This is a genomic window from Pedobacter heparinus (genome assembly GCF_032678725.1).
In the GTDB taxonomy this organism is placed as follows: Bacteria; Bacteroidota; Bacteroidia; order Sphingobacteriales; family Sphingobacteriaceae; genus Pedobacter; species Pedobacter heparinus_A.
This window is the reverse complement of sequence record NZ_JAVTSC010000016.1, coordinates 1-115,343: the sequence shown is the minus strand read 5'-3', so window position 1 is coordinate 115,343 and position 115,343 is coordinate 1. Positions and strand designations below refer to the sequence as shown.

General features: G+C 42.8%; 107 protein-coding genes, 1 tRNA gene and 1 pseudogene (1 of these 109 running past the window's edge). 70 read left to right on the top strand and 39 right to left on the bottom strand.

The features are described 5' to 3' along the window. Together R2Q85_RS21180 and R2Q85_RS21175 are read left to right on the top strand one after the other, a co-directional pair. Positions 1–6,673, top strand: the 3' portion of a protein-coding gene (locus tag R2Q85_RS21180; protein WP_316813794.1) for a putative Ig domain-containing protein. Its footprint begins 14 nt before the window's first position; only the last 6,673 of its 6,687 coding nucleotides appear in the window; its start codon lies beyond the left edge, outside the window; its stop codon occupies positions 6,671–6,673. Positions 6,674–6,701: 28 nt separating this feature from the next. Further along, positions 6,702–7,589: a type IX secretion system membrane protein PorP/SprF gene (locus R2Q85_RS21175; RefSeq protein ID WP_316813793.1), complete on the top strand. Its 888-nt coding sequence runs from the start codon at positions 6,702–6,704 to the stop codon at positions 7,587–7,589. Between the two features lie 176 nt (positions 7,590–7,765). Here R2Q85_RS21175 and R2Q85_RS21170 read toward each other — a convergent pair whose 3' ends face one another. Continuing rightward, entirely contained in the window at positions 7,766–8,725 is a 960-nt protein-coding gene (locus R2Q85_RS21170) for a D-2-hydroxyacid dehydrogenase (protein ID WP_316813792.1), read from the bottom strand. A 109-nt stretch (positions 8,726–8,834) separates the two neighbouring features. Between R2Q85_RS21170 and R2Q85_RS21165 the strand changes: the two genes are divergently transcribed. Beyond that, on the top strand, positions 8,835–8,957 hold the full coding sequence (locus R2Q85_RS21165) for a hypothetical protein (RefSeq protein WP_410478904.1): 123 nt from the start codon (positions 8,835–8,837) through the stop codon (positions 8,955–8,957). A 14-nt stretch (positions 8,958–8,971) separates the two neighbouring features. On the opposite strand, the gene R2Q85_RS21160 is transcribed toward R2Q85_RS21165, so the two are convergent. Both R2Q85_RS21160 and R2Q85_RS21155 read right to left on the bottom strand, forming a co-directional pair. Next, positions 8,972–9,787, bottom strand: coding sequence for a hypothetical protein (locus R2Q85_RS21160; protein ID WP_316813791.1), 816 nt, complete (start codon positions 9,785–9,787; stop codon positions 8,972–8,974). 121 nt (positions 9,788–9,908) lie between these two features. Beyond that, positions 9,909–10,961: a sensor histidine kinase gene (locus R2Q85_RS21155; RefSeq protein ID WP_316813790.1), complete on the bottom strand. Its 1,053-nt coding sequence runs from the start codon at positions 10,959–10,961 to the stop codon at positions 9,909–9,911. Between the two features lie 127 nt (positions 10,962–11,088). Here R2Q85_RS21155 and R2Q85_RS21150 point away from each other — a divergent pair, with 127 nt between their 5' ends. Next, positions 11,089–11,817, top strand: a complete 729-nt coding sequence (locus R2Q85_RS21150) for a LytTR family DNA-binding domain-containing protein (RefSeq protein WP_316813789.1) — start codon at positions 11,089–11,091, stop codon at positions 11,815–11,817. On the opposite strand, the gene R2Q85_RS21145 is transcribed toward R2Q85_RS21150, so the two are convergent. Further along, positions 11,814–12,296 carry a lipocalin family protein gene (locus R2Q85_RS21145; protein ID WP_316813788.1) on the bottom strand — a complete coding sequence of 161 codons (483 nt, stop codon included), beginning with the start codon at positions 12,294–12,296 and terminating at the stop codon, positions 11,814–11,816. The genes R2Q85_RS21150 and R2Q85_RS21145 overlap by 4 nt on opposite strands. A 494-nt stretch (positions 12,297–12,790) precedes the next feature. Between R2Q85_RS21145 and R2Q85_RS21140 the strand changes: the two genes are divergently transcribed. Beyond that, entirely contained in the window at positions 12,791–13,645 is an 855-nt protein-coding gene (locus R2Q85_RS21140; protein ID WP_316813787.1) for a sensor histidine kinase, read from the top strand. An 85-nt stretch (positions 13,646–13,730) separates the two neighbouring features. Here the strand turns inward: R2Q85_RS21140 and R2Q85_RS21135 are convergent, their stop codons facing one another. Both R2Q85_RS21135 and R2Q85_RS21130 read right to left on the bottom strand, forming a co-directional pair. After that, entirely contained in the window at positions 13,731–14,084 is a 354-nt protein-coding gene (locus tag R2Q85_RS21135) for a hypothetical protein (protein ID WP_316813786.1), read from the bottom strand. Between the two features lie 680 nt (positions 14,085–14,764). Continuing rightward, positions 14,765–15,574 carry an SDR family oxidoreductase gene (locus R2Q85_RS21130; RefSeq protein WP_316813785.1) on the bottom strand — a complete coding sequence of 270 codons (810 nt, stop codon included), beginning with the start codon at positions 15,572–15,574 and terminating at the stop codon, positions 14,765–14,767. Between the two features lie 36 nt (positions 15,575–15,610). On the opposite strand from R2Q85_RS21130, the gene R2Q85_RS21125 reads away from it, so the two are divergent. Together R2Q85_RS21125 and R2Q85_RS21120 are read left to right on the top strand one after the other, a co-directional pair. After that, positions 15,611–15,982, top strand: a complete 372-nt coding sequence (locus R2Q85_RS21125) for a helix-turn-helix domain-containing protein (protein ID WP_316813784.1) — start codon at positions 15,611–15,613, stop codon at positions 15,980–15,982. A gap of 214 nt (positions 15,983–16,196) precedes the next feature. Continuing rightward, entirely contained in the window at positions 16,197–16,628 is a 432-nt protein-coding gene (locus R2Q85_RS21120) for a DUF1810 domain-containing protein (protein WP_316813783.1), read from the top strand. A 263-nt stretch (positions 16,629–16,891) separates the two neighbouring features. Here R2Q85_RS21120 and R2Q85_RS21115 read toward each other — a convergent pair whose 3' ends face one another. After that, positions 16,892–17,476 (bottom strand): DUF4142 domain-containing protein, encoded by a 585-nt coding sequence (locus R2Q85_RS21115; protein WP_316813782.1) that lies wholly within the window; start codon positions 17,474–17,476, stop codon positions 16,892–16,894. Between the two features lie 230 nt (positions 17,477–17,706). Here R2Q85_RS21115 and R2Q85_RS21110 point away from each other — a divergent pair, with 230 nt between their 5' ends. Continuing rightward, a complete protein-coding gene (locus tag R2Q85_RS21110) occupies positions 17,707–17,931 on the top strand; it encodes a hypothetical protein (RefSeq protein ID WP_316813781.1) in 225 nt (74 codons plus the stop codon). A 132-nt stretch (positions 17,932–18,063) separates the two neighbouring features. Here R2Q85_RS21110 and R2Q85_RS21105 read toward each other — a convergent pair whose 3' ends face one another. The 4 genes from R2Q85_RS21105 to R2Q85_RS21090 form a co-directional block, all read right to left on the bottom strand. Further along, the gene (locus R2Q85_RS21105; RefSeq protein ID WP_316813780.1) at positions 18,064–18,423 is read right to left on the bottom strand and encodes a hypothetical protein; all 360 of its coding nucleotides are present in this window, start codon (positions 18,421–18,423) and stop codon (positions 18,064–18,066) included. Beyond that, a complete protein-coding gene (locus tag R2Q85_RS21100) occupies positions 18,414–19,418 on the bottom strand; it encodes a PAS domain S-box protein (protein WP_316813779.1) in 1,005 nt (334 codons plus the stop codon). The genes R2Q85_RS21105 and R2Q85_RS21100 overlap by 10 nt, the downstream gene beginning before the upstream one ends. A gap of 139 nt (positions 19,419–19,557) precedes the next feature. Continuing rightward, positions 19,558–20,166 carry an SDR family oxidoreductase gene (locus R2Q85_RS21095; protein WP_316813778.1) on the bottom strand — a complete coding sequence of 203 codons (609 nt, stop codon included), beginning with the start codon at positions 20,164–20,166 and terminating at the stop codon, positions 19,558–19,560. A 54-nt stretch (positions 20,167–20,220) separates the two neighbouring features. Then, positions 20,221–20,664 carry an Hsp20/alpha crystallin family protein gene (locus R2Q85_RS21090; protein WP_316813777.1) on the bottom strand — a complete coding sequence of 148 codons (444 nt, stop codon included), beginning with the start codon at positions 20,662–20,664 and terminating at the stop codon, positions 20,221–20,223. A gap of 265 nt (positions 20,665–20,929) precedes the next feature. Between R2Q85_RS21090 and R2Q85_RS21085 the strand changes: the two genes are divergently transcribed. Next, entirely contained in the window at positions 20,930–21,097 is a 168-nt protein-coding gene (locus R2Q85_RS21085; protein WP_316813776.1) for a hypothetical protein, read from the top strand. Positions 21,098–21,265: 168 nt separating this feature from the next. Here R2Q85_RS21085 and R2Q85_RS21080 read toward each other — a convergent pair whose 3' ends face one another. Both R2Q85_RS21080 and R2Q85_RS21075 read right to left on the bottom strand, forming a co-directional pair. Then, entirely contained in the window at positions 21,266–23,476 is a 2,211-nt protein-coding gene (locus R2Q85_RS21080; RefSeq protein WP_316813775.1) for a hypothetical protein, read from the bottom strand. A 145-nt stretch (positions 23,477–23,621) separates the two neighbouring features. Next, complete coding sequence (locus R2Q85_RS21075) at positions 23,622–24,176, bottom strand: ferritin-like domain-containing protein (RefSeq protein ID WP_316813774.1); 555 nt, start codon at positions 24,174–24,176, stop codon at positions 23,622–23,624. Between the two features lie 557 nt (positions 24,177–24,733). Between R2Q85_RS21075 and R2Q85_RS21070 the strand changes: the two genes are divergently transcribed. From R2Q85_RS21070 to R2Q85_RS21055, 4 genes are all read left to right on the top strand, one after another. Beyond that, the gene (locus R2Q85_RS21070) at positions 24,734–25,705 is read left to right on the top strand and encodes a YihY/virulence factor BrkB family protein (RefSeq protein WP_316813773.1); all 972 of its coding nucleotides are present in this window, start codon (positions 24,734–24,736) and stop codon (positions 25,703–25,705) included. A 222-nt stretch (positions 25,706–25,927) separates the two neighbouring features. Further along, a complete protein-coding gene (locus R2Q85_RS21065; RefSeq protein ID WP_316813772.1) occupies positions 25,928–26,419 on the top strand; it encodes an RNA polymerase sigma factor in 492 nt (163 codons plus the stop codon). A gap of 24 nt (positions 26,420–26,443) precedes the next feature. Next, positions 26,444–26,812, top strand: coding sequence for a YtxH domain-containing protein (locus R2Q85_RS21060; protein WP_316813771.1), 369 nt, complete (start codon positions 26,444–26,446; stop codon positions 26,810–26,812). A gap of 27 nt (positions 26,813–26,839) precedes the next feature. After that, on the top strand, positions 26,840–28,369 hold the full coding sequence (locus tag R2Q85_RS21055; protein ID WP_316813770.1) for a PAS domain S-box protein: 1,530 nt from the start codon (positions 26,840–26,842) through the stop codon (positions 28,367–28,369). 29 nt (positions 28,370–28,398) lie between these two features. On the opposite strand, the gene R2Q85_RS21050 is transcribed toward R2Q85_RS21055, so the two are convergent. Both R2Q85_RS21050 and R2Q85_RS21045 read right to left on the bottom strand, forming a co-directional pair. Next, the gene (locus R2Q85_RS21050; RefSeq protein WP_316813769.1) at positions 28,399–29,067 is read right to left on the bottom strand and encodes a DUF6766 family protein; all 669 of its coding nucleotides are present in this window, start codon (positions 29,065–29,067) and stop codon (positions 28,399–28,401) included. A 239-nt stretch (positions 29,068–29,306) separates the two neighbouring features. Beyond that, on the bottom strand, positions 29,307–29,828 hold the full coding sequence (locus R2Q85_RS21045; RefSeq protein WP_316813768.1) for a hypothetical protein: 522 nt from the start codon (positions 29,826–29,828) through the stop codon (positions 29,307–29,309). Between the two features lie 502 nt (positions 29,829–30,330). Here R2Q85_RS21045 and R2Q85_RS21040 point away from each other — a divergent pair. After that, the gene (locus R2Q85_RS21040) at positions 30,331–30,756 is read left to right on the top strand and encodes an SRPBCC family protein (protein WP_316813767.1); all 426 of its coding nucleotides are present in this window, start codon (positions 30,331–30,333) and stop codon (positions 30,754–30,756) included. Positions 30,757–31,163: 407 nt separating this feature from the next. After that, positions 31,164–32,027: an RNA polymerase sigma factor RpoD/SigA gene (locus R2Q85_RS21035; RefSeq protein WP_316813766.1), complete on the top strand. Its 864-nt coding sequence runs from the start codon at positions 31,164–31,166 to the stop codon at positions 32,025–32,027. Positions 32,028–32,162: 135 nt separating this feature from the next. On the opposite strand, the gene R2Q85_RS21030 is transcribed toward R2Q85_RS21035, so the two are convergent. Beyond that, on the bottom strand, positions 32,163–32,345 hold the full coding sequence (locus tag R2Q85_RS21030; protein WP_316813765.1) for a hypothetical protein: 183 nt from the start codon (positions 32,343–32,345) through the stop codon (positions 32,163–32,165). Between the two features lie 99 nt (positions 32,346–32,444). Between R2Q85_RS21030 and R2Q85_RS21025 the strand changes: the two genes are divergently transcribed. From R2Q85_RS21025 to R2Q85_RS20945, 17 genes are all read left to right on the top strand, one after another. Continuing rightward, complete coding sequence (locus R2Q85_RS21025; RefSeq protein ID WP_316813764.1) at positions 32,445–32,849, top strand: carboxypeptidase-like regulatory domain-containing protein; 405 nt, start codon at positions 32,445–32,447, stop codon at positions 32,847–32,849. 114 nt (positions 32,850–32,963) lie between these two features. Further along, positions 32,964–33,179, top strand: coding sequence for a DUF6266 family protein (locus R2Q85_RS21020; protein ID WP_316813763.1), 216 nt, complete (start codon positions 32,964–32,966; stop codon positions 33,177–33,179). Between the two features lie 93 nt (positions 33,180–33,272). Next, positions 33,273–35,081, top strand: coding sequence for an alpha-L-fucosidase (locus tag R2Q85_RS21015; RefSeq protein ID WP_316813762.1), 1,809 nt, complete (start codon positions 33,273–33,275; stop codon positions 35,079–35,081). Positions 35,082–35,305: 224 nt separating this feature from the next. Then, the gene (locus tag R2Q85_RS21010) at positions 35,306–36,184 is read left to right on the top strand and encodes an AraC family transcriptional regulator (RefSeq protein WP_316813761.1); all 879 of its coding nucleotides are present in this window, start codon (positions 35,306–35,308) and stop codon (positions 36,182–36,184) included. Between the two features lie 169 nt (positions 36,185–36,353). Beyond that, positions 36,354–38,816, top strand: a complete 2,463-nt coding sequence (locus R2Q85_RS21005) for a glycoside hydrolase family 2 TIM barrel-domain containing protein (protein WP_410478903.1) — start codon at positions 36,354–36,356, stop codon at positions 38,814–38,816. Position 38,817: 1 nt separating this feature from the next. Continuing rightward, entirely contained in the window at positions 38,818–41,298 is a 2,481-nt protein-coding gene (locus R2Q85_RS21000) for a glycoside hydrolase family 95 protein (RefSeq protein WP_316813760.1), read from the top strand. A gap of 1 nt (position 41,299) precedes the next feature. Continuing rightward, positions 41,300–43,903, top strand: coding sequence for a glycoside hydrolase family 95 protein (locus R2Q85_RS20995; RefSeq protein WP_316813759.1), 2,604 nt, complete (start codon positions 41,300–41,302; stop codon positions 43,901–43,903). 13 nt (positions 43,904–43,916) lie between these two features. Then, positions 43,917–46,064: a TIM-barrel domain-containing protein gene (locus R2Q85_RS20990; protein WP_316813758.1), complete on the top strand. Its 2,148-nt coding sequence runs from the start codon at positions 43,917–43,919 to the stop codon at positions 46,062–46,064. Between the two features lie 10 nt (positions 46,065–46,074). Next, positions 46,075–47,268, top strand: a complete 1,194-nt coding sequence (locus tag R2Q85_RS20985) for an alginate lyase family protein (RefSeq protein WP_316813757.1) — start codon at positions 46,075–46,077, stop codon at positions 47,266–47,268. 18 nt (positions 47,269–47,286) lie between these two features. Next, the gene (locus R2Q85_RS20980) at positions 47,287–49,158 is read left to right on the top strand and encodes an alpha-L-fucosidase (protein WP_316813756.1); all 1,872 of its coding nucleotides are present in this window, start codon (positions 47,287–47,289) and stop codon (positions 49,156–49,158) included. A gap of 22 nt (positions 49,159–49,180) precedes the next feature. Next, positions 49,181–50,371 (top strand): glycoside hydrolase family 88 protein, encoded by a 1,191-nt coding sequence (locus tag R2Q85_RS20975; protein WP_316813755.1) that lies wholly within the window; start codon positions 49,181–49,183, stop codon positions 50,369–50,371. A 95-nt stretch (positions 50,372–50,466) separates the two neighbouring features. Continuing rightward, the gene (locus R2Q85_RS20970) at positions 50,467–51,906 is read left to right on the top strand and encodes an alpha-L-fucosidase (RefSeq protein ID WP_316813754.1); all 1,440 of its coding nucleotides are present in this window, start codon (positions 50,467–50,469) and stop codon (positions 51,904–51,906) included. A 267-nt stretch (positions 51,907–52,173) separates the two neighbouring features. Next, on the top strand, positions 52,174–53,694 hold the full coding sequence (locus R2Q85_RS20965) for a DUF4955 domain-containing protein (protein WP_316813753.1): 1,521 nt from the start codon (positions 52,174–52,176) through the stop codon (positions 53,692–53,694). A 114-nt stretch (positions 53,695–53,808) separates the two neighbouring features. After that, positions 53,809–54,366 (top strand): sigma-70 family RNA polymerase sigma factor, encoded by a 558-nt coding sequence (locus tag R2Q85_RS20960; protein ID WP_316813752.1) that lies wholly within the window; start codon positions 53,809–53,811, stop codon positions 54,364–54,366. After that, positions 54,347–54,616: a hypothetical protein gene (locus tag R2Q85_RS20955; RefSeq protein ID WP_316813751.1), complete on the top strand. Its 270-nt coding sequence runs from the start codon at positions 54,347–54,349 to the stop codon at positions 54,614–54,616. Before R2Q85_RS20960 ends, R2Q85_RS20955 begins: the two co-directional genes overlap by 20 nt. A gap of 89 nt (positions 54,617–54,705) precedes the next feature. Further along, positions 54,706–55,386 (top strand): ATP-dependent Clp protease proteolytic subunit, encoded by a 681-nt coding sequence (locus R2Q85_RS20950; protein WP_410478902.1) that lies wholly within the window; start codon positions 54,706–54,708, stop codon positions 55,384–55,386. A gap of 84 nt (positions 55,387–55,470) precedes the next feature. Continuing rightward, a complete protein-coding gene (locus tag R2Q85_RS20945; RefSeq protein WP_316813750.1) occupies positions 55,471–56,508 on the top strand; it encodes an Atu2307/SP_0267 family LLM class monooxygenase in 1,038 nt (345 codons plus the stop codon). A 61-nt stretch (positions 56,509–56,569) separates the two neighbouring features. On the opposite strand, the gene R2Q85_RS20940 is transcribed toward R2Q85_RS20945, so the two are convergent. From R2Q85_RS20940 to R2Q85_RS20915, 6 genes are all read right to left on the bottom strand, one after another. Further along, positions 56,570–58,075 carry a hypothetical protein gene (locus tag R2Q85_RS20940; RefSeq protein WP_316813749.1) on the bottom strand — a complete coding sequence of 502 codons (1,506 nt, stop codon included), beginning with the start codon at positions 58,073–58,075 and terminating at the stop codon, positions 56,570–56,572. A 114-nt stretch (positions 58,076–58,189) separates the two neighbouring features. Beyond that, on the bottom strand, positions 58,190–60,190 hold the full coding sequence (locus R2Q85_RS20935) for a heavy metal translocating P-type ATPase (RefSeq protein WP_316813748.1): 2,001 nt from the start codon (positions 60,188–60,190) through the stop codon (positions 58,190–58,192). Between the two features lie 35 nt (positions 60,191–60,225). Then, entirely contained in the window at positions 60,226–60,648 is a 423-nt protein-coding gene (locus R2Q85_RS20930) for a Fur family transcriptional regulator (protein WP_316813747.1), read from the bottom strand. A 21-nt stretch (positions 60,649–60,669) separates the two neighbouring features. Further along, positions 60,670–61,908, bottom strand: coding sequence for an efflux RND transporter periplasmic adaptor subunit (locus R2Q85_RS20925; RefSeq protein WP_316813746.1), 1,239 nt, complete (start codon positions 61,906–61,908; stop codon positions 60,670–60,672). A gap of 4 nt (positions 61,909–61,912) precedes the next feature. Further along, on the bottom strand, positions 61,913–66,286 hold the full coding sequence (locus tag R2Q85_RS20920; RefSeq protein WP_316813839.1) for a CusA/CzcA family heavy metal efflux RND transporter: 4,374 nt from the start codon (positions 66,284–66,286) through the stop codon (positions 61,913–61,915). A 95-nt stretch (positions 66,287–66,381) separates the two neighbouring features. Beyond that, positions 66,382–66,708 carry a hypothetical protein gene (locus tag R2Q85_RS20915; protein WP_316813745.1) on the bottom strand — a complete coding sequence of 109 codons (327 nt, stop codon included), beginning with the start codon at positions 66,706–66,708 and terminating at the stop codon, positions 66,382–66,384. An 87-nt stretch (positions 66,709–66,795) separates the two neighbouring features. Here R2Q85_RS20915 and R2Q85_RS20910 point away from each other — a divergent pair, with 87 nt between their 5' ends. After that, positions 66,796–67,608: a phosphatidylinositol-specific phospholipase C/glycerophosphodiester phosphodiesterase family protein gene (locus R2Q85_RS20910; protein WP_316813744.1), complete on the top strand. Its 813-nt coding sequence runs from the start codon at positions 66,796–66,798 to the stop codon at positions 67,606–67,608. Here the strand turns inward: R2Q85_RS20910 and R2Q85_RS20905 are convergent. From R2Q85_RS20905 to R2Q85_RS20885, 5 genes are all read right to left on the bottom strand, one after another. Further along, the gene (locus tag R2Q85_RS20905) at positions 67,584–69,119 is read right to left on the bottom strand and encodes a SulP family inorganic anion transporter (RefSeq protein WP_316813743.1); all 1,536 of its coding nucleotides are present in this window, start codon (positions 69,117–69,119) and stop codon (positions 67,584–67,586) included. The two genes, R2Q85_RS20910 and R2Q85_RS20905, sit on opposite strands and share 25 nt — an antisense overlap. A gap of 64 nt (positions 69,120–69,183) precedes the next feature. Beyond that, positions 69,184–69,825 carry a DUF47 domain-containing protein gene (locus tag R2Q85_RS20900; protein WP_316813742.1) on the bottom strand — a complete coding sequence of 214 codons (642 nt, stop codon included), beginning with the start codon at positions 69,823–69,825 and terminating at the stop codon, positions 69,184–69,186. A gap of 86 nt (positions 69,826–69,911) precedes the next feature. Next, positions 69,912–71,138, bottom strand: coding sequence for an RNA polymerase sigma factor (locus R2Q85_RS20895; RefSeq protein WP_316813741.1), 1,227 nt, complete (start codon positions 71,136–71,138; stop codon positions 69,912–69,914). 49 nt (positions 71,139–71,187) lie between these two features. Beyond that, positions 71,188–71,526: a YciI family protein gene (locus tag R2Q85_RS20890; RefSeq protein ID WP_316813740.1), complete on the bottom strand. Its 339-nt coding sequence runs from the start codon at positions 71,524–71,526 to the stop codon at positions 71,188–71,190. Between the two features lie 120 nt (positions 71,527–71,646). Beyond that, complete coding sequence (locus R2Q85_RS20885; protein WP_316813739.1) at positions 71,647–72,120, bottom strand: carboxymuconolactone decarboxylase family protein; 474 nt, start codon at positions 72,118–72,120, stop codon at positions 71,647–71,649. A 120-nt stretch (positions 72,121–72,240) separates the two neighbouring features. Here R2Q85_RS20885 and R2Q85_RS20880 point away from each other — a divergent pair, with 120 nt between their 5' ends. The 5 genes from R2Q85_RS20880 to R2Q85_RS20860 all read left to right on the top strand — a co-directional run bounded on the left by R2Q85_RS20880 (position 72,241) and on the right by R2Q85_RS20860 (position 74,651). Beyond that, on the top strand, positions 72,241–72,801 hold the full coding sequence (locus tag R2Q85_RS20880; protein WP_316813738.1) for an NAD(P)H-dependent oxidoreductase: 561 nt from the start codon (positions 72,241–72,243) through the stop codon (positions 72,799–72,801). Between the two features lie 88 nt (positions 72,802–72,889). Then, on the top strand, positions 72,890–73,213 hold the full coding sequence (locus tag R2Q85_RS20875; RefSeq protein WP_316813737.1) for a metalloregulator ArsR/SmtB family transcription factor: 324 nt from the start codon (positions 72,890–72,892) through the stop codon (positions 73,211–73,213). Positions 73,214–73,219: 6 nt separating this feature from the next. After that, positions 73,220–73,684: an SRPBCC domain-containing protein gene (locus R2Q85_RS20870; RefSeq protein WP_316813736.1), complete on the top strand. Its 465-nt coding sequence runs from the start codon at positions 73,220–73,222 to the stop codon at positions 73,682–73,684. A gap of 6 nt (positions 73,685–73,690) precedes the next feature. Beyond that, the gene (locus R2Q85_RS20865; RefSeq protein ID WP_316813735.1) at positions 73,691–74,074 is read left to right on the top strand and encodes a DoxX family protein; all 384 of its coding nucleotides are present in this window, start codon (positions 73,691–73,693) and stop codon (positions 74,072–74,074) included. Positions 74,075–74,084: 10 nt separating this feature from the next. Continuing rightward, positions 74,085–74,651, top strand: a complete 567-nt coding sequence (locus R2Q85_RS20860; RefSeq protein ID WP_316813734.1) for a DUF4256 domain-containing protein — start codon at positions 74,085–74,087, stop codon at positions 74,649–74,651. A 12-nt stretch (positions 74,652–74,663) separates the two neighbouring features. Here the strand turns inward: R2Q85_RS20860 and R2Q85_RS20855 are convergent, their stop codons facing one another. The 3 genes from R2Q85_RS20855 to R2Q85_RS20845 form a co-directional block, all read right to left on the bottom strand. Beyond that, the gene (locus R2Q85_RS20855; RefSeq protein WP_316813733.1) at positions 74,664–77,117 is read right to left on the bottom strand and encodes a mechanosensitive ion channel family protein; all 2,454 of its coding nucleotides are present in this window, start codon (positions 77,115–77,117) and stop codon (positions 74,664–74,666) included. A gap of 391 nt (positions 77,118–77,508) precedes the next feature. Beyond that, complete coding sequence (locus R2Q85_RS20850) at positions 77,509–77,796, bottom strand: chaperone modulator CbpM (RefSeq protein ID WP_316813732.1); 288 nt, start codon at positions 77,794–77,796, stop codon at positions 77,509–77,511. A gap of 6 nt (positions 77,797–77,802) precedes the next feature. Continuing rightward, positions 77,803–78,729: a J domain-containing protein gene (locus R2Q85_RS20845; protein WP_316813731.1), complete on the bottom strand. Its 927-nt coding sequence runs from the start codon at positions 78,727–78,729 to the stop codon at positions 77,803–77,805. 388 nt (positions 78,730–79,117) lie between these two features. Here R2Q85_RS20845 and R2Q85_RS20840 point away from each other — a divergent pair, with 388 nt between their 5' ends. The 13 genes from R2Q85_RS20840 to R2Q85_RS20780 all read left to right on the top strand — a co-directional run bounded on the left by R2Q85_RS20840 (position 79,118) and on the right by R2Q85_RS20780 (position 96,890). Beyond that, the gene (locus R2Q85_RS20840) at positions 79,118–80,389 is read left to right on the top strand and encodes a Gfo/Idh/MocA family oxidoreductase (RefSeq protein WP_316813730.1); all 1,272 of its coding nucleotides are present in this window, start codon (positions 79,118–79,120) and stop codon (positions 80,387–80,389) included. Between the two features lie 39 nt (positions 80,390–80,428). Continuing rightward, positions 80,429–83,854, top strand: a complete 3,426-nt coding sequence (locus tag R2Q85_RS20835; RefSeq protein WP_316813729.1) for a DUF1080 domain-containing protein — start codon at positions 80,429–80,431, stop codon at positions 83,852–83,854. Positions 83,855–83,881: 27 nt separating this feature from the next. Beyond that, entirely contained in the window at positions 83,882–85,336 is a 1,455-nt protein-coding gene (locus tag R2Q85_RS20830; RefSeq protein ID WP_316813728.1) for a Gfo/Idh/MocA family oxidoreductase, read from the top strand. A 16-nt stretch (positions 85,337–85,352) separates the two neighbouring features. After that, positions 85,353–86,438 carry a Gfo/Idh/MocA family oxidoreductase gene (locus tag R2Q85_RS20825; protein ID WP_316813727.1) on the top strand — a complete coding sequence of 362 codons (1,086 nt, stop codon included), beginning with the start codon at positions 85,353–85,355 and terminating at the stop codon, positions 86,436–86,438. 233 nt (positions 86,439–86,671) lie between these two features. Continuing rightward, positions 86,672–87,241 (top strand): sigma-70 family RNA polymerase sigma factor, encoded by a 570-nt coding sequence (locus R2Q85_RS20820; protein WP_316813726.1) that lies wholly within the window; start codon positions 86,672–86,674, stop codon positions 87,239–87,241. A gap of 91 nt (positions 87,242–87,332) precedes the next feature. After that, positions 87,333–88,418, top strand: a complete 1,086-nt coding sequence (locus R2Q85_RS20815; RefSeq protein ID WP_316813725.1) for a FecR family protein — start codon at positions 87,333–87,335, stop codon at positions 88,416–88,418. A gap of 152 nt (positions 88,419–88,570) precedes the next feature. Then, the gene (locus tag R2Q85_RS20810) at positions 88,571–91,780 is read left to right on the top strand and encodes a TonB-dependent receptor (RefSeq protein ID WP_316813724.1); all 3,210 of its coding nucleotides are present in this window, start codon (positions 88,571–88,573) and stop codon (positions 91,778–91,780) included. Positions 91,781–91,791: 11 nt separating this feature from the next. Beyond that, positions 91,792–93,381, top strand: coding sequence for a RagB/SusD family nutrient uptake outer membrane protein (locus R2Q85_RS20805; RefSeq protein ID WP_316813723.1), 1,590 nt, complete (start codon positions 91,792–91,794; stop codon positions 93,379–93,381). 246 nt (positions 93,382–93,627) lie between these two features. Continuing rightward, the gene (locus R2Q85_RS20800) at positions 93,628–94,497 is read left to right on the top strand and encodes an RNA polymerase sigma factor RpoD/SigA (protein ID WP_316813722.1); all 870 of its coding nucleotides are present in this window, start codon (positions 93,628–93,630) and stop codon (positions 94,495–94,497) included. 103 nt (positions 94,498–94,600) lie between these two features. Further along, positions 94,601–94,777: a histone H1 gene (locus R2Q85_RS20795; protein WP_316813721.1), complete on the top strand. Its 177-nt coding sequence runs from the start codon at positions 94,601–94,603 to the stop codon at positions 94,775–94,777. Between the two features lie 62 nt (positions 94,778–94,839). Further along, on the top strand, positions 94,840–95,916 hold the full coding sequence (dinB, locus tag R2Q85_RS20790) for a DNA polymerase IV (protein ID WP_316813720.1): 1,077 nt from the start codon (positions 94,840–94,842) through the stop codon (positions 95,914–95,916). A 59-nt stretch (positions 95,917–95,975) separates the two neighbouring features. Further along, on the top strand, positions 95,976–96,197 hold the full coding sequence (locus R2Q85_RS20785; protein ID WP_316813719.1) for a hypothetical protein: 222 nt from the start codon (positions 95,976–95,978) through the stop codon (positions 96,195–96,197). Positions 96,198–96,323: 126 nt separating this feature from the next. Continuing rightward, positions 96,324–96,890 (top strand): hypothetical protein, encoded by a 567-nt coding sequence (locus R2Q85_RS20780; protein ID WP_316813718.1) that lies wholly within the window; start codon positions 96,324–96,326, stop codon positions 96,888–96,890. A 54-nt stretch (positions 96,891–96,944) separates the two neighbouring features. Here R2Q85_RS20780 and R2Q85_RS20775 read toward each other — a convergent pair whose 3' ends face one another. The 3 genes from R2Q85_RS20775 to R2Q85_RS20765 all read right to left on the bottom strand — a co-directional run bounded on the left by R2Q85_RS20775 (position 96,945) and on the right by R2Q85_RS20765 (position 98,115). After that, positions 96,945–97,148 (bottom strand): KTSC domain-containing protein, encoded by a 204-nt coding sequence (locus tag R2Q85_RS20775; RefSeq protein WP_316813717.1) that lies wholly within the window; start codon positions 97,146–97,148, stop codon positions 96,945–96,947. 2 nt (positions 97,149–97,150) lie between these two features. Further along, positions 97,151–97,561: a hypothetical protein gene (locus R2Q85_RS20770; RefSeq protein ID WP_316813716.1), complete on the bottom strand. Its 411-nt coding sequence runs from the start codon at positions 97,559–97,561 to the stop codon at positions 97,151–97,153. Between the two features lie 98 nt (positions 97,562–97,659). Then, positions 97,660–98,115 carry a PA2169 family four-helix-bundle protein gene (locus R2Q85_RS20765; protein WP_316813715.1) on the bottom strand — a complete coding sequence of 152 codons (456 nt, stop codon included), beginning with the start codon at positions 98,113–98,115 and terminating at the stop codon, positions 97,660–97,662. 157 nt (positions 98,116–98,272) lie between these two features. Between R2Q85_RS20765 and R2Q85_RS20760 the strand changes: the two genes are divergently transcribed. After that, the gene (locus tag R2Q85_RS20760; protein WP_316813714.1) at positions 98,273–98,674 is read left to right on the top strand and encodes an OsmC family protein; all 402 of its coding nucleotides are present in this window, start codon (positions 98,273–98,275) and stop codon (positions 98,672–98,674) included. 64 nt (positions 98,675–98,738) lie between these two features. Here the strand turns inward: R2Q85_RS20760 and R2Q85_RS20755 are convergent, their stop codons facing one another. Further along, positions 98,739–99,104, bottom strand: a complete 366-nt coding sequence (locus R2Q85_RS20755) for a response regulator transcription factor (protein WP_316813713.1) — start codon at positions 99,102–99,104, stop codon at positions 98,739–98,741. Between the two features lie 150 nt (positions 99,105–99,254). On the opposite strand from R2Q85_RS20755, the gene R2Q85_RS20750 reads away from it, so the two are divergent. From R2Q85_RS20750 to R2Q85_RS20705, 10 genes are all read left to right on the top strand, one after another. Further along, a complete protein-coding gene (locus tag R2Q85_RS20750; protein ID WP_316813712.1) occupies positions 99,255–100,625 on the top strand; it encodes an exonuclease domain-containing protein in 1,371 nt (456 codons plus the stop codon). A 52-nt stretch (positions 100,626–100,677) separates the two neighbouring features. Continuing rightward, positions 100,678–100,751 (top strand) — tRNA-Arg (locus tag R2Q85_RS20745). Between the two features lie 368 nt (positions 100,752–101,119). Next, complete coding sequence (locus R2Q85_RS20740; protein ID WP_316813711.1) at positions 101,120–101,449, top strand: four-helix bundle copper-binding protein; 330 nt, start codon at positions 101,120–101,122, stop codon at positions 101,447–101,449. 23 nt (positions 101,450–101,472) lie between these two features. Beyond that, entirely contained in the window at positions 101,473–101,640 is a 168-nt protein-coding gene (locus tag R2Q85_RS20735) for a hypothetical protein (protein WP_316813710.1), read from the top strand. Between the two features lie 27 nt (positions 101,641–101,667). Next, positions 101,668–102,447, top strand: coding sequence for a PRC-barrel domain-containing protein (locus R2Q85_RS20730; RefSeq protein WP_316813709.1), 780 nt, complete (start codon positions 101,668–101,670; stop codon positions 102,445–102,447). Between the two features lie 32 nt (positions 102,448–102,479). Then, positions 102,480–102,620: a hypothetical protein gene (locus R2Q85_RS20725; protein ID WP_316813708.1), complete on the top strand. Its 141-nt coding sequence runs from the start codon at positions 102,480–102,482 to the stop codon at positions 102,618–102,620. A 37-nt stretch (positions 102,621–102,657) separates the two neighbouring features. Further along, positions 102,658–102,831 (top strand): DUF6496 domain-containing protein, encoded by a 174-nt coding sequence (locus R2Q85_RS20720; RefSeq protein ID WP_316813707.1) that lies wholly within the window; start codon positions 102,658–102,660, stop codon positions 102,829–102,831. A gap of 9 nt (positions 102,832–102,840) precedes the next feature. Beyond that, entirely contained in the window at positions 102,841–103,098 is a 258-nt protein-coding gene (locus R2Q85_RS20715; protein ID WP_316813706.1) for an SAM-dependent methyltransferase, read from the top strand. A gap of 99 nt (positions 103,099–103,197) precedes the next feature. Next, entirely contained in the window at positions 103,198–104,094 is an 897-nt protein-coding gene (locus R2Q85_RS20710; RefSeq protein ID WP_316813705.1) for an SDR family oxidoreductase, read from the top strand. Between the two features lie 324 nt (positions 104,095–104,418). After that, positions 104,419–105,072 carry a DUF4142 domain-containing protein gene (locus tag R2Q85_RS20705; protein ID WP_316813704.1) on the top strand — a complete coding sequence of 218 codons (654 nt, stop codon included), beginning with the start codon at positions 104,419–104,421 and terminating at the stop codon, positions 105,070–105,072. Positions 105,073–105,264: 192 nt separating this feature from the next. Here R2Q85_RS20705 and R2Q85_RS20700 read toward each other — a convergent pair whose 3' ends face one another. Both R2Q85_RS20700 and R2Q85_RS20695 read right to left on the bottom strand, forming a co-directional pair. Further along, a complete protein-coding gene (locus R2Q85_RS20700) occupies positions 105,265–105,783 on the bottom strand; it encodes an outer membrane beta-barrel protein (protein WP_316813703.1) in 519 nt (172 codons plus the stop codon). A 41-nt stretch (positions 105,784–105,824) separates the two neighbouring features. Next, complete coding sequence (locus R2Q85_RS20695) at positions 105,825–106,586, bottom strand: hypothetical protein (protein ID WP_316813702.1); 762 nt, start codon at positions 106,584–106,586, stop codon at positions 105,825–105,827. A 126-nt stretch (positions 106,587–106,712) separates the two neighbouring features. On the opposite strand from R2Q85_RS20695, the gene R2Q85_RS20690 reads away from it, so the two are divergent. Further along, positions 106,713–107,906, top strand: a complete 1,194-nt coding sequence (locus R2Q85_RS20690; protein WP_316813701.1) for a helix-turn-helix domain-containing protein — start codon at positions 106,713–106,715, stop codon at positions 107,904–107,906. Positions 107,907–108,319: 413 nt separating this feature from the next. After that, complete coding sequence (locus R2Q85_RS20685) at positions 108,320–108,664, top strand: hypothetical protein (RefSeq protein WP_316813700.1); 345 nt, start codon at positions 108,320–108,322, stop codon at positions 108,662–108,664. 169 nt (positions 108,665–108,833) lie between these two features. On the opposite strand, the gene R2Q85_RS20680 is transcribed toward R2Q85_RS20685, so the two are convergent. Further along, positions 108,834–109,214, bottom strand: a complete 381-nt coding sequence (locus R2Q85_RS20680; RefSeq protein ID WP_316813838.1) for a PD-(D/E)XK nuclease family transposase — start codon at positions 109,212–109,214, stop codon at positions 108,834–108,836. A gap of 126 nt (positions 109,215–109,340) precedes the next feature. Between R2Q85_RS20680 and R2Q85_RS20675 the strand changes: the two genes are divergently transcribed. Continuing rightward, positions 109,341–109,781, top strand: coding sequence for a DoxX family membrane protein (locus R2Q85_RS20675; protein WP_316813699.1), 441 nt, complete (start codon positions 109,341–109,343; stop codon positions 109,779–109,781). Between the two features lie 88 nt (positions 109,782–109,869). Here the strand turns inward: R2Q85_RS20675 and R2Q85_RS20670 are convergent, their stop codons facing one another. Together R2Q85_RS20670 and R2Q85_RS20665 are read right to left on the bottom strand one after the other, a co-directional pair. After that, positions 109,870–110,592, bottom strand: a complete 723-nt coding sequence (locus tag R2Q85_RS20670; RefSeq protein ID WP_316813698.1) for a helix-turn-helix transcriptional regulator — start codon at positions 110,590–110,592, stop codon at positions 109,870–109,872. A gap of 33 nt (positions 110,593–110,625) precedes the next feature. Further along, positions 110,626–110,766, bottom strand: a complete 141-nt coding sequence (locus R2Q85_RS20665; RefSeq protein ID WP_316813697.1) for a hypothetical protein — start codon at positions 110,764–110,766, stop codon at positions 110,626–110,628. Positions 110,767–110,806: 40 nt separating this feature from the next. Here R2Q85_RS20665 and R2Q85_RS20660 point away from each other — a divergent pair, with 40 nt between their 5' ends. The 5 genes and pseudogenes from R2Q85_RS20660 to R2Q85_RS20640 form a co-directional block, all read left to right on the top strand. Then, positions 110,807–110,992: a hypothetical protein gene (locus tag R2Q85_RS20660; protein WP_316813696.1), complete on the top strand. Its 186-nt coding sequence runs from the start codon at positions 110,807–110,809 to the stop codon at positions 110,990–110,992. Positions 110,993–111,011: 19 nt separating this feature from the next. Beyond that, a complete protein-coding gene (locus R2Q85_RS20655; protein ID WP_316813695.1) occupies positions 111,012–112,205 on the top strand; it encodes an aldo/keto reductase in 1,194 nt (397 codons plus the stop codon). 42 nt (positions 112,206–112,247) lie between these two features. Further along, positions 112,248–112,754 (top strand): cupin domain-containing protein, encoded by a 507-nt coding sequence (locus R2Q85_RS20650; RefSeq protein ID WP_316813694.1) that lies wholly within the window; start codon positions 112,248–112,250, stop codon positions 112,752–112,754. 107 nt (positions 112,755–112,861) lie between these two features. Continuing rightward, positions 112,862–115,081: an ATP-binding protein gene (locus tag R2Q85_RS20645; protein ID WP_316813693.1), complete on the top strand. Its 2,220-nt coding sequence runs from the start codon at positions 112,862–112,864 to the stop codon at positions 115,079–115,081. A gap of 51 nt (positions 115,082–115,132) precedes the next feature. Beyond that, positions 115,133–115,343, top strand: a pseudogene (locus R2Q85_RS20640) (hypothetical protein); the annotation flags it as partial.

Here is a 115,343-nt window from a genome sequence, read left to right as displayed (position 1 = left end):
ACTTTTTTTACTTATCCTATCTGCATTTTTATCTGTCAGGTCCCAGACCACGTTATCTGCAGGCGATATCGCTATTGTTGGTTATAATGCCGAGAACTTAACTGGATATTCAGATGATTTCTCCTTTATCCTTTTAACCGCGGTATCGGCCAGTACAACCATTCATTTTACTGATTTTGGCTGGTGCAGTGATGGCTCAGGATTTCAGACTGGGCGGCCAGGTCAGGCTTCTCAAGGCGCTAAATCTGACGGTGCCATCACCTGGACGGCAAGTACTGCACTTCCCTGCGGTACCCAGATCAGGATCCAATGTGATGATGTACTTTCTGCAAGCACAGGGACAATAACCGGATTAGTAGCGCAGCAATCGTCACCTGGAAGCTATATGAGTCTAGTAACTTCCGGAGATCAGATCCTGGCTTTTCAGGGCAGTATGGCCTCGCCAACATTTATCACCGGATTGCACACTGACGGAGGAGCATGGTCAACTACTTTGACGGCAACGGAATTTAGCTCGAACAAATCTATCTTGCCTGCGGGACTAAATGCCACCAATTCATTGGCTCTTTCTTCCGTTGATTCGGATAATGCGGTCTATAATACCACTGACCATGTGACAACAGGTTCTCCAGCAACCTTAAGGGCAGCTATTTTTAACTCTGCAAACTGGACAATTGATGACGAAAATAACATTCCGCTTCCGCTGGCCGCCACATTCGGCTGCAGTGCCTGCACTGCACCTTCAATTACCGGGCAGCCCTCAAACAGTTCGGTTTGTTCCGGAGTGAACACAACTTTCAGTATCACAGCTGCCGGAACGGGGATAAGCTACCAATGGCAGGTAAATACAGGCGTTAGTTTTAACAATATTACTAATGGCGCGCCATATTCAGACGCAACCACATCAACCCTAAGCATTAGCGGCGCAAGTGCCACCATGAGCGGTTATACTTACCGCTGCGTAGTTACCGGAACCTGCGGTACAGCGACATCCAATGCCGCCACTTTAACTGTAAAAGCCCTGCCGGTGGCAACAGCAACACCTGCGTCACAAACAATCACCAGCGGACAATCGACCGGTATAGCTTTGACATCCAGTCCTTCCGGCGCTTCATTCACATGGACAGCAGCCACAACAAGCGGCGTGGTTACGGGTGCAAGTGCAGGTTCAGGCACAAGCATTGCCCAAACGTTAACAGGTAACGGTGTGGTAACTTATACCGTCACTCCTACACTCAGCAGCTGTCCTGGAAACCCGATCACCGTTGCCATAACTGTTAACCCCACAGTACCCAACCTTCCGGAAAACAGCCTGGTATTTAACGGAACCAACCAATATGCTGAAGTGCCCGCGAGATCTGCGCTCGATTTTACCACTGGTACCGTAGAAATGTGGATAAAGCCAGGATGGGACGCAGGCGCTCACGACGCCGTGAACCCTTGCATTGCGGCCATGCGCAGCACGAGCACAACACGCTGGAGTTTTCATATCAACCGCGATTTGGGTTCGATCGGCTTATGGAACAATACGAATTATTTATCACGTAATTTTACTTTCGTTAAAAACCAGTGGTACCATGTGGCTTTTGTGATAACCGGCTCCAATACGGAAATATTTGTTAACGGAGCTTCAATCGGATCAACGGGCAATGGGATGCGTACCGTAGCTACTGGCCTGACTTTTAAATTGGCCCAGTCGCAAACCGGCAGCAATGAAATTTTCAAAGGAGAGATTGATGAGGTCAGAATCTGGAATATCGCCAGAAGTTCTACTCAAATTGCCAGCAACCGTTCGGATGCCGTAGCTGCAAACAGTACCGGACTGATTGGCTATTATAAGATTGATGCCGACATCCTGGCAAATACAAACCAGGAAAACTATGAACTTAAAGATTACAGTACGGCATCAGCAAATGGTAAAATCTACAATTATTTTGCACCTATTGTTACTACAGGTACTACATCTGCTATTACCACTACAGGATTTACCGGCGGCGGTGAAGTGACCAGCAATGGTGGTGGCGTTATTACTGCCCGGGGACTTGTTTATTCTTCTACAAATCCAACGCCGACCATACTTGACGGCAAAACCAATATCGGTACCGGGGATGGTACTTTCTCCGGGGCTGTTACAGGCTTATCCAGCAATACGCCATACAAAGTGCGGGCTTTCGCAACCAATGCAAACTCGACCAGCTATGGCTCTGTAATCACAGTAACGACGGCATCTACAGCACCGGTTGTTACAAGTGTAGCAGTACCTGCCGATAAAACCTATATTTTTGGTGAAGCGCTTGATTTTACAGTTAACTTCTCCACCGCGGTCGACGTAACCGGCACACCTGCTATTGCCGTTACTATAGGCAGTACGGTTGTAAACGCAACGTATGTTTCAGGTACGGGAACAAATACCCTTGTTTTCGGCTATGTCACTACCTCGGGGCAGCTTGACAACGATGGGGTTACTATAGGGGCGCTTAGTCTGAATGGCGGTACGATAAAAAGTGGCGCAACAGATGCCAACCTTACACTTAACAGTATAGGCAGTACTGCAAATGTGAACGTAGACGCGCAACCGCCAACCGTTACATCCATGACGCGGGAACTTACCAGCCCTACCAATCGAACTGATGTTTTATTTAGCGTATTTTTCTCAGAAGCGGTTACCGGAGTTGATATCAGTGATTTTGCTACTGTCGGACTTTCAGGAACGGTGAACAGCATCACAAGTCTTCCAGGCAACAGGTATAATATATCAGTAGACAATATTTCAGGTTCGGGTACCTTGGGTTTGGACCTCAAAGCTAGTGGTACGGGTATTGCCGATTTGGCTGGAAATCCAATCAATGGCGGATATACAGGTCCGATTTATACCATTGACCAGACAGCACCTGCAGCCCCGGTGGTAATTACACCTGCCAATGGTTCTATGGTAAACTCACTAACACCTGTGATCAGCGGTACGGCTGAGTCAAATAGCAATATCAGCATTACTATCGACGGCACTACCCTGAGCAACGTCGTTACAGCGGATGCTGCGGGCAACTGGACTTATACCCCCACAGCCAACCTTGCCCAAAGCGCACATACGGTAAGCGCCCAGGCTGCCGACCTGGTAGGGAATATAAGTGTTCAAAGTAACACCAATACTTTTACGGTAGCTCTGGCACCAATCATAATCGTTAATCCGGCAACTGTACCGGGTGCTACGGCAGGAGCTGCCTATAGCCAAACCTTTACCGGAAGTGGTGGTACCGCGCCTTACACATTCGCCGTAACTGGCGGCGCATTACCTGCCGGTTTGTCAATTGACGGAGCGACGGGTGCCTTAACTGGTACACCTACTGCTGTAGGAACTTTTAATTTCACTATAAAGGCAACAGATGCTGCCGGTGGTAGCGGTCCGTATTCAGGTATCAGGGCATATACCCTGGTTGTTGCACCTCCTGTAACACTTATTACGCCGTCAACATTGCCAAACACTACAGTAGCCACTGCCTACAGTCAGACGATTACTGCGAGCGGTGGAATTGCTCCTTATAGCTTTGCTGTAACAGCAGGTGCCCTGCCTCCGGGATTAACCTTAAGCACTACAGGGGTTTTATCCGGAACGCCTTCCGGCGGAGGAACATTTAACTTTACCTTAACTGCTACTGGAAGTTCGACAGGCACTGGGGCACCTCATACGGGTTCAAGGGCTTATTCAATTGTGGTTGCTCCTCCAACGGTGTTATTTCCTGCCACTTCCCTGGCAAATGGAAATGCCGGAGTAGCTTATAGCGCAACTTTAAACCCTGCAAATGGTGGAACAGCGCCTTATAGTTATGTCCTAACCGCCGGAGCATTGCCTCCCGGTTTATCATTAAACAGTACCGGAGCTTTAAGTGGTACGCCTACAGCTAGCGGAACTTTCAATTTTGCGGTTAGGGCTACAGATGCATCAACTGGATCAGGCCCTTATTCATCAGCGCCGAGGGGCTTCACATTAACGGTTAATGTACCCATCGTGATCAGCCCGACAACTTTGCCTGATATGGCGTATGCGGTTGCCTATGGCCAGACCCTGAGTTCATCAGGTGGAACAGCGCCATATAGCTACAGCTTAACGGCGGGCGCACTTCCTATCGGCATTTCCTTTAACTCATCTGGTGTTTTTTCGGGCATTCCCCGGTCGGATGGTAATTTCTCACTTACAGTAAGGTCCGAAGATGCAAATGGCCTGGCGGTTTCAAAAGTATATACTTTTACGGTATCGGCCCCGGTAATTGCCATTTCACCACTAACCCTTCCAGATCCGGTATTGGGCGTAGCATATAGCCAATCGCTGTCCACAACAGGTGGCATTGTCCCCTATAGTTATTCCCTGGTCTCTGGCGCGCTTCCTGTGGGGATATCTTTTAACAGTGCAGGGGTGTTAAGCGGAACGCCTTTATCTGCAGGTACCTTTACTTTTGTGGTGAGAAGTACAGATGATGCCGGGGCTAATATTTCTCAGTCTTATACCTTAAACATTGCAGCACCAACATTGGTTATTACGCCTGCCACACTGCCTGATGTAGCTGCCGGTACGGCATATAGCCAAACAATCAGTACTACCGGAGGCATTGCTCCATATAGTTACAGTATATTTTCAGGCTCATTACCAGTAGGAGTATCTTTCAGCAGTGCGGGTGTTTTTAGTGGCACACCTACCGTTAAAGGAATATATAATTTAACGATACGTGCAACAGATGCCAGCAGCGGCACGGGCCCTTATTCAATTGATAAAGCTTATAGTATTAACGTTCAGGGCAAAGCGCAGGCCATTACCATGGCTGGACTTGCTACAGTAAACTATGGCGATGCAGATTTTGATCCCGGGGCTACCAGTGACAGCGGATTGTCGGTAAGCTATTCCACAAGCAATCCGGCCATAGCCACTGTTGTTGCCGGAAAGGTACACCTTACAGGAACAGGTCAGGTAACCATTTTTGCAAACCAGGCTGGTAACGGGGTTTTTAATGCGGCCACACAGCAGCAACAAATCCTTACCATCAATAAAGCACAACTTAGTTATGTAGCAAATGCAGCTACTAAAATATATGGCTCAGCCAATCCGGTATTTAGCGGCACGGTTACAGGTTTTAAATATTCGGATAACCTTGCCGGGGCGACAACAGGTACGGCTGGTTTTAGCAGTACAGCTACGGCTACAAGCGGTGTGGGCAGCTATGCCATCACCGGCTCGGGTCTTACCGCAACCAATTATACCTTTGTTCAAGCTGCGGCAAATGCTACGGCATTAACCATCAGCCAGAAAGCATTGACCATCACTGCCGATAATAAGGAGAAGTTTGCAGGTGCCGCAAACCCTGTATTTACGGCCAGCTATAGTGGTTTTGTTACCGGAGAAAGCGAAAGTGTGTTAACCGCTCAGCCTGTATTTACAACTGCGGCTAATACCGGTAGTGCAGTAGGTACTTACGACATAAATGTAAGTGGTGCTGCGGCAGCCAATTATACCACGAGTTATGTGAAGGGAGTACTGACGGTTAAACCAGGTGCTCCGACCAACATCAGTCTTGCTGCGGTTACGCTGTATGAAAACAATGCTGCAGGTACCAATGCCGGAACATTGAGCAGTACTTCTGATGATCCTTCTGCAACCTTTACTTATACTTTTGTGGCCGGAACGGGTGATACAGACAATGCATCATTTGCCATTAGTGGTAACAGGATCAACACTGCAGCCAGTCTGAATTTTGAAAACAAAGCTGTATACAAAGTAAGGGTAAGATCAACCACACAGAATGCGCTATGGCTCGAAAAGGAACTGAGCATCAGCTTATCTGATGTTAATGAAATCCCGACGCTTGCGGTGATAGATAACCAGACGATCTGCTTTACCACAGCAGCACAAACAGTGGCCTTAACGGGCATCAGTGCCGGGCCGGAAACTGCACAAACCACGACTTTAAATGTGAGCAGCAATAATGCTGCACTGTTTGAAAACCTGACAGTGTCAGGAACCGGAGTTACGGGGACGTTAAACTACCGCATTAAAGCCGGCGCTATAGCCGGAACAGCTACCGTCACGGTAACCGTGAAAGACAATGGTGGTATTGCCAATGGAGGTGCAGATACTTATAGCAGGACTTTTACCATCACGGTTAATGACTTGCCAGTAGTGTCGGTCAGCAGCGATAAAGGAGCCGAGATCAGTAAAGGAGAAACGGTTCTGCTTACCGCTACAGGCGGAGACACTTATGCATGGGCAAACAGCAGCGGCATAATTGGAACTACCAGCAATGCGGTATTGACAGTCAGGCCTAACCAGACCACCACTTATACCGTTACAGCTAAAAATGCAAGTGGCTGTGAGCAGTTACAGACTTTCACGATAACAGTACTCGATGATTTTGCAAAGATCAAAGCGACCAATATCCTGACACCAAACAATGATGGATTTAATGATAAATGGGTGATCGATAACATTGACTTTTATCCGAACAACGAGGTGAAGGTATTTGACAAAGCAGGGCGCATTGTGTACAGTAAAAAAGGATATGACAACAGCTGGGACGGAACCTTTAACGGTGTTCCTTTAGAGGAAAGCACCTATTATTACATTATTGATTTCGGCAACAGAACCAGAGTTTTCAGGGGTTTTATCACCATTGTAAGAAATGATTAAGTACGGATTATAAACACGATTGATTAAAATGAACACGATATATAAAACACTGGTATTAATTGCGCTTGGCGCCATCAGTACCACCGTAAAGGCCCAATTAAACCCACTATCTTCCCAGTATTACACCAATCAGTACCTGATCAACCCGGCCTTTGCCGGAGCAGGACAAGGTTTAAAACTGAACGGTGCTTACCGTAAACTCTGGAGCAATGTACCCGGATCACCCTTGACCCAGAACCTGACTGCCGATTATGGCTTTAACAAAGTTGGGCTGGGCCTTACCGTGAACAACGAAAGTGCGGGTTTGCAAAGGCAGACCAGGGTAGTGGGCACTTATGCTTATCACCTGAAACTGAACGACAACAACCATCAGTTGCATTTTGGGGTGTCGCTGGGTTTTATGAGCCAGCGTTTGGAGAATGCTGATATTTACGGCAATCCTAACGACCCGATGGTGGGCCAGTACAATGACCGTAAAACTTACCTGGATGGAGATTTCGGATTTGCTTACACGTCTGACAAGCTGAGCGTTCAGGCTTCCATACCAAATTTGAAAAGTGTATTGAAAAAGGATGTGATCAAACTGGCTGATGTGGCTACGTTTTACACCGCGGCAAGTTATAAGATTGGGATTAGTGAAGGGGCGGAGGGAATGGATGTAGAGCCCAAGGTAGCCTACAGGGGTGTAAAAGGTTTTGACAATATCTGGGATGCAGGTGCGCAGTTGTCTATTGCCAACCAGCAAGTATTTTTAATGGCCATGTACCACAGCACTGAAAACGGGACTTTTGGTTTAGGTATGGATTTTAAGAAGAAATACCTGATAAGCGGAACTTATACCACCCAGACTTCGGCATTGAGCAGTTATACCAACGGAAGTTTTGAACTGAACCTGAGGTTGAATCTGAGCAAGTAAAATTGAAAAATAACCGTTCTCTTCTAAAGCTGGCATATTCCTGATTTTTCCTTTGTAAAAAATCAGAAAAACGCCTATGCTTTTTCAGAGAAGGTAATTTTTCTTTTCAGGATGGTGCTTCATGGAAGAATGGATACTATTATCAATGTCTGGATGAAATAGAAGAAATTCTACAGTTACTGGTTCACCACATTTACAGGATTCCCATTTTTATAGGCACTCAGGTTGGCGATAGTTATCTTCATTAACCTGGTTCTCGCTTCTTTTGTTGCCCAGGCGATGTGAGGTGTGATGATGCAGTTTTTTGCGCCAAAAAGCGGATTGTTCTTTGCAGGCGGCTCAACAGAAAGCACATCGAGCCCCGCTCCGGCAATTTTACTGTTGTTCAATGCTTCGGCTAGATCTTCTTCAATAACGATAGGACCTCTTGAGGTATTCAATAGAAAAGCGCTGCTTTTCATTCGCTGTAAGTTTTCTTTATTGATCAACCCTTTGGTTTCAGGTGTTAAAGGGCAATGGATACTGACAACATCTGACTGTTCCAGTAGCTCGGGTATTTCTGCCCACTTAAAATTACTTCGGTGAGCCTGATCTGTCCGGTTCCGGCTTGCTCCAATAACTTTCATCCCAAATGCAGTGGCCACATCAGCAACCTGCCTGCCTATATGGCCAAATCCGATAATCCCCATCGTTTTTCCTGTCAGTTCAACCAGCGGATAATCCCAGAAGCAAAAATCAGGAGCGGAAGCCCAGCGGCCGGAAACCACAGCGTCACTATGGCGCTGCACATGCAGGCAAAGTTCCAGTAAAAGGCCAAAGGTCATTTGCACTACAGATGGCGTGCCATAACCTGGTACATTACTTACAGTTATCCCTTTTTCCCTGGCCATTCGGGTATCCACTATATTATAACCAGTGGCCAGGACTCCAATGTATTTTAAGTCAGGAAGACTGTTTAATGCCTCTGCGTTTACCGGTGTTTTATTGGTAAATATGACATCTGCCCCTTTTGAGCGTTCAACAACTTTATCTATCGGGGTACGGTCGTACAGGGTTACGTCACCGAATTGTTTTAACCCGTCCCAGCTCAGGTCTCCGGGATTTAGTGTATATCCGTCTAGTATTACGATTTTCATATTTAATAGTTAAATAATTAATGAAGCTATTACAAACTTATAATTTTCACAAACTTATTATTAATTATGGTGTCAGGTGGTAAAGCCTGACTAAACAGGGACTTTTGGTTTGGGTGTGGATTTCAAAAAGAAATACCTGATCAGCGGAACCTATACTACCCAGACTTCTGCTTTAAGCAGCTATACCAACGGCAGTTTTGAACTTAACCTGAGGTTGAATTTGAGCAAGTAAAAGGCAGGTCAGTTTTATTTACCCTTAGGTTTTTCAATAGCCTTTAGTAGTTCCCTGATATCTGCCTCTTCCAGACCGTAACCATCGGTTATTTTCCAGAACATGGTTTGTATGGTGTTGTAGGGTTTCATCCATTCGGGTTCTATATAATCAGGATCATAAACATCCAAAGGATTTTGATGCCTTGTAAGATTTAAATGGGGTTTATCTTCTAATAATGACAAAAATTTTAAAACTTCGGCATTGATGGCAACTACATACGGCATATGAGTACCCTTTCCAATAACATAATTACGGGTATCTGGTTCCTGATTATCCTCCCAGGGTAAACCTTTAGAAGAATTCATGCACGCAACACCTAAATATACAGTTATAGTGTCCTTTTTACCACCAGGTCCTCTTCCATTAGGTGGTACATTAATTCTTACCCTACCCATTAACATCCCATTTTGAATTCTACTAGGTGCAACATTAAGCATTACCAAACCAGGGGGGAATGTTAGCAGTTTGTCCTCTTTCCAGCTACTATCTCTCTCTATATTTACATCAACATAAAAAGTATTCATGTTGCCATGTAGTTTACTTAAATCAGGGTCAAATGGATGATCAGGTCTTGATACAAACCTTAAGCCTTTTGGTAGTTCAAATGGAATGCCTTCTGGCATATCATCACTTTTACCAAGACCCGGCAAATTGCTAACACTGCCAATATTGGTAAAAGAAAGTTCTTCTTCTTCAATGGGTAATTCTTTTTTCTTGCTGCATGAGGTAACAGCAGCTATCAGCAGCAAAACTGCTATCATATTGCAGTATATAATTGTTCTTTTCATGCGGGCAAATCTATACCAGCACAACATTAAGCAGCGTTTTTTTCGATCAAATGCAATAGCAGACGATCAAGCCTATAAAAAATCGGTTTAATCTCTTACCAAAACGCAAAGTCGGGTTCTGCTAATAAGGTATACGAAAGTGAATCGTTAGTCCACCTTGATCATTTACAAAAATCTGCAGCTTTTCGCCAAATTGATTTTCCAGTCTTTTGGCGGTATTTTTTACGCCCACACCTTTACCAAGAAACAGATCCTCCGGGTTTCCAATATATGGGCTTCCGGTGTTCTCAATATAAATCCCGGCCGCATTACTCTCCTTAATGCACCTGATGCTTACACTCCCTCCTTCAATTGATGGTTCGATACCATGCTTTATTGCATTTTCCACAAAAGGCTGAAGTAACATCGGGGGGATCAAAACTTCTTCTGCCCCTTCAGCACATTCAATCGAATAAGCCAGTCTTTTCCCAAACCTGCCTTTCTCCAGCGAAAGATAGGTATGCATAAAGTCCAATTCCTGTGACAAGGGAGCCAGGTCCTGCTGTGTACTCAGCAGCGCATAACGAAACGTATCTGCCAGCCGGGCAATGAGCACCCGGCTGTGTTCCTGTTCTGCTGGCAGGGATGCGCTAATGCTATTCAGGGTATTAAATAAGAAATGGGGCTGTATCTGAGCTTTTAACGCATTGATCTCCCCTCTGTAGGCCAGATCCCTGAGTTCCTGTTCCCGAAGTTGCTGCGCTTCACGCTCGCGAAAAAACAGGTCAATATGTAAGGAACTAAATACCTGGATATAAAAAAGTAAATTAGGGCCAATATTTTGGAAAAGCTGTTTGCTGCTCATTGCTGGTAATCCAACCATAGGGTTATACAGGTAATACAAACCCGCCCAAATGGCGTAATAAAGGAAAGCTGTAAGAATATGCAGGGCAAACCTGGTTTTCATCGGCAGATGGGCCAGCATACGGAAGTGCAACCACCATATCGGAAAACAAGCAATCGTCATCATCAGACAATCTATGCCGGTTTCCATAAGAAAAGCGGAACTAAATCCCTGAGCAAATAACCGGGGTGTTCCGTACAAAATGCTCATCACCAGCAGCACAAAGATGAACAGCGCGATCTCTCTGGTAGTGGTACGTTCCTGATGGGAAGCTGGCGGATAATGTTTCATTATACAATTTTAATAATTTTGTTTTGCATCTGCTGAAAAGCATAACAGCACTAAAAGGCCTTATTGATTTATGCTGATCTGTTGTATATTAGCCATAATAATTTTTAACTCCATAAATTAAGGGTAGATGTCCAGAAAATCTGTTTTGGTGATAGATGATGAAGATCACGGCAGGGTATTGGTTAAACAGTATTTAGCACCTTATGCTGATTTTTATGTCGCCGGCGAATGTTCAAACGGGGTCGAGGCTGTTAAGTTTATCAATATGATAGAGCCGGATCTGATATTTCTTGATATCCAGATGCCGGGGGCCAGTGGTTTCGAAGTACTGCAAAGAATTGATCACGTGCCGGATGTGATTTTTACTACCGCATTTGATAAATATGCGATCAAAGCTTTTGAAATCAATGTGATTGATTACCTGTTGAAACCCTATACAAAGGAACGTTTTGACCAGACAATCGCTCGCCTGAAGATCAAACCAGGGTTTCTTCCTCAGCTGGCCATGAACACGTTTCCCGGTGCTCAGCGTTATCCGGAAAGGATAATGGTAGCGCATCAAAATCGCTTTAAAAACATCTCTGTTCATGATATCATGTATCTTAAAGCCGATGGCGATTACACCGAAATATATACTGATGAGCGTTCGTACCTGAGTTCGTTCGGAATAAGTGCGATTGCTCAAAAGTTTGATCCGGCTAAATTTGTAAGAATACACCGGTCTGTAATTGTCAATTTAAGCTATGTGCGGGAACTGTACCGGGACATTGGAAAAACCTTTTTGGTGTTAGATAACGGGCTTGAATTTACAGTAGGGAGGAGTTACCTGTCTGCTGTTAAATGCATCATTGTTTAATTATAAATTGCAGTCATCTGATGTGAGGTGCCATTGGTAGCCTTCCAGTTGTAGGTTACCACTAAGCGGCTGCCACTGGATTCAACAACAGTTAGCACTTGTGCATCATTATCTTCATTAAGTGTTAGCTTTTTGCTGGCTTTGTCGTAAGTCCAGCTCCCGGTATGTTTCTCCTGTTCATCGTCTTCATCGCATTTTAACTTCCCGGCATTGCGCACAATAGTGCTGTCATTGCGCAATAACAGCAAATCGTCTTTTTCACAACCTTCCATTGTAGCCAGAATATCCGTTTCCTTTTTTCCATCTAAGTCCCAATCTATTGCTGGTGCAACAGATAGGCTGTACAATTTCCATGATTTATTTGTGAAAGAGCCAGATTGTTTACTGTCATTTGCTCCGGAAGGGCTGCAAGCTAACGTAAGCATGGTAACAGCCATGATTAATAAGTAAAAAAATAAAGGGTTAACATTGTTTTTCATTGGGATATAGTTTAAAATTTAAATAAGGGTTTATATAATAAAAGGTTATAAACATGTTTCTCATTAGTGTGCCCGGCAAAGATATTTTGACCTTGGATCTTATAATGAAACATTCGACGAGTAACCTTTGGACGAGTTAAATACTTAATAAGGGGGGATGAATAGCAATGGCAAGCTGCTCTTTATATTAAGACAAGTGTATTTTTACACCTTTATCCCTAAATAGACATCCAATCGTCATTCATACCTATGACAGCATGATGATCAATCCGGCAAAACGGAGCGAAGGCTTTTGTTCTGTTAATTTCATGTGATAAGTCATAATTAGTAATTGAATGTGTTACATACTAAATAGTTAGATCTTGCCGAGGTAGTATGATAAATTAAAAATATTGCTTCGCTAAGCTTCGCAGGTTCTTACCTTACACCATTTCAATGCTTACAGGGCCGATGATTGACATTATGGGAGGAGAATTCCAACTGCCCAAAGTGAGGTGTATAAAACGATAGATGGAATACCGCATATGCATGGGGATGTGCTATTTTGGAGTGTTCCGGGTGGTTTTAATGTGATTATATTGCCGAGGAAGGAATTTATAATTTCTAAATCATACCTAATTCATCTGCAAGTTTCGCTTGTCGGAGCCCTCCTTGATGTTACCGAACAAAAAAACAACGAGATCCGCAAAAATGATTTTATAGGAATTGTATCTCATGAGCTAAAGACTCCTCTGACCTCCATCACCGCCTATCTTCAATTGCTTTCAAGGGATGAGGACAAGGCGAATGCTTTTAGGGTAGCTGTACATCAGAAAACGAATGTGCAGATGAAAAAAATGACCTCACTGATCAATAGTTTTCTTAACATTTCCCGTTTTGAAGCGGGCAAGATAGAAATCAATAAATCGCGCTTTGATACAAAAGAGCTATTGGTGGAAGTCAGCGAAGAACTCTCGCTAACGACTGAAAACCATCAGATTACCATTGTCTGTCCTGAAGATCTCAGCACCCATGCTGACAGGGACAAGATTGCGTCGGTTATTTCCAACCTGCTGAGTAATGCGATAAAGTATTCACCAAAAGGCAAAGAGATTAAAATCAGCTGTGCGGCGGAAAGTAAGGGTCAGTTGTTTTCGGTAAAGGATGAAGGTATGGGTATAAAACCAGGCGACCAGCCCAGGCTGTTTGACAGATTTTACCGGATTGCCACCAAACATACCCAGCATATAACAGGCTTTGGCATAGGTATTTATCTCTCTGCAGAGATCATTCGTTTCCATGGGGGGAAAATATGGGTAGAAAGCGAGAGCGGGGTAGGCTCTACATTTTTCTTTTCCCTGCCTGTTTAATTTACCATCGCATTAACCTATGTTAAAATCTTCGAGTGCAAATTCCAGTTTCGAAACAGGCAAGATCGAAAGCAATAATCGCGCTTTATTCTACCAGGTTTGCATTGAGGTACTTGCTCACCGCAGTTAGGTAATGTTGGGGAATATTCTCACATCCTTTGTGTTCCAGGTGATGTAAGTCTTTAGCGTCAGCTTCGATAAAGACTCCGGAATTTCCTTTATATTTTAAAAATCCAAGGTCAAAGAAACGTTCGTGTACAACGGATGAATTGTCCTGATTTTTCAACAGCATTATTTTTACAGATAGAGTCAACTTGTTGATCAATAGCCATTTATATTTCCTTTCGCCAGTCGTTCCTTTATAAGTAGAAATCTCCAGAATGCATAGGTTCGTATTCTCAAAAAAATCGTGGCAATCAAAATCAGGCAGTCCGTTCATAAAAAAATAGTGTAATTTTATTTGGAGTGAGTGTGCAGCAATTATGCCAGTTGTGTGCTATCAGTCGATTCACTGGAATTGGTCTAGTCAGGATATACTCGAGGAGAGCGTTTTAGCTGTGTTTACGGTGATCATGTCTTTAAGTACTTGCTTTTTACAACAAAAGCAGTTTGCAGTTCCTCGCCCGGTTGAATGTGGTGTGAACTGCTATTAAAGTTATTGATGTACAGCGGGCATTTTTTATTGGGGCATATTATTTCCTATATTCGGGAGTCTTAATTACGTTTCTATGCTCAATCTGTTAGCTGATACTGAATTGCTTATCAATGTGCCAGATTTAATCACAGGCATGTTTTTAGCTAATCTATTATTTACATCGCAAGGAGTTTGCCAACAGCTCTAAAATTGCTTTTGGATTGATGTACTATCCCGATTCCATACAAATGATGCAGAATTATTGGTCAATAGCGGTGTAGAGCTGGGGTTAGGTGCAGGGCGCGGATTGATAAGTTGAAAATTTTTAGGTAATAAAAAAAGCCTTTGAGTAGGAAAGGCTTTATCAAATATTTTGATGGTACTGGATACTATAGTGCCTCGATTTCTTCCATGGAAAGTTTTGTCGTTTTAGCAATGAATTCAATTGCCAATCCCTCTTTTTTGAGTTCACTGGCAATAGTGGTTTAAAACGCAAAACGCTTAGCACCTCCGTCGACTACCACCACGGTGCCTGTTACATATCTGGCCCGCGGGGATACAAGAAAGGTGGCCATATTAGCCATGTCTTTTGGATCACCAAAATCTTGTAATGGAATTTCAAGAGTAGCGTATGCTTTGCGTTCATCAGGAGTGAAAATCCTGCGTGTATTTTCTGTATCGATAAGTCCCGGCTGTAAACAGTTCACGGTTATGCCATGTCGACCCAGTTGACTAGCAAGCTGTTTCGACCACATTACCACCGCTGCTTTGGCAATTGATGAAACATTGATTGAGCGTAGTTCATAAGTACTTGTTATATTTAAAATGCTTCCGGATTTATGCATGAGCATATGTGGAAGTAAAGCATGGGTCAATTTCCTTGGAGCCTCAAAATCAAGCGCCATGGAATCAATCCATTGTTGTTCCCCTCCGACTATGTCAACAGGCTGACTTTTCCCCGCATTATTAATTAAAATATCCACCCGTCCAAATTCGGCAATTGCAGCCTCAGCTATGATTTCCGGTCCGTCATGTAAAACAATATCCTGTATGAATGTAACTGGAACAGTACCACCTTCTTTTTCAATTTCAGTTTTAAGGGATCCGAGTAAAACTTCATTTCTTGCTACTGCGAAAACTTTTACGCCCTCAAGCGCTAATTCTTTAGTAATTGCGCGGCCAATGCCTTGGCTCGCTCCTGTGATGACAGCTGTTTTTCCTTTAAGGTATAAGTCCATATTGTTATTTATTATTTGTTGCGAAAGTAGTGTACAGCATTTATTTTTGTAGTTCATACTACTTATTGTATGCTACGAACAAAAATGTAAGTAATGAGCGAACGAAAAAAGAATTCAACTTTTACACAAAACGAAAAATATCTGATTGAATGCGATCTAACTTACGCGGTGAATAAAATTGACGGAAGGTGGAAGATTTTGATAATGGACAAGCTTGGGGCGCAAAAATTGAGATTCGGTGAATTGAGTAAGGTTTTTCCATTGATTACAGAAAGAATGCTTACCCTGCAGCTACGCACATTGGAGCAGGATGGATTAGTTAAGCGTACTGTTTATGCAGAAGTTCCTCCGCGAGTAGAATATGAGTTGACTGGGATGGCTGTCGAGATCTTACCTATTTTTAAACAATTAAGTATATGGGGCGCTAAACACAAAATGTCGGCAAAAGAAGTCTCCTCAAAATAATCCACGTATTGCAAAAGAAATACCGGATGGCACGTTTTTGTATGGCTTTTACCGGCCCTACAAAAAGTAGGGTAACAATTTGCAAATCGGATCCATGGATTTAAATTAACTAACCTGATAGCCATATTTCAGCTGTATTTTTGAACATTTTTCTGCGCCGCAAAAACTAAAGTTCAATTAAATGGTTATGCAGTTAAAGCATATAAAAAAACCTATGATTACAATAAATGTACAGGGCCTGGATAGGTTTGTTTTGGCCCAGGAGAGAGATTACGAAATTGCGTTAACTGAAGTAAGCTATGGCAGAAAAAGAACGCACTGGATGTGGTATATATTCCCGCAAATCCAGGGGCTGGGTTTTTCGGACACCGCCAAATACTACGACATTAAAGACCTGAAGGAGGCAACGGATTATTATCTTCATCCCGTCCTCGGGCCAAGACTGATAAAAGTTACCAAAGAATTACTCAACCACACCGAAAAAACCGCACAGGAAATCTTTGGCAATCCTGATGACCTCAAATTGCGGTCAAGTATGACTTTGTTCGCGGCGGTACCAAATGCTGACCCAGTGTTTCAGCAAGTTATCGATCAATTTTTCGATGGGGAGCGCGACCAGAAAACCCAGCGGATACTCGGCCTGTAAGCACATGGACATCCTTTAAATACGGCATTCAAAAAATGTATTAAAAGATCCTGATGAGGTTCTTTTATCCTAACCGATCTGAGTGTGGTTTGTTTTAAATAAACTAAAAACTAATTACTGCAAAAACTTGATTTTGTAAATTGGAATAAAAAATAGCCCCGCAGTTGCAGGGCTATCTTATTTGTACACATTGTACTCAATTCCTTAAGGGATTTTTTGAGCTTTGCCTGGCTTTTAGCAGGTCTGTTTGCGCAGGATTTTGATTATTTTAATTCGGCCTGAATAGAAGTAATCAGTTCTAAATGATGCTGAACAACAGGTGAAGTCTTGGCTGCGAAGCCTTTCAGTTCTGCGTCCTGAAGCTTGGTGCTACCATCTACCATCAATGCAAGGGTCTTTTCATGACCTTCAACCATGGCTGCAGCGTAGGCTTTATCAAAATCAGCACCTGATTTTGATTTAAGCTCCTCCAGCTTGGCCTGGTGCTCCTGGTCAAGTGCAGCAGGTAATTTCATGTTTTTGGCTGTAGCTATTGTCTTCAGCTCTTCATTTGCCTTTCCGTGATCTTTTACCATCATGTTGGCAAAATCTTTCAGTTTTGCATTCCTGGTTTTTTCCAGTGCGAGTTTACAGAACTCTACTTCAGCCATTCCGCCCACGGCGGCCTTATTCGCAAATGTAGTTTCGTTTAGTCCGGTGTCTGCTGGCAATGTTTCCGGAGCCATTGTAGTATCTGTTGTCATTGTTGAACTATCAGCATCATCATCTGCGTTGTTTGCACTGTTGCCGCAACCCTGGAAGCTGAATACCGCTCCTGTGATTGCTATTGCGTAAAATAATTTTTTCATAAGTTTTTTGTTTTGGTATTTCATAACCATCTACCAGACAGTTTGTTTTGAAATTTACGCACGATAGGTTATATGGTCTTGATCAGATATCACGCTCGCTACCCGAACCCGGTTTTTTGTATGGCTTTTACCAGCCTGGAAATAATGGGTAGAAATTTAATGGGAGGGTGGATCTATAGTTTGAAACATATCTCATATGCAGGTGTTATTAGGTTCTAAGATTTATTGTTATGGAAAACATTGTTGAGATGCATGAAGAAGAAGTGTTTAGCCCTGAACCGTATAAGTTTAATCCTGACCCTGCCCAGGAGCAACCAGGTCTGGATGATGGGGATACTGATGAGGCGGACGAAGCCGGTTATACACCAGGGGAAACTGAATATGCCGATGGTGAGGGGACACGTTTAGATCAGGAAATTGAAAACCCGGAGGATGATGAGCAGAACGATGAATGAATTTCTGAGTTGGGCCATTCTTAAAGCGAATAAGTTCATATTGTATTACCGGTGAAAAGCCGCCAATTGCCTCCGGGTTTTTGTATGGCTTTTCCGGTCATATAATCAATATGCCGTAGTTATCATCGATGGTTAAAGGTTCATTAATTTCCTGATTGAGGCCAGGTGAGCAAAAAGAACTAATGGAACGATAAAGGAAGGTAGCCAGCTGAAAGGGAAATTTAAGATTCCCTTTTTTTTAGTGGTGAAAATTAAAATGATTGAAATAATTGCCGGAACAACTCCGAAAACAATGATTTTTGGTGGTATAGATTCTGGGAAACTTGCATATAGCCCATTTAGACTAAGAAAACTTTGTAAAGCAAGCCAGATAATGATTGTACCTGTAATTCCCCAGGGGGGCACTGCTACCAACTGGTTTTGATGGGGCAGGGATATTCTTAACGAATTATTGAATAAAAAATTCGACAATTCGGTAAATATTATTGGCATTCCCCATAATTGTCATTCCGCGCCTGTGCAGTAATATTTCGCACTACATTGTCTAAGTTCTTAGCTGCTTTTTTCAACAGGTCCAGGATATCTGCATTACATGTGGTGTCTTTGTTTTCTATAACCAGGTCTACAAGGCCTAATATATTGGAAAGTGGCGCTCTTACCTCGTGCGAATGCATCCATGATATCTTTTTCAGTTGTTCATTCTGTTTTTCAATCATCTTCATGTACATTAATTGCTCCATCTGATTTTTTTTCTGCTCAGTAATGTCAACAAAATAAACAGCCAGACCGTCTTTTTTGGGATATACATGCATATCTCCCCAAACACCAAGTGCTGTATAACATTCTTCAAAATGTACGCTTACTTTTTCTTTTAATGCACGTTCATATTCCTGGTAAAACTTTCCTTCTTTTGATCTGGGAAAGAACTCCCAGAGGTTTTTCCCTAACAAATCGGCTCTTTTACAGTTTAAGATCCGTTCTGCCTCTTTGTTGATATAAGTGACTTCCCAGTTTTCGTTCATGGCATAGAAGCCATCAGTGATACTTTCCAGAATATCAATAATTTCCGCATTCTTTTCTTTTAACGCATTTTCTGCCTTGACTTTTTGATCAATGTCGATTGCCATAACTACCCTGGCCACCCTGTTTTGGAAAATGTTACTATGCGCATATACATGAACAAAGAATTGTTCGCCGTTTTTGCGGATGTGTTTCCATACCCCATAATCGAAATAAGCAGCATTTACTTTTTGCACTGCTTTTTTGAAGCGAACAGCTTCATCCTCTGACCTGATTTGCAAGGCTTTTATGGAGAGAAATTCTTCTTTTTGGTATCCGTACTGATTTAAGGCAGCAGCATTGACCGCCAGAAATTCGTAGGTGTGGAGATCAAAGATGTACATTGGTGCCGGGCTTTCCTCAAAAATCCGCTTGAAACTTGCTGATTCTGCATCGTTCGGGTTGATCTTAAAAGGGATATTCTTCATTATTTTATACTTAATAGGGGTAATCAATGTACTAAAAAAAATGTAAATAAGCATGCCTGCTCTGAGGATGCAGAATTACGGTCAATTGTGGGAGATTGGAATGTTATACAGGGCGGCTGTAAAAAAACAAAGCCCCGATTTACGGGGCTTTAGTATTGTTAGGCTGTCCAGAATTTTGTCCTGCTTCAACAGCGTTAACCCTTATTCCTTTTCCGGCTTCAAGAAGACTTTGACTCAGGTTCGCTGTAAAATTCTGTATGGCGCCTTTTGTGGCGGCATAGGGCAGAAGTAGTGGTGTTGGCGAATAGGCCTGGACGGATGTTGTGTTGATGATACTACTTCCTGGGTTCATGTGAGGTTCGGCGGCTTTTGATAAATAAAACATAGCGTGGATATTGGTATCGAAAGTGCGTTGCCATTCTTCATCGGAAATTTCATCCATGTTTTCACGGGCCATTTGATATGCCGCATTGTTGACCAGAATATCGATTTGTCCGAACTCTGCAACTGCAGTGTCAATAATATATTTGCAATGGGCTGCAGAACCGACGTCACCTTTGACCAAAATGGCCTTTCGTCCGGCTTTTTGAATATATCCGGCAGTATTTTTGGCATCTTCAATTTCTGCATCGCTCAAAAATGAGATAAGCACGTCTGCGCCTTCCCTGGCAAAGGCGATAGCTACAGCTTTTGCATGAAGCACATAAAGAAGGTCATTTTCCTGAACAGCAAGGCTAACACGCTTCAACTAAATAAAAGAGCCGCCTTTTCAGGCAGCTCTGAAGATTGTTTTAAGGGCAGGTTACTTAATTTCAATCTGGCGGATCACCATTTTTGCTTCCTCGCGTTTAGGGATGTCGATGCAAAGTATACCGTCGGTGTATTTGGCCTGGATGCCTTCTGCGTTAGCGCTGTCAGGCAGGGTAAAGGCTCGTACGAATGAGCTGTAGCTGTATTCGCGTTTGGCGTAACTGCGTTCTTGCTGGTTTTCACCAGACTTTTCAACGGAGATAGATAGCACGTCCCGTTCCAGTTTGAGTTTGAAGTCCTCTTTTTTCAGGCCGGGTGCTGCAAGTTCCATACGGAAATGGTCTGCGGTCTCGCTGATGTTGGCAGCTGGTACGCGTGCTACCATTCTGTCAGAAAAGAACGTGTCGTTGAAAATGGAATCAAAAACGGTGTTAAAGCCTGGCATTAAGCTGTTTTTGTTGTTGTTTTTTTCGGAATTAAATTTAACCAATGTCATAGGTTTTTCCTCCTTAATTTGATTTAATGATTAAAACTTACAATTAATTAAACTCTTTGAACTTCGCGTTCATGATAGGCTGAACAAGTGGAATGCCAATGTAGTTTTTATGGGTTCCAGCTGAAAAATTTTCATTCCTGCTGAAATTTTTTCAGCTTTAAATGTCAAAAATTCAGTTGTGCGTAGGTGTATAGAGAGAGGATAAGAGATAGGTACTTTCGTGTATTATAATTGCACGAATAATGCTAAACAGAATGCCATTGTATTGACCGCGATTGAAACCGGGGAGAAAGCTGCGATTGAAAAATATGATAAAGTACTCGACGATTATGCATCACACATAGATCACCTTGCTTTGCTGCAGCGTCAGCGTACAGGTATCCTTGAAGCCTTAAAAGAAATTGAAACGTATCACCTGCGTTTGGTACGGTAACACCGTGCTTTGTTCATCTACTTATGAAGACATATGGAAAATAAAGAAATGAACGATTTGGGGGCAGCACATGTACCTCCTCTTCTGTAAAAATAGCTGTGTTTTTTTGATACTGGTTTCATGATTAGATAAGGTATGCAGTTAATGAGTCCATAGTTTTTGTTTTAATCAGGAATTCGTGTAAATGGTGATGGCAGTGTTACCGGGAATGATGTATTCCAGGTTGCCATTGTTGACCAGTTTGGCTTTGAGCGGTTCTTTTTTCCCTTTGATCAATACTTCAAAGTCCGGGATTTTCTTTTGTGCTGTTTTTACCAGCATCATTCGGCAGGTGATTCTCTCATCTCCAAGTATTTTAAAGCTGATGTTTTTACCCTTTCTTGCGTTAAATCCTGAGGTAGGGTAATCGGTATAGATCATGAAAGGTTTACCTGGAATTTGAAGGTAATGGCGGGGAAGAATACCAAAGGCATTACCTGCACCATATACTTCCTGGCCAACAGTGCCTGATTTCAGCCAGCCGTCCTGCAGGTCTTCCAGGGCGATCCAAAGCTTCGGATCAACTTCTCCGATCTTGGGTTTTTCTTCCAGCATGTCTGCAGGCAGCATTGTTGGGTAGTAATACACCGCACGGTCTACCAGGTAGCGGATGTACTCGGCGATGAGCAGTTTTACAGAAGGAAGTATATCTACACCTTCAGCGTGCTTCAGGTAATCGTGGAAAGCACAAAAAACTTCCTGTTCTTCGTAAACAGCAGTGTAAGGGGCGTCTTTGAGCGGATAGAGGGAGAAAAATTTCGGAAAGTGTTTTCCGTATCCATAGTTACAGTCCCATAGCTGAACGTTCCGGAATATTCCGGCCAGACACATATAACTCAGGTTAAGATACAGTTCATTTTTAGTGATTTTATACAGCCGAAGTAATGCTCCGGACGAGAATGCGGTATTGTTGGCCTGGTAGAAGATCTCAAAACCCAGGCCTTGTAAGGTCTTCGCGGCTTTCTCGGCCTCGTTTAAATAACGCTGTTCGCGGGTAAGCTCCCAGGCCTGGAGCATGACATGTGCATAAATTCCTGCCACATCTTTTTCACCTCCTTTTCCTTCAGCGGTTTCTGCTTTGACCACCTCTAAGGTATCCATCTTATAAAATACGGGCCATCGGTATTTAAAATGATGTGCTACTTTGATGGCAAAATCCAATGAATCCAGGAATAGTTTTTTCGCGATCTGATCTCCTTTCAAAGCCAGCCTGGAAAGGTTGAGCAGGGGATGGTGCAGGTACCAGGAATCCATAACTTTTGGTACTTTTTGTTCTTCCTCGCCTTTGAGTTTGTCTTCTGCGGCGGGTAGCCAGCGCATGATGGTACCCAGTTTTTCGTCATAAAAGGAAGGCAGTCCTGCTTTTATAGTTTTCATAACTTCCAGCTGCTTTTTGCTCCACTCTACATAGTCGAGCAGGGGAAGTAAAACGGCGAGCTGTACCATGATTTCAGGCGGAGTTTCATAATCGCTAACGTATGCGTTGAAGTATTTGTGTCCGGCTACCTGTGACCAGCAGCCCGGGCTGTCGATCAGATCTTTGAGGCCATTGTCCAGAATATCAGGCCAGTGTTTGTATTCCGTTTCCGGCTTAGGAAGTAGCTGGTAAACTCTGGCCAGTAAATCCAGGTAGAGCCGTATCATGGCAGGCTCTTTATCCGTTACTTCTTCGCTGAAGGCGACGAAGGCATCGGAAAGGATGACCTCTTTTCCTGCTTTCAAAGGTTTATTTGAGGAAGGGAGGGAAAATCCTAGTTCCGGCCATGCTCCACCCACAGTATCTCCCAGGGAGGTTTCTGTTTGATCGGCATATTCAGATAAGGCGGTCAGGTTTTGAAGGTAAAGCAGCGTGGCTGATTTCGGTCTGATCTCACTCAGGTAAAGAAATCCTGTACGGGTGCCAAACTGGCTGGCATGGATTGTTCCTTCAGTTTGTTCAGGATTGTCGTTTTTCCCGTTAAACAAAATATCTTTTGGCCAGTTGGGTATCATCATTTCTTTAGCCGGGATTAAGCTTGTGGTATAACGCAGTACCGGCAGTTTCTCAGCCTGATCAATGGAGATAGTAATGCTTTGTTTACCGATAGCTGAGTTCAGTTTGAGTGCTATGCCTTGCTGGTGCGTACCTGTGCTTTTTACAACTTCCAGGTCGCTTCCGGGGCTGTATGCTGCCCGGAAGGCGGCGCGTCCACCATCGGGAAGTTCTGTCCGGATCCAGATGGAATCGGTAGTGGCGACCACTTTAAAACTAAAAGGATCTGCATACTTTTCAAATAATACTGATGTGTTGCCGGCCAGCTCGGTGCTTGCCGATACGGCCCATGGTGATAATGCATTCATAAAAAGCTTTAAATAAGGTTAAAAGTTTTCTCGTTGGAATGAATGGATTCCATAGGTATGGGCTATTTTGGTTGATCTATGCAGGACTTTCTGTTGTTGAACACCCCTTAGCGCCAGGCTAAGGGGGAGGGGAGCTTATCCTTGTTTATTCAGCTGCTGCCTGATCGTTGATGGAGTTGACCGCAATTTCTGTAAGGGCAACGTCTGTTGCTTTTTCGTTGTCAAGGGTAAATTGCAAAAGTTCAGCCACATCGGTATGTCCCATGTTTTGGGCAAAAACTACTAATGTGCCATAGGTCGCAATTTCGTAATGTTCTACCTTTTGGGCCGCAAGGATAAGTCCTGCGTCACGGATCATGGTATCAGCATCTGTATCTTCAATGATACTTTCGGCTTCTTTTAACAATCCCTCCATGGCATCACATTTTTTTGCCTGGGCTTTTTCATCCAGAAGCTGGAAAATCTGCTCCAAAGTTGCGATGTGGTTATTGGTTTCTTCTGTATGTTTTTCAAATGCGGCTGCCAGTTCTGGACTGGTTGCTGCTTTTTTCATTTTAGGGAGGGCTTTGGAAAGGTGTTTTTCTGCCCAGTAGATGTCTTTCAGTTCGTCCACGAAGAATTCATGGAATTCTGAATTTTCCATTTTCCCTGTTTTTGATTTTGTGGCGGTTTTTGCGCCGGTTTTTGTTGTAGTTGCCATAATTTTAGTTTTTCATGAGTTAAATGTTCGTTATTTCAATGCTGCATTACAATCAACTGCGGGGAAATAACCAGCGGTCTTAAAATTTGTTTGAGCTTTTTTTAAAAGGGTAATTTTTACTGAGAATTATAGCTGAATTGAAATGCTGATACTCGTTTAACATTGGCCGCACGAGATTGTTTTGGTTTTGTTCGTTGCTTTTTTAGCAAGGGATTTAAAACTTTTTGCTGCTACAGCGGTTAATGCCTTTGTCTATTATATATCTAATTTTCAAGACTATGAAATCTAAAAGCAAGATACCGCTGCAGTTGGCGGGATGATGGAGGTTGATCTGGGTAAACTGGCACTTGAAAAGTTTTCCAACGAGCAGGTTAAAAATTTGCCGCGCAAATGGTTGCCGACCATACCAAAGCCAATTTAGATCAGCGACTAGTTTAAGAGGGGAGATTAAGGATTTTGTTGCCCGTACGCTTCCGGTTTTGGAAAAACACCACCAGATGGCAACCCAGATCAATGTTTCGCTAAAATGAAATTTAGGATGCAAATTAATGATAGTGATGAATAAGAAAGTTGAGCACGAGAAAATTACATTTAAGGGTATCTGGAAAGTGGTAAAGGAAACCTTTACAGGATTTAGCGAACATAAGGTGACCAAGCTGAGTGGATCGCTGGCGTATTACACTGTTTTTTCCATGGCGCCGCTGTTGGTGGTGATCATCTCTTTATGTGGTTTATTTCTGGGCAAGGAAGCCGCCCAGGGAGAGATTTATCATCAGCTGGCTGGTTTTATGGGTAAAGAAACCGCATTGCAGCTTCAGGAGATTGTTTCAAAAGCCGCCATTGGAGATAAGGACAGGATTGCTTTTATCGTAGGGATCGTGACCTTGCTCATTGGGGCAACAACTGTATTTGCTGACATTCAGGAATCTATCAATACAATATGGGGGCTTAAACCCAAGCCCAAACGCGGATGGTTAAAAATGCTACAGAACAGGTTCCTTTCTTTTTCTGTGATCGTTAGTTTGGGTTTCATTTTATTGGTTTCATTAGCGATCACAACGATACTTGATGGTTTTAGCACCCGGCTTCAGGCCAGGTTTTCTGATGTCTCTGTGGTGTTGTTCTACATACTGAACCAACTGTTGACCCTGGTGTTGATATCGCTTATTTTTGCGGTGATCTTTAAAGTGTTGCCCGATGCGATCATCAAATGGCGGGATGTGTTGTCCGGGGCAGTAGTGACTGCCATTTTGTTTATGCTCGGCAAATTTGCGATTTCTATTTATATCGGTCAAAGTGATGTAGGCAGTACCTATGGAGCGGCAGGATCGTTGGTTATTTTATTGCTGTGGACTTATTATTCATCGATAATTTTGTATTTGGGTGCGGAGTTTACCAAAGCCTATGCTGTTGCTTACGGTTCAGAGATCCTCCCTTCGCATTATGCGGTGACAACTAAGGAAATTGAAGTGGAAACCGGTCATAATTCTGTTCAGGAAAATGCCTCGTCCCGAAACCGTGGGAGGTGATGGTGGCTAAAACTTTACCTATGCGCACGGTATCTACCTAGCTTTTTAAATCCAAAGACTATTGCCAATTGGCGGCCACCTGCTGTTATGGAACTCGGGGAATTCTGATCGTATACGTATTTAACGCAAAAAGCAGGGGCAGACTAACAGCAAAACCAGTATTAGTTCGAAAAACATAGGGAGTTTTCTAGTGTTTTTTAATCAACTAATACTCATCAATTTATGAATTCCACTAATTTTAGCACCAGAATTTGCGACTGCCGCGCGCAGTTAATGCAATCTGCACTGCAGTTTACCCGTAACAATGATGATGCGGATGACCTGGTACATGATACTTTGCTTAAAGCGATCCGTTATGAAAGCAAGTTCGAAGAGGATAGTAATCTGAAGGGCTGGCTATTCACTATAATGAAAAATACATTCATCAACAATTACAAGTCCCTTGGCAGAAGATCGGTGGTTTTTATCAGGAATATAGATCCATGGCTATATCCCATCACGGAAAGTACTTCAGTGAACCAGGGTGAAGCTAAAATGGTGAGCGAGGATATTTCCAAAGCTCTCGAAAACTTGCAGCCTGCCTATGCAATTCCCTTTGTCATATATTTTCAAGGGTATCGCTACCACGAGATTGCCGAGCAGATGAACATACCGATTGGCACCCACCTTTCAAGATATCAAATGTTTTTTGCCCGAACAATTTTGCAGGGGTGATGTTTAACCTAGAAAACTACAGCTATGAAGTACGGAAAACAATTGAAAAAGATGATGGCCTGCAATGATCATAACTCTACAATGGTCGGTATTGCTCTGATTGGAGGGCTTGCCGTTGGCGCCGCGCTGGCGGTACTTTTTGCACCTAAAAAGGGGAGTGATTTACGGGAGGGGATCGCTGACAGTGGCAGACAGGTAAGCGGGACGCTTGCAGAATTGATGGATGCCATAAAAGCAAAATTTGGCGGAGGGGATACGGTTGAACCAGAAGTGTTGCTGGGCGCCGCCGAGATGAATCATACTGCTACGCCGGTTAAAAGACCCAAATCTGATATCGGGGAGCTTTTGCATGAAGCACATAAAGAAGGTCATTTTCCTGAACAGCACGTTTAAGTGTATGCATTTTAATTACCTTTAATTATGCAAGAGACCAATAAACCGCAGAATGAAGGCAGCGGGCAGCAGAGAAGCGAGCAGGAAATGAGTGCGGAGATTAAGGGCCAGGAAATCCTGATCGCAAAGCTCCGCCTGGCAGAAGAGCGTAGTGCTATGCTGGCTGCTATTGTAGATTCTTCGGATGATGCGATCATCAGCAAGGACCTGAACGGTTTTGTGACAAGCTGGAATGCAGCAGCGGAACGGATATTCGGATATTCGGCTGCTGAAATGATTGGGACTTCTATTACCAAGCTGATCCCTACAGACCGTACAGAAGAAGAGTCGCTTATACTCAGCAAGCTTCGCAGGGGAGAGCGTGTGCAATACTTCCATACCAAACGATTGACCAAATCGGGTGCTTTAATTGATGTTTCGCTGACCATTTCGCCAGTAAAAGATCAAAAAGGTTCAATTATAGGTGTTTCAAAAATTGCCCGGGACATTACCGATCTGATTGAAGCGGAAAAACAGAGCGCGATGCTTTCTGCAATTGTTTCGTATTCTGATGATGCCATTATCAGTAAGGATCTTAACAGCATTGTGACCAGTTGGAACAATGCTGCCGAACGTATTTTTGGGTACACTGCTGCAGAAATGATCGGGCAGTCTATTGTGAAGCTGATCCCTCCAGACCGTTTGCAAGAGGAACCTAATATTATAGCACGGTTGAAGAGCGGGCAGCGGGTAGACCATTTTGAGACCAAACGGCTCACTAAGTATGGGAAACTTCTGGATGTTTCGCTGACGATTTCTCCGGTGATGGATTTAACCGGAAGAATTATAGGAATTTCTAAAATAGCCAGAGACATTACGGATAAAAAGCAGGAAGAGCAGCGTAAGAACGATTTTATTGCAATAGTGAGCCATGAGCTAAAAACACCGCTTACCTCTATGCGCTCTTATATACAACTAGCCCTGTCCAAGGCAGTTAAGGGGTCGGATAACTTTACCGAAAACTTATTGAAGCGTGCAGAGACCCAAACTGGCAAAATGACGACCTTGATCCAGGACTTTTTGAACCTTTCCAGGTTGGAAGAGGGAAAAATGTCACTTAATCTGTCCGCGTTTTATTTAGCTGAGCTTATGGAAGAAGTGCTGGGTGATATCTTGACGCTGACCACTTCTCATCAGATTAATTATGAGCCTTGTGCTGAAGTATCCATTACAGCTGATCGGGAAAAGATCGGTCAGGTGTTGACCAATCTTTTGGGAAATGCAATTAAGTATTCCCCTGAAGGTTCTGCCATTATAGTCCGGTGTATGCTAAATAAGGAATCGGTGCAGTTTAGCGTAATTGACCAGGGATATGGCATTCCGGTAGCGGATCAGGCCAGGCTGTTTGAAAGATTTTACAGGGTAGATACTGAGCGTCAGCATCATGTATCTGGGTTTGGCATTGGCCTTTATCTTGTTTCCGAAATAATCAAACTACACGGTGGAGAGATCAAGGTACAAAGTGAGCTGGGAAAAGGTTCGGCTTTTTCTTTTGTACTTCCCGCTGGGCCGGAATAGTTAAAAGGTGTTTCGGGACCGGGGAAAGCCTATTTCCCGGTTTCCATGTCCGGGGCATCAACTGGTTTGGATTCAGGAGAGCCTTTCTGTCTCAGGTATATGGTCAGGAACACAATGGAAGCGACCGAAAGAAATTCGCTCTGCCAGTTTTGAAAAGTCTCAAACCAGAACTCTGCTTGTGCCAGGTAAGCTGTTACGCTTTCTTTTGGAAGATGTTTAGCCAGTTGTTCAACGTTGTGGTTCTGCCAGCTGCCGTACAAGTGCATGGCCCAACTGAAGAAGAATAAAAGCCCGAAACAAATGGAGAGCGAATTGCTATAGAGCTTTAAGATCCAGCCACCTTTGCGTACTGCCCATGGCGCATCCTTAGACGGCTTTGGTTCCCGGTCAACCTCTTCGGGCTCATCCAGGCTTTTGGACTCCGCTGAACCAATCTGGCGCAAAGATACGGTCAGTAAAACGTATAAGGCCATTTGCAGGAATTCGCTTTCGAAGTTTTCGAAGGTGGCAGAAATGAAATGCCCGCTTTGCAGGTAGGTTGTTAAGCCAATTTCCGGCGCATGGTCTTCATGGAGATCCTGGTTGTGTTTTTTCCAGCCGGTGAGTGCCTGTGCGGCTAGGGTAGCTATAAATAAACATAAGAAGACAATAGTCAGGCCATTGCGGTAAAAGAAGCTATGTTTAGTTGGATTTTTCATGATCGAGACTATAGCATTTGGGTCCGGTACAGCATGACTGTATTGAGCAATGCTTCATTACAATCAACTGCGGGGAAATAACCAGCAGCGCTAAAAAATGTTTGAACTTTTTTTAAAAAGATAATTTCTCTGGGAACTTTTGCTGAAGCGTAATGCTGATTTGTTAAAACTGGAAAAAGCTATGCAACAAGACCCACAAAAAATGCGGCTCTTGTTGCATAAATTGAATCGTAGTAGTTCTACTTATTTTTTAATTCTTCACGGACTTTGGCAACAAAGTCCACTGTAACTTCTGCAACATCGGCTGCCTGTTCATCGGAAAGGCCAAGTTTTACAATTAGGTTTTCTACGAAGGTATGATTTTTCCGGGCTTCACCCTTTTCAATTCCCTTTTCAATTCCTTCATCAAGGATTTGTTCTCTTACTGCTTCCATTATGCCCATAGTAATGTTTCCTTCAAATAAAGTGGTTAGTTCCTGATCAAATATACATTTTAACTTTTTATCGGTCAAAGGGATCAGCTGATCCATAAAGTATAAAAACGCACCGATTTTTTCGTAATCGAACTTTTTGCTGGCAGCCAGAGCCCTCGCAATTTTCATTCTGGTATTTAATAATCCGTCCTGGACTTCATCATCATATATTGCTTCCTGCTGCGCGGCAATAATTACCAGTGCAAAGGGATTGTCCATATCAAGCAGTTCTTCTTCTGTATGATTAAAGATCTGGGCTGGATTTCGTGAAGTTCGGTATTCATCCATTCAAAACCTTTGCCCATGTCAAAGATCTCATCAGCATTGGGGTAAAAAAAACGCAGTACATATGAAAAAAGTCTTCAACCGCACCTTTGAGTAAGGCATCGTTTTTTTTACGAGGCTTTGGTACTCGTTTCTTTTTTAGTTTTGGCCGGTTTGCAGTGCTGGTTTGTTCTGGCATAAAAAGCTTTAGTATTTATGATGCCAAGCTCTATATCTCCGGTTGTAAATGGTTTAAAATAATCAGCTTATTTAACTGAATTTTTAGGGGTTTTCGGAATTTAATTTGGTGATTACGTATGACGCTCGATATCTGCGCCCATTTTATTGTATGGTTTTTCCAGAAAACCTTTTGATCTGGATTTATTGTACCGGGTGCTTCGGAAATACGTTCCTGAAAAGGGAAACATTCTGCATGACAAAATGTAATAAAGTAAAGGTTGGGCATAATTTAGTTCAAAACATAATGCCAATCCAGGGGTTACTATAACAACCTATGATAAACACGATGAACAAAGGATTAATTGCAAAAACAACTATTGACATTCTGGTCCCAATTACAAAAGTTTGGGATGCACTGGTTACGCCAGAAACCATCAAAAAGTATATGTTCGGCACTGAAGTGATTTCTGATTGGGAAAAGGGTGGCCCCATTACCTGGAATGGTGTATGGAAAGATAAACCCTACCAGGATAAAGGAACTATCCTTAAGATAGAGCCACCAAAACTCCTGCAATACACGCATTATAGCCCGCTCTCTGGAGAGAAAGATATCCTGGAAAATTACCATACCCTCACCTACGAACTTGCTGACATGGGTGGCCATACCCGGGTTTCGCTATCTCAGGACAATAATGCTGATGAAGAAGCGAAGCAGCATTCGCTAAAAATGTGGGAAGCCATGCTGGAGGAATTAAAAAAGGCATTGGAATAATAAGGGCATTATTACCCTATCCAGGATAACAATGCCTTAACCAAAATTATTAAACTTAGCGTAACATCGTTCTATTTTACCAGGTATGAATTGGACAGAACTAATGTTATGAGCGGCGAATTTATTAAGGATTGAATGATGAACCGTGTTGTGCATGTAGTATTTTGAATATGCTTATCATTTTGTTACAAGCTGTATTCTGGTTAATATGGCATTGGAAAATGTAGAGCTGGAAATCAGCTTTCCAATTTTTATTCTGCTTTTTGCTTGTGTTGGATTTTTATCCAAAATATTATGTGGTTTTATTGTTTAAAATTGCGCGTGTAAACGGAAATTGAAGTGCCTCCTTGTTATTGGGTATCCTGTTTCTATTTTTGATTGTCTCCACTCCAGGGACTGATTGTAATATGAGGCAGTTAAAAATTTCGCAAAGCATTACCAACCGCCATGAGGCTAGTGTGAACCGGTACCTTGTTGAGGTTTCGCATATTGACCTGATTAATGCCGAGGAAGAAGCCAGATTGGGTGAGTTGATGGCAGCTGGTGATACGGTTGCTTTACATAAATTGATTAATGCGAACCTGCGTTTTGTGGTTTCTGTGGCGAAACAATATCAAAACAGGGGATTGGTATTGTCGGACCTGATCATGGAAGGGAATCTTGGGCTGATTAAAGCGGCAAATAGGTTTGACCATACCAAAGGTTTTAAATTTATTTCGTTTGCTGTAAACTGGATCAGGCAAAGTATTTTACAGGCTATCGCGGAGCAGAAGCGGGTAGTACGGTTGCCTGGCAACCGGCTAAATGATATTCATAACCTCACAAAGGCGGCAACGCGATTGGAACAGCTTTTGGAAAGACCGGCTTCTGTTGGGGAGCTGGCAGAGGAATTGGGCTTTAAGGAAGCTCGGGTGATGGAGTTGTTTACCATTGGTATGGCTACATCATCGCTGGACAGGCAATTGGGATCGGAGGAAAACAACTGCCTTTTGGATATGCTGAAGGATGATAATGCGTTGTGCCCGGAGCGGGGTTTGATGACTGGTTCTTTATCAACGGATATTGTCAGAATTTTAAATAAGCTCCCTGTTAAAGAGCAACTGGTATTAAAGTATACTTATGGTATTGATGGTTACCCGGAATTGAGTAGTGATGATATTGCTGAGCACCTGAAGGTAACGAAAGAACGTATAAGACAATTGAAAACAAGGGCAATTGAGCGGCTGAAGCGGGATATTTTGAGCAGGTGTGTTAAAGAGTATATTGGATAATTAAGCATCTCGCTTCTGAGGCTGCATAATTTGGCATTGAAGAAATGCCAAAAGAAGCTATGCCTCTTCAGCGAATGCAGAATTATTACTCAATTGCAGGGTGCAGAGTTAGGATACAGATTTTTTATTAATTCCTTATGCCGACGGAAAATTTTCCTCGTTACTGTTGTTAACGTGTTTTTCAATTTTCTCAGTTAGCTTCTTTAAATTCTCCTGGGCAAGCTTGTGCTTTTCTTTGATCTCCCTGGATTTTTGAAGCAACTGCTCTGTTATCTCTTTATTGGTAGGTGTTTTTTCAGTCGATTCTTGCTGTTCCATAAGCAGGGCTTTTACTAAAGCTACATATTAATGGTCTTATAAAATAATGATTATTAATAAGTTAATGCAAATTTAGTATTACGTGGGATAACTGGGTTAATGGCTTATCTTCGTCTTGTCCAAGAACCGCGGCATTTAGCTGGTATACTTTCTTTTTTTGGCTTATCAATAAAGAAAATTAAACTTAAAACCCCTTCTTTACTGGATAAGGCTATTTCTGTCATCCAGCGCATAGCGAAGGATCTTACCGTGAAAGGCCGTGTGGTGGATGAAACAGGGAAACCCCTCCCAAACGCAAATATCCGGGTAAAAGGGAAAAATGCTGTTACGAATACTAACCAGAATGGGGAGTTCAGCATTCCTGATGTACCAGAGGATGCAGTACTGCTAATCAGGTATGTAGGCTATAAAGAACTGGAAATTCCATTAAAAGAACCGCGCAGTGTCTTATCACCTGACGGAAACTGTAATAGGAGATGCCCCCGATTACCATATCGATTTTAAAAAGCCATATTCAGTAGGGGGAGTTATTGGTATCCTGGATACTCGAGGTACTATGTTTAGTAAATGCAGTATTGAGCATAAAATGGGATAACGGGCCAGCATCTGTATTTTGCAATGATGATTGACCAGGCCAGCTTTATCATTTACAATCCGGCAAAAGAAGCCTTTGTTACTTTTTGTGATGTCGCTGCGTGCCATGAAAAGGAAGCGGTATTGCAGTTGCCCGAAGATTTTGCAGGCGACACGGTACATTGCTGGCAGCACATTGTAAATGCAAAGGGAGATGCGGTGAGTACATCGGTCTATTTGGGGGAGGTAACGGTAGGGTGACGCCGGGGAGAAGTAGTTTTTGGTGCTAATTTGGTTGATCAAATAGCTAAACGCGCAGAATTTATCTAAGAATAGAGTCCATATCTTCACTCGATGAAACCGACATTGATACCGCGAACGACCAAACCTATTCTTACAATTGTACTTTTTTTTGCCTGTGTAATTCCGGCGCATGCACAAACCATGGACGAGATGTGGGACAGCCGGTCATCTGCCCAGGATCATCCCAATATCCAGTGGTTCAAAGATGCCAAATTTGGTATGTTTATCCATTGGGGCCTGTATGCCAAGCTGGCGGGCGAATGGAAAGGTAAACGGTATTATGGCAGCGGAGAATGGATCATGAGCCAGGCAAGGATTCCCGTTTCGGAATATAAAAAAGTGGCCCATACCTTCAACCCGGTAAAATTTAATGCCGAAGAATGGGCCCAGCTGGCACAGGATGCCGGTATAAAGTACATGGTGATCACCGCCAAGCACCATGAGGGTTTTGCGATGTACGATTCTAAAGTAACGGATTTTGATATTGTTGAGGCTACTCCTTATAAAAAAGACCCGATGAAAGCGCTTGCGGTGGCAAATGCCAAAAGAGGCATTCAGTTTGGTTTTTATTATTCACAGTTCCAGGACTGGTATGAGCCAAACGGTGGAAAAAACAGCTGGGATTTCGACGAATCTAAAAAAGATTATCAGAAGTATTACAGAGAAAAGGCCATACCGCAGTTAAAAGAACTACTTACCAATTACGGCCCTTTGGGTATCGTATGGTTTGATACCCCAGGTGGAATGACCAAAGCACAGACCCAGGCTTTTGTAAACGATCTGCGTGTGCTGCAGCCAAAAAGTCTGTTTAGCAGCCGGGTAGGGCATGGATTGGGTGACTACAGGGATTTCGGTGATTCGGAAGTGCCTGCTACACCTATTAAGGGTGCATGGGAGTCTATTTATACGCACAACGATTCCTGGGGCTATATTAAACACGATATGAATTTTAAAACTCCTGCAGAAATCATCAGTTTGCTGGCCAATGTGGCCTCAAAAGGTGGAAATCTGATGCTGAACGTGGGACCAGATGGGGAAGGCAGCATTCCCGAATATTCGGTAAAGTTTTTAAGGGAAACCGGGAAATGGCTGGCTAAAAATGGAGAGAGTATTTATGGCTCTACTTATGGCTTGGTTCCGGCACAGCCCTGGGGTGTAAGCACTTCTAAGCCAGGAAAACAATATTTGCATGTAATCAACCGACCTGAAAAGGGACAATTGCTGGTTCCTGGTTTTAAAGGAAAGGTAACTAAGGTTTATATGCTGGCTGGTCAGAAACAACTGAACTGGAAAAATGAAGGCAATGACATCTGGATAGATTTACCTGCCTTTGATGCAGATGCTGCAAATACGGTCTGTGTGATGGAGTATTGGGGTAAAGTTCCTGATTATGATTTGAATGTGCCGGTTACTGTTTCTAATCAATATCCGGAGAATACGGTAGAAGCTACCTTTGCCAGGCTTAAAGGTGCTGCGAAAATCCAAAGCTTAACCTACAGTCATTATTATGGAGACTGGAAGCATACCATTTGCGTAACGGATCTGAAAGAAATTAAAGATGAAGTTGATTTTAACATCAGGGTCACAGAACCCGGTGTTTATAAGATCGCATTGGAGTATTCCTGCGCGCCGGAAAGTGCCAGACAGGAAGGAAGTATGAAGGTGAATGGTCAGGAGTTTTTATTCCGTACGCTACGTACTTCGGAATTTGACAAAAAGGCGCCGTTGCCCTTTATTAAGCATGTGATTGCAACAACTACTTTTAACAAAGCCGGTGAATATAAGATCAGCATTCAGCCCCTGCAAAACGGTACGGAATTATTTAAGCTAAAATCTGTTATACTGGAGCCTGTGAAATAGCAAAAGACCGTACAGGTCCGGTATTTAAGAATTTCCCCCCATTCCTTTAAGATTTTAACCCCTGTTCTATTTAGTTCCAGCCTAATTTAGCCTTACCAAATATGAAGTTAAGCAGACATGCACAATGTCTTTAACCTGTGAGCTAAACAAGTTTCGGACAAAACCTGTCGCCTAGTATTTGGTCAGTTAACTAAACCAATTTAACCTAACCAAATATATTGATTATGAAAGCACAACTACTTAAAGTATCAATGGAGCCTGCACAATCCTTTAGTGTAAGGCAAGATCTGGAGCCTTCTATTAATAATAAATGGCACTACCACCAGGAAATTGAATTGATCTATTTTAACAAAGGAGATGGTACGCAGTTTATCGGCGACAGCATTAAACGCTTTAAATCCGGAGACATTGTTTTACTGGGTGCTAACCTGCCACATTACTGGAGGTTTGATGAGGCCTATTTTACAACCGATACCAAACCTGCATCGGCTGATGTGAGGGTTGCCCATTTTAGTGAAAATCTTTTTGGCGATTGTTTTTTAAACCTTCCGGAAAATAAACTACTGAAGGATATATTGGAGAAAGCAAAAAGAGGGGTAAAGGTAACCGGCAAAAATAAGGCTGTTGTAGCCAATTTAATTACCAGGATGTTGAAAGCCGAAGGAACAGAGCGGATCATTATCCTGATGCAGGCATTGGTAGAGATTGCCAAATCTGGTGAGCTGGAAGTGCTTTCCTCGGTAGGTTTCCATTATGACCTGGAGATGATCGAGAAAGACCGGATCAATGACATTTACGATTATACCTACGCCAATTTCAAAAATAAGATCTATCTGGAAGAGATTGCCGAGGTGGCCAGGATCAGTCCCAATTCTTTCTGTCGCTATTTTAAATCGCGTACGCGTAAAACCTACTCGCAGTTCTTAATAGAAGTTAAGGTAGGGCAGGCCTGTAAATTGCTCATCGAGCACAGCTTAAACCTGAAACAGGTATGTTATAACAGCGGGTTTAACAATTTTGCCAGTTTCCATAAATGTTTTAAAAAGATTACCGGCAAAAGTCCATTGTGTTACCAAAAAGAATTCGTTAGCGCCTGCGCTTAATTAATTATGGTCTGTTTCAGACATCTGATGCAAGTCAGCCTGGCATTGTTATGCCAAGATAGTTGATCAATAAGCTAATCGTGCGAAACAATAATAGCAGGTTTATGATCAATTTAGCATTGGTCATAAACCTGCGCCAAAATTATGTTTTTATTTATAGTATAAGAGAGTGAAGAGAGTTAAGCTGGTATTTTTTTTAGGATTGCTGCTATGCAGTCAGTTCATTTTTGCGCAGAACAGGCAAAGATTAATCAACGATTGGGAATATTTAAAGGGAGATCTGGGGGGAATATGGGAAGCCGTTAGGCCTGTAAAAGAAGGGAACCCTGAAAGTGTACCCCTATGGGAGAAGGTTAGTTTGCCGCATTGCTTTAATGCGCTTGATGCGGTTGACCCGGATGTGAATTATTACCAGGGCCCAGGCTGGTACCGTACACTGCTGGCGGTAAATAATCCGTATACCGATGGCAGGATCTTGTTACATTTTGAAGGGGCAGGCCAAAAAACACAGGTGTATATTTATGATCAGAAGGTGGCATCGCATGTGGGTGGTTATGATGAATGGACAGCTGATATCACTGATGCAATAAATGCCTTTAAAAAAAATCCGGCCTTTCAAACACAGTTTAAGGGTAAAATTCCCTTGTCCATCAGGTGCGATAATTCGCGCGACCTGGAAATGATCCCTTCCAGCCTTTCAGATTTTAATGTGTACGGCGGACTGTACCGTTATCTGAACCTGGTATATACACCAAAAGTGGCTATAGACAAGATTTTTGCAGCTGCAAGCGTAGACGCTAAAGGCGCTTTGGGGAAATTAAATATTTCAGGACGCCTCCTGAATCCGGATGGGATAGATACGGTTTCGGTAAAAATAGCCGTTAAAGATCCTGAAGGAAAGGTGGTGGCCAGCTGGCAAAACCAGATCAAGGCTTTTCACGGAGATAAAGACCTTTGGGAAACTACCCTGAAAAATCCAAAACTATGGTCGCCTGAATCATCTGCTTTATACACCGTTGAAACCAGTATTACTGCAAAAGGGGATACACATGTACAGGAAGAAAAGATTGGTTTCCGGAACTTTGAGTTTGTGAAAAAAGGACCTTTTATGCTGAACGGCAAAAGATTGCTGTTGAGGGGAACGCACCGTCATGAAGACCATGCAGGTGTGGCAGCGGCCATGACAGAAGGTATGATCCGTGAGGAAATGCAGCTGATGAAGGATATGGGCGTAAATTTTATCCGTTTGGGTCATTACCAGCAGTCTAGGATCGTATTGAATTTATGCGATAGCCTGGGGATTATGGTCTGGGAAGAGATTCCCTGGTGCCGTGGCGGCCTGGGAGGGGATGGGTATAAAGACCAGGCCCGCAATATGCTGACCAATATGATCGAACAGCATTATAACCATGCGGCAGTGATCATATGGGGCCTGGGGAACGAGAACGACTGGCCTGGTGATTTCAATGAGTTTGATGAGCAGAAGATCAGGACTTTTATGAAAGAACTGAACGACAAGGCCCATAAACTGGACCCTTCGCGTAAAACGGCCATCAGGAGATGCGATTTCTGTAAAGATATTGTAGATGTCTATTCGCCTTCTATCTGGGCGGGTTGGTACAGAGGGATTTATACCGAATATAAGGAAGCCTCTAAAAAGGAATTTGACCGCGTAGATCATTTTCTGCACGTAGAATGGGGTGGGGACAGCCATGCCAGGCGGCATTCAGAAAGCCCGGATAAGGCATTGAGTTTAGTGAAAACCGGTCTGGGTGCAGATGAAAGGGATGGGGATGCCTCTTTATTTGGGGGCAGCGCAAGGGTATCGAAAGATGGTGATTGGAGCGAGAGTTATATCGTTAACCTGATAGACTGGCATTTAAAGGAGCAGGAAAACATGCCCTGGTTAACGGGAGCTGCTTACTGGCCTTTTAAAGATTTTTCAACACCGGTACGTCCGGATAATCCGGTTCCTTACATGAACCAGAAGGGGGTAATTGAAAGGGATTTTACTAAAAAAGAAGCTTATTATGTGTTCCAGTCTTACTGGACTAAAACACCGATGGTACATATTTACGGGCATTCCTGGCCGGTAAGGTGGGGAGATGCGGGGGAACAGAAGATGGTTAAAGTGTATTCCAACTGTGCTGAAGCTGAGTTGTTCCTGAATGGCAAAAGCATGGGTAAAAAGAAAAGGAACAGCCAGAACTACCCTGCTGCCGGTTTAAAATGGATGCTGAAATACAATGAAGGTAAAAATAACATTAAGGTTGTGGCTACAACGAAAGATGGCAAAACCGTTACGGATGAAATTGTGCAGGAATACCAGACGGCCAAATGGGACAAGCCTGTAAAGCTGGTCCTGGAAAAGGTTTCTATGCAGGATAACATTGCTGTGATACAGGTGAAACTGCTTGATAAAAATAATATATTGTGTTTAGATGCCCGCAATTATGTAACTTTTGGCTTAACGGGAGATGGGAAACTGGTAGCTGATCAAGGTACTTCTAACGGTTCTCGTAAAGTACAATTGTACAATGGCCGGGCTGTGATCAGCGTAGACCTGAATAAGGGTAAAAGTGTAGCGAGTGTTAAAGTAGAGGGCATCCCTTCTGCATTTGTAGAACTTTAAAATGATGATGATCAAAAAACGCTTGATAGGCATACTGCTGCTGACCATTAGTTCCATTGCTTTTGCACAGCAAAAAAAAACAGACAAAACGCTGAAACTATGGTATGATCGCCCGGCAGCGAACTGGAATGAGGCCCTGCCCATTGGCAATGGCCGGCTTGGTGCTATGGTTTTTGGCAATCCGGCTAAAGAGCAGCTGCAGCTGAATGAAGAAACCGTATGGTCTGGTGGGCCAAATACCAATATTACAGCTGCTTCAGGCGCAGCCATACCTCAGCTCAGGAAACTCATTTTTGAAGGGAAATTGGAAGAAGCACAGGCACTTGCAGATGTGGAAATGTTTCCTAAAAGGAACAGCGGCATGATCTATCAGCCTGTAGGGAACCTTTTCCTACAAGTTGAAGGTGCCGAAAAGGCTGCCAATTATTATCGTGACCTGAACATAGAAAAAGCTGTTGCCACGGTTACTTATGAAGCAGGAGGTGTGCATTACAGAAGGGAGATCTTCTCTTCGTTTACAGACCAGGTCATGATTGTTCGTTTAACAGCGGATAAACCTGGAAAGATCTCTTTCAATGCCTTTATGGATACCCAGCATAAAGGTGGCGTTCACACTGAAAACGGTAAGCTGATCTTATCAGGTCTTACCTCAGACCACGAAGGTGAAAAGGGGCAGATCAGGGTTGAATCTCAGGTAAAAGTGATTGCAGAAGGGGGAAAAACAGCGCTGCAAAACAATGCCTGGGCAGTTAAAAATGCCAATTCAGCTACGGTTTATGTTTCGATAGCCACCAACTTTAAAAATTACCAGGACATCAGTGGAAATGCCGGCCTTAAAGCGGCTTCGTTTTTAGATCAGGCCATAAAGAAAAACTATCCTATCGCACTTGCAGATCACATCAGGTTTTACCAGCAATATTTTAAGCGGGTGAAGTTTGATGTTGGCATAACCAATGATGTCAATAAACCTACCGATCAGCGTATTGCGGCATTTGCCAGTACCAACGATCCGCACCTGGCAGCACTCTATTTCCAGTTTGGCAGGTACCTGCTGATTTCCAGCTCCCAGCCGGGGAATCAGCCACCAACCTTGCAGGGCATCTGGAATGATAAAATGCTGGCACCCTGGGATAGTAAATACACCATTAACATCAATACGGAGATGAACTACTGGCCTGCAGAGGTTACCAATTTGTCCGAACTGCATGATCCTTTGTTTAAAATGCTGAAAGATCTTTCAGTTACCGGGCAGCATACCGCCAAATTAATGTATGGCGCCAAAGGCTGGGTAACCCACCACAATACTGACCTTTGGCGCATTACCGGGCCGGTAGACCGGCCTTACGCAGGTTTATGGCCAATGGGCGGCAACTGGCTGAGCCAGCATTTATGGGACCATTACCTGTTTACCGGCGATAAGCAGTTTTTGAAGGAATACTATCCCGTATTAAAAGGGGCCAGCGAGTTTTATCTTGATGTATTACAAGAAGAACCAAGCCATAAATGGTTGGTGGTCAGCCCTTCCAATTCTCCGGAAAATACATATGTACCTGGAAAGCGCGTTTCCATTGCTGCAGGAACCACTATGGACAACCAGCTGTTGTTCGATCTGTTTACGAAAACCAGTAAAGCTGCGGAACTTTTGAACCTGGATGCTGACTTCAGGATATTGCTGAAAACAACCTTGGGCCGTCTGGCCCCGATGCAGATTGGTAAACATAGCCAGCTGCAGGAATGGATGCAGGATGCTGACCGTACGGATGATAAACACCGCCACGTATCTCATTTATACGGCTTATACCCCAGCAACCAGATCTCTCCTTCCAGAACACCGGAGCTTTTTGATGCCGCAAGAACATCATTAACTTACAGAGGCGATCCGGCTACGGGCTGGTCTATGGGCTGGAAGGTTAATTTCTGGGCCCGTTTCCTGGATGGGAACCATGCTTATCAACTGATCACTGAGCAGCTGAAACTGGTGGGGGGGCGTGTAGACAGTGTGAACACCAAGGGTGGTGGCACCTATCCAAACCTGTTTGATGCACATCCTCCTTTTCAGATAGACGGAAATTTTGGCTGCACTGCCGGTATTGCAGAAATGCTGGTGCAGTCACATGATGGTGCGGTGCATATTTTACCTGCATTGCCAGATCAGTGGCCTTCAGGTGAAATTACCGGTCTGGTGGCGCGTGGGGGATATGTGATCGACATTGCCTGGAACAACAAAAAGATCACACAGCTTAAAGTAAGTTCAAAACTTGGCGGCAATTGCAGGCTGCGGATCAATACAGATATGAAACTGGACACAACCGGCCTTTCCAGCGCAAAAGGTGAAAATACCAATCAGTTTTACGAGCTGCCAACCATTAAAGCGCCTATAATTTCAGCACTGGCAAAGTTAAATCCGGTTGGGGTTAAGGCTTCAAGAGATTATGACCTGAAAACTGAAGCGGGTAAAACCTATATTTTTAAATTAAATTGATATGAAGAGATACGTTATGCTGCCCCTTTGGGCAATCTTCTGCATATCAGGTGCTACGGCACAGGAGCAGCAGGGACCAGCATTAAAACTATGGTACAACCAGCCCGCAAAGATCTGGGAAGAAGCCTTGCCCCTGGGCAATGGCAAAACCGGGGCCATGGTTTTTGGACGTGTAAACAGAGAACGCTTTCAGTTAAATGACAATACTTTATGGTCCGGAAGCCCGGAATCTGGTAATAATCCTAAAGGGCCGGCCAATTTGCCATTGGTCAGACAGGCAGTTTTTGATGGCGATTATGGAAAGGCTGCTGAACTCTGGAAAAAGAACTTGCAGGGGCCTTATTCTGCGCGTTATTTAACCATGGCCGATCTGTTTTTAGACTTTAACCTGAAAGATTCTGTTCCTGCAGCCTATTACCGCGAGCTGGACATTAACAATGCCCTGAGTACGGTCAGTTATACGCTTGGGGGGGTAAAGTATAAAAGGGAAACCCTGATCAGCTATCCGGATAAAGCCATGCTGATCCGCATCACAGCAGATCGGAAAAATTCGCTGAATTTTATTACTGGTATAAGCAGCAAATTAAAATATAGCACTACAGCGCTGACGTCCAATCAGCTGATATTAAAGGGCAGGGCGCCTAAACATGTAGCACACAGGGCTACTGAAGCCCGGCAGATTGTATATGACGATAAGGAAGGAATGACCTTTGAAGTGAATGTCCGGATTAAAACCGAGGGAGGGACTACCCGTGAAAAAGGAAACGAAATTGTGGTCAGTAAAGCCAATGCGGTAACCATTTATTTAAGCGGGGCAACCAGTTTTAACGGTTTTGATAAATCACCGGGCTTACAGGGCAAAAATCCTTCCGTTGAAGCGGGACGTATCCTTAACAAAGCCTATCCTAAATCCTATGCTCAAATTAAGGCTTCGCATGTAGCAGACTATAAGCGATTGTTTGACCGGGTATCGTTTCAGCTGGACAATAGTGCAGCACTGGCCAAATTGCCCACCAATATAAGATTATCACGGCAGGGGGCGATGGGCAATGATCAGGGTTTACAGGTGTTGTATTACCAGTTTGGCCGTTACCTGATGATCGCGGGTTCCAGGCCGGGTTCGCAGGCTACCAATTTACAGGGCATCTGGAATGATCATGTGCAACCTCCATGGGGCAGTAATTATACGATCAATGCCAATACACAGATGAATTACTGGCTGGCAGAACAAACCAACCTGTCGGAACTGCATCAGCCATTGTTTGATTTTATAGGCCGTATGGCCATTAATGGGGCCAAAACTGCCAAAGTCAATTATGATATCCAGCAAGGATGGGTAGTGCACCACAACACCGACATCTGGGCTAAAAGTTCTCCGACAGGGGGCTATGACTGGGATCCTAAAGGGGTGCCACGCTGGTCGGCCTGGCCAATGGGGGGAGCCTGGTTAACTACGCACCTGTACGATCATTACCTGTTTACCGGAGATCAGCAATTTCTGAGAAACACTGGTTATCCGCTACTGAAGGGAGCGGCAGAATTTATGTTGAAGTGGCTGGTCAAAGATGATAAAAGCAGGTATCTGGTAACCAATCCTTCTACTTCGCCCGAGAATGTATTTAAGGTTAATGGCAAGGAATATGAAGTGAGTAAAGCGACCACAATGGACATGGGAATCATCAAAGAATTGTTTACTGATTGCATAGCTGCGGCTAAAACGCTGGGTATAGACGCCGGTTTCAGAACAGATTTAGAAAATGCGAAAGCAAAATTATATCCTTTTAATATTGGCCGTTACGGACAACTGCAGGAGTGGTTTAACGATGTTGACGACCCTAAAGATTCGCACCGACATTTGTCGCATTTGTTTGCACTTTATCCGGGAAACCAGATCACTGTACAAAATACACCTGAACTGGCTGCTGCGGCCAAACAATCGCTGATTCACCGTGGTGATCTGAGTACCGGATGGTCTATGGCCTGGAAGATCAACTGGTGGGCCAGGTTACAGGATGGGAACCACGCCTTGAAAATATTAAAAGCTGGTTTAACCTTAATTGATCCGGCCAAAACAGTGGAGCCGCAAAAAGGCCCCAGTGGTAGTATGACACAACTAACCAATGTGCAGATGAGCGGTGGCGGAACTTATCCAAACCTTTTTGACGCACATCCGCCTTTCCAGATCGATGGCAATTTTGGGGCAACCGCAGGCATCACCGAAATGTTGTTGCAAAGCAATAGCGATGAGCTGAGTTTATTGCCTGCACTGCCTGATGATTGGGCTAAGGGAAATATAAAAGGCCTGAAGGCCCGGGGGAATTTCCGGGTAGATATGAACTGGGCGGGGGGTAAATTGACTGATGCCCTGATTTATTCGGGCTCCGGGGGGAATTGCCGGTTAAGAACAACAGTTCCGGTTAAAGTTGTTGCTGCAGCCTCAAAAATCGCTGAAGGACTTAATCCGAATCCGCTGAATGTAATGCCGGAAAAACCGGAATACCACAAAAATGAAAATGCAAAGCTGCAGGACCTGAACCTGAAAAAAAGCTATGTGATTGACTTTGAAACTGAAAAGGGTAAAACCTATGAAATAAACGTACTATAAATATTTAAATGCTATGAACCGAATTATTAAATATGCTGCTTGCTTAACCTTTTTATTGCTGGCTACACGCTTATCCGCACAGGAAATTAAATGGGAACAGATTGCTCCCGGGGTCTGGAAAGGGACGATCGGAAAGCCCGAAACTTATAACCTGCTTACTGCTGCTGGGGCAAAACCTGCAGTTGACGGGCTTAAAAATATTGGAGAAGCTGGATTCCCTTTGTCAAAAGCCGAGATTGTTGGTAAACTGAGCGATGGAAAAACTTATCTGAGGTTTCCTTTGGATAAAAAAGAGCAGTTGTATGGTTTTGGACTCAACTTTCAGACGGTACACCAGCGCGGCAAGATCCTGCAATTACATGTAGACCATTACGGTGGAAAGGACAATGGACGCACCCATGCGCCAACACCTTTTTACGTTTCCTCCAATGGTTATGGGGTGTTTATCAATTCGGCACGTTATTTAAACATTTATGCCGGATCGGCAGTAAAACGTGATGGTAAAAATGTACCGGAAGCGAAAGACCGCAATACAGACAAAACCTGGTCCTCCCGCCCGTATTCCGATGGTGTGGAAGTACTTGTGCCGGCTGAAGGCGTGGAATTTTACGTATTTGCAGGGCCTAGGCCGCTGGATGCCATCCGCAGGTACAATTTATTAAACGGGGGCGGTGTATTGCCGCCACGCTGGGGTCTGGGCTTTACACAAAGGGTAAAAACCCTGTATACAGCGGCTGATGTGGAAGCTGAAGTGAAGGCTTTTGAAGATAAGGGCTTTCCACTCGATTTTATTGGCCTGGAACCAGGCTGGCAGAGCAAAGCTTATCCATGTACTTTTGAATGGGACAAAGGCCGTTTTCCTGAACCAGCTAAATTTGTGAATGGTTTACTGAACAAGGGGGTCCGGGTGAATTTATGGACAAACCCTTATGTTTCTCCTCAGGCAGGTATTTACAACAGCATTAAACCTTTTACTGCGGATCATACGGTCTGGTTGGGCGCAGTTCCTGATCTGACTATGCCTCAGGCACGTGATATCCTGTTCTCTCAATTGAAAAAGAGCCAGGTAGATATTGGTGTGAGTGGTTACAAATTTGACGAAGTAGATGGTTATGACCACTATCTCTGGCCCGATGTTACACTGTTCCCTTCCGGACACAGTGCAGAGCAGCTGCGCCAGACTTATGGTTTGCTGATCCAGAAATATAGCGCCGACCTTTACCATGCACGCAACCAGCGTACTTATGGTTTGGTAAGGGCATCTAATGGCGGCGGAACTGCCTTGCCTTATGTGATCTATAACGATTATTACAACCATGAGGACTTTATTACCGCGCTGATCAACAGTGGTTTTGCCGGTGTATTGTGGACCCCAGAGGCCAGGGCTTCCAAATCGGAAGAAGAATGGCTGCGCAGGATGCAATCGGTCGTTTTTTCGCCCATGGCGATGATCAATGCCTGGAGTACTGGTACCAAGCCCTGGTCTTATCCAAATGTAGAAAAGCAGGTGAAAGAAATTGCCCTGCTGCGTATGCAAATGATGCCTTACTGGTACAGTGAATTTGCCAAATATCATTTCCAGGGTACGCCTCCGTTCAGGGCCATGAACCTTGAAGAAGGTTTCCAGGCAGAAGTTAAAAAGGAAATGAAAACCACCAACCTGGAAGAAAATCCTTATGCCGAAGCAGTAAGTAAGGAAATTAAGGACCAGTACATGGCTGGTGAATATCTACTGGTAGCGCCAATGTTTACCGGTAAGCAGAGCAGGACAGTGATCCTGCCTAAAGGTAAATGGTTTGATTTTTATACCGGTGAATATGCCGGAGACGGGGAAGTGATCACGATAACACCTGGACTGGATAAAATTCCCGTTTATGTTAAGGATGGTGGAATTATCCCAATGGGACCTGCCTTGATGCATGCTCCTAAACCTTCAGAGAAACTGGATCTGGAGATCAGGTATTATGGCAGCAAGCCTGGCAAATACATGCTGTATGATGATGATGGGGAGACTTTTAATTATGAAAAAGGGGCTTATAGCTTTCGGACAATCCAGATCGTTAAGGCGGCAAATGGCAAGCTGCAGGCAACGATATCAGCCGCAGAAAAAGGGAAGCCAAATACCCTGAATAAAGTGACTTTTAAGGCCATGACCAAATAAAAGTAAACAGATGAAAGAATTTCTTTTAATAGGGATTGTTGTAGCGGGCATGATTGGGAGCCAATCGTTCGCTGCTGCAAAGGAGGTACCGGGCGGTCCGCCTGCGGTGGCTAAGGAAGTAGGGAAGACTTTAAAAACGCTGATCCTTAAAAACGCCGCATGGGCCATGCAGCAGGAACCTGTTACGGTAACTGCGGAAAGCTCGCCGAGAAGTGCCGGTGGAAAGCATGATTTTTACTCGGAAGGTGACTACTGGTGGCCGGATCCACAAAATCCTGATGGCCCGTATATCCAGAAAGACGGCATGACCAACCCGCAGAACTTTGTGGCGCACAGACTGGCTATGATCCGTTTCAGTAAGATCATTGGTGCCCTGGCATCTGCCTTTAAACTTACCGGGGAGGAGAAATATGCAAAACAGGCGATGCGGCATTTACAGGCCTGGTTTATTCAGGAAGGAACCCTGATGAACCCCAATCTGCAGTTTGCGCAGGCCATAAAAGGCAGGTTTACCGGCAGAGGCATTGGTATTATTGATACCATACAGCTAATGGAAGTGGCACAGGGTATCATTGTCATGGAAAAGGTACTGGATGCTGGTGTACTTTCTGGTACCCGGAAATGGTTTGCCGCTTACCTGGAATGGCTGATGACACATCCCTATGGAAAGGACGAAATGAATGCGACCAATAATCATGGAACCTGTTTTACCATGCAGGTGGCTTCTTTTGCCAGGCTTTGTAAAGATGAAAAACTGATGGATTTTTGCCGGGACAGGTATAAAAATGTATTGTTGCCTAATCAAATGGCCAGTGATGGCAGCTTTCCGAGAGAACTGGGGCGTACCAAACCTTATGGTTATTCCATTTTTAACCTGGATGCCATGACTACACTTTGCCAGATCTTATCCAGTAAAAATGACAACCTCTGGGCTTATAAAACTGCAGATGGAAAATCAATGGAAAAGGGAATTGATTACTTGTATCCTTTTGTAGCGGATAAAACCAAATGGCCATTAAAGCCTGATGTCATGTATTGGGAGAACTGGCCGGTAGCCCAGCCTTTCCTGGTGTTTGGGGCCAGCGCTTATCAAAGAGCAAACTGGATAAATACCTGGAAAAAACTGGACCATGATCCGAAAGTAGAAGAAGTGATCAGGAATTTGCCGGTAAGGAACCCTTTGATCTGGTTGAATGAATTGTAAATTAAAAGTACATCATATATGAAGTTTGGAGTAATTCGTATGCAGACATTTTTGCTTTCGGCCCTGCTGACGGCAAACCTGGCTGCCTTTGGGCAGGTAGCTGGCGACGAAGATAAGGAGATGTTTAACCGGGCTCAACAGCGCGATCAGAAAGCGATAGATGAAGCCAGGAATGGCTGGTGGAAAAACTCCATGAAAACCCATGATGAAAGAATCCAATGGTGGCGTGAAGCCAGGTTCGGGATGTTCATACACTGGGGAGTTTACTCCGTCCCGGCAGGCGAATGGAAAGGAAAAGCTGTAAAAGGGTATTCGGAACATTTGATGCGCAAAGAAAAGATCAGCCGGGCCGACTACCTGGACCTGGCCCATACTTTTAATCCCTTGAAATTTAATGCAGCCGAGTGGATCTCAACTGCAAAGAAAGCCGGGATGCGGTATTTTATCATCACGGCAAAACACCATGATGGCTTTGCAATGTATGATTCCAGGGTGTCCGGTTTTAATGTGGTTAAACAAAGCCCTTTTAAACGTGATCCCATGGCCGAACTGGCTGCAGCGGCAAAAAAACAGGGGATGAAATTTGGTTTTTACTATTCGCACGCGTTTGACTGGGAGCACCCGGATGCGCCGGGGAACGATTGGGAATACAACAATCCCGGAGGGGATAAGCTGCTCGGAGGGGCTAACTGGTTCGACAGTCATCCGGAATGGCTGCCCAAGGCGGCAAAATACGTAGACGAAAAAACGATTCCGCAAATCAAGGAACTGATCAATAAATACCATCCTGATATTTTATGGTTTGATACCCCGCACAAACTGCCCTTATCGGAAAACATCCGAATTCTTAAAGCCATCCGGGAAACCGATCCCAATATTGTGGTAAATGGCCGTTTGGTAAGGAGTGCTACCGGAAATTTTGGCGATTATGTGAATACGGGCGACCGGCCGGCAGAACTGCTCACGGTGGCAGGCGACGCGGAAGCTATACCTACGACCAATGAATCTTATGGTTATTCAAAACATGATAACAGCCATAAATCCGCAAAATTCTTTATCCAGCTGCTGGCCAACTCCGCTTCCCGGGGTGCAAATTTATTGATGAACATAGGCCCCAAAGGGGACGGAAGTTTTGACACCAGGGATACGCGGATACTCGACAGTATTGGCAATTGGTTAAGCCAGAATGGCCAGTCCATTTACGGTACGGAGCGCGGGCAACTGCCCATTCCGGCCTGGGGGGTAAGCACACAAAAAGGAAGACAGATCTATCTGCATGTGTTCAACTGGCCAAGAGACGGCAATTTAGAGCTTGGGGGTTTAAAAACTGAAGTAAGTAAAGCCTGGTTTCTAACCGATAAATCCAAAAAACCGCTGCAGGTAAAGCGCCTGGATGCCACAACTCTCAATATTGGTTTGCCCCTAAAATCTCCTGGCAGCCCGGATGTAGTTATTGTACTTGAAACCAAAGGAAAAATTGAAACGGATACAGCCAGGTTAATTGCCGCCAATGTTAAGCTAAACAGGTTTCTGGTATTCGATGCAAAAGTACATGGCAAAATGGGCTTTGGTGATGGTAAAACCGATAAATATTATGTAACTGGCTGGAAAAACAAAGCAGATTACCTGTCATGGGACTTAAGGGCATTAAAACCTGGAAAATATAATGTGGTGGCCAAATATATTGGCGAAGAAGGAGGGGGCTCTTACGAGGTTGAAATTGGTGGTTTTAAAAGACAGCTGGAAGTGTTGGCTGAAAAGTATGTGGCCCATGACATGGGCATGGCTGATATTGCTCCGGGTACACAGGTCTTAACTGTAAAACCTATAGCCATCAAAGATGCCGAATTAATGAGGCTGCTGGAAATTCAATTGATACCAGTAAGATAGCGTACGAATAAAAATAGAGAATATGAAGAGATTATGCACTTTAGCAATAGCCGCCGCAATGTTTTTTGCAGGAACAGCTGTTGCCCAGAAAGTAGATGTAAAAAAAGCATTTAAACATGCCGATCAGCAAACCCTGGTGATGCTGAAAGAAATTGAAAAGATAAAAGCAACAAACGGGAAGCCGGAACTGGTGTCGCCAAGAACGCTGGATAATGGCAATTTAAGACTGGTGGCTTCACGCGACTGGACCAGTGGTTTTTTTCCTGGCGAGCTTTGGTTACTGTACGAATATACGGGTAAAAAAACCTGGATGGATCAGGCCAGGGCATTTACCGGGCTGATTGAAAAAGAACAACTGAATGGAACCACCCATGACATGGGTTTTAAGATTTTTTGCAGTGTAGGTACAGGCTATCGTTTAACAAACGACCCGCATTACAGGGAAGTGATCATCCAATCGGCCAAAAAGCTTTCCACACGATTTAATCCTAAAACAGGGGTGATCCGTTCCTGGGACCACAGCACTGATAAATGGGTAAACCCGGTGATTATTGACAACATGATGAACCTGGAGCTGCTTTTTGAAGCCACTAAGCTTACCGGCGATTCTTCTTTCTATAAAATTGCCGTTAGCCATGCCAATACTACCATCAAAAATCATTTCAGACCGGATTACAGTTCTTACCATGTGATTGATTACGACCCGAACACGGGTGCGGTGATGAAAAAAAATACGCACCAGGGTTATAGCTATGAATCTGCATGGGCAAGAGGGCAGGCGTGGGCATTGTATGGTTATGCCATGTGTTACCGTTATACCAAAGATCCAGCTTATTTAAAACAAGCTGAAGGGGTAGCAGGTTTTGTACTCAACCACCCGAATATGCCGGAAGACCTAGTTCCTTACTGGGATTTTAATGCTCCCGGAATCCCTGATGAACCTCGTGATGCTTCTGCTGCTGCTGTAATTGTTTCTGGTTTATACGAGCTGAGCGGCTACAGTGCCGATAAAGCTTTATACCTACAAAAGGCAGACAAGATGCTGAACAGCCTGAGCACCAAATACATTTCTCCGGTTGGCCAGAACAAAGGATTTATCCTGCTGCAAAGTACAGGCTCCAAGCCTTCAAACAGTGAGGTGAATGTGCCGCTATCTTATGCCGATTACTATTACCTGGAAGCCTTGTTAAGGTATAAAGCATTAAAAAGATAGTTAGTATTGTTTATTGAACAGCCAATTCCGCTGAATATTGACCTGTTGTTATTCTCTATTTTAGGGTTTAATGAAACCAAATTATAAATCATATCATGTATAAACGAAAAATACTTTTAGCAGCAACGGCCTTTTTAATGCTGGCGCAGTCTGTTTACAGTCAGAAAACTTTAACGAAGGAGGAAAGAATGGCCTGGTGGCGGGAAGCTAAATTTGGCATGTTTATCCATTGGGGCATATATGCCCAGTTTGCAGGCGTATACAAAGGACACGAGCAGTTAAGGGGTGGAGCTGAATGGATCATGAACCGCTCTAAAATACCTGTTGCTGAATACCAGGAGATGGCGAAAAGCTTTAATCCTGTAAAATATGATCCTGATGCATGGGTAAGGATGGCCAAAGATGCCGGGATGAAATACCTGATCATTACGGCGAAACACCATGATGGTTTTGCTTTATTTAATTCCAAGGCCAGCAAATGGGATGTTACTGATGCCACTGCCTATGGCAAAGATCTGCTGAAGCCTTTGGCTGCAGCCTGTAAAAAGTATGGCATTAAACTGGGCTTTTATTATTCCCAGGCACAGGACTGGAACAATCCTGGTGGATCAGCTGCGAGAAAGGAAATGAGGGAGGGTTGGTTAAATCCGGATTCTGCTAAAATAGATGCCTATACAGCAGCCAACAAGGGCCATTGGGACCCGGCACAGATGACCCGCACTTTTGACCAGTACATCGATGAAGTCTCTGTGCCACAGGTGAAAGAACTAATGACCAATTACGGAGATATTGCTGTACTTTGGTGGGATACCCCAACTAATATGACCGATGAAGCAGCACTAAAACTGCAGGCAGCTTTAAAATCGCAACCACAGATCATTACCAATGATCGGTTAAAACGTCCTAATTTTCCTGGTGATACAAAAACACCAGAGCAAAAAATACCGACGCAGGCCGAACTGGATGGGATGGACTGGGAAACCTGTATGACCATGAACGGTACCTGGGGTTTCAGAACTTCAGACCATAAATGGAAATCTACTGAAACATTGATCCGTAATTTGTGTGATATCGCCTCAAAGGGTGGTAACTATTTATTGAATGTTGGCCCTAAGCCTGATGGAACATTTCCGCAGGAAAGTATGGAGCGTTTGGCAGCGATAGGTAAATGGATGGGTGTGAATAGTGAATCTATTTACGGTACTAAATCGAGCCCTTTAGCCCCATTGAACTGGGGCCGCTGTACCCGGAAGGAAACTGCTAAAGGCACCACGCTTTACTTTTCTGTGTTTAACTGGCCTGCTGATGGGCAACTTGTTGTTCCAGGGCTGAAAAATAAAGTATTGTCTGCTACTTTGCTGGCTACAAAAGCTAAATTGAACACGGATACTAAGGGAGATGAGCTGACCATCAAATTACCTGGGCAAGCACCAGATGCCATTGCAAGTGTGATTAAGGTTGAATTTGAAGGTGCTGTAGCGCATCAGACAGATGTTAAGCCTAAGAAAGAGATGAAGACAGGAGCTTTAGATTGAAAAATAACCGTTCTCTTCGAAGGCTGGAAAAAATGCGCTGAAGAAGCGCAATTATTCCTATGCCTTCTCTGAGAAGGTAATTTTTCTTTTAGCAAGGGGGATAGGATAGCGTGTTAGAGAAGGTAATTTTTCTTTTAGCAGGGTGGATAGGATGGCATGTTAGAGAGGTAATTTTTCTTTTAACAGGATGATGGGTTAGATGAGAGATAGGCTTGTTGGACAAGCATGGTCTGGAGAAATATTAGATTGATTATTTATTGAATGGAAATGAGAGGTATAATTAAGCCGCTTCTGAGCTGCTGTTTGTTTTTTTCGATAACTGCGCAGGCTCAAAAAGTGGCGCCTTTATGGGAAGATTTTGTAAAGGCGAAAAAATCAGGGGGTACAGCGGTACTCCCTGATTTTTCTTATGCAGGGTATGGGTTTTCTGAAATGGCTATACCTTCGGTAAGCGGAAAGAAAGTATTTAAGGTGGATGATTATGGTGCCAAGGCAAATGATGGGTTATTTGATGATGCTGCTATACAGAAAGCTATTGATGCCGCTGAGGCCAATCCAGGCGGTGGTGTGGTGATTTTTTCGCCAGGGAAGTATTTGATTGCGCCTGATGAGGATGCGAAGAAACAGATCCGGATCGCGAAGAGCGGTATTGTTTTAAAGGGTAGCGGAAGCGGAGCGGGAGGAACAGAGATCTATCAGGCCAATATGCGGATCAATGGCCGTCAGTTCCTGTTTAAACCCAACGACAGTAAGGTTGAAAGATTGACCACCATTATCCAGGATGCCGGCAGGGAAACTTTTGCCGTTGAAGTAAAAGATGCTTCGAAATTGAAAGTGGGGCAGGACATTGTCATCCGCCACAGAAGCGAAGAATATACACGGCTCTATTTTGCACCTCTAGAACTTAAGCCCGAATGGACCAGGTTGTTTGGCGACAATGGAGGGATGCAGATTTATGAAATCCATACCATCACAGGCATTGAGGGCAATAGGGTCGGCTTTAAGAACCCCCTGCACTACGACATCAGGATGGTTAAGTCGGCCAGCTGGAACATCGAACCCTACCATGCCCTGGAAGAATGCGGTGTTGAAGACATTTTATTCAGCAGCAACTGGAAAAGCTATCCTGAAGAATTCGTTCATCATAAAAACGCCATTCATGACTATGCTTATGAAGCTATTGGAATGGAATATATAAGGAACAGCTGGGTGCGCAACTGTGAATTCCACGACTGGAACGAAGGGGTTTTCATCAGATCGGGATACAAGGTGACGGTAGAAAATACACATTTTAGGGGCAAAAAGGGGCATGCCTCTGTTCATGCCCGTACAGGTTATGGGGTGTTGATCAGGAATTGCACATTTAACGGTGCACAGCACCATGGCGCAGGAACAGGATATGCTGCGGTTGGAACTGTTGTTACGAACTGCACCTTGGGTACCGACCAAAACTTTGACATCCATTCCGGTCATCCCAATGCAACACTTTACGACAGTATTGATGGCGGTGTTTTTTACAATCTGGGAGGTCCCTTGGGTGGGCATCCGCATCATGGGAAATACCTCGTGCTTTGGAACTTTTACCATAAATCAGATAAAGAACAGCATTATAATTTCTGGGACATGAGCAGACGAAGGAACTATACCATTGCAGCACCAATCCTGGTAGGTTTCCGCTCCAATAAAGCAGTTACTTTTGAAAATGCAGGGATAAATGAGTTGCAGGGGCAGGAAGTAGTGCCGAAATCGCTTTTTGAGGCACAGTTGGAGTTAAGAATGAAAAAATAACCGAAGGCAAATTTTCTTTCAGGCGGGAGTGGATAGATAGGTTACTAAAAAATAATTACAAGTTTTTGGTGATATTTGATTTAAAACGCCCACATACTATTAAACATAGTAACTATGGATGCAAAATTAAATACTGATGTCACCTGCAATGATCGGGAAGCCTGGCTTACGGTTTTGTATAAAAAAACCTTTCCCCTGGTAGCACATTATGTTAGCAGGATGGGTGGTTCATTTGATGATGCCAGGGATATTTTTCAGGATGCTCTGGTCATTTATTACGAGAAATCGACTCAGCAGGAACTGAGCTTGAAATATAGCGACCAAAGCTATCTTTTTGGTATTGCCCGCTACCTCTGGAACAAACGATACAAAGAGAGTTCGAAGCAATTGTCCATTGATCAGCTCGATCCGGATTTTGATGCTGGTCTGATCGATGTTGCTGATCAGGAAATATCTTCTTCACGCTTGTTCCGGCTGTTACAAACTGCAGGTCAGAAATGTATGCAGCTACTCAGTGCTTTTTATTATGAAAAACTGAATATGGACCAAATAGCAGAAAGGTTTGGCTTTTCAGGCCCCCGGTCTGCTACTGTTCAAAAGTTCAAGTGCCTGGAAAAAATTAAAGAAACCGTAAAAGAAAAATCGCTACAATATGAGGACATCCTTGAATGAACTGGCATTGATGGAAGATTTTCTGTTGGGCAACAAAGACGGAGAAGAAAGCTCGTTAATGCAGGCCCGCCTGCTGCTGCAGCCTGAACTTCAAGAAAGCATGTACTGGCAGCAAAGGACCTATCACCTGGTCAATTCCTATGGTCGGGAACAGTTGAGGAAAGAAATCACTCAGGTACACCAAAAATTATTTACTGCTGCAGAACATCTTTCTTTCCGGAAAAAGATCCTGCGGTTCTTTAACAAGTAAAATCCAATTCATCTTATTGCCTGCTAAAACATCAGGCCCTTATAAGGGCATGGGACAGCTATGCTTCATTTTAACCCAATAAAATAGATATGAACAAGAACGAATTTCGCAGTTATGCGGTAAAACATCACCGGATCAATAGCTTGTATGTTGATCAGTACATTTCCCGTACTGCTGTCATGGCCGGTCCGGTAGCCATGACACCCTATATTACAGAAGAAAGGCAGCTCAACGTTGCACAGATGGATGTATTTTCCCGTTTAATGATGGACCGTATCATTTTTCTGGGCGAGGCCGTAGATGAAAGAAATGCCAATGTTATTCAGGCACAATTGCTCTTCCTGCAATCGGTTGATGCCGAAAAAGACATTCAGCTGTATGTCAATTCTCCAGGTGGATCGGTTTATGCAGGACTGGGGATCTATGATACCATGCAGTTCATTGCACCAGATGTCGCTACCATTTGTACCGGTATTGCTTTGTCGATGGGCTCTGTATTGCTGTGTGCCGGTGCACCAGGTAAACGTTCGGCCCTGAAGCATTCCAGGGTAATGATCCATCAAACATCCGGAGGAACACAGGGAACAGCGATGGACATGGAGATTTCTGTTAAGCAGGTACTCCAGATACAGAAAGAATTGTACCAGATCATCGCTAAGCATAGTGGACAACCATATGAGCGGATCAATGAAGCTGCCAGCCGGGATTACTGGATGACCTCAGCAGAGGCTAAGGAATTCGGGATGGTTGATGAGGTCTTGTCGAAATAAACCATTTCCCTGACATTACTTATCCTATGTCAATACTTATATTTACCAGCCTTGGTAATTTTGTAGTATTAAAAACAAGAAATTATGGAACTAGGTATAGGTATGTTTGGCGATTTGTCGGTTGATCCGAAAACTGGAAAGCCAAGAGCTGCGCAATTGAAACTACAGGAAATCCTGGAACAGATTAAACTGGCTGATGATGTAGGTTTGGATGTATTTGGTTTAGGTGAGCACCACCGGCCGGATTATGCGGTTTCCGCTCCTGAAATTGTACTGGCTGCTGCTGCAGGCATCACTAAAAAAATTAAATTGACCAGTACCGTTACGGTACTCAGTTCGGCTGAACCGGTTAAGGTATACCAGGACTTTTCAACCATTGACCTGATTTCCAATGGTCGGGCAGAAATAGGTGTGGGCCGCGGCAGTTTTATTGAATCTTTCCCGTTGTTTGGTTACGACCTGAAAAATTATGACCAGCTGTTTGAAGAGAAACTTGATCTGCTGCTCAATATCAATAACAATGAGGTAGTTAACTGGAAGGGCGAGCTTCGTGCGCCGCTCATCAACCAGATGGTATTACCAAGGGCAACCAACAATGGAAAATTACCCATATGGATTGCCGTTGGCGGAACACCGCAATCTGTATTGCGTGCTGCAGTATTGGGTTTGCCATTGGTTGTAGCCATTATAGGTGGCATGCCAAAACAGTTTCAGCCCTTAATTGAATACTATAAAGAACAATATGCAAAACATGGTCATGATGTAAGTAAAATGCAGATCGGTATCCATTCCCATGCGTTTTTAGCTGATAATGAAGCTGATGCAGATGGCTATTATAAAAATTATGCAGCACAGATGGACACCATTGGAGCTACAAGAGGCTGGGCGCCTTATACCAAAATGCAATACGACGGCGGCCGGGCTAAAGAAGGTGCATTATTCATCGGAGAAGCAGCAGCCGTAACGGACAAAATCCTGTATATGCATGAGCTGTTTGGCATCACACGATTTATCGGCCATATGGATGTTGGCGATCCTTCGCATGCAGAAATGATGAAATCAATTGAAATATTTGGTACCAAGGTAGCGCCCGTTGTAAGGAAAGCGCTGAGGGAAATTTAAAAAAAATATGCCTTCTGTGAACAGCGCCTATGCCTGTGAATAGAATGGCTTATTTTTCCCCTTATTTTGATCTTGCTTTAACCTGTGCCTCATATAATGAGGCCGGTTGAAGATCTGCTTTATTCTGTCCTTCCCATTCTCCATCAGGTTTGCCTTCTAAACGTCCCTTCAATTTCTGACCCTGTACGCCAATAGCATAATTTTTTCCCGATACCCATGGGTTTTGTATAGCAGCACCTTTTACCTTGCAGTTCCATAATACCTGGGTAATGCCGGCCCAGCCATGGCCGCTGCCCCAGTTGCCCCTGTCCTGTACATTGATCTCTCCGTCGGTATCAATGTTGTCATATAAGGTGCCGCTGGACCAACGGTGATGAGGCCCGATATCTGCATGGGTATTTCTGGATTTGCTGCGGAAAAACACATTCGGACCGCAGGTTTTGGCGCCCGTTACGTAGTCATGCCTGCCCTCAGTAGTTTCCAGGTCCATGAACAGGTTTTGCTGCCCGTTGTTGTTAAAGGAATACCGCCTGCTGCCGGTAATGACCGATTTGGCATCAAAACACCTGGAGTTTTTAACGGTAATGTTTTTGGCACCGCCATTTAAACTTACGCAGCCAAATCCAAAAAAGCGGGAAGTCACACCAGTTATCCAGCCATTTTCTATATGGTCAAAATCAACTGCAATCCAGCCATGGTCTTCATCCGTATCACTGGCATACGCAGACTCAAATAAGATATCTTCAATGCCTACTTCTTTAATACGACCTTTGTAATCGTATTTAAAGATCTCTCCACCACCATATTGCTGATCTAAGGCTATTACAATAGGGTTGTCTATGGAGATCTTATTGCCGGCTATGGCCGTGATCTCCCGTTCAAAATTCAGGTTGTATTCCGCCGCTTTCCATTGTTTGGTCCCTTGCCGCTCAACAATTCTGTCCATCTGCAAATCATGGATCCAGTTATCTGTTCCGGGTCTGTATACCACAATTCTGTCGCCAACCTTAAAATCTTTTGCTGAAACAACCTGGAAGGATTTTGCGCCTGCGGGAACATAGGTGTCTGTAATTTTTATCCTGCTTCCAGCTTCTGTAATCCGGCCCTTACCACTCACTTTTAACAAAGAGCGCGAACCTTTACCAGCTGCAATCAGCCTGGTGGCATTACCTTCACCTTTTAAAACCACACCACCCGCATTAATATGGATGGTTCCTGCAATGGCGTAGTCGCCTTTCTTTAATAGAATTGCACCCCGTAAACCATCTTTGCCTGCAGGCAGGGCCGATACCTCATTAATGGCCGTCTGTATGGTTGCAGCTGCATCACCCTTTACCGGATCAATTGTTTTTACAATTTTTGCCTCCGGAATTTCTTTCTGGCCATGGTGATAGCCTACCTGGCTAAAATCCGGAATGGTATTCCCCTTTTCATCAGGATAATAGGTGATGCTGCCATCTTTATTGACCTGGAGGAATTTAGAAGACCAGGCCTTGTTTTTTACAAAGGAGAGCAGCAGCCCGCTGACCAACAGGATACAAAGTGCGAGGATTGATTTGATTTTCATTGAATTAGGGTATGTTAATGGCAAAAATGAATGCTTATGCAATTGCGGAATAAAATCCCGCTTTTTAATAAACGTTATTAGCACACTTATAAATTCAATTGGCTTTGTTTTTAGCTACAGTTTCATTTGCTGTATTCGGACAGCATTTAAGATCGCGAGCAGCGCAACACCAACATCCGCGATTACCGCCTCCCATAGTGTGGCTACGCCACCTGCACCTAAAATCAGTACAATGAGCTTCACGCCCATGGCGAGCGCAATATTTTGCCATACAATACTCCTGGTCAGTTTGCCGATCTTTATGGCTGTTACAATTTTTGAGGGCTGGTCATTCTGGATCACAATATCGGCAGTTTCTATCGTGGCATCACTACCCAGGCCGCCCATGGCAATGCCGGCATCTGCAAGGGCAACAACAGGAGCATCATTTACCCCATCGCCAACGAAAGCCAGGTGTTTGCCCTGTTTTTTCAACGCCGTTACTTTTGCTACCTTATCCTCTGGTAACAGGTTGCCAAAAGCTTTATCAATACCCAACAATCGGGCAACTTTATCGACTACACTTTGTTTGTCGCCACTCAACATTACCGTTTCGATGTTTAACCGGTGCATATCCGCAATGGCTTGTTTTGCATCTGCTTTAATTTCATCGGCAATGGTAAGGTATCCTGCATATTTTCCATCAACAGCCAGAACCACAATGGTGTCCGCTTCCGCATCTATCTTGTGGTCATAGGCTATGCTGAATTTTTTAAGTAGTTTGGTATTCCCTGCAAGTACGGCTTTCCCATTTATCGTGCCCTTAAGGCCATGTCCGGCTACCTCTTCTACATTTTCGATGGTAACACCGCTGGGCACATCACCCGCATAACTGACAACCGCCTGCGCAATCGGGTGGGTAGATTTGCTTTCTATGGCCGAGGCCAGCATCACCAGCTCTTTTTCATCAAAACCATTGCTCACTACCTTTTGCACCTCAAATACACCCCTGGTAAGTGTGCCGGTTTTGTCCATTACAACAGCATTTACTTTAGTCATGACATCTAAAAAATTGGATCCTTTAAACAGTATCCCATTTTTAGAGGCCAGGCCAATTCCTCCAAAATAACCCAGGGGAATGGATACAACCAGGGCACAGGGACAGCTGATCACTAAAAATACCAATCCCCGGTACAGCCAGTCTTTAAAAACATAATCGGCTATAAAGAAATAAGGCAAGGCTACTACCAGTACCGCCAGCAGGAACACGATGGGGGTATATATTTTGGCAAAACGGGAAATGAACAGTTGTGTCTGTGATTTCCGGGCAGTAGCATCCTGGACCATCTCTAGAATCTTGCTCAGCTTGCTGTCTTTAAAAGCTGCTTTTACCTGAACTGATGAAAGCTGGTTCAGGTTGATCATTCCGGCCAGTACCTGTTCTCCTTTCTTCTTGGTGTCCGGCCTGCTTTCGCCGGTCAGGGCTGCGGTGTTGAAGGTTGCTTTATCAGATAGCAATTCGCCATCCAGGGCTACCTTTTCGCCAGGCTTGATCTGTATGACCTCATCAATGGCCACCCCTGCAGGGGCTACCCGATGTATTTTTCCCTCCCTGATCACATCAACCGCATCAGGGCGGATATCAAGTAAAGCTTTAATGCTTCTTTTTGCATTGCTAACCGCAGTATCCTGGAACCATTCCCCGATAGAATAAAATACCATTACGGCTACACCTTCACTATAAGAACCTATAGCAAAAGCACCGATGGTGGCCACGCTCATCAGAAAAAATTCATTAAAGAAATCAAGTCTCAGCGCTTTTCTGAAAGCCAGGTTCAATACATTGTATCCTGCCAGTAAATAAGCAGGTACAAAAATGATCAGTTGTACCAGTGTGTTAAAGTTGATGTGAAATCCGTATTCCAGTACCATCATGACTACAACTACGCCCAGGGCAGTTAACAACGGCCAGTGGCTTAACCAGCCTGCAGGTTCTTCTGCACCATGGTCATGTCCGTCGTCGTCACTATGTGCATCAGCAGTATGGTGATGCGCCGCATTGCTATGCTGCATCGCTGCTTTTGCATTGGTTTCTTCATTAGCACAGCAGTCTTTATGTATATTCGATACCTTCATCGTCTTAATTTATAACACAAAGGTAAGGTCGGTGGCTATGCAATGCTATTGCAATTTTCGCAGGTACCTTTAACGATGAGGTTCATTTCCTGTTGCTCAAATCCATGGGGTAATGTCATTTCCGGAATACGGGTGTTGGGCAGACAAAAGGTTTCCCGGCAGGTATTGCAATAAAAATGAACGTGAAGATCATGATGGCTTTCACCATCACAATCTTTTTCACATAAAGCATATTTGGTGGCACCACTGCCATCTTCTATACTGTGTACCAATCCTTTTTCTTCAAAAGTTTTTAATGTCCGGTATAGCGTGATCCGGTCTGAAGGGGCCATTCCTTTTTCAAGATCATTTAAGCTAATTGCAGCTGCCTGTCTGGTTAAAAATTCCAAAACCAGTAAACGCATGGCCGTAGGATTAATTTGCCTGGCTGTAAGTCTGTTTTCAATGTCCTGTGTCATGGTTTTTAGCTTATTGTTTAATTAATGGCTGTGTTCTGCTGGTCCCGATGATTTTGACTGCAAATAAAAGGCCCCTTTAGTTACTACTTTAACATCGGCAGGTAATTTTTGCAGGGGATTGACCTGGACGTAGCCCAGTTCGGCAACTCCAGTGGTTACTTCCACCTTTTTGAAATGTACTGAATTTTCTTCTTCGGCGTGATCCTTTTGATGTGCGGCTTCTGCAGCGCTGTCTACAATGAATATAAATTCCTTGCCTTCTGCACGTACTACGGCGTCAACCGGTAAAGCATTGCTCATGGCAGTGCCTACACCGATCAGGCCGGTTACATACATTCCCGGGATCAGACTGGCCCCCGGCTTTTTAATTACAGCATGTACCACCACACCCTTGCTGTCATTTTCAAAGGATTTATTGATGCCATAAATTTCACCTTCAATTTGTTGGTTTTTCTGATTGGTTAACTGAAAATCTACCCGCTGGCCAACTTTAATTTTCGACAGGTCTTTTTCAAACACGATCAGGTCTGCGTGGATCTTTGAATTGTCAACAATGTCCATGATCGATACTCCGGGTTGGGCATAAGAGCCTGTTTCGGCACTGATCTTTCCAATGGTACCGTTGATAGGCGCAGTTACCGGCACCTGGGAAGTAATGTTTCCAGCGCTGATATGGCTGGCCGGGATGCCGTACTGCTGCAACTGCCTTTCCAATGCCTTTATTTTAGCGCGTTCGGCATTGTAATTGGCCTCGGCCTGCTGCTGGGCTTTTCCGGTACCTGCGTTGGCAGCTTTAAGCTGTTGCTGACGATTGTATTCTGCCTCGATATAGGTGAAACCGCCCTTTACAGTCAGGTAGTCTTGCTGAAGCCTGATCAAATCCTGGTTTTCAACTGTGACCAAGACTTGTCCTTTTCGTACCCTTTGGCCTTCTATTACATTGATTTTCCTGATGATACCCCCCGTGAGTACATTGATCTGTGCTGCATTTTGAGGAGGTACGGCCAGCTGACCGCTTGATTTTACCACCTCGGTCAGGTTTTTCTGTGCTATGTTGCCGATTACAATACCAACAGCGTTTAATTGCTCCTGGCTTAATTCAAGACCCTCAGCTTCCTCATGAACGCCATGTTCATCTGCCACTTCAGTTTTGGTCCCAGGTGTTTTTGCGGCATCACCACAGGAGTTCATTGCGGTAAGGATAATGGCCAGATAAAAAAGCCCGGCCATGTTTCTTTTGATACAGGTTATTACTTTCATTTGATTAATTCCCTTTTAAAAATTGTAATTGAATAACAGATTGGTTCAGCTGGTTGACTGTCTGGAGGTAACTGAGCTTGCTTTGTACAGCGAGTGACATGTTCTGGATGAACTCGATATAACCAATTTCTCCCAGATCGTAAGATACCTGCGCAATCCGGATCTGTTCTTCAGCCTGTTTCAGACCTTCAGTAGTAAAATAATCGGCCATGGCTTTGTGCTGGGCATAATTTTGGAGTTCCTGCTGGTATTGTATGTTCAACTGGTTTTGTACCCGCTGATAATCTGTTTCGGCAATCTGAGCAGCAATTTTTTCGCTGTTTACCCTGGCCCGTCCTGCAGCATTAAACAAAGGTAGGGCAATACCCAGCTGCAGGCCTGCTATTCTTGTTCCCGGAGTATAGGTACGGCCGATATTTGCCGGATCGAAAGATTTGATCACAAACTGCTGGGCATAACCGAGTGTGAGATCGGGCATAGCACGCGAACGTTCCAGGTCTACCTTAGCTTTGGCAATTTCGATCTGCTGCTGATAAACCGCAGTTAAGGGATTGCTGCCATTATTTTCGGTATCAGAACTATACGCTGTTAATGCTAAAACAGGAAGTGTTATTTCTGAAGGGACAATGCTTGTTTTCAAGTTAAGCAATTGCTGAAGGTTGAGCTGCTGGCTGGCCAGGTTAGCTGCCGTAGCTTTTTTAAGGGCCTGTATTTCCTGGTATTTATTCCTGGCAGTGATTAGTTCCAGATTGGAGGTTTCTCCTACTTTATACCTTAGTTCAGATTTATGGATGAAATTCCGGTAAATGCTGTCCTGCATTTCCAGTACCTTCAAAGTATGGATGGCATAAAGCAAATGATAATAGGCCAGCCGGGTATCTCTGCTAATCTCAGCGCGTGTATAACTTTCCGATCGCGCTATTAAAACGGTCTCGTTGTTCAGCACCTTTTTCTGGTGCTTATAAAAACCCGGCCAGGCAAAGCTCTGTGAGACAGCTATAGAATTGTCGTTACTGCCACCTCCTGTAGGATCCTGGGAAATGGTAAAAGCTGTTTTTCCCGGATCAAAAGCTGATTTTTGCATGACCCGGCTTTGGTTTACAGCCAAGCCTGAGGATTTTACCTGCAGGTTGTTTTTTAATGCCAATGCAACAGCACTGTCTGCTGAAAGTGGCAATTGCTGGGCCTTGGCCGGATGGGTAAATCCAGGCCCTGCAAACAACAATATAATGATCATCAAAGGTTTCATAACTTTATGTTGTCTTTTTTTACGGTCTGTTACCAGCATATACAAACAAGGCAGTACAAACAAAGTGAGTAAGGTAGCTGAAAGGAGTCCGCCAATCACTACGGTAGCCAGTGGTTTTTGTACTTCCGCACCTGCGCCGCCTGATAAGGCCATCGGCAAAAATCCGAGAGAGGCAACGGCGGCGGTCATGATTACCGGCCTTAACCTGACCGCCGTACCTTGTATTACCCGTTTATAAACGTCTGTAATACCTTCTTCTTTCAATTGGTTAAAATAGGAGATAAGTACGATTCCGTTCAATACGGCTACCCCAAACAAAGCGATGAAACCAACGCCTGCCGAAATGCTGAAAGGCATACCTCTAAATAACAAGGCCAGCACCCCCCCAATGGCAGAAAGCGGAACAGCTGTGAAAATTAACAAGGTTTGACTGAAAGACCTGAATGTAAAATACAGCAGACCAAGGATCAGGAGCATGGCTACAGGAACAGCAACAGAAAGCCTGCCTTTTGCTTCCTTGAGGTTTTGAAATTGCCCTCCATAGGTAATGTAATAAGCCGGGGGAAGCTTTAGTCCGGCATCCAGTACTTGCTGTATTTCTGCTACAGTGCGTTCCACATCTCTGCCTTTTACATTAAAACCGACATAAATACGTCTTTTTCCATCCTCCCGGGATATCTGTGCAGGTGCCTCCCTGATCGCAATTTTTGCAACCTGGTTTAAAGGTACTTTGTTTCCGGAGGGCAGGGGAATGTATAAATTTTCAATACTGGATATGTTCTCTCTAAGATCGCGCTGCAGACGTACTACCATATCGAAGCGTTTTTCACCTTCGAATACCACCCCTGTTACATTTCCGGCAAATGCGGTTCTTAGGATATTGTTGATGTCGCTAATGGTCAAGCCGTATTGTGCAATCATGTCCCTGTCGTAGTTGACCACGATTTGCGGTAAGCCACTAACCTGTTCTACAAAAGGTTCACTGACACCAGATATAGGGCTAATCAGTCGAGCCACCTTAGTGGCTTGTTGAGCTAACACGTCGAGGTCTTCCCCGTAAATTTTAATGGCCACATCTTGCCGCACGCCGGTCATCAGCTCATTGAAGCGCATTTGCATGGGTTGGGTGATCTCTATATTTAGCCCTGGCAAAATGGAAAGCGCCGCTTCCATTTTTTCCGACATTTCTTCTTTTGTTTTTGCTGAAGTCCATTCGTCTTTGGGCAGCATGGCTACCATCATATCCCCACGTTCTACCGGCATGGGGTCGGTGGGAATCTCCGCACTTCCAATCCTGGTAACTACCTGCTTCACTTCAGGAAATTTATCCTTCAGTATTTTTTCAGCTTTACCGAATGTTTCTACCACCTGTGTCAGGGAAGTTCCCTGTGACATGGCAATTTCAACTGCCAGATCTCCTTCTTCCAGTTGGGGCAAAAACTCGCCTCCCATATTGCTGAACAGCCAAAGTGTAAATACAAAACAGACAATGGCAAGGGCAACCACCAGTTTTCTAAAGCCTAAAGCCTTTTCCAGCATAGGCCGGTAAACACGTTTGAAAAAATCCATGATTTGATCAGATATGTTTCTTTTGTGTACGGTATTTTTACTTAAAAACAAGGCACTTACCATGGGCACATAGGTAATTGACAGAATGAATGCACCTATAATGGCAAAAACAACCGTTTCGGCCATGGGTTTAAACATTTTACCCTCAATGCCCACCAATGATAATAAGGGTAGGTATACAATCAGGATGATGATCTCGCCAAAGGTGGCACTGGCCCTTATTTTTGAGGAAGCTGTAAAAACTTCCTGGTCCATTTGCTGTTGATCCAGCCGGGGCATATTTTTAAACAATTTGCTTTCTGTCAGTCTAAAAATGATGGCCTCTACAATGATCACTGCTCCGTCTACAATTAAGCCGAAATCTATAGCACCAAGGCTCATCAGGTTACCGGATACACCAAAAAGCCGCATCATGGCGAAGGCAAATAACATCGATAATGGAATTACTGAAGCAACGATTAAACCTGCGCGCCAGTTACCCAATAACAACAGGAGTACAAATATGACAATGAGTGCTCCTTCAATCAGGTTTTTCTGTACCGTGCTGATCGAACGGCCCACCAGTTCGGTACGGTCAATAAAAGGTTCGATCACTACTCCCTCGGGCAGCGATTTCTGGATCTGTGTTATTTTTTCTTTTACATTTTTAATGACCTGGTTAAAGTTTTCGCCTTTCAGCATCAGGGTGATTCCCGCTACTACTTCACCAGTCCCATTCCGGGTTACCGCCCCATAGCGGGTGGCGCTTCCAAATTGTACTGTGCCAATATCCCTGATCAGAACTGGCACACCACCTGCATTTTTGACCACTATTTTTTCGATGTCATCCAATGATTTTACCTGGCCTATGCCACGAATGGCGTAGGTGTTGCTTTGTTGTTCAATATATGAACCCCCGGTGTTTTCATTGTTGTTCCTGAGTGCAGCATAGATCTGGGCAATGGTTACCTCACTTGCATTGAGTTTTTCATTGTCAAGGGCAATTTCATATTGCTTTACATATCCACCCCAGCCACTTACTTCGGCTACGCCCTTTGTTCCGGCCAGCTGAGTTCTCACTACCCAGTCCTGCAAGGTTCTTAAATCGGTGGCTGTATATTTGCCTTCATAGCCTTTTTTGGTGTGCAGTACATATTGGTATATTTCGCCCAGGCCGGTAGTGATAGGGGCCAGGGCAGGCTCGGCCAATCCTTCAGGGATATTGCTTTCTGCTTCTTTGAGTTGGGCACCAACCTGTTGCCTTGCCCAGTAAATATCGGTGTCGTCCTCAAAAACGATAGTGATAACTGATATGCCCGAACGGGAAATGGATCGTTTTTCAATTACATTGGGAATGTTGGCCATGGCCAGTTCAATAGGAGCAGTAATAAACTGCTCTACTTCCTGCGCCCCTAAGCTGGGGGCCTGGGAAATGATCTGTACCTGGTTATTGGTAATGTCGGGTACTGCATCAATCGGTAGCCTGGTTAAGGAATAAATCCCCCAGATGATTAAGGCCAGGGTCATGATGCCAATTGCCAGTTTATTCTTTATAGAGAATAAAATAATCTTGTTAAACATATGATGTGCTTTAATATTTCGTTGCATGGCCTGATTTTATGGCCGGATGCATGGGTAAATAATAAATTAGCCGAACGAAGTTCAGTATAGAAATATTAAACCAATTGAGGGGGTTGCCAGATATCACCCGGAAATAAAATAACGGGGTAGGCCGTATATTCAGGAAAGTTATTGCAATTTTCTGCCAGAATAAGCAAAGGCGCCTTATTTACAGCAGGAGAGGCTACAAATGAATGGTAATTACTGCAATGAAAAAAAGGGGAACAGGCATGGGCCATTTCATGGGTATCCTTGTGCTGCGTATCAGAAACTTCGTAACACAGGTCTTCATGGCCCGAAGACAGATTGGTTTCATTACCACAGCAAGGCCATGCCAGCAAGGCCATTACATATATGGTGAATAATAAAACCAGATATTTCATGTTGCAAACTTAATGGTTTTTTTGTTTTGTATAGCCTTTTTTATTAACTAGTTTTATAATTAAATATTGGAAAATCAATATATCCGAATGAAGTATTTTAGTTGTTGTGTCCTGTTGGCCGGACTGTTCATTTCTTTAAATACCAGTGCGCAGGCCTCATTAAGTTATAACAGAGGGCATAGTCATAACGATTATCATCAGCGTATTCCATTGCTTACTGCTTACGAAGCCGGAATGGGCTCTATTGAAGCCGATGTTTTCTTAAGGAACGGAGAATTATTTGTTGCTCATGATACCTCGGAAATCAGTGTAAATGCTACCTTGAAAAAACTTTATCTGGAACCTTTGGCCAGATTTTATCGCAAAAATGGGAACCAGGCGTATAAGGACGGCAGCCATAAGCTGCAGCTGGTAATTGACATTAAACAGGATTGTAAAAATGTAATTCCCAGACTGATAGCAGATTTAAGTTCTTACGAAACTATTTTTAATAGCAGCGTTAATCCAAAGGCTATAAAAATTGTCCTGAGCGGCGATATGCCGGATCCAATGGAATTTAAAAACTACCCTGATTATATTTCATTTGATGGCAGACCCAAGATCGTGTATACTGATGAACAATTGAAACGTGTTGCGATGATCAGCGATAATTTGAAATCTTATACCAGCTGGAATGGAAAAGGGGTACCAACAAAAGATGAGGAAAGTAAACTTAGAACTGTCATCGAAAAAGCACACCGACAACAGAAACCATTCCGTTTCTGGGCCAGTAAAGACAATCCAGATACCTGGATTGTTTTAGAACAGCTTGGCGCAGACTGGATCAATACAGATCATCCAGCACAATTGCGTGAGTTTTATTTGCATAAAGATGGTTATATATCGCCGGCAATCCGGTAGGTCGGGTCTTCCAGAACATTGACCTCAATCACTCCGTCTGCATTTTTTAGCAGCAGTCTGCAATCTTCACTTAAATGCTTCAGCTGAAGCTGTTTTCCGAGCTTTCGATATCTTTCTGTAAGCTTATTCAGGGCCTCGATGCCAGACATATCCGCAATCCTGCTGTCCCGGAAATCGATGATCACCTTTTCTGGATCGCTGGCAACATCAAATTTTTCCATAAATCCCGCTACTGAACCAAAAAACAAAGGCCCATAGAGTTCATAATGTTTTATTCCGTTTTCATCTGTATATTTTCTGGCCCTGATCCTTTTTGCACTTTCCCAGGCAAAAACCAATGCAGAAATGATGACGCCGATCAAAACAGCCAAGGCCAGGTTGTGCAGCCAGACCGTAATCGCAGCAACTAAAATACCTACAAAAATATCCTGTCCGGGCATTTTGTTGATGATCCTGAAACTCATCCATTCAAAGGTGCCAATGGCCACCATGATCATTACACCGGTTAAAGCTGCCATGGGTACTTTTTCTATCAATGGGGCGCCGAATAAAATAATCATCAGAATGGTAACAGCGGCAATAATGCCAGACAGCCTGGCCCGGGCACCTGCAGAAAGATTGACGAGTGTCTGCGCGATCATAGGGCAGCCTCCCATGCCATAAAAAAAGCCATTCAGTATGTTTGCACCTCCCTGGGCTAAGCATTCCCTGTTTCCATTCCCCCTGGTTTCAGTAATCTCATCTACCAGGTTTAAGGTTAAAAGCCCTTCTGTTAAACCCACACCAGCCATAATTAAGGCATAGGGGAATATCACCTGAAGGGTTTCAAAAGTAAATGGAACCTGGGGGATGTGAAAAGGAGGAAAGCCGCCGCCAATGGCAGCAATATCCTTAACGGTTTTGGTATCTATATTAAGGCCCAGTACCAGCAGAAAAACAACAATAATGGCCACTAAAGATGCTGGAACAGCTTTCGTTAGTTTTGGCCAGAAAATCGTGACGGCAATGGTAAAGGCCACAAGGCCTAGCATCACATACAGTGTGTTACCAGACATCCAGACCAGTTCTCCGTTTACATTTATTTTAAATTGCTCCAGCTGGGCCAGGAAAATGACAACTGCGAGCCCATTAACAAAGCCAAACATCACAGGTTGCGGTACCAGGCGTACAAATTTCCCTAATTTAAACAGACCTACAGCAAGCTGGAATACGCCGGCCAGTGCCACAGCAGCGAAGACATAATCCAGGCCATGCGATTTCATTAGCGCGATCAGTACAATCACTGTTGCCCCCGCACCACCTGATATTAAACCTGGCCGGCCTCCAAAAATGGAGGTTACCAAACCCATGATGAAGGCTGCGTACAAACCTGATAATGGTGGTAAGCCGGCAAGAATAGCAAAGGATAAGGATTCTGGCATCATCGTCATCGCTACTGTTAAGCCCGCCAGGATCTCAGTTTTATAATTTATCTTTTGCGAAAAATCAAATAAGTGTAGGTATGGTTTCATAAAATGAACCACAAAAATAGGATATTAATATATGTTATTGATCATCCCGTGTTTTTAAAATTTCTCAGGCGTTTTTGATTAAAATGGCTTCCAGTACATTCGCAGCATCATCGCATTTGTCGCTGGCCATTTCCAGCATCTGCAATACTTCTTTTTGCTTGATCAGTTCTATCGCATCCTGTTCATTATCGAATAAACTGGCCAGTTCCGTATTGCAGATCAGATCTGCCCGGCTTTCACCTGCATTTATCCGTAAACATACTTCGGCAATGAGTCCGGTATTCCTGAAAGTCCGTAATTCCCTGATGGCCTTGTTCAGGTCTTTGCACATTTCCAGCAAAAGCTCTGCAAGGCTGATCATGGCCTTGTTAATGGTTTTGATGTTATAGAGATCTATGTTCATTCCGGCGGCGTAAATATAATCGGCAATGTCATCTAAAGCATTCACCAGGGCATGGATATCTTCCCGGTCAAATGGTGTGATGAAAGTTTTACCCAAGCCCAGGAAAATGGCATGTGTAATGTCATCACCAACTTGCTCCAGTTTTTCCACTTCTTTGATGTAGACTTTTCTTGCTTGCTGGTCTGGGGCGTTAACGGCATTCACCAATGCTTCAGAAATACTGACCAGATTATTTCCGGCTTGCTCAAACAAAGGTTGGAACAATTTATCTTTCGGACTAAAAAAATTGAAAATGCTGTTCATGGTATTTTTACTTTTAACAAAAATATCATTGCAATGTTAAGGCATCATGAAATGTAGGGCGTATAATTTGTTGATTAATTGGGTGTTTATAGCGCCTCTATTTTTCTCTGTATGAGCTGTTGCTCTGCCTGGGTTTTGGCAAGGGCCTGAGCCCTTTTAAAGGAGGTGAGTGCTTTGCTTTTGTCGATGTTTTTATAGAGTTCCCCGAGCAATACAAAGTAGAAATGACTATCCTCTAGTTTCAGTTTTTCGGCCTCTTTTAAGGCTACTTTAGCGCCGTTTGCTTTGTATAAGGCAAATGTTCTGTTGAGGGCAGCACCAGGAGAGTAGATGATCATTAAAAGCTGGTTGTAAAGCTGTAAAATCTCTTCCCATTTTTCCGGGCTGTCTTTCTTTGTGCAATGGCAATAGGCGATCCTGGCTTCGATGTGATAGCTGCTCAATTCTTCCCCTCTGGCAGAACGGTTCAAAAAATGAATGCCCTGACTGATCAGTGCTTTATCCCATAGTGCTTCCTCCTGTTGTTCATACAGGATCATTTCACCTTCGCTGCCCTGACGGGCATCAAAACGGGAAGAGTGGAAACACATCAGTGCGATGAGGGCATTTGTTTTTGGCAGGTTGGTCTTTTCGTATTCGGTGAGCATTACCCCCAAACGCAAGGCCTCAATGCAAAGGTCTTTCCGGAGGATCTGGTTCTGGGTTTTGGAATAATAGCCTTCGCTGAACAGCAGGTAAATGATGTGAAGCACATTGTCGAGGCGTTTGGGGATTTCATTTTCCATAGGGAATTCCAGCTGGATCTTTTCGCTGCGCAGCTTTTCTTTTGCCCTGAAGAGCCTTTTGTTTATGGTATCCTTGTTGGACAGGAAAGCTTCGGCAATTTCATCAATGCCAAAACCGCAAAGGATGCGCAATGCCAGGCCGATCTGAGCTTCGCTGGCAATTGCAGGCATACAAATGGCAAAGAGCATTTGCAGCTGGCTGTCTTTGATATTTTGTTGTGAAAAGCTCAATGGCTTGGGGTTTTCCTGCAGTTCTTGTTTTCGTTGGAGCTCGGGGATGACCTTGTCTTCAAAAATTTTGTTTCTTCTAAAATAGGAAAGGGTCTTTTGCCTGGCTACGGTATACAGCCATGCCGCCGGATTTGGAGGTACGCCCTTTGTTCCCCAGGTTTCTGTGGCGAGCAGAAATGTTTCGCTGACGATGTCTTCTGCTATTTCTATGTGCTGCAGGCCAAAACGTTTACTGATGACAGCAACCATTTTAGCAAATTCCTGCTGAAATAAATGTTTTAAAAATTGCTGTTCCATTCAAATCATTAAAGCAGCTGTATAACGTACAGCTGCTTTTGTTGTCGTTTTATCCGAATATGGCCCTGATTTCAACACTGCCATCTGCTTCGAGTGCCGGGCAGCCATGTGCCAGGGTAGTTGCCTCGTCGAGGGTGTCGGCTGTAACTACAATAAAGCCCCCGAGTCTTTCCCTGATCTCTACAAAAGGCCCATCAGTAACAATACCACCTGGTTTCAATACTTTACCTGCCACTTCCAGTCGGTTTCCATGGGATTTTAGTTTTCCCTGAGCAGCTATCCCGCCGATCCAGTCGTTCCATTTTTTGTTTATGGCGTCTATCTCATCGGTTGAAGTGTTGGTACGGTCGTAACTGGCCTGGCGAAATAAGAATGCAAAATCTTTCATTTGACTATTTTTGAATGATGCTGAAGTCATCATGAGCAACAGTAGTAATATTGCTCATGATGACTTCAGCTAATTGTTATAATGTTTGAAGATAGGAATTTGATCTAAGAGCGTTGATATTTATTTTGCCTGTACTTTATGCTGCCCTACAGTATAACTTCCCGCAACGGTACGGAAAGCAATATTGATGCGGTTGTAACTGTTTATGGTAGTGATACCCAGTGTCAGGTCAATCAGTTCTTCTTCTGAAAACTGTTTACGCGCCCTGTCGTATACCTCAGTAGCTACATTGCCATCTCTGATCCTGGTTACCGCTTCTGCCCATTCTATTGCAGCACGTTCACGTTCGCTAAAAAGCGGGGCTTCTCTCCAGGCATCCATCACATACAGGCGTTGTTCTGTTTCACCTATTGCGCGCAGGTCTTTGGAGTGCATATCCAGGCAATATGCGCAGCCATTGATTTGTGATACCCTGAAGTAGATCAGGTGTAAAAGCTCGGGTTCAATTGAAGATTTACTCAAATAAGCACCGATACCATACATTGCTCTCATTGCATTCTGGCCTTTTTCAAAGGCATTGATTCTTTGTTCCATTTTTATTATTGTTTTAATATTATTGATTTACACTACAATAATGCATGAGATTTATAATATTGGACATCGGGGCTAAAATAAAAACACGATATTTATTTTAAACAGAAATTCTAAGAGATTATGCCACACATTGCAATTATATCTTCCAGTGTAAGAATGGGCCGTAACAGCCACCGGACTGCTTTATACTTCAAAAATTTTATGGAATCCGGAAACCTGGCTTCGGTTGAAATTCTGGATCTCCTGGAATATAATTTCCCGATTTTTGAGGAACGCTTACGTTTTTTTGAAAAGCCTACTACAGAGATGCTGGATTTTGCTGCAAAAATTAAAGCAGCCGACGGGGTGCTAATCGTTACACCAGAATACAATGGGGGTTATCCTTCAAGTTTAAAAAATGTGGTTGATCTGCTGTATGATGAATGGCGAAAAAAGCCTGTGGCTATATGTACCAATTCAGCCGGGCCGTTTGGTGGTGCTCAGGTGATCACCTCTATACAGTTTTCCTTATGGAAAATAGGTGCATGGACAGTTCCAGCCATGTTTCCGGTGCCAAAGGTACAGGAGGCGTTTGATGAAAACGGTGTGCCGGTTGATCAGGCGGGAATGGATAAACGCGCAACAGTGTTTATAAATGAACTGTTATGGTGTGTTGAAGCCAGGAAGAGAATGGTTACTTAAATCAATTGTACTCCAATTTTATAAAAAATGCAGAAAAATTTGCGTAGTTAAATGACTACGTTTATATTTGTAGTCAAATGACTACATAATGAACCTGAGACGAGATGTATTTCAAGCCATATCAGACCCTACAAGAAGGGCCATATTGCTATTGGTTGCCTCACAAGCCATGACAGCAGGAGTGATCGCATCAAACTTTGACACGGCGAGACCAACAGTTTCAAAACATCTGCAGATACTTACCGAATGCGAGTTGCTTAAGCAAGCGCAAAACGGCAGAGAGATTTACTACCATATTAATGCAAAAAAAATGAAAGAAGTAGCCGACTTTATCGAACCATTCCGCCAGATGTGGGATGCCAGGTTTAATAAACTGGAAGACGTCATGAAAAAATACAAACCTAACACCTAGAACAGTATGGAACAAAAAACCAAGATCAGTGCCGAAGAGGGCAAGCAGGAATTAGTGATTACCAGGGAATTTGATTTGCCATTGGAATTGCTTTTCAGAGCTTATGCAGAGCCTGAGCTCGTTGAGCAATGGATGGGAACAAAAGTGCTCAAACTTGAAAACAAGAAGCACGGCGGTTACCGATTTGAAACTACCGACCCTAAAGGAAACAAGCACGGGTTCAATGGGGTAATTCATGACTTTAAACCTGATCAGTGTATCATCCGGACATTTGAAATGGAGAACACTCCTTTTTCTGTATGGCTTGAGTTCCTGGAATTTGAAAAACTTACTGAAGATACCAGCAAGCTCAGGATGCATGTGGTATATAAATCAGTTGCCCTCAGAGACCAGATGCTGCAGATGCCTTTTGCACAGGGTATCAATATGGCGCATAACAATTTGCAAGAAATCGTAAATCAATTAAAATAACACCGTATGACAAAAAGCAGAAAAATTATCTATTGGATCGCTACCTTATGGCTTTCATTGGGCATGCTGTCAACTGCAGTAGTACAAGTAATTAAAATGAAAGAAGAAGTAGATATGATGACTCATTTGGGTTATCCGCTCTATTTTTTAACCTTACTGGGTATCTGGAAAATATTGGGTGTTATAGCAGTGCTTATTCCCAGGTTTCCTTTACTCAAAGAATGGGCTTATGCAGGCTTTTTCTTTGCCATGTCGGGAGCGATATTTTCTCACCTGGCGTGTGGAGATGGCGCCAAAGAATTTTTTGGACCAGTATTGTTACTGATCCTGACTTTTGTATCTTGGTATTTCAGACCTGCAGATAGAATAATTAGTTCAGTTAATCCATAATATTATGCAAATGAAGCGCAATAAAAAGGTGTTGTCGGCAGAACAACGTGAAGAATTACTTGGAACATTGAAGGCCCGTTTTGAGAAAAATATGAACCGCCATAAAAATATGGAATGGACTAAAGTACAAGCAAAGCTGGAGGCGAATCCTGAAAAACTATGGTCACTGGATGACATGGAGATAACCGGGGGTGAACCGGATGTTGTTGGATATGATCAAAAGACCGGGGAATTTATTTTTTACGATTGTTCTGCAGAAAGCCCTAAGGGCCGCAGAAGCATTTGCTACGATCATGAAGCGTTGGAGTCAAGGAAAGAGCATAAACCAGCAGACAGCGCAATTGGAATGGCAGCGGATATGGGCATTGAAATGTTAACAGAGGAACAATATCGGGAGTTGCAGCAGTTTGGAAAGTTTGATACAAAAACATCCAGCTGGGTTAAAACGCCTGAAGATATCAGGAAACTCGGCGGTGCCATCTTTTGCGATGTTCGTTATGGAACTATCTTTATGTACCACAACGGTGCTGAATCTTATTATGCAGCGAGGGCTTTCCGTGGCGCGCTAAGGGTTTAAAGGTGAAATGACTTAATGGTTAACATCTGGGTTCGGCGGCAGATTTTTGATGAATACTTCTTGCTGCGCAAAGGGAATCACAATGCCATGGGTTTTGAAACTGGCGTTGATACTGGAAATGACATCACTCCGCAATGGGAAATATTCTTTGATGTTCCTGACCCAATAAATGACCTCTATTTCTACAGCGCTGTTCCCAAATTCTTTAAAAAATGCATCAGGTGGGGGATAGGATAATATCCTTTCATCTGCTTGTAAAATTTGTTTAAGGAGTGTTCTGGCATTTTCAAGATCGGTATCGTAGGCAACACCTACCATTAAGCTGCACCTTTTAATGTTTTTGCCCATGCTGTAGTTTACCAGTTGCTGGTTGAGTAGTTCTCCGTTCGGTATAATGACATTCGGTCCATCGGAGCTGGAAACGATGCTGCTCCTGAAACCAATGGATTTCATGGTTGCAATTTTTCCATTGATCTCGATGGTGTCGCCAACATTTACAGGCCGCTCAAAGGAAATAATAAGGCCGCTGATGAGGTTATTGACAAGGCTTTGCAAGCCCAGGCCCACACCAACACCCAGGGCACCCAGTACGATCGCAAATTTATCGAGCGGGATACCGGCGGCAGCAAAGGCAAAAAACAGCCCCAGTGAAATGATAAATATCCTTACGATCAGGATCCAGCTGCCCAGACCTGCTTTTTTTTGTTTGCCAGTTCCCTGGTGAAAGGCATCAGGACCTGAAGCAAAGTAAGAAACAATTCGGGAGAGCAGGAATGCGGAAAGAAGTATGATGATAAACATCAATAATCCCATAATGGAGTAATTGTAATTCCCAATGGTTCTTTCTGAAGTTAGAAAATCAATAAATGGCCCGGAAAAGCGTTTGAAACTATAAAAGTTTCTGGCCACAAGGGTGAACCAGCCTAAGATGAATACCAGGTATAAGGGCCATGGTGCATTTTCGCCCACGCGGTCAAAATTGACATAGAAGAGTTTAGGGCTTGGTTGTTTGTAGGCTTTGAAGGCCAGGGTAAGGCCCTGGTTGATGAGCCTGATTACCCATAAAAAAATAATGGCCGTTAGTATGCCTATATAGCCGCTGACCATTAGCGTTTTAGCAATGTTAAAACGTCCAAAAAGATTGGACAGGATTGCTGCAGTCTGCAATATCAGCAGAAAAATAATGGCGTATTTTATTTTTTTCTCCCTGAGCTGGAATCGGTGTGCGGTGCTTAAGATAAAAGCTGCATATAGTGCGCCGCCTAAAGAAAGCGCCAGCAGGATATGACGTTCGGGTCTGGAGGCTTGCAGTACCATATTGTCTGCGCCGACCAATAGGAAAAGCAAGATAATTATGGTCCAGAATAGTTGCCAGTGCGGGCTGATGTGGTCCTTGAATATGAGCCAGAGGAAAACAGCTGAAACGGTCCAAAGGCTGTAGCTGAAGATAAATGGTGGAGAAGGGAATATAAACTGGAAAATGGATATGGTAATCAGGGCAGCCGACAGCAGCGGATAACGTACCACCAGCTGTTCTGTATAATCATCACTCAGGAGATCCTCTTGCTTGAGCTGGTGTTTAAGTGACCTTAAAAACGACCAGGAACAACCTGCCAATGTCAGCAAAATGAATATAGAAAAGGCGTGGTTTTCTAAATAAAACTTCAGTAACAAGCGCTCCTTTGCCATTGAAAAGCTCAGTATCTCTTGTAAAGGACGGGAATTACTTGCTTTGTCCCATAGGTTAGGGAACTCCCGGTTAAAGGTATTGGCTGAGAGCCGGGTGCTGTAAATTTCAATATCTTCCTGCGCCGATCTTATTTCAAAGGCCAGAAGGTCTGTTTTTAGTTGTAGTTCTTCCAGTGTAGTTACCGCTTTCTCCAGGGCGCTGTCAATGGGGGCCATTTCTTTGACGGTTACGAACATGCGTTTGACAAATTTGATCAAATCCACTGAATCAGACGGAAAAGCATATAGAGAGGGTTCGTTTGAAAGTGAGTCAATCCTGAGTTTAGCATGGGTTAGTTTGGCGGCATAACTGTCAAGAAATTGTTTTCTTTTTGCTACCCTTATTGAAAGCTCGACCAGGATAGCAGCGGATACGGTCAGGTTTCTTTGGGTTTGGTTGCTGCCAGCATTGATCCAGATGCCATCTTTAACAATTTCGAGAGATTTATTCGTGCTGTGCAGAAATGCATTCAGGTTATTGGTATCTATTACTTTTTTGAGCAGTAATCTGGCTTGCTGGTTCAGGTTTCTTGCAGTTTCAAGGACAATACGCTGCCTGTTGGCCATTTTTTCATCTGTGAATTCCTGTTTGCTTTTTACTGCCCCATCCGCGGCTATTTTTTTTATTTTTCTTACCAGCGGGGATTCCGCCTTATCCTGTCGGTTTATGCTGTCCTGTTGGGCAAAAACCGGTGCGATGGCTGATAAATATAGAAAAATCAGTAAAAGACGCTTCATGAAGGATGAATTTGTTATCAAAATAAAAAAATAATACGACATTAAGAATTTATGTGCTTTCACGGCGTGATAATTCGATTTTAAAATAATATTCTGTTCAATGAGATGCTAAAAAATATAACAAAATATTCTACTGTTTTTAGCTCCCTGATTAATCAAAAAACCGGATTTTTTATATTGTTTACCAACTTTAGAAAGTGCTTTTTACTTTTGGACCATAATTTATTTGCTGTGTAGTTACCAGAAAAAGGCAATAAATAATTCATTGCACAGCGTAAGCTATAAAATTTGTCATTTCCAGGTGGACATGATGAAAAAATTTAGGTTTAAAGTTTTAATCGGGGCGATCTGGATAGATGCCCCGGTTTTGTATATAAAATCGACAATAAAACTATTCGTGCAAACGCAATTGTTTTTTAAGGTGACGGATCTCTTCCTGCATGTCGTTTACTTTTTCGAGCAGGTGACGGATAGCATCGATCCCTTCAATATTGATCTGAAGATCGTAATGGAAGTGGATGTACCTTTCCAGTTCATTGAGCTGGGTTAAACGGATGTATTTTTCGGTATCGATAAGGGTAAGTGTGATGATGCCGGATTCTTCCAGCAAGTCGATGAAAGCAGGTTCAATGTTATAATTGACGCAATATTCTGTTATGGTGATGAATTCAGTTTCCATAGCTGTTTATTTTTGATCCAGGTTTTGCAATTCTTTGAACAGGTCTTTTTGTTTTTCGCTGAGGTGAGCAGGGATTTTTATGGTATAGGTGATGAACAGATTGCCAAATTCACCATCCTTTTTATATACCGGGAAACCTTTATTTTTTAACCTGACTTTAGTGCCGTTCTGTGTTCCTGCTGGCACTTTTAATTTTACTTTGCCATCAAAGGTAGCGGCAGTTACTTCACCGCCCAGGATTGCGGTGTACAAATCCAGCTCCTGGTTTGCATAGAGATCGTTATTCAAGCGTTTGAAAACAGGGTGTTCGCCAACGTTAAATGTAATGTAGAGGTCGCCGTTCGGGCCACCGTTTTTACCAGGACCGCCTTGTCCGCCTAGTTTAATGACCTGTCCGTCTGCAATACCAGCTGGAATGGTGATGCGTAAGTTTTTACCGTTAACAGTGATCGTTTGCTTATGGGTTTTGTACGCATCGCTGAGGTTAAGCTTCAGTTCGGCCTGGTAATCTTGTCCCTTATATTTTACATTGGCCCCGCCTTGTCTGCCACCTGCGTTGCCAAACATAGATTCGAAGAAGTCGGAAAAGTCACCTCCTCCAAAATTTTCCGAAGTATAAGTTTGGGAAGAACCACCAAAAGGATTGCCGCCACCCTGGTAAGCATGCTGTTGCGATTGTGCTTTTTTAGCTTCTTCATACTGATCCGCATGTTTCCAGTTCTCGCCATACTCGTCATATTTTTTTCGTTTTTCCGGATCACTTAGTGCCTCGTTAGCTTCGTTGATCTGCTGGAAAAGTTTGTTTGCTTCTTTGTCATCGGGATTCAGATCGGGATGATATTTCCGGGCCAGCTTGCGGTAGGCTTTCTTAATGTCATCCTGTGAGGCTGTTTTTTCAATTCCCAGTGTTTTGTAGTAATCAATAAATGCCATAAGATAGATCTATGCTTAAAATAATTTAAATATAAGTAACAAGATTGATAAACAATTGTTAAACGTCGTTTCGCTCCCAGGACGTTAAAAAAAATACACATATTAAGTAGATTATCGATGTTATCTTTATTAGTTTAATGCTTAATTGCCTTGTTGTTAAAATAAAATTTAAGTAAGTGCTAACAAATTATTATGTTTTTTATATTATTATAATAAATTTGAAAAAAGATAGCAACTGGTTAGCGTACGCGATTATCGTATGCAGATATCTGACGCTCTTATCTATTTTATTTAATATTACAGTCTATATGACAAGATTGTTTTGCTCTGGTAAGTATTAAATAAAAATGCGATTAAACCTACAGAATATAGAACACACAAATCATATATGAAACCTAACCAACCAAACTCTCGAAGAGATTTTATTAAGAAAACCGCAGTAGGATTGGCTGCATTTACCATTGTTCCGCGTTACGTGCTGGGCGGACAAGGCTTTATTGCCCCGAGTGACAAGTTAACCAAGGCTGTTATTGGTGTTGGCAGCATGGGAAGAAATCATTTTGCTTACGACGGCACCCAGGTAGTAGCCATTTGCGATGTGGATAAAAGGCATATTGCCAGATCATTGCCAATGCTGGATAAAGGAGTGAAGACCTTTAGTGATTATCGGGAACTGATTAAATTGCCTGAAGTAGATATTGTACATATTGCCACGCCGCCACACTGGCATGGCATTATGGCTGTGGATGCTGCGAATGCAGGTAAAGACATCTGGTGTGAAAAACCAATGACCCATACCATTGGTGAAGGTAAAAGGGTAATGGAAGCGGTCCAGCAGAACGGCAGGATATTCCGTTTGAATACCTGGTTCCGTTTTAAAGATGCTTTTTATGGTTTAGGTACTACCGTAAAACCGGTAAAGAAATTGGTGGACAGCGGTTTGTTGGGCTGGCCTTTAAAGGTTACGGTTAGCAGGCATACCGGATATGACTGGAAGTTTTTTTGGGTTGGCAAAGATAATTTACCTCCTGAACCTGTTCCGGCAGAGCTGGATTACAATGCATGGCTGGGCCCTGCACCTTATAAGCCTTATAGTACACACCGCGTACACCAAACCTTTAGAGGGTATTGGGATTATGATGGAGGTGGGTTGAGTGATATGGGCCAGCATTACCTCGATCCGATCCAATACTTTTTAGGTAAGGATGATACCAGCCCGGTCTCAGTTGAAATAGATGCGCCTCAGCAGCACCCTGATGCAGTGGGTACCTGGCGCAGAATAACTTATACTTATGCTGATGGCTGTCAGATCATTTTAGACGGCGAGGCAAAAGATGCCAATGTTCCTTATATAGAAGGACCAAAAGGTAAATTATATCCTGGATTTAAGTCGGATATACCTGATCTGGAACGTAAGCTGGCTGCTTTCCCTGACCCAGCTCTGCAAATGACTGATTTTAGTGAAGCCGTGCGAACCAGGCAGAAATTTGCACTGAATGAGCAAAACGGACACCGCTCTTGTAACATCATTAATATTGGACTTGCGGCCTTACGCTTAGGACGTAACCTTAAGTTTGATCCTGTTAAACAGGAGTTTATTAATGATGAAGGTGCAAACAGGCTAATTAACCCTGTAATGCGTGCTCCTTTTTCCATTTAACCTTTAACACAATTTAAATAACATCTTATTCTTACTATAATGATCAAAAAGATATTCTTTATCCTGATTGCTGCGGTAATGCTGCAAAGTGCTGCTTTTGCGCAGGATAAAACAGACCAGCGTACCATTACTACACGTATTGCCGATTTATTGGCGCAATTGCCTGCAAGGGATGCCAAACAGTTAAAGGCAAATATGCAGGAAATTGCCCAGATGGGTGAGGATGGTTATGTAACCCTGATTAGCGGATTAAGCGCTCCAGGCAAAGGAAACAATGCCCTGCTGGAATATGCCATTGGTGGATTTTCTGGTTATGTTAGCCAGACGGGACAGGAAGCCTGGCGGAAAATGAGTGTGAATGCTTATTGTAAGGCATTAGCTAAACTAACGGATAAACAAAATAAATCCTTTGTGATCAGTCAGCTGGAAATGGTTGGTGCAGATGATGCCGTACCTTGTTTAGCCGTCTTTTTAACGGATGCGCAGCTGGCAGATCCTGCGGCGCGGGCACTGGTTAAAATCAATTCTGTTGCTGCCAAAGCTGCTTTATTGAGTGCTTTATCCAAATCCAGTGGTGCAGCAAAACTTTCTGTAATCGAAGCACTTGGCGATAGCCGCACGAAGGCAGCCACAAATGCTGTTGCTGCTTTAACTGGCAGTAGTGATAATGACCTGACTAAAATGTCATTATATGCACTGGCACATATTGCTGAACCATCCTCTGAAACTGTTCTGGCTGCTGCGGCAGAAAAGGCCGGCTTTAAATATGAAAACACCAATGCCGTTGCTGCTTATCTGTTATTTGCAGAACAGCTGATCAAAAATGGGAATAAAGGACCTGCCAATGAGATTGCAAAGAAGATTCTCGCGAAAGCAACTGCGGATGATCAGGTGCATGTACGTACTGCTGCCCTTCAGCTCATTTCGGCTTTCAGCAAATCGCAGCACGATGAATACCTGCTGGCGGCAATGGACGACAATAATTTTGAATACCGGGCTGCGGCATTAAAATTCGCTTTGCCAGATATGACACCTGAAAGGGCAGACCTTTGGGTAAAAAAGATAGCTAAAGCAGATCCTGCAACCCAGGTTGCCATTATCAATATGTTGGGGGAGAGCAAGTCCATATCGGTATTGCCGGCAATGACTAAACTCTTTAAGCATAAAGACCAGGCGGTAAGCAGTGCAGCTATTGCTGCAGCTGGTAATATTGGCCAGGAACAGGCATTGGATGGTTTGCTTAAAACAATGGGCAAAGGAGATGCAACAACGATTGCAGCGGTTTCTAATGCGGTTCTAAGGATGAAGGGCGAGGGCATTAATGCGAAGGTTGCGGCTTTTATCCCGAAGGCAAAACCTGATGTTCAGGTGGCTTTAATCAATGTATTGGCCGCTAAAGCTGCAAATGCTGAATTGAATACCATTTATGCTTTGCTGAAGAGCAAAAAGCCACAGGTGAAGCAGGCAGCTTTTGCTGCACTGAAACAGACGGTAACCAGCGAGAACCTGCCTCAGTTGTTTACTTTACTGAATGAGACCACAGCGCCTGCGGAATTGGTAAATGTACAGGATGCCATTATTGCGGCCATGAAAGGCCCTAAGCATACGGATGAGCTGACGGATATGGTATTGCAGCAAATGGCTGCGGCCCCTGAAAATAAAAAAGATCTTTTTTATAAAATGCTGGGCAGTATAGGCGGAAGCAAATCACTGAAAGCGGTTGCTGCTGCATTTAACACAGGTAATGAGCAAACTAAAAAAGCTGCTATTGCTGCGTTGTCTTCCTGGACTGATGCTGGTTCGGCACCGGAACTGATTCAGATCAGCCGGCAGCCTGGCAATGCCGCTTACCTTGATCAGGCACTTGATGGTTACCTGAATTTGGTAAGGGCCGCAAAATATAAACCAGAGCAGCGTTTGTTGTTGTTACGCGAGGCTATGGCTGTTGCTAAAACGCCTGCCCAACAACAGCAGATATTAAAAGATGCAGAGCAGGCCAAATGTTTTAACACCTTATTGTTTGCCGGTAAATACCTTAGCAATGCTGCACTAGAGCAGGCGGCAGCTAATGCAGTGATGAATGTTGCACTGGCTGATAAATCGTATAAGGGTGCAATCGTTAAAGACCTCCTGAATAAGACGATTGCTGTGATTAAAGGTGGCGATAGCGAATATCAGAAAGAAGCTATGCGTAAATATCTGGTTGAAATGCCTGAAGGTGAAGGTTTTGTATCGATGTTTAACGGGACTGACCTTACCGGGTGGAAAGGTTTGGTTGCTGATCCGATAAAAAGGTCTAAAATGGATGCCAAAACCTTGGCAAGTGCCCAGGTAAAGGCTGATGCCGAGGCAAAGGAAAGCTGGAAGCCGATGAATGGCGAACTGCATTTTATGAGCCATGGAAACAACCTCGCCACTGTAAAACAGTATGGCGATTTTGAAATGCTGGTAGACTGGAAGATCATTGATGATAAAAAAGGCAATGGAGACGCAGGTATTTATCTGCGAGGTTCGCCACAGGTCCAGATCTGGGACACCGCACGTGTGAAATCTGGTGCGCAAGTGGGATCAGGAGGTTTGTATAACAATAAGGTGAATGAAAGTAAGCCGATTAAGGTTGCTGATAATAAACTGGATGAATGGAATACCTTCCGCATTTTGATGAAAGGCGATCGTGTAACGGTTTACCTGAACGGTGAACTGGTAACTGATAATGTGATTTTAGAAAACTACTGGGACAGGAAGATTCCGATATTTGCCGAAGAGCAAATTGAATTACAGGCACATGGATCGCCGGTGGTTTATCGTGATATTTACATCCGGGAGATTCCCCGGGTAAAGCCTTTTGAATTGAGTGCAGCGGAGAAAAAAGAGGGTTATAAAGTCTTATTTGATGGCACCAATATGTACAACTGGACCGGAAATACAAGAGACTATATCATTGAAGATGGAAACATTGCAATCCGCCCGAAACCAGGCAAAGGTTCTGGTGGTAATTTGTTTACAAATGAAGAATTCAGTGATTTTATATTCCGCTTTGAGTTTCAGTTAACTCCGGGTGCCAATAATGGTTTGGGTATAAGAGCACCTTTAACAGGCGATGCAGCTTATCAGGGTATGGAACTTCAGATACTGGACAACGATGCGCCAATTTATAAAAACCTGCATGTTTATCAGTACCATGGTTCTGTTTATGGTACCTTACCTGCAAAAAGAGGTTTCCTGAAGCCTGTTGGGGAATGGAATTATGAAGAGGTGGTAGTAAACGGAACTAAAATTAAGGTAATATTGAACGGAACTGTAATCCTTGACGGCGATATTACAGCAGCCAGGAAAAATGGTGCGGCAGACGGAAAAGAGCATCCTGGTTTGTTGCGCGAAAGCGGGCATATCGGTTTTCTTGGTCATGGTTCACCAGTGCAGTTCAGAAACATCAGGATCAAAGACCTGAGTAAAAAGAAATAGTAAAAAATATAATTATAACAACAGATTATGACTGTGGATAAGAAAGATTTAGCAGCAGGTAATTCGAGAAGAAACTTTATAAAAACCACTGCACTTGCAGCAGCAGGTTTTATGATTGTTCCCAGACATGTACTGGGTGGGAAAGGATTTTTAGCACCCAGTGACAGGTTAATGGTTGCGGGTGTTGGGGTTGGCGGTAAAGGTCAAAGTAATATTGCCAATATTTATAAAGGTGGTAGATCTGAGATCGCATTTTTATGTGACGTAGATGACCGCAGGGCTGCCGCAACGGTTAAGAATTTTCCGAAAGCAAAATACTACAAGGATTATCGCGAAATGCTGGACAAAGACGGAAAAAGCATCGATGCAGTTGTGGTATCGACACCAGATCATAACCATGCCATGATTGCCATGGCTGCTATGCAGCTGGGTAAACATGTGTATGTGGAAAAACCTTTGACACATGATATTTACGAAGCACGTAAACTGAGAGAGGCTGCTGAAAAATACAAGGTGGTTACCCAAATGGGTAACCAGGGTTCTTCCGGTGAGGGGGTAAGACAGCTTCAGGAATGGCTTGACGCCGGAGTAATTGGCAAGGTGCATACCGTTTATTGCTGGACCAACAGGCCTACATGGCCGCAGGGATTGCTTTGGCCATCTGCCAGCGGTGTGATCCCTTCGGAGCTGGATTGGGACCTTTGGCTGGGAAGTGCACCATTTAAACCTTATATAGAAAAGCTGGTTCCCTTTAACTGGAGGGGCTGGTGGGATTATGGCACAGGTGCAATAGGAGACATGGGAGCACACCTTGTTGAACCGCCTGTTAAGGTATTGGGATTAGGTACGCCGCTGGATGTGCAATGTAGTGTAGGTACATTATACCTGGATGAGTTTAAAAGAGGGTATTATCCGGACAGTTGCCCACCTTCCAGTCATGTGATCATGAACTTCGAAAAAACTAAAAAGACTAAGGGTAACCTTAAGCTGCACTGGATGGATGGTGGCATTAAACCGGAAAGACCTGAGGAGCTGGCTCCGAATGAGACCTTTGGCGATAACGGTGTACTTTTTGAAGGTACCAGGGGAAAGATGATGTGTGGCGTTTATGGCGCAAATCCGAAATTACTGCCATTGTCCCGTAACAATAAGGTGCATACCAAAAAGAAACTGGAACGTGTACCAGGCGATGTGAACGGCCATTATACCCAATGGGCAGAGGCTGCGATTGCCGGATATGGCAAAATTCAGTTGAGTTCTCCTTTTGATATTGCCGGGCCACTTACGGAAACCCTTTTAATTGCTAACCTGGCCATCAGGGGTACGGATGTATCCCGGCCGAATGCTGATGGTAAACTTACCTACCCGGGCAGGGATATTAAACTGATCTGGGATAAAGAGAATTTGAGGGTTACGAACTTTGATGAGGTAAACCAGTATGTGAAACGCGAGTATCGCAAAGGCTGGAGTTTAGGTGTATAATTGTTAATCAAAAAAAATGTCGTTAGAAACAAAAAACCTCAGGGTATTGGTAGTGGGTTGTGGAAACATGGGTGCATCTCATGCCACTGCATATCATACGATTGATGGGTTTGAAATATGTGGTATCGTATCAACCGGAAATAGTAAGGTGATATTGAATGAAAAGCTTGGTGGAGAGTATCCGTTGTTTGGTGATTATTATGAGGCTTTGGAGCAGACCAGGCCGGATGCGGTTTGTATTTCTACTTATCCGGATACACATGAGGCTTTTGCCGTTAAGGCGATGGAGAAGGGAGCACACGTATTTATAGAAAAGCCGTTGGCAGATTCTGTTGAAGGTTCACAGCGTGTTGCTGATGCGGCTAAGAAGTACGGTAAGAAGTTGCTGGTAGGTTATATTTTACGTTATCATCCTTCATGGGAACGCTTTATTGAACTTTCATCTGGCATGGGCAAACCACTGGTGATGCGGATGAACCTGAATCAGCAAAGCCAGGGTGCAAAATGGACAGTACACCAAAACCTGATGAAGAGCCTGAGCCCAATAGTGGACTGTGGCGTTCATTATATTGATGTAATGTGCCAGATGACCCGCTCAAAGCCAGTACAGGTTAGTGCTATAGGTGCCAGGCTTAGCGATGATATCCCTGAATGGAATTATAACTACGGACAATTACAGATTCGTTTTGAGGATGGTTCGGTAGGTTGGTATGAGGCGGGATGGGGTCCTATGATGAGTGAAACTGCTTTTTTCGTGAAAGATGTGATTGGTCCTAAGGGTTCAGTATCTATTGTAGCGAAGGAAGCGGGAGCAGCTGGAAAATCGGACGAAGTAGACGCCCATACCAAAACGGAATCTATTAAAGTTCATTATGCCGGCTTAGATGAAGAAGGTAAATTTTCGAAACCGGATACCTGGGTTGACCTGACTGACGAACCGGACCATCAGGAACTTTGCAACCGGGAACAACGTTACTTTTTAAAGGCGATTTTGGAGGATATTGACCTTAGCAATCCCACGGATGATGCGATCAACAGTTTGAAAATTGCTTTTGCCTGTGATGAATCGGTGAAAACAGGGAAGATTGTGCAGCTCTCTTAGTATAAATGCGCTAACTGAATCCCCGGTTTTAAATTTAAAGCCGGGGATTTTACATGTAGACTTAATGTATCCTTAACAAAGAGTTGCGGTTAATGTATGTAATTGGGTTAGGTTTACAAGATTAAAAAACACCCTGGTTTTAAATTATTTTTCTTAATATTGATATACTGTTTAAAACGAATAGAACTAACCAAATTAACTTAGCAGTAGCATTGTTTTATATAAGCCAATGAATGATGTTTCAAGACACAGATAAAAATTTATGGACTTCATTCATCGATGGCGATGCTGATGCCTTGAATTTGCTGTATAGAGAATTTGTTGATGTTTTATACGCTTTTGGACTGAGGTTTACTGACGATGCTGAACTGGTTAAGGATAGCATCCAGGATTTGTTTGTCGACTTATTTAAATACCGCAAAACACTGGCACCGGAAGTAAATGTTAAATCTTATCTTTTTACTTCATTAAAACGTAAGATCTGCCTGGTGCTAAAAAAGAAGGCTGTCGAAGCAAATCGGAGCTTTGAGGTTCCGTTTTTACTTTCAAATAGTATTGAAGAGCAGATCATACATAACGAAAACCAATCTGAACTTTTGTTAAAGCTAAATAAGCAATTGGAATTGTTGCCCAGCCGGCAAAAAGAGGCTTTATACCTGAGATTTAATGCGGAACTGGAATATGAGGAGATTGCAGTGATCATGAATGTTTCTTTAGAGACCTGCCGAACACTTGTATACCGTGGCCTGAAGCAATTAAGGGAACGTATGGTGGTTAATCATCTTTACAAAATACTGGCCTAAAGTATTTTAATTATTTTTTTCACTATTTTTTCAAAACTGCAGTCTATAAAACAAAGCTTCTTCACTCTGTTAGGTACTATTGAAAGTATAAATGGATTCGAAGAATAATTATAAGGCCGAAGATTTTTTGTCAGACCGCATTCCGGATGATCAGCAACACCTGATCTCTGACAGCGAACGCGAACTGGCAAAGGAAATAAAAGCTACGGTAAAAGCTGTTGGAAATGAAAAAATGCCTGCAATGGAGGCTGCCCAGTTGTGGGAACGCATTCAGAAGCAGACGGTTGCCAAATCTAAATTTTATAGCTGGAAAATGTTTCTGCAGGCAGCAGCTGTATTGCTGTTGGTTTTGGGAATTGGATTCTGGCAATATGAAAAAAATACACTCACAAACAAACTACTGGATTTTGCTGCACAGAATGTAAGCAATAAAAACAGCAGTAATAGGAACTCTTCTTTAAAACAGGTTACTGATGATCAGGGAGTTATTGCCAGTGAGGAAGAAAATATCATTACCGCCAACGACTTTAATACGCTGGTGGTTGGTAACGGGCAACGCTCGGTAATTAAACTCCCGGATGGCACTAAAGTATGGTTAAATTCAGGCTCCAGGTTAATTTATCCGGTGACGTTTTCTGGGGAGAAAAGAGAAGTGTATTTAGAGGGAGAAGCTTATTTTGACGTTACACATGACAAAGCACATCCCTTTTATGTGCATGCCAGCAAAATGGATATCAAGGTGCTGGGTACTGAATTTTATGTCAGTTCTAATACGGACAGTACAAATAATTATGCGGTCCTGGTTCATGGAAGTATTGCTTTTTCGACCGGAACCTGGTTAAATAAGATCGAACGCCAGCTGGTGCCCGGCCAGCAGATCAATTATGACCTTAAAGCCAATAAACTGCTGATATCAGCAGTTAAAACCGCAGAATTCCAATCCTGGAAAGAAGGTTTTGTTGATGTACAGAGCGAGCCTTTGGATGTAATTGTGCAGCGGGTAGCCAGGTACTATAATATCTCGATCAGCACAAAGGGATTGAATCTTTCTGATGAAAAATTTACCGGCCCACTTTATTTTCAGCGTAGTGCTGATGATGTATTGAATATTTTATGCAAGGGAACGCCATACCTATACAATGGTGTAGAAAGGAGGTTGGAACTGAAAAAACACTAACTATTGAACAAAAAAGGAGATGCGCCAACATCTCCTCCAAACAATAACCAATTCAAGCTATTATTTAACTCATTAACAAAAATATGAAAAAACTTCATGTATGTGAACCTCATGCATCGTATTTACGGCTCAAAACTAAAATAATAAGAACTATGAAAGTTACAATGGTTTTATTATGGATGGGAATGATGACCACTTATGCAAATACATACGCTCAGCTCCGGATGAATATAGACCTTATAAGGGGCAATTTGCCGGAGCTATTTCAACAAATACAAAAGCAAAGTGATTATCTGATCATCTATAAAGACGATTTTATTAAATTAAATAAGTATGAAGAGCTGAACCTAAAACTGAACAATAAGACCGTAAAAGAAATTTTAGATAAAGCGCTTAAATATAGTGGTTTGTCGTATACCATTTCGGGCCGGCAGATTTTGATTCTAGCTAAAGAAAGAGCTTCAGGTGCTGTTCAGGATAGTTTATTAACTATTCGCGGGCGTGTTTATGATACCCATGAGCCACCCAGTGGATTGCCGGGAGTTAGTGTAAGAATAAAGGGCTCAACCTCAGGAACTACAACGGATGGGGATGGATACTTTAACATCAAGGCAAAAAAAGGTGACGTGCTGGTTTTTTCGATGATCAGTTTTCTTACCAATGAATATACCGTTGTGCGCGAAGACAAAAGTTTAAACTTGTCTTTAAAGGAGAATGTATCTGCGCTAAACGAAGTAGTGGTGGTAGGTTTGAACGAACAGCAGAAGAAACATATTGCAAGTTCACTTGCTACTTTAAACGTAAAATCAAACATTGAGGGGAAACCCATTACCACACTTTCCCAGTCTTTACAGGGTGGTGTGACCGGAATAAATGTTTCCCAGGGCTCTGGTCTGCCAGGCGGCGATGCTGCAACAATAAAAATAAGAGGCATCAGCACGCTTGGAAATTCTGATCCACTAGTACTTGTTGATGGTATCCCGATGGATATGAACCATATAGATCCGGTAACGGTTGAAAGTGTAACTGTCTTGAAGGATGCTGCAGCTGCGGCAAGTTACGGATCAAGAGGGGCCAATGGGGTAATTGTAGTAACCACTAAAAGAGGGGTGGCCGGAAAAATAGCTGTAACCTATGATGGTTATTATGGGGTTCAACAAGCATCTTCTTTGCCACAAACAGTAGATGCGCCAACTTATATGAGAATGCATAATGAAGCCAGTTTTAACTATTCCCCAACTAACCAGTTGCCTTTTACTCAGGAGCAGATAGACAATACACGGAATGGGATGGACCCTGTAACCAATAATGGCCTGGCCTTCGCTAACTCGAACTGGCTGGATATGCTGGTAGACAATGCTGCGCCCATTTCAAGTAATTCACTCTCATTAAGTGGAGGAAGTAGTGTTGCCAGGTTCGCATTAACAGGTAATTATACCTATCAAAAAGGTATCATACCCAATAGTTTTATGAAACGCTTTAATATCAGGGCCAACACGACGATCTCTTTAAGTGATAAATTCCAGGTAAATATGGACATGCTTGCGATAAGAAGAGACACGCAGGAACCCAACAGGCCTAGTGGTACGGGAGGAAACAGGATTTTAGAAGATATGTACCGCGTTCCTCCTACTATTATTCCAAAATTTCCGGTCAAAGACGGACGTGTGTTTTATGGTCAGTATGTAGACATTGTAAATCCCCTGGCTTATGCCGAAGTTGGAGGAACAAGATCTAACGAATTTGGACAGTCAAGTATTAATCTGCAACCAAGATGGGAAGTCTTTAAAAACTTTAACCTTAAAGGCCAGTTCAGTTTCAGGTTGAACAGCGACGTATTCCGTGACAGAAGAGAAAATTTTAATCACTTTGATTATTTTACGGGTAATTTGTTGAGAACCTGGGCACTTCAAAGAACTACGAACGCAGATCCAGCAAGAACAACCTACTATTACGTAGGGGCTACAGCTGATTATACCTTAAATATAGACAACCACCGGGTATTTGCGCTGGCCGGATATTCACAGGAAGAAACCAACAGTAAATCATGGGATGTGTTTTCTATGGTGTCTGCCTTTGCGAAGTTAAATTATTCTTATAAAGATAAATATTTATTGGAGGGAACGGTTCGTACTGACGGGTCTTCCCGCTTTGGTCCGGGTAATAAATTTGGTGTTTTCCCTTCTGTTGCGTTGGGCTGGAACCTACATAATGAAAACTTCCTGGCAGGTTCTAAGCTTATCAATAATTTAAAATTAAGGGCTTCTTATGGAAAGCTTGGAAATGATAATATTGGTTTGTATAAATATCAGACATTAATAAATAACTCCAACGGTGTAGAAACTACCTATGGCAATCCAAATGTTACCTGGGAATCAGTGAACATGCTGGACATAGGACTGGATCTTGGCTTATTAAGCAATAACAAATTGGAGTTCACATTTGATTACTATGATAAAAAGACCAAGGATATCATCCTGACACCTGTATTGCCATTAGTTGGTGGTTTTGAAGCTGATGTCCCCGTTAATGCAGGAGAGCTGTTAAACAGGGGATGGGAAGCTTCTTTAAATTACAATGAAAGGATTGGTCAGCATATCAGTATTTCTTTCAGACCAGGTGTCTCTTATAATCGAAATGAATTACTTAAAATTCAGAATGGGCCTTATATATCTCCGACGGTAATAAACCAGGTAGGAAGTAGTATTAACAGTATATATGGATATAAAACAGATGGATTGCTGCAATCAACTGATTTTGATGGTAACGGGTTGCCGTTGATACCTGTGCTTCCCAATTCTAAACCCGGTGATATTAAATATCTGGACTTAAACGGAGACCGCGTTATTGGTGATGAAGACCAGGGCGTGATTGGAAATCCTATGCCCAAATTAAACTATTTTGCTAATTTTAGGATTGCTTATAAAAATTTCGATTTTGAAACCCTGCTCCAGGGTACAGGTAATAATGATGCAGTATTACTCGGCATGTTTGCAAGACCTTTAGATTTTAGTGGCGATGGTGGAATACCTACTACCTACTATGCCGATCATTATTGGACCCCGGAGCGCACTGATGCCCGTTTCCCTCGATTGTCGATCTCGCCGGCAAATAATAAATTATCTTCCGATTTCTGGTTCCAAAATGCAGCTTTTCTAAGGGTTAAGTTTGCTCAGATTGGTTATAATTTTCAAACTCCGTTTATGAAAAGACTAGGTGTGAATGCTGTAAGGGCATATATCAATGCACAAAACCCACTAACCTTTACCTCAGTTAAAATTACTGATCCGGAAAGCAGGGGTAATCAGTGGACTTATGGAATCGTAAAGCTTTACACAATTGGGTTTAACGTTAAATTTTAATTCAGATTAAGATGAAAAAAATTAATTATATATTATGTTTTGCAACGCTGGTGATATTCTCCGGTTGCGAAAAATACTTAACTCATGACCATCCAACAGAAGTGGATGATGAACTGTGGTGGAATACACAGGCTAATGTAACTGCAGCGCTAAACGCTGTATATGCAGGGATACCAGATGGTTCTTCAGGAAGACAGCTGATGTTTCTAGATGCATTAAGTGATAACGCCGCTGCCAGACAAAGTACAAGAGGCGAGTACGAAACTTATACAAAGGGATTGCAGGGATCTAACTGGGCAGTAGGTACCGGAATCTGGGACGATGACTATCGCGATATCAGGAGATCGAACCGGTTTCTAGAAAACATAGATAGGGCCTATATAACCGATGAGGAATTGAAAACCAGGTATATTTATGAAGCCAGGGCATTAAGGGCTTATTACCACATGGAATTATCTATGTTTTTTGGCGGGATTACCATTATGAAAAAGTCTGTTGCTACAGAAAATAGTTACCTTCCCCGCAATACAGCCAAAGAAGTTTACGATTTTGTAATTGCTGAACTAACGGAGTGTGCAGGAAATCTTCCAACTAAATACACAGATAACGCAGATCTGAAACGCCTTTCATCGGCAACCTGCTGGGGGTTAATTTCTAAATTCGCTATATATAATAAAGATTATGAACTTGCAAAGAACGCCGCAAAAAAAATAATCGATATGGGCGATTATAGCCTGCGTAAAAGTACAATTGTCAAAAACAGTTATGCTGATCTGTTCCTGTATGTGGGAGAGATCAATAACGAACGTATTTTCTTTAGAGAAATAACCGCGAGTGGCAATCAATGGAATACATTTGCCCCGCTTGGAACTGGCGGTAAAACTGTTGTTTCTCCTATCGCGTCCATTGTAAATGCTTACGAAACGAAACAAGGCAAAACGCTGGCTGAGCTAGGTCCGGATTCTCTCGCAATTTATACGAAAGACCCAAATTTTCACAATAACAGGGATCCAAGGATGTTAGCATCCATTATATTGCCTGGGACAACCTATACAGGTGTGGTTTTAAATCCATTTGCGAGTTCGAGCATGGATAAGATTGGCAATCAAAATGCTACTTCCACAGGGTTCTGGATCAACAAATACCTTGATCCGAAGGATAAAACAGGAACAAGAACACTTGATTATATGATTATGCGATATGCCGAGGTGCTTTTGAATTATGTGGAGTGCTTAATAGAGCTTGGTGATCATACCAATCCGGATGTTATCAGATATTTAAATGAGATCAGGAATAGGGCGGCAATGCCAAATGTGAATATAGCGGTTTATAATACGCAGAATAAACTCCGTGAATTGGTAAGACGCGAACGCAGGGTTGAACTTGCCTTTGAAGGTGTTCGTTATTATGACATCAGGCGCTGGGGAATTTTTGAAGAAGTAATGAACGGACAGGTATTTGGTGCTGTAGATCCGGCTACAAACCAGCCTGTAAATGTAGAGGTCCGGTCTGCAAAGGCAAACAGAGATATGTTGTGGCCCATTCCGCAAAAGGAATTGCTGGCAAATCCGCAAATGACTCAAAATCCGAATTATAATTAAGGTAATATTTAGCTTAACATTTTGTGTGAAGTAAAAAAGGCGGCCAATTTTTGGTCGCCTTTTTTACTGTTTGGACGTTAAAAAAATGCCCTTAAACAAATATTATATGGCATATTGACTAAAAAACAGTTAAACGAGCTGAAGTTTTCTTAAATAAGGAATATGTGATTTTTCCATACGAGATTTGTTAAAAAAACAGATGAAACCATCGTGATTTTCATCACAAATGAAAAAAAATATAACCGGATGAAAAAACTTAGAATATCACAGTTAATTGCCAGAAGAGATTCCGATGCCTTAGAGCGATATTTAAATGAGATTGGTAAGATTGGTTTGCTGGATGCCAAAGAAGAGATTGAGCTGGCAAGTAGAATCCGAAATGGGGACCAAGCCGCCTTGCACCGGCTTGTAAAATGTAACCTTCGTTTTGTAGTGTCTGTAGCTAAAAAATACCAGGATAAAGGTTTAAATCTGGAAGACCTGATCAGTGAGGGCAATATGGGACTGATAAAAGCAGCTGAGCGTTTTGACGCTGCGAGAGGATTTAAGTTCATCAGCTTTGCGGTATGGTGGATCCGTCAGGCTATTTTGCATGCCATTGCAGAACAAAGACGACTGGTGCGTTTACCGGGTAGTCAGCTGCTTGGTATTACCAAGGTTAGCCAGGTAAGCTTAAAACTAGAGCAGGAGCTCGAAAGAGCACCTACAATCAACGAACTGTCAGCTTATACAGGATTTACTGATGATAAGGTAATTGATTACACCTGTAACACCGGGGCAGTCTGTTCACTGGATAAAATTACGGATGAGGACACTGGTACCACAATGATGGATGCGATTGCTGACAGTGCGGCGTTACAGCCGGATCAGCTTGTGCTTAACAGCTCACTGTCTATTGATCTTGACAGGGTATTGAATGTTTTGTCAAAACGGGAGCAGCAGATCATTTTGTTGTTTTATGGGATCAATGGGTATCCACAAACCTCTCTTGAAGACATGCAGGCGATTTTTAACCTGAGCAGGGAACGTATCAGACAGCTTAAGGATAAGGCACAAAAAACACTATATTTAAATTGCAGAACTGTGTTAAGCAACTATTTTTACCCAAATGTTTAAATAAAAAAGTCATGTTCATAAATATTCATTTGGGAGAAATCCAATAATTATTAACTTTAGAGCGTTATATCATATATTTTAAAATCTTAAACGAAAGAAAAACATGGAAAAATTTTCAAAACTTAAACAACTAATCGCTGGCGTAGAGGCTGATGCAGACAAATTTTATAATTCAGGTAACGGTGCTGCAGGTACAAGAGTACGTAAAGCCATGCAAGATTTAAAAGGACTTGCACAGGAAATCCGTGCTGAAGTAACTGAAAAAAAGAATACAAAGTAATATTCTTTGAAGTTATGAAAAGGCCTGCTATTTTGCAGGCCTTTTTTGTTTAATATTGTTTTATGCGCAAAATTATTCACGTCGATATGGATTCCTTTTATGCTTCGGTAGAGCAGAGAGATCATCCTGAACTGATGGGGAAGGCTATTGCTGTTGGCGGCTCTCCGGAAGGCAGGGGTGGGGTTGTGGCAACTGCAAGTTATGAGGCCCGGAAATTTGGCGTTCATTCGGCTATGCCTTCCAAACAGGCCCTGAAGTTGTGCCCGCATCTTATTTTTATATACCCCAGGTTTGCTGTTTATAAAGAAGTATCTAAACAAATCAGGGCAATTTTTCGCCGTTATACGGATTTGATAGAACCCTTGTCTTTAGATGAGGCTTATCTGGATGTAACAGCTGATAAATTGGGCATAGGATCGGCAATTGATATTGCCAGGCAAATTAAGCAGGAAATAAAAGATGAGCTTAAGCTAACTGCATCCGCAGGTGTTTCCATCAATAAGTTTGTGGCAAAAATAGCTTCTGATATGAATAAACCAGATGGATTGACTTTTATCGGGCCTTCAAAAATTGAAAGGTTTATAGCTCAGCTACCGGTTGAAAAATTTTATGGGGTTGGCAAAGTTACTACCATAAAAATGAAGCTGCGGGGATTACACAAGGGCGAAGACCTGAAAAAACTGTCAGAAATTGAACTGGTCAATTTATTTGGAAAAAGCGGCAGGTTTTTTTATCAAATAGTTAGAGGGATAGATAACCGACCTGTAAACCCGGATCAGGAAACCAAGTCTATTGGTGCAGAAGATACTTTTTCTTATGATTTAACCGAGCTGGAGGAAATGAATGCTGAAATAGAAAAAATTGCAAATGTGGTATTTAAGCGGATGGTGCAATATCGGCTGTCTGGCAGGACGATCACCATAAAAGTTAAATTTAGTGACTTTAAGCAGATCACCAGGAGCAAATCTTTTACGGAAAGCACAAGTGAGCTGAATACCATTATTGAAGTGGCTAAGTCTTTATTGTCCAACATCGATTTCAGCTCCAAAAGTGTAAGGTTATTGGGTGTGTCGGTTTCTAATTTTGATCGTCATGACGGAAATGAGGCCGAAGCATACCAGCCCAGATTGTTTCCTTAACAATATCTTATTTTTTAATTTACCTTTGTGCCGAGGAAAAGAAAATTATGGGCTTGCCGATGCGCATTACGTACAAAGATGCAGACTATGTTTACGAAATATTAAATAGTACTGCAATAAATAAGACTACAACCAAACTGCATATTGGTTTTAGCGGACATGATATTATTTTAATCAAAGATGAAAAGAATGTCTGGATTCAGGAAGCAGGAGGTTTTATGGTAGAGCCTGAGCTTGCCCAGGCATTGGGAAGATCCGTATCACTGAGGTTCAGAATGTAAGGCGTTAATTTCAGGTAATGAATAATTGATTATTTTTTTTATAAACTCGTTACAATATGTTAAATTGTATAACATTACCCGATGGGGTAAGGGTTAACAAGGAATCAGATCATTAAAACGAACACTATGAAAAAATTATTTTCACTCATTGCCATTTTAAGTTTATCTGTAAGCTTAAGTATGGCGCAAACTGCTGCAGTATCTACAGCTAAAAAGGAAACTGCCAAAGCAAAGGCCGATGCAAAAAAAGATGCTGCTAAACTTAAAGCTGATGCTAAAAAAGCAGAAGATAAGCAAAAAGCTACTGGCGTAAAGCTGAAAAAAGACGGGACACCTGATAAACGTTATGCCAATAATGCCCCTGCCGCTAAAGAAGTAAAAACTACAGCAAAAAAAACAGTAACTAAAGAGGTAGCAGCCGTACCTGGTATGAAAAAAGATGGCACTCCTGATAAGCGTTATGCTGCAAATAAGGAGAAAGCCGAAGCCCCTGTTGCTGCGGCAAGAAAACAAGCTGCCACGGTAAAAAAACAAACTACAACAACGGTTACCAATGCTAAAGCGTATAAGCCTACAGTTGACAGAAGCTTACAAGGGCCAAATGGTGAACAGATTTTAACTGGTCCGAGGGGCGGAAAATATTACATCAATAAGAACGGAAATAAAACTTATGTAAAAAGAGAGGCCGAGTAAAATTGGTTATTTAATGCAGAAGGGCTGGCAATTTGCCGGCCCTTCTGCATTAAATCAGGGATGTTTTATTTTATTGTACTTGAACTTTCCCTTGATAAAATAATTAAAATATCTTCCCTTTGAACCAGCAGCTTTCAGCATATTGAAAACTTCCTCTGGCACATTTTTGTATTTATAGTTCATGCCCGATACAAAAGTTATTTTTAAAGCTTTTGCATCCGGATCATAACTAAAGTGATGGATAACACTCGAAGGCATAATTAATTGGTTTGTTCACTTATCAATGCGTCGTATGTCTTTTTCATTTTATCTTCTTCCTGCTGGGTAATTATTTTCTCTTTTTTAAGGTCGATTCGAATGATGTTATAGAGGCTCATGTATACATTAGCCATCCATATAATCGCGAAGCCGGCTATCAGGTAACCCCGCCAATCATCATACAATGCTTTAAATTGGGTAATGGCCAAAAACAGGATGGTCACATAATGACTAAAGCAGTATTCACAGGTGAACATGTAAAAGAATTTTCTTAGCAGCAGGTGATTGCTGCTTTTTGATTTCGTGACAAAATATTCCCGGGGTTCCCTGAATATTTCTTCCTTGGTAACGGTCCAGGCAATACAAGCAACAGGCAATGCAAGAATAAAAATCCAGTAAAAATGACCTTCCATGTTAATTAATTAAATGATGCTTAAACAACAACCCAACAGGAAATTGGTTCTAAAACTTAATAAAAAAAGGCCACCAGGCCTTTTTTTATTAATTGTATTTAAGAGACCTTGTCTCTAAGTGATTTAATCTGGTCATGCGATGTTTTCAGTTCCGTTTTCTGATCTGAAATTAATGACCTGAGATTGGCAGAGAGGCCATCGTCATCAAGTGCCATTTTATAGGCCTTTTGAGCGGCATCTTCGCCGAATTCACAATTGTTTAATACCGTTTCCCGGTCATGTCCGGTAAAAATTGCCTTAATGTCCATCCAGGTGCGGTAAATCTTTCCTGAGGTAGTAGTTCCGCTATCAGGTTCTTTTCCCAATACCTGAACCTCTTTTACCAACGCTGCTTTATGCCTGTGGCTCTGTCTCACCATTTCAACAAATAGTGATTTAAGATCTGTATCTTCTACATGCAGTTCTTCTATTGCTTTCTGATATCCTTCAACCCTGTCGTTGTTGATTTGAATAAGGTCGTTTAAAATTTCTGCGTTTACTGTGCTGTTTTCCATGTTTATAATGTTTTGATGTCTTATAAAAACACGTTTTAATAATAATGGTTTTGCCGTTTTCTATTTTAATGTGTTTCTGAGGAAAGCGCTTACTGAAGCAAACAAATGACCATAGTTTTTGCTATATTAATGGCAATTATAGTTTTAACGAAAAAATATGGCAGGCAATCAAATTACAGCAGTTACAGAATTGGACAGATCACATTATAAAACTAAGGTATATTCGGGAGGACACTTTATCTATTCTGATGAGCCTGCAGATGTAGGAGGGACAGACGAAGGTATGGCACCTGGAGCTTTATTGCTGGCCAGTCTGGGTAGTTGCACAGCCATCACCATCAGGATGTATGCAGATCGTAAAGGCTTAAATCTGGATTATATCAAAATAGAACTTGCCATCTGTAAAGAAGAGGAGATCTCTAAGGAGACGACTATCAGCAGGAAAATAACTTTTACTGGTGATTTGACCGCAGATGAGCGTAACAGGCTATTGGTAATAGCTGACAAGTGTCCGATACATAAAATATTAAGCAATCCAATTAAAATAGAAACAGCTTAACCGCCTGATTTATTGGTTATATACAATTTAGTACTATAAATACTTTAATTAGTACACTATACTGTTATACCGCCAGCTGGGCCCTAACTTTTTCTACAAGGTGATCTATATCAAAAGGCTTTGAAAGAAAGTCGTTTGGTGAGCCGGGCATTTTTAACAGATTTTGTAAATTATGGCTTGCCGATATCATAACTATTGGGATATACTTAAATATTGCATGCGATTTTATAGTTCTGCAAATCTCTCTGCCATCCATTCCTCCCAGCATTACATCTAAAAGAATAAGATCTGGCCTTAAAGAGGTGATTACACTTAATACATTTTTTCCATTGGTTAATGTAGAAACTTCATATCCCTCATCCTCCAGTATGATCTTGATAACTTCAACTATCTCACGATCATCATCTACCGCTAATATTTTTTTCGACATTTTATTGTTTTTTGTTATTCATTTTAATAACCATTTGTATGCCATAGTTGAAAAATAAAATCAAATTGTGGTCAATAAAAACAAAATTTTATATTTTTATACTAAAATTATTAGCATATTTGAATTGTTTAACCGTGTAAAACCATTGTGATGTTGTATGCAGTAGTAGATATAGAAACCACCGGTGGTTTTGCTTCCGGAAATGGGATTACAGAAATTTCTATCCTGGTGCATGATGGACAATGTATTGTAGATAGATTTGAAACCCTGATTAATCCTGATCAGGAGATTCCTGCTTATATTGAGGCGCTTACCGGAATCAGTAATGAGATGGTGGCCAATGCGCCATTATTTAAAGAGATGGCAGCTGAAATTCATCACCTGTTAAATGATAAGATATTTGTTGCACACAATGTCAATTTTGACTTTTCCTTTATAAAACACCATTTAACATTAGCTGGCTATGAGCTAAGCTGTAAAAAATTATGTACGGTTAGGTTAAGTAGAAAGCTGCTGCCCGGATATGGCTCTTATAGCCTGGGCAAACTCTGCAATGCTTTGGGTATAGTTATCCATGACCGGCATAGGGCGGGAGGTGATGCGGCTGCAACTGCAGAATTGTTGACTTTGTTGTTGAAAAATGACTTGGATGGAGTTATCAATCAAACTTTAACCCGTTCGTCAAAAGAACAGACGTTGCCCCCTCATCTTCCCAGAACTCAAATAGATAAGCTCCCCCAAATGCCGGGTGTTTATTACTTTAAAGATCATAAGGGGAATGTGATCTATGTTGGCAAGGCCAAAAATATCCTTAAAAGAGTTTGTTCTCATTTTACAGGAAATAATGCCGGAAAACAACGTCAGGAATTTCTTAAAAACATCCATACCATTGATTTTGAGATTTGTGGAACTGAATTGATGGCTTTTATCCTGGAGGCGACAGAGATTAAACGTTTATGGCCTGAAAATAACCGCGCATTGAAACGTTATGAACAGAAGTATGGATTGTATGTTTTTGAAGATCAGAACGGTTACATGCGGCTAGGGATTGATACCTATAAAAAGCGTGTGCCAGTTTTACATAGTTTTAATACCTTGTTGGAAGGGCATAACCTGTTGAGGATGTTGATCAAAGAACATAAGCTTTGTGAAAAATTATGTTTTATCCAAAAAAACAGAGATGCCTGTACAGCGCATGATGAAGGAGATTGCAGTGGAGCTTGTTTGGGTAAAGAATCTGCTGCTGCTTATAATGTACGGGTAAAGTATGCAATAAGCTATTTAAAATCTGTCCTTCCTACTTTTGCGGTGATCGATAAAGGCAGGACTGAAGAGGAACAAAGTTGCCTTTTGGTAGAGCAAGGTAAGTTTTATGGCATGGGTTATATCGCTTATCATACGGATATTGCCGGACCGGAAATGTTGAAATCAGTATTACAACCTTATCCCTCTGACGATTACATTCTAAATCTGATCTGTAGTCATACAGAACTGTTCCCGCAAAAGAAAATAGCAATTTAAATTTGCGTGTTTACATCTTAACGGCTATCTTTGCCGCTCCTGAGAGGGAAATGCCTCGGTAGCTCAGCTGGATAGAGCGTCGGTTTTCTAAACCGAGGGTCAGGGGTTCGAGTCCCTTCCGGGGTACAGAGGGGATTATCCTCTGAAATTTTAAAGGACTGCTCTCTTACGAGCAGTCCTTTCTTTTTGAGTATCAATATCTTATCTTTAAATGTCGGATCGGTGTAGGGTGTTCTAAATATGCCACCCCCGTAGCAAAGATTATCTTTGAACACAGCACGAATAATAGCATCAACTCGTTTACCAATATACTTCCATGCCCCAATAAGCTGGCTTTCAAGTGAAGCATTTGGCTGGGATTTTCTGCGGGTTGCAGCACTCAACAAGATGACAGTAATGGTTCTGGTTCTGCATAAGGACAGCTTTGTCATTTTATCAAAAAATCAAATCAATTCAGGATGAGGCTTGTTTTTTTAACACTAAATATAAAAGTTATGGGATATCATGAATGGAAATCATGCATTGATGCATGTCTGCAATGTGCGGCGATCTGTAACCACTGCGCAAGTTCCTGCACCAAAGAAGAAGATGTTAAAATGATGGCGGCTTGTATTGAGCTGGATATGCAATGCGCGGCAGTTTGCTATGCTGCTGCCCAGGTCATGAGTCTGGGAAGTCCCCAGGCAAAAGAGCTATGCAGGATCTGCGTGCAGATCTGCGATGCCTGCGGAACCGAATGCGGTAAACACAATACCCAGCATTGCGAGGAATGTGCAGAGGCCTGCCTGCTTTGCGCAGAGCAGTGCCGAAAAATGGCTGCCTAAGAAACTTTAAAATGAAAGAACTGATGAAAAAGCAAGAAAAACCTGGTCACGGTACCGACAAAGCACTGGCCAAAGCGGGTAGTGCAAATCTGCTTAAAAATAAAAAGCTCAGAACCGATGAACCCCTGGCTGAAAAAGACGAAGTAAAACAGGCGGAAGAACGTCAGCGTAAATCCATGGAGGGTAAATGAGCAATTAACTACTTAAATCGACTAGTTATGCAACACAATGTAAAAAGTCTGTCAGGCTTCACAATTGGTGCAACTGATGGAGAAATCGGAAAGGTAAAGGACTTTTATTTTGACGATCAGACCTGGACCATACGGTATTTAGTGGTGAAAACCGGAGGTTGGTTATCTGGACGTAAAGTGCTGCTTTCCCCGTTTGCCCTGGGGCAAACAGATTGGGTAAATAAAGTGTTTTCTGTAAACCTGAACAAACAGCAGGTACAGGACAGTCCTGATATTGATACCGAGAAAACCGTTTCCCGCCAGCATGAAATTGAGTTATACAATCACTATGCCTGGCCTTATTACGGGGCTGCAGGAGCAGGATTTTATGGAGGAATGGGGATGTCGGGAATGGTGGATTCAAGAGTTCCTTTTGAAGAAGCCATTGCTGAGCAACATCTGGAAAACGAGGGCGCAGACCCGCATTTGCGCAGTACCGAGGAAATCCGGGGTTACCATATTCACGCTAGCGATGGTAAAATAGGCGAGGTGGAGGATTTTATCCTCAATACTCAGACATGGAAGATTGATTACCTGATCGTAGCCACTGGTAACTGGTTTGCTGGAAAGAAGGTCATCCTTTCCCCTGAATGGATCAAACAGGTGAAATGGGAGGACAGCACTGTTTATATTGATCTTCCCATTGATGCGGTAAAACATAGTCCTGAATATGATTCGGACGTTCCATTGCAGGAAGCTTACCGGGAAAAGCTCCATAATTATTATGGAAAATCAATCAAAGGCCATCAAAATTCGATTGTAAGATGAAAACCACGGGCAGAATAAATAAACGGATTAAAATGGAAAAGCCTGGCGAAAAAGGCAATCCGGGCTACTTTTTTCATGCTGATGAGGATTTTAGGGAAGACCGGGATTGGGGAAAGCAGAGAAGGATAGCCTCCAAAGCCATTAGCAAATCCAGCAACAAGTTTGAGATTTAAAATCTCAGGAGTAATCGATAACCCTAAATTTAATATTATGGCAAAGTATTCTGAAAAAGCATCCGAGAAAGTAGAAAAAACGATGCACGAGATGAAAGAAGGCAAACTCAAGTCAGGAAGCGGCAAAAAGGTAACTTCCAAAAAACAGGCTGTTGCAATAGGATTATCTGAGGCAAGAAAAGAAGGTGCTAAGGTTCCTAAGAAGAAATAAGAAGAAATCTTGGCATTTTATTTAAACGAAGTTGTCTTCATTCATTTAAAAAGAGGCTATGTGATCACCATTGATTACGTTTGCAGGAATCCGGATATGTATAAGGCGGGCAGGAGCCAGGGAACGCTGATTTGTTATTACAAACATTCGGTGAATGATTCTTTTTATACGCATATCGGGGAACAGGATATGACCACTCATGTGAATTTTTCTGCGCTGAGTTATTGGGGAGGTTTTTTAAACGATTTAAAACTTTTTGTTAACTGAATAGTTAATGCCTGGTGATATTGAATTAAAATCTATACAACAGATTCATGATGAAAATTGACGCTCAATACTATACCGACTTCAATTTAAATAACTACTATGGAAAATCAACAGAACACCTCAGAGAACCCAGCAGAAAAATATCCTAAACCGCCTTTTTTAAAGCAGGATCAACCAGCTCCGGGAACCGAGTCTCGGCTTCGTCCACAAGCAGATCATGGAGAAGAGTCCTATAGGGGGAGTGGTAAACTAGAGGGAAAAAAGGCAGTTATTACCGGCGGCGATTCCGGGATAGGCCGTGCGGTGGCGATTGCTTTTGCCAGGGAAGGAGCAGATGTTTTGATCAGCTATCTTGATGATACTGAAGATGAGGATGCAAATACCACTGCGGAGCTGGTGGAAGCGGCTGGCAGGAAAGCAATTTTAGTAAAAGGCGATATACAGGATGAAGCCCATTGCAAACACATTATCGATACGGCGATAAAAGAATTCGGTGGACTGGATATTCTGGTCAATAATGCCGCATTCCAGATGGCAAGAGAAACAATGGCTGATATTCCATCTGAAGAATGGGACCGGACTTTCCGCACAAATATCACTGCGATGTTCTATTTATGTAAAGCTGCTGAGCCTCATCTTAAACCTGGTAGTAGTATTATTAATACCACTTCAGTAAATGCTTATTCGCCAAGTGAGCAGTTACTTCCCTATGCGGCTACAAAGGGTGCTATTCAGAATTTTACGGCCAATTTAAGCCAGATCCTGCTAATGGATGGTAAAGGCATTCGGGTAAATGCGGTAGCGCCGGGGCCAATCTGGACGCCGCTAATACCTTCTACTATACCAAAACATGAAGAATTCGGTAAGGATACGCCAATGAAAAGGGCAGGGCAACCTGCGGAAGTGGCACCGGCATATGTGTTCCTGGCTTCCCAGGATGCGAGCTATATCGCAGGGGCTACTATACCTGTTACCGGAGGACGGATTACTATTTAAGCAATGTTTCTTGAAAAATGCATTCTGATAAAACGGCAATGGATGGTTTGCGCTTTTCTTTAAGGGGTGATGATCTTTTCACGTTGTTTTTCGTCTTGCTGTCAGTAAAATTCCGTCGCTCCAGAATTCTGCTAATAGAAGATGATCTCAACCTTTGTGTGTATAGCCTATTCACGACGAGACATACTCCTGCCATTGGCCCGTAAGGTTAGCGTATATTCGGTTCATGGTCGGTGCAAGTAGGATGTATTACCAGCTTAGAAAAGTCAATCAGCAGAAACCATTTGAGTTAACAGTTGTTATTTGACACATAAACATTGAGCTATGAAAATTTACTTGAAAAATTTATTACCTGTTTGTTTACTGATCGGCCTGCAGTCCTGCGGCAATGCGGACCGTAGTGGAACTAATGCAGCAACACAAATGGGCGATTCGATAAGTGATATCGCCAAAAATGTAGGGCAGGTTTCTACCACTGCAGACCTGGATAATAAGGCAAAGGCCTTTGTGTTAAATGCTGCAACCGGAGGGATGATGGAAGTGGAGGCTGCAGGGCTGGCACTCAAAAAAAGTAAAGATAAAGTGGTAAAAGATTTTGCCGGGCTTATGCTGAAGGACCACCGCATGGCTAACCATGAGCTGGAAATGATTGCCAGTAGAAAAGGGATTGAATTAACCAAGACTCTGCCTGAAAAACAAGCGGGGCATCTAGCTGAAATGAACACATTAGCCGACCGGGCATTTGATGTACAGTACATGCGTATGATGATTGGTGACCATGAAAAGACTGTTCAACTCTTTACTGAAGGCGGTCATCTGGCCGATCCGGAATTAAAAGCCTTTGCCGCTAAAACGCTTCCCATTATCAAAGCGCATCATCAAAGTGCAGTAGAAATTGGTAAGCGATTAAATATCACAAATGCAAACAATGGCGATGATGTATTGGGTTTGAGCCCTGCGAAAACAGAAAGGAATTAAGCAATTCAACTTAGTTAAATGAAGTCATGCCCTGTTTTTTCATGGCTTTTATCCAGCCTTACAAAATAGAGGGTGTAACATGAATTTTTAGCAAATTCTTTAAGGCTAATTAAATTTTATAAATTTAATTAGCCTTAAGCTAAATGTTTAAAACTTTTGTGATTTGCCTATTTAAAAAACCACCTGAAGATCTTAAAAATTAATGCCCACACGTGCGCCAATAAAATTCGCATTTTCAAAAGCTTCATACCTTATTCCAATATCTAAAAATCCCAGCTGGATGCCAACACCTGGCGCATATGTAAATGAACTGCTTGCCGGACTCCTCTGTATTTTATCATCTGCGTCCTTGTAAAATACGCGCAGAGAACTAAAACCAATTTCTCCTATGGCATAAAAATTATCTGTAATCATATATTTGCCACCAACCTTAACCGGGATATCCAGCGCTGCTTTAGCACTTGAACCCCTGATGTCTTTAGGGATAAAGGCAATGGCTCCTGAAGTAAGGGTTATGCCGATTTCTTTTGTTACATTATACTGCGCACGCAATGTTAAACCCGTACCAAAAGAATAGGCATCTTTAAGGCCTGATCCCGGGAGATTCCCTTCGACGCCTATGCCCAATCTGAATTTTCTGAAACTTTCCTGTGCATTGGCTATAAATGTAGCCACGCTTAATAATATGATTAATGTAAATGTTCTTTTCATTGCCTTGTTTGTTATGATTTATATTTGGTTAATTGCTGTTTTTAAAGTGTTCTTTTGGCGTTCCAGGTTCCACTGTTGTCACTGCCTTTATAGGTTCCTATGATCTCGTCGTTATCTAACACGCCGGTCACTGTAGTGGTTGGGCCGCAATTACAGTTCAAAGTATTGCCGGTAATTGTCCCGGCTACAAAGTTGATCCCACCTGAAGTACTGAGTTTGTCTTTTGAAAGTGCTGTCCAGGTATTGGTTTTTGAAGAAATGACCACATTAAGGCTACCTGCCTGGGCTGCACCGGAATCTTTCTTACCTACCGTACTGCCCTCATAACATTTAACCAGATTGTCTGATGTTTCTTTGATGAGCTGAAAGGAAATTATAGTATGCCCCGGAATGGTTAATGAACTGGTGGTAGCATTGCCACCAACTGCATCAACACTAAACCTGAATGAATAAACCTGTGAATTTGCAGTAGCGGTAAAATCTGTCACCAGAGGCTGGCCAGAAGTCCATACCGAAACGGTGGTAAAATTAACGGTAATCCCATCCAATACCATGGTGGCTTTCATGACTGTACCGCTGTTCATAATATCGATAAAAAGGGTGCCCGTTGATCCGACAACAATCCCTTTGTAAATTCCTTTGCTATTGCTGTTGTACTCTGCTTTTGCATCGGGTACATCTTTACAAGTTGAGCAGGTAAACCCTGGTTCTTCTGTTTTTTTGTCTTTTTTGCAGCCTGTTAAGCTGGCTGCCGCGATCATTAACAGGAGTAATACTGATGTGTTTTTGTAAATTCTGTTCATACGTTTATAGTTACCTGGCATTCATTTGCCGGAACAAACAACCGCAGAAAAAAATGCTTTAACGTGCCATCTTATAAAGTGGAACTAGTTTTTAGGGGATACGGGAATTTATAATTAGTATTGCATATGACTAATAGCCAGCATCTTGATTTCTCATTTTATCTGTCGCTATTTTGTTGCCTTCATTTATGGCTGCTTTGCCTGTTTCTGGTTCTTAAAAAACAAAAAAGATTTCCAGATTTTTTACTGGCAACATTTCTTTTTGGATTTTCCGCTATACACATTCAGCATCTCCTGCTGCAGGTGGGCTATATCAGTTACGTACCTTTTCTGGATCCCATAATGGGCGTTGTACTGAGTACACTCGGTCCGCTTTTTTATTTTTATGTAAGATCACTTACCGGAGAAAACCAGCTGTTTAAAAAAATGAAACCGCATATAATAGTGTTGGTTCCTGCGCTGGTTCATTTTTTCTATTTATTATTTACTAAAAGCGGCGCACAGCTGCATGAATATTATTATAGGTCAGACGATCTGGCTACCCGCTATACTTTGATCAATCTAATGCTGCTTATGGGCATGCTTGGCTACTTCCTGTTTTATCTTGTCGCCTCTATTAAAGTGCTGAACCGCCATGCAACCCGCATCAGGGAGTCTTATTCTAATATTGAGAAGATACAGTTGGGCTGGCTGAAAGATCTGATCATTGCACTGATGATTTTTGCCTGTGTGATCGCCCCGGTAAGTATTTTGATTGCGGACACGCATTTTAGTCAGCTGGCAGTGGCTTATTTTAGCACATTTATTTATTTCATCATCGTTTATAAATCATTGAACTATTCTACAGTTTTTTCTGGTGGATTGATGCCGGAACCAATCCGGGTACAGGGACAGGATCAAACAAATGCCATTAGCCTGGAAATACAGCAGGCTGAGCGGTATACAAAATCATCATTGAGCAGTAACCAGGTAGAGGAATACGGACATTCTGTAGAGATTTTCCTGGTATCGAATAATCTGTTGTACGACCAGACACTATCCTTAAAGCAAATGGCCGAAGCCTTGAAACTATCACCTCACGTACTTTCGGAGGTTATCAACAGATATTACAACAAAAGCTTTTTTGATGTAGTGAATTCTTTTCGTGTGGAAGAAGCCAAAAAGCAATTGAAGCAAATTGAGCAGTTAAATTATACCATTGAAGGGATAGGGTATAGTTGCGGTTTTGGCTCTAAAACTACATTTTACAGGGCTTTTAAAAAGCATGCCGGCTTAACTCCGTCAGAGTTTAATGCACTGAAACCAGCTAAAGGGCGATGAATAAAAGAAATATAATACGCCGGTTTTGCTATCAGTGTTTTCCATCTCGGCGCGGTGAGTAACATTAATATTTTTTTCATAGTTTTTCGTTTGGATTTTTAATGATACTTTGATGCAGGTCGATTGTTGTTAATGGTTCCATGGGTATTGAACAGAAAAATAAAAGAGCTGCATTTTTTTGCAGCTCCACCCGGTTTTTTGTATGGACTCTTTTGTCCTTACAAAATATAGGGTAAAAACCTAAAATGTAATCAATGAATAAAATTATGGTCAATTTGCAGGAAGGGAATGGGAAAGTCTGAAAGGGTAAGCTAACAAATTGATATAGAAGGCATTTACTTAATAAACTTAATTATTAAAAAGTACTTTGAATTACAAAGTTGTTTTTTATCTTTGTTTAAAATTAAGGTATTATGACAACATCAGTTCAAGAAATCGGAAACAAAAAACCACTATTTTCAAAACTCCTTGGAAGGCGGATGCTGGCTTGCGCGACAGTCGGTTTAGTACTTATCGCATTTTTTGTAATCGCGGCAGGTGATGGAAACCCGGCGTGGGGAAAATACTGGCGCATCAAACCTCTGGTACTTACTCCACTTTTGTGCGCGATGGTAGGTCTGTGCTATGACATCACTGAACCGCTTCGCAAAATTGCCGGTTGGCGGGGTAATGTACTTTTTGTACTTAGTATCATCGGCTTGCTAATGGGCATTTGGATGAGTCTGATTTTAGGCCTTAACGGAACGATGTGGGATTAGAGGTAATTCAGCATTGCGGGAATTTAAGGCGTCCTCGGACAATATTTTGAAATGGTAAAACTATTGAATGGTTAATCGGTTATCTTAGCATAACTGTAGCGTCATGGAATCATTCGAAATCACATCAGCAAATGCGGGTGCTGGCAGCGAGGGGGGTAGTTAGGTGGTATTAAAGGGATTGGATCTCTTCGATGGATAGCTTAGTATATTTAGCAATCTTTTCAATAGGTTGATTATCAGCCAGCATTTCTAAAGCCATCTCAATTGCTTTTTTGTGCTCGCCTTCTGAAACACCTTGTTCTAATCCTTGCTGTAAAATATACTGATCATGGTTGTAATTGTCGCGTTTTATTTTCAAACTTTGCTGGTATACATTCATTTCTGCTGGTGTTAAGTTGCTGACTTCGGCAATTTTAAACAGTTTCTTAAATATCTTATCCTCCCTCAAAGATACGGGAATATCTTTTAAATCTCCCATATGCTTTAAATAGAACAGCCATTTGTCTTCATCTGTTTTTAACTCATCTGCTGTCTTGTGGAAGCCAGGCAGCTCATTTAACTAAATTTTTGAGGGTTCTCGAAATTTAATTTGGTGATCAAATATCAGGCTCACTACACGAACCCCGTTTAGGATTTTATGAATATAACAAACATGCTTTTAGTTTGTTAAGTTACAATGATCAATACAAATGAATCTGCCTCTACTTCTACCATCCAAAACCTCACAAGGATTATCCTGGGTCTTTTTATGATCTTGGCAGGTATCGGCCACCTCAGCATTCAGCGGCAGGAATTCCAGTCACAGGTTCCGGACTGGATTTCCCTGAACAAAGATCTTGTGGTCATCCTTTCGGGAATGATAGAAATTTTACTGGGAGTTGCGATGATCTTTTGGCGCAAGCAACGAATAAAGATTGGTATTACTCTTGCTATTTTTTATGTACTGGTCTTTCCTGGCAACATCGCGCAGTACACCGAGCACCGGGATGCATTTGGTCTGGATACGGATACCAAACGTTTGATACGGCTTTTCTTCCAGCCTGTGCTCATATTTTTGGCATTATGGTCAACCGGTGCGTTGAAGCAGCTGATCCGTAAATCCCCGGGGCATAAATGATCTTTAATAAGCAACCTTTTAATTACATATCAATGTTGCAATTCGGATGTCTCTATTTTTTGTATTGGACTTGTGCTTTTGTGGTTTATCAATTCAAATTCCGATATTCATTCGGCGTCATCCCGGTTTTTTGCTTAAACAACCTGGTAAAATGTTGCTGGTACTTGAAGCCCAATTCACCTGCTATATCATTAATGGATTTTGAGGGATCAAATATCCTATCTTTAGCCTCATCGATCAACTTGGTCTGGATATAATCTTGTGCGGTATGACCTGTTTCTTTTTTAATCAGGTCACCAAAATAATTCGGAGATAGGTATAGCTGTTCTGCGCACCAGGCTACACTTGGCAAGCCTAAGATCTGTGCCTTATCCGATCTAAAGTAATCATTCAGCAAATTCTCAAACCGTACCAGAACATCCTTATTTACATTACTCCGGGTGATAAACTGGCGGTCATAATAACGCATACAATAATTCAGGAACAGTTCGATATTTGATACAATGAGTGTTTTGCTGTGTTGGTCCATATTCATTTCTATTTCTGTAGAAATCTTCTCCAGACAGTCCACAATGGTTTTCCGTTCCTTTTTTGATAAATGCAGGGCTTCGTTCACCTCGTAAGAAAAGAAAGAATAGTCCTTAATCGTCTTAGCCAGGTTTGTACCCTTTATTAGATCGGGATGAAAAACCAGGGCATATCCGGTAGGTTTCATCAGTTTCCCGTTACTGTTCACACCGTATACCTGCCCTGGAGCAATAAATACCAGTGTGCCCTCATCGTAATCGTAGTGCTGACAACCATATACCATATCGCCACAATTGATGTCTTTTAAAAATACCGCTTAAATACCCATGTAATACCTGTAGTATTGGATGGCGGGCACTTCATCAAAATTAACCACACTCACCAAGGGGTGCAAAGTATCAACTTTTAAATAGTTGTTATATGCTTTAACCGTGTCTATCCTGTCAACCTGTTCCATTATTTTTAATATTACTCCACAAAATTAATAAACCTAACTGGTGGCAACCCAAATCATAAGTGAAATCAGTAAAAGTGGTAAAAATACCTGTATTCTGTATAAAGTGTCTATGCCACCGTCTGACGAACTTTGTGTGATGAAACACATGGAAGATAAAGTTGTTCTTATTACAGGAACAGCTCAGGGTATTGGATTTGCCACTGCAAAGACTTTTGCAGAAGCTTAATAGACAAAAAAATACAGATATGGATAATAAAAAAGAACTTCAAAACGAGCAAAACAGCAATCCGTCCAGTCGTCGCGATTTTTTAAAGGGTGCCGCCCTTTTTGGAGCGACTGCCTGTGTTCCTGCCGTACTGGTACAAAGCTGCACAGAACAAAAAACAACAACTTCAAACGAAAGTCAAAATGGAAATCATATGCCTTTTATTTCAAAATACCGCACGTTAGGGAAAGGTAGTGCCGCCATGGAAGTTTCGGCACTGGGCTTTGGTATCATGGGAATGAATTATCACCGTGGTGTGCATCCCGATGAAAAAGCGATGATAAAACTTGCCCGCCAAGTAGTGGAGCGTGGCGTTACCCTGTTTGATACGGCAGAAACTTATGGGCCGTTCGTCAATGAAGAACTGGCGGGCAAGGCACTTGCCGAGTTTAAGGGCAAGATTGCTGTTACCACAAAATTCGGCTTCAACTATGCCGGAAATAAAATAAACGAGAGGCCAGCTGGCCCCAATAGTAAACCCGAACGCATTCGTGAAATGGTGGAAGCATCCTTGAAACGCCTGAAGGTTGATGTAATAGAATTGCTGTACCAACACCGTTTAGACCCCAATGTACCTATTGAAGATGTAGCGGGAACAGTAAAGGACCTGATAGCCGAAGGCAAGGTAAAACATTTTGGGCTTTGCGAGGTCGGTGCAGATACCATCCGTAAGGCACATGCCGTACAACCTGTTACGGCCATACAAAGTGAATACCACATGATGTGGCGTGAAGTAGAAAAAGAAGTATTGCCTGTATGTCAGGAATTGGGTATCGGTTTTGTACCCTACAGCCCACTAAATCGGGGATTCCTGACTGGTGCCATTAACGAATACACCAGCTTTAATTCCGGCAACGACAACCGTAACATCCTGCCCCGGTTTACTCCTGAAGCCATACGGGCTAACCTTAAAATTGTGGAAGAACTGAACAAGTTCGGGCGCACAAGAGGTATCACTATAGCACAGGTAGCATTAGGGTGGCTGCTTCAAAAAGCACCATTTATTGTCCCTATTCCGGGAACTACCAAGCTATCACATCTGGAAGAAAACCTGAGGACTTTGGATTTTACATTTACCGGACAGGAATGGAAAGAGCTTGAAACAGCAGTGGCAAAGATTACCATCGTTGGCGACCGTTACCCGGCTTCAGAACAAAAACAGGTGGAAAAATAACCGGATAAGGTTCTATGAGCGTTATTCATAAAAATATGATCAATGGAAATTTTCAAAAATCTAAAACTGATGATGTTGTCTGTATGTATCGCATTGGCAATGTCAGCTTGTAACAACAATAAAAAAACAGAAGCAATGCAAGAAGAAAATAACATTTCGCTTTTTCCGAAAGGCGACAGCCTACCCAAAGAATGGTTTACCGGAAACGCTTTTCTGCAACCATTATTAGCAAAAGACAAAAACAATGATTTCGCACTCGGCAGTGTAACCTTTGAGCCAGGTGTAAGAACAATCTGGCATACCCATCCCAAGGGTCAGGTACTGATTGTTACCGAGGGTAAAGGCTGGTATCAGGAAAAGGGAAAGCCTGCACAGTCCATCAAAAAAGGCGATGTTGTAAACATCCCCGAAAACCTGGAGCATTGGCACGGAGCAGCAGCTGACAGTAAGATGGTACATATTGCCATTACCAATTACAAGGGAGAAGAAAATGTGACCTGGCTACAACCTGTAACAGATGCGGACTATAATGAGGTCAATAAAAAATAAACAGATGAACTGCAAATCGGGATTAGATGAGTTATAACCTGTTGATTATTAATAATATCTATAAAGCCGATTAATTACTGCATATTTGATTAAACACCAAAAAAATCATGTCAGAATTTAAGGTTGACCTCAGCAACTGCGACCGTGAACCTATCCATATTCCAGGCCAGATACAATCACACGGTTTTTTAATTGTACTCGACCAGAACAGTAATGTTAGTCATTGTAGTGATAATATAGACGATTTGCTTCGGGAATCGTCTTCGGCGCTGATTGGATGCCCCCTTCAATACGTGGAGATACTGCTGGGCATTGACTATCCGTCTGGATCTATCACCAATATGCTTAGCCTTGGTAAAGTTAATAAAAGCTTTGAACAGGCTAACCCATTTAAGATGGAGATCTTCGGCAAAGCTTATTACCTGATTATTTCGACGGCTGCTGACTATTATTTGCTGGAATTTGAACCTGCTTTTGCAAATGCCCTGTACGATGTCCAGAAAATGATGGGCCATGCTATTTCTAAGATGCTGGCAGACAAGAATCTTCAAAGTCTGCTGGATAATACCGCTTTGCAGGTTAAAAATACCATAAATTACGACAGGGTTATGGTATACCGGTTTGCAGAAGATGGCCACGGTGAGGTGGTATCGGAAGCTAAAAATGATGATCTGGATCCCTGGTTTGGACTGCATTACCCTGCCTCAGATATACCAAAACAAGCAAGGGAACTATACAAAAGGAACCTGACACGTATTATCGCCGATACCAATGCAATAACATCACAGATTTTAACATCTGCTTTTAATGGTCAACAGTTTCTGGATCTAAGCAATTCACAGCTCAGGGCTGTTTCGCCGGTGCACATTCAATACCTTAAAAATATGGGAGTGGCATCGAGCTTCAGTATCTCATTATTGGTTAAGAATGAACTATGGGGGTTAATAGCCTGTCATAATTATACACCAAAATTTATTGATTACCTGTCCAGGGAATCTTCAAAATTACTGGGACAAATTCTATCATCTGCCCTGGAGTTCAGGAAGGAAGAAATACATCAGCAAACCCAGGAGGTGTTCAATGATCATCTTGATAAACTGACCAAGCAATTACAGGAAAGTGTAGGTATTGAGGAGGCGCTTACCAGGCATCAGGTTAACCTGCTGGATATTGTACATGCAAGCGGGGCCGTATTGGTTTATGAAAAGAGTATGGTAAAACTGGGCATTACCCCTGATGATGAACAGCTGACCGGGTTAGTGGGATGGCTGAAAGAACATAACGATAAGCCTATATACCATTTGAGCAATCTTTCTTCAGTGTATCCGGCTGCAATTGACTACTGCATCATTGCAAGCGGTATCATGGTGGTTGTTATCTCAAGGGAACTGGGAGAGTATGTGATTTATTTCAAGCCGGAGCAACTTCAGTATATTACCTGGGCAGGAAATCCTGAAAAAACGGTATCGGTAAACCCTGATGGTTTAATGCAAATCTCTCCAAGAAATTCTTTTCAGGAATGGTCGGAAACAGTGCGGGCAACATCAGTGGGCTGGAGCACAGAAGAAATCAATTCTATGGTCCGTTTAAAGACCGAGATCAGCTATTCGATTCAGCAAAAGGCAGGGGTTGTGCGGCTATTGAATGAAAAATTACAACAGGCCTACGATGAACTGGATACTTTCAGCTATACCATATCCCATGACCTTAAAAACCCGATAGCAGCGATAAAAAGTTATGCCCAGCTTCTGGCAAGAAACCAGGAATTTGCTGAGCGGGACAGGATGCTCCTGGGAAGGATATCCGATCGTGCAGATCAGATGAAACTGATGATCCACGCAGTGCTGGACTATTCAAGGATTGGCAGATCAGAAATCAATTACCTCAGTATAGACTGCGGCGCACTGATTGAGGATATTATTAAAGACCTGGAACTGGTATACGAAACTCAGAACTTAAAAATAACGATCGGAGAAACGCCGGAGCTCAAAGGAGATCCGACGATGATGATGCAGATATTTTCGAACCTGATCAGCAACGCGGTAAAATATTCCATTCACACAGAAGCCGCCCATGTGCATATTGAAGGAATTATAAACGATGTGGATATCTGTTATGCGGTAAAAGACAATGGGCTTGGTATTGCACCCCGTGATCTGTCTAAAGTATTTGGGCTGTTTAACAGGATGGATAATGTTAAAGATATTGAGGGCTCTGGGGTTGGACTGGCTATTGTTAAAAGAATAGTCGAAAAACACAAAGGCCGTATATGGGTGGAAAGTGAATTAAACCTGGGATCTGCATTTTTTGTCAGCTTTAATAAATAGCCTGTCATAATATGGTTACCTGAACATCAATTATACCGTTATTGTCCATGTGTGTTATTTCGATTATCGTGGTTGTCTTTAACGCATGTGGTGATGCTGGACTACCGTTTAAATGGCGAGGATGCCAAACAGATCTGCTACCGGATCAAATCGCGTTATCCGCACCTGCCGGTTATTGCCTTGAGCTGTAATTATAATATTGACAGGCTTTATGGGGAGGGTGGATTTGACGATTATATCAGAAAGCCTTTTGATCTGGATT

Excerpts from the sequence above, each read along its gene's own strand:
- R2Q85_RS21175 (WP_316813793.1), top strand. The coding sequence starts at position 6,702 with ATGAACACGATATATAAAACACTGGTATTAATTGCGCTTGGCGCCATC.
- R2Q85_RS21170 (WP_316813792.1), bottom strand. The coding sequence starts at position 8,725 with ATGAAAATCGTAATACTAGACGGATATACACTAAATCCCGGAGACCTG.
- R2Q85_RS21160 (WP_316813791.1), bottom strand. The coding sequence starts at position 9,787 with ATGAAAAGAACAATTATATACTGCAATATGATAGCAGTTTTGCTGCTG.
- R2Q85_RS21155 (WP_316813790.1), bottom strand. The coding sequence starts at position 10,961 with ATGAAACATTATCCGCCAGCTTCCCATCAGGAACGTACCACTACCAGA.
- R2Q85_RS21150 (WP_316813789.1), top strand. The coding sequence starts at position 11,089 with ATGTCCAGAAAATCTGTTTTGGTGATAGATGATGAAGATCACGGCAGG.
- R2Q85_RS21145 (WP_316813788.1), bottom strand. The coding sequence starts at position 12,296 with ATGAAAAACAATGTTAACCCTTTATTTTTTTACTTATTAATCATGGCT.
- R2Q85_RS21135 (WP_316813786.1), bottom strand. The coding sequence starts at position 14,084 with ATGAACGGACTGCCTGATTTTGATTGCCACGATTTTTTTGAGAATACG.
- R2Q85_RS21130 (WP_316813785.1), bottom strand. The coding sequence starts at position 15,574 with ATGAACTACAAAAATAAATGCTGTACACTACTTTCGCAACAAATAATA.
- R2Q85_RS21125 (WP_316813784.1), top strand. The coding sequence starts at position 15,611 with ATGAGCGAACGAAAAAAGAATTCAACTTTTACACAAAACGAAAAATAT.
- R2Q85_RS21120 (WP_316813783.1), top strand. The coding sequence starts at position 16,197 with ATGATTACAATAAATGTACAGGGCCTGGATAGGTTTGTTTTGGCCCAG.
- R2Q85_RS21115 (WP_316813782.1), bottom strand. The coding sequence starts at position 17,476 with ATGAAAAAATTATTTTACGCAATAGCAATCACAGGAGCGGTATTCAGC.
- R2Q85_RS21110 (WP_316813781.1), top strand. The coding sequence starts at position 17,707 with ATGGAAAACATTGTTGAGATGCATGAAGAAGAAGTGTTTAGCCCTGAA.
- R2Q85_RS21105 (WP_316813780.1), bottom strand. The coding sequence starts at position 18,423 with ATGCCAATAATATTTACCGAATTGTCGAATTTTTTATTCAATAATTCG.
- R2Q85_RS21100 (WP_316813779.1), bottom strand. The coding sequence starts at position 19,418 with ATGAAGAATATCCCTTTTAAGATCAACCCGAACGATGCAGAATCAGCA.
- R2Q85_RS21090 (WP_316813777.1), bottom strand. The coding sequence starts at position 20,664 with ATGACATTGGTTAAATTTAATTCCGAAAAAAACAACAACAAAAACAGC.
- R2Q85_RS21080 (WP_316813775.1), bottom strand. The coding sequence starts at position 23,476 with ATGAATGCATTATCACCATGGGCCGTATCGGCAAGCACCGAGCTGGCC.
- R2Q85_RS21075 (WP_316813774.1), bottom strand. The coding sequence starts at position 24,176 with ATGGCAACTACAACAAAAACCGGCGCAAAAACCGCCACAAAATCAAAA.
- R2Q85_RS21070 (WP_316813773.1), top strand. The coding sequence starts at position 24,734 with ATGAATAAGAAAGTTGAGCACGAGAAAATTACATTTAAGGGTATCTGG.
- R2Q85_RS21065 (WP_316813772.1), top strand. The coding sequence starts at position 25,928 with ATGAATTCCACTAATTTTAGCACCAGAATTTGCGACTGCCGCGCGCAG.
- R2Q85_RS21060 (WP_316813771.1), top strand. The coding sequence starts at position 26,444 with ATGAAGTACGGAAAACAATTGAAAAAGATGATGGCCTGCAATGATCAT.
- R2Q85_RS21055 (WP_316813770.1), top strand. The coding sequence starts at position 26,840 with ATGCAAGAGACCAATAAACCGCAGAATGAAGGCAGCGGGCAGCAGAGA.
- R2Q85_RS21050 (WP_316813769.1), bottom strand. The coding sequence starts at position 29,067 with ATGAAAAATCCAACTAAACATAGCTTCTTTTACCGCAATGGCCTGACT.
- R2Q85_RS21045 (WP_316813768.1), bottom strand. The coding sequence starts at position 29,828 with ATGGATGAATACCGAACTTCACGAAATCCAGCCCAGATCTTTAATCAT.
- R2Q85_RS21040 (WP_316813767.1), top strand. The coding sequence starts at position 30,331 with ATGAACAAAGGATTAATTGCAAAAACAACTATTGACATTCTGGTCCCA.
- R2Q85_RS21035 (WP_316813766.1), top strand. The coding sequence starts at position 31,164 with ATGAGGCAGTTAAAAATTTCGCAAAGCATTACCAACCGCCATGAGGCT.
- R2Q85_RS21030 (WP_316813765.1), bottom strand. The coding sequence starts at position 32,345 with ATGGAACAGCAAGAATCGACTGAAAAAACACCTACCAATAAAGAGATA.
- R2Q85_RS21025 (WP_316813764.1), top strand. The coding sequence starts at position 32,445 with ATGGCTTATCTTCGTCTTGTCCAAGAACCGCGGCATTTAGCTGGTATA.
- R2Q85_RS21020 (WP_316813763.1), top strand. The coding sequence starts at position 32,964 with ATGATGATTGACCAGGCCAGCTTTATCATTTACAATCCGGCAAAAGAA.
- R2Q85_RS21015 (WP_316813762.1), top strand. The coding sequence starts at position 33,273 with ATGAAACCGACATTGATACCGCGAACGACCAAACCTATTCTTACAATT.
- R2Q85_RS21010 (WP_316813761.1), top strand. The coding sequence starts at position 35,306 with ATGAAAGCACAACTACTTAAAGTATCAATGGAGCCTGCACAATCCTTT.
- R2Q85_RS21000 (WP_316813760.1), top strand. The coding sequence starts at position 38,818 with ATGATGATGATCAAAAAACGCTTGATAGGCATACTGCTGCTGACCATT.
- R2Q85_RS20995 (WP_316813759.1), top strand. The coding sequence starts at position 41,300 with ATGAAGAGATACGTTATGCTGCCCCTTTGGGCAATCTTCTGCATATCA.
- R2Q85_RS20990 (WP_316813758.1), top strand. The coding sequence starts at position 43,917 with ATGAACCGAATTATTAAATATGCTGCTTGCTTAACCTTTTTATTGCTG.
- R2Q85_RS20985 (WP_316813757.1), top strand. The coding sequence starts at position 46,075 with ATGAAAGAATTTCTTTTAATAGGGATTGTTGTAGCGGGCATGATTGGG.
- R2Q85_RS20980 (WP_316813756.1), top strand. The coding sequence starts at position 47,287 with ATGAAGTTTGGAGTAATTCGTATGCAGACATTTTTGCTTTCGGCCCTG.
- R2Q85_RS20975 (WP_316813755.1), top strand. The coding sequence starts at position 49,181 with ATGAAGAGATTATGCACTTTAGCAATAGCCGCCGCAATGTTTTTTGCA.
- R2Q85_RS20970 (WP_316813754.1), top strand. The coding sequence starts at position 50,467 with ATGTATAAACGAAAAATACTTTTAGCAGCAACGGCCTTTTTAATGCTG.
- R2Q85_RS20965 (WP_316813753.1), top strand. The coding sequence starts at position 52,174 with ATGAGAGGTATAATTAAGCCGCTTCTGAGCTGCTGTTTGTTTTTTTCG.
- R2Q85_RS20960 (WP_316813752.1), top strand. The coding sequence starts at position 53,809 with ATGGATGCAAAATTAAATACTGATGTCACCTGCAATGATCGGGAAGCC.
- R2Q85_RS20955 (WP_316813751.1), top strand. The coding sequence starts at position 54,347 with ATGAGGACATCCTTGAATGAACTGGCATTGATGGAAGATTTTCTGTTG.
- R2Q85_RS20950 (WP_410478902.1), top strand. The coding sequence starts at position 54,706 with ATGAACAAGAACGAATTTCGCAGTTATGCGGTAAAACATCACCGGATC.
- R2Q85_RS20945 (WP_316813750.1), top strand. The coding sequence starts at position 55,471 with ATGGAACTAGGTATAGGTATGTTTGGCGATTTGTCGGTTGATCCGAAA.
- R2Q85_RS20940 (WP_316813749.1), bottom strand. The coding sequence starts at position 58,075 with ATGAAAATCAAATCAATCCTCGCACTTTGTATCCTGTTGGTCAGCGGG.
- R2Q85_RS20935 (WP_316813748.1), bottom strand. The coding sequence starts at position 60,190 with ATGAAGGTATCGAATATACATAAAGACTGCTGTGCTAATGAAGAAACC.
- R2Q85_RS20930 (WP_316813747.1), bottom strand. The coding sequence starts at position 60,648 with ATGACACAGGACATTGAAAACAGACTTACAGCCAGGCAAATTAATCCT.
- R2Q85_RS20925 (WP_316813746.1), bottom strand. The coding sequence starts at position 61,908 with ATGAAAGTAATAACCTGTATCAAAAGAAACATGGCCGGGCTTTTTTAT.
- R2Q85_RS20920 (WP_316813839.1), bottom strand. The coding sequence starts at position 66,286 with ATGTTTAACAAGATTATTTTATTCTCTATAAAGAATAAACTGGCAATT.
- R2Q85_RS20915 (WP_316813745.1), bottom strand. The coding sequence starts at position 66,708 with ATGAAATATCTGGTTTTATTATTCACCATATATGTAATGGCCTTGCTG.
- R2Q85_RS20910 (WP_316813744.1), top strand. The coding sequence starts at position 66,796 with ATGAAGTATTTTAGTTGTTGTGTCCTGTTGGCCGGACTGTTCATTTCT.
- R2Q85_RS20905 (WP_316813743.1), bottom strand. The coding sequence starts at position 69,119 with ATGAAACCATACCTACACTTATTTGATTTTTCGCAAAAGATAAATTAT.
- R2Q85_RS20900 (WP_316813742.1), bottom strand. The coding sequence starts at position 69,825 with ATGAACAGCATTTTCAATTTTTTTAGTCCGAAAGATAAATTGTTCCAA.
- R2Q85_RS20895 (WP_316813741.1), bottom strand. The coding sequence starts at position 71,138 with ATGGAACAGCAATTTTTAAAACATTTATTTCAGCAGGAATTTGCTAAA.
- R2Q85_RS20890 (WP_316813740.1), bottom strand. The coding sequence starts at position 71,526 with ATGAAAGATTTTGCATTCTTATTTCGCCAGGCCAGTTACGACCGTACC.
- R2Q85_RS20885 (WP_316813739.1), bottom strand. The coding sequence starts at position 72,120 with ATGGAACAAAGAATCAATGCCTTTGAAAAAGGCCAGAATGCAATGAGA.
- R2Q85_RS20880 (WP_316813738.1), top strand. The coding sequence starts at position 72,241 with ATGCCACACATTGCAATTATATCTTCCAGTGTAAGAATGGGCCGTAAC.
- R2Q85_RS20875 (WP_316813737.1), top strand. The coding sequence starts at position 72,890 with ATGAACCTGAGACGAGATGTATTTCAAGCCATATCAGACCCTACAAGA.
- R2Q85_RS20870 (WP_316813736.1), top strand. The coding sequence starts at position 73,220 with ATGGAACAAAAAACCAAGATCAGTGCCGAAGAGGGCAAGCAGGAATTA.
- R2Q85_RS20865 (WP_316813735.1), top strand. The coding sequence starts at position 73,691 with ATGACAAAAAGCAGAAAAATTATCTATTGGATCGCTACCTTATGGCTT.
- R2Q85_RS20860 (WP_316813734.1), top strand. The coding sequence starts at position 74,085 with ATGAAGCGCAATAAAAAGGTGTTGTCGGCAGAACAACGTGAAGAATTA.
- R2Q85_RS20855 (WP_316813733.1), bottom strand. The coding sequence starts at position 77,117 with ATGAAGCGTCTTTTACTGATTTTTCTATATTTATCAGCCATCGCACCG.
- R2Q85_RS20850 (WP_316813732.1), bottom strand. The coding sequence starts at position 77,796 with ATGGAAACTGAATTCATCACCATAACAGAATATTGCGTCAATTATAAC.
- R2Q85_RS20845 (WP_316813731.1), bottom strand. The coding sequence starts at position 78,729 with ATGGCATTTATTGATTACTACAAAACACTGGGAATTGAAAAAACAGCC.
- R2Q85_RS20840 (WP_316813730.1), top strand. The coding sequence starts at position 79,118 with ATGAAACCTAACCAACCAAACTCTCGAAGAGATTTTATTAAGAAAACC.
- R2Q85_RS20835 (WP_316813729.1), top strand. The coding sequence starts at position 80,429 with ATGATCAAAAAGATATTCTTTATCCTGATTGCTGCGGTAATGCTGCAA.
- R2Q85_RS20830 (WP_316813728.1), top strand. The coding sequence starts at position 83,882 with ATGACTGTGGATAAGAAAGATTTAGCAGCAGGTAATTCGAGAAGAAAC.
- R2Q85_RS20825 (WP_316813727.1), top strand. The coding sequence starts at position 85,353 with ATGTCGTTAGAAACAAAAAACCTCAGGGTATTGGTAGTGGGTTGTGGA.
- R2Q85_RS20820 (WP_316813726.1), top strand. The coding sequence starts at position 86,672 with ATGATGTTTCAAGACACAGATAAAAATTTATGGACTTCATTCATCGAT.
- R2Q85_RS20815 (WP_316813725.1), top strand. The coding sequence starts at position 87,333 with ATGGATTCGAAGAATAATTATAAGGCCGAAGATTTTTTGTCAGACCGC.
- R2Q85_RS20810 (WP_316813724.1), top strand. The coding sequence starts at position 88,571 with ATGAAAGTTACAATGGTTTTATTATGGATGGGAATGATGACCACTTAT.
- R2Q85_RS20805 (WP_316813723.1), top strand. The coding sequence starts at position 91,792 with ATGAAAAAAATTAATTATATATTATGTTTTGCAACGCTGGTGATATTC.
- R2Q85_RS20800 (WP_316813722.1), top strand. The coding sequence starts at position 93,628 with ATGAAAAAACTTAGAATATCACAGTTAATTGCCAGAAGAGATTCCGAT.
- R2Q85_RS20795 (WP_316813721.1), top strand. The coding sequence starts at position 94,601 with ATGGAAAAATTTTCAAAACTTAAACAACTAATCGCTGGCGTAGAGGCT.
- dinB (WP_316813720.1), top strand. The coding sequence starts at position 94,840 with ATGCGCAAAATTATTCACGTCGATATGGATTCCTTTTATGCTTCGGTA.
- R2Q85_RS20785 (WP_316813719.1), top strand. The coding sequence starts at position 95,976 with ATGCGCATTACGTACAAAGATGCAGACTATGTTTACGAAATATTAAAT.
- R2Q85_RS20780 (WP_316813718.1), top strand. The coding sequence starts at position 96,324 with ATGAAAAAATTATTTTCACTCATTGCCATTTTAAGTTTATCTGTAAGC.
- R2Q85_RS20775 (WP_316813717.1), bottom strand. The coding sequence starts at position 97,148 with ATGCCTTCGAGTGTTATCCATCACTTTAGTTATGATCCGGATGCAAAA.
- R2Q85_RS20770 (WP_316813716.1), bottom strand. The coding sequence starts at position 97,561 with ATGGAAGGTCATTTTTACTGGATTTTTATTCTTGCATTGCCTGTTGCT.
- R2Q85_RS20765 (WP_316813715.1), bottom strand. The coding sequence starts at position 98,115 with ATGGAAAACAGCACAGTAAACGCAGAAATTTTAAACGACCTTATTCAA.
- R2Q85_RS20760 (WP_316813714.1), top strand. The coding sequence starts at position 98,273 with ATGGCAGGCAATCAAATTACAGCAGTTACAGAATTGGACAGATCACAT.
- R2Q85_RS20755 (WP_316813713.1), bottom strand. The coding sequence starts at position 99,104 with ATGTCGAAAAAAATATTAGCGGTAGATGATGATCGTGAGATAGTTGAA.
- R2Q85_RS20750 (WP_316813712.1), top strand. The coding sequence starts at position 99,255 with ATGTTGTATGCAGTAGTAGATATAGAAACCACCGGTGGTTTTGCTTCC.
- R2Q85_RS20740 (WP_316813711.1), top strand. The coding sequence starts at position 101,120 with ATGGGATATCATGAATGGAAATCATGCATTGATGCATGTCTGCAATGT.
- R2Q85_RS20735 (WP_316813710.1), top strand. The coding sequence starts at position 101,473 with ATGAAAAAGCAAGAAAAACCTGGTCACGGTACCGACAAAGCACTGGCC.
- R2Q85_RS20730 (WP_316813709.1), top strand. The coding sequence starts at position 101,668 with ATGCAACACAATGTAAAAAGTCTGTCAGGCTTCACAATTGGTGCAACT.
- R2Q85_RS20725 (WP_316813708.1), top strand. The coding sequence starts at position 102,480 with ATGGAAAAGCCTGGCGAAAAAGGCAATCCGGGCTACTTTTTTCATGCT.
- R2Q85_RS20720 (WP_316813707.1), top strand. The coding sequence starts at position 102,658 with ATGGCAAAGTATTCTGAAAAAGCATCCGAGAAAGTAGAAAAAACGATG.
- R2Q85_RS20710 (WP_316813705.1), top strand. The coding sequence starts at position 103,198 with ATGGAAAATCAACAGAACACCTCAGAGAACCCAGCAGAAAAATATCCT.
- R2Q85_RS20705 (WP_316813704.1), top strand. The coding sequence starts at position 104,419 with ATGAAAATTTACTTGAAAAATTTATTACCTGTTTGTTTACTGATCGGC.
- R2Q85_RS20700 (WP_316813703.1), bottom strand. The coding sequence starts at position 105,783 with ATGAAAAGAACATTTACATTAATCATATTATTAAGCGTGGCTACATTT.
- R2Q85_RS20695 (WP_316813702.1), bottom strand. The coding sequence starts at position 106,586 with ATGAACAGAATTTACAAAAACACATCAGTATTACTCCTGTTAATGATC.
- R2Q85_RS20690 (WP_316813701.1), top strand. The coding sequence starts at position 106,713 with ATGACTAATAGCCAGCATCTTGATTTCTCATTTTATCTGTCGCTATTT.
- R2Q85_RS20685 (WP_316813700.1), top strand. The coding sequence starts at position 108,320 with ATGACAACATCAGTTCAAGAAATCGGAAACAAAAAACCACTATTTTCA.
- R2Q85_RS20675 (WP_316813699.1), top strand. The coding sequence starts at position 109,341 with ATGATCAATACAAATGAATCTGCCTCTACTTCTACCATCCAAAACCTC.
- R2Q85_RS20670 (WP_316813698.1), bottom strand. The coding sequence starts at position 110,592 with ATGGTATATGGTTGTCAGCACTACGATTACGATGAGGGCACACTGGTA.
- R2Q85_RS20665 (WP_316813697.1), bottom strand. The coding sequence starts at position 110,766 with ATGGAACAGGTTGACAGGATAGACACGGTTAAAGCATATAACAACTAT.
- R2Q85_RS20655 (WP_316813695.1), top strand. The coding sequence starts at position 111,012 with ATGGATAATAAAAAAGAACTTCAAAACGAGCAAAACAGCAATCCGTCC.
- R2Q85_RS20650 (WP_316813694.1), top strand. The coding sequence starts at position 112,248 with ATGGAAATTTTCAAAAATCTAAAACTGATGATGTTGTCTGTATGTATC.
- R2Q85_RS20645 (WP_316813693.1), top strand. The coding sequence starts at position 112,862 with ATGTCAGAATTTAAGGTTGACCTCAGCAACTGCGACCGTGAACCTATC.